99 protein-coding genes (2 of these 99 cut by a window edge) are annotated in these 115,343 nt (G+C 69.6%); 40 read left to right on the top strand and 59 right to left on the bottom strand.

Going from position 1 to position 115,343, the window contains the following annotated elements:
* The 3 genes from ACFY2X_RS00760 to ACFY2X_RS00770 all read left to right on the top strand — a co-directional run.
* A protein-coding gene (locus ACFY2X_RS00760; protein ID WP_389930407.1) for an ABC transporter substrate-binding protein crosses the window boundary here: on the top strand, positions 1-3 show its 3' portion. Its footprint begins 1,221 nt before the window's first position; 3 of the gene's 1,224 nt are visible here — the last part of the coding sequence; its start codon lies off the left edge, out of view; the stop codon is at positions 1-3.
* A gap of 166 nt (positions 4-169) precedes the next feature.
* Positions 170-1,033, top strand: coding sequence for an ABC transporter permease (locus tag ACFY2X_RS00765; protein WP_389930413.1), 864 nt, complete (start codon positions 170-172; stop codon positions 1,031-1,033).
* Positions 1,030-1,839, top strand: coding sequence for an ABC transporter permease (locus ACFY2X_RS00770; RefSeq protein ID WP_389930418.1), 810 nt, complete (start codon positions 1,030-1,032; stop codon positions 1,837-1,839). The genes ACFY2X_RS00765 and ACFY2X_RS00770 overlap by 4 nt, the downstream gene beginning before the upstream one ends.
* Before the next feature lie 26 nt (positions 1,840-1,865).
* Here ACFY2X_RS00770 and ppk2 read toward each other — a convergent pair whose 3' ends face one another.
* Positions 1,866-2,822 carry a polyphosphate kinase 2 gene (ppk2, locus tag ACFY2X_RS00775; RefSeq protein ID WP_389930423.1) on the bottom strand — a complete coding sequence of 319 codons (957 nt, stop codon included), beginning with the start codon at positions 2,820-2,822 and terminating at the stop codon, positions 1,866-1,868.
* A gap of 229 nt (positions 2,823-3,051) precedes the next feature.
* On the opposite strand from ppk2, the gene ACFY2X_RS00780 reads away from it, so the two are divergent.
* Positions 3,052-4,686 (top strand): Coagulation factor 5/8 type domain-containing protein, encoded by a 1,635-nt coding sequence (locus ACFY2X_RS00780; RefSeq protein ID WP_389930428.1) that lies wholly within the window; start codon positions 3,052-3,054, stop codon positions 4,684-4,686.
* A 109-nt stretch (positions 4,687-4,795) separates the two neighbouring features.
* On the opposite strand, the gene ACFY2X_RS00785 is transcribed toward ACFY2X_RS00780, so the two are convergent.
* Together ACFY2X_RS00785 and ACFY2X_RS00790 are read right to left on the bottom strand one after the other, a co-directional pair.
* Positions 4,796-6,568, bottom strand: coding sequence for an ABC transporter ATP-binding protein (locus tag ACFY2X_RS00785; protein ID WP_389930432.1), 1,773 nt, complete (start codon positions 6,566-6,568; stop codon positions 4,796-4,798).
* Positions 6,569-6,638: 70 nt separating this feature from the next.
* Positions 6,639-8,420 (bottom strand): ABC transporter ATP-binding protein, encoded by a 1,782-nt coding sequence (locus ACFY2X_RS00790; RefSeq protein WP_389931263.1) that lies wholly within the window; start codon positions 8,418-8,420, stop codon positions 6,639-6,641.
* A gap of 169 nt (positions 8,421-8,589) precedes the next feature.
* Here ACFY2X_RS00790 and ACFY2X_RS00795 point away from each other — a divergent pair, with 169 nt between their 5' ends.
* Positions 8,590-9,219 carry a TIGR03085 family metal-binding protein gene (locus ACFY2X_RS00795; RefSeq protein WP_389930436.1) on the top strand — a complete coding sequence of 210 codons (630 nt, stop codon included), beginning with the start codon at positions 8,590-8,592 and terminating at the stop codon, positions 9,217-9,219.
* A 38-nt stretch (positions 9,220-9,257) separates the two neighbouring features.
* Here ACFY2X_RS00795 and ACFY2X_RS00800 read toward each other — a convergent pair whose 3' ends face one another.
* Genes ACFY2X_RS00800 through ACFY2X_RS00815 form a run of 4 tightly spaced genes read right to left on the bottom strand, consistent with a single transcriptional unit; the run spans position 9,258 to position 13,120 of the window.
* Complete coding sequence (locus ACFY2X_RS00800; protein ID WP_389930442.1) at positions 9,258-10,175, bottom strand: GNAT family N-acetyltransferase; 918 nt, start codon at positions 10,173-10,175, stop codon at positions 9,258-9,260.
* 15 nt (positions 10,176-10,190) lie between these two features.
* Positions 10,191-11,108, bottom strand: a complete 918-nt coding sequence (locus tag ACFY2X_RS00805; protein WP_389930446.1) for a DMT family transporter — start codon at positions 11,106-11,108, stop codon at positions 10,191-10,193.
* Entirely contained in the window at positions 11,081-12,133 is a 1,053-nt protein-coding gene (locus ACFY2X_RS00810; protein WP_389930449.1) for a hypothetical protein, read from the bottom strand. The genes ACFY2X_RS00805 and ACFY2X_RS00810 overlap by 28 nt, the downstream gene beginning before the upstream one ends.
* A 12-nt stretch (positions 12,134-12,145) precedes the next feature.
* Entirely contained in the window at positions 12,146-13,120 is a 975-nt protein-coding gene (locus ACFY2X_RS00815; RefSeq protein WP_389930451.1) for a hypothetical protein, read from the bottom strand.
* Positions 13,121-13,866: 746 nt separating this feature from the next.
* On the opposite strand from ACFY2X_RS00815, the gene ACFY2X_RS00820 reads away from it, so the two are divergent.
* The 3 genes from ACFY2X_RS00820 (at position 13,867) to ACFY2X_RS00830 (ending at position 17,190) form a co-directional block, all read left to right on the top strand.
* Positions 13,867-14,064, top strand: a complete 198-nt coding sequence (locus ACFY2X_RS00820; protein ID WP_389930454.1) for a hypothetical protein — start codon at positions 13,867-13,869, stop codon at positions 14,062-14,064.
* Between the two features lie 139 nt (positions 14,065-14,203).
* The gene (locus ACFY2X_RS00825) at positions 14,204-15,598 is read left to right on the top strand and encodes a glutamine synthetase family protein (RefSeq protein ID WP_389930459.1); all 1,395 of its coding nucleotides are present in this window, start codon (positions 14,204-14,206) and stop codon (positions 15,596-15,598) included.
* A 209-nt stretch (positions 15,599-15,807) separates the two neighbouring features.
* A complete protein-coding gene (locus tag ACFY2X_RS00830) occupies positions 15,808-17,190 on the top strand; it encodes a hypothetical protein (protein ID WP_389930463.1) in 1,383 nt (460 codons plus the stop codon).
* A gap of 24 nt (positions 17,191-17,214) precedes the next feature.
* Here ACFY2X_RS00830 and ACFY2X_RS00835 read toward each other — a convergent pair whose 3' ends face one another.
* Together ACFY2X_RS00835 and ACFY2X_RS00840 are read right to left on the bottom strand one after the other, a co-directional pair.
* Positions 17,215-17,946, bottom strand: coding sequence for a response regulator (locus ACFY2X_RS00835; RefSeq protein ID WP_389930468.1), 732 nt, complete (start codon positions 17,944-17,946; stop codon positions 17,215-17,217).
* Positions 17,943-19,187: a sensor histidine kinase gene (locus ACFY2X_RS00840; RefSeq protein ID WP_389930472.1), complete on the bottom strand. Its 1,245-nt coding sequence runs from the start codon at positions 19,185-19,187 to the stop codon at positions 17,943-17,945. The genes ACFY2X_RS00835 and ACFY2X_RS00840 overlap by 4 nt, the downstream gene beginning before the upstream one ends.
* Positions 19,188-19,321: 134 nt before the next feature.
* Between ACFY2X_RS00840 and ACFY2X_RS00845 the strand changes: the two genes are divergently transcribed.
* Entirely contained in the window at positions 19,322-20,572 is a 1,251-nt protein-coding gene (locus tag ACFY2X_RS00845) for a serine hydrolase domain-containing protein (RefSeq protein WP_389930477.1), read from the top strand.
* A 90-nt stretch (positions 20,573-20,662) separates the two neighbouring features.
* On the opposite strand, the gene ACFY2X_RS00850 is transcribed toward ACFY2X_RS00845, so the two are convergent.
* From ACFY2X_RS00850 to ACFY2X_RS00860, 3 genes are all read right to left on the bottom strand, one after another.
* Positions 20,663-21,634: a hypothetical protein gene (locus ACFY2X_RS00850; protein WP_389930481.1), complete on the bottom strand. Its 972-nt coding sequence runs from the start codon at positions 21,632-21,634 to the stop codon at positions 20,663-20,665.
* 74 nt (positions 21,635-21,708) lie between these two features.
* The gene (locus ACFY2X_RS00855) at positions 21,709-22,368 is read right to left on the bottom strand and encodes a response regulator (protein WP_389930486.1); all 660 of its coding nucleotides are present in this window, start codon (positions 22,366-22,368) and stop codon (positions 21,709-21,711) included.
* The gene (locus tag ACFY2X_RS00860; RefSeq protein WP_389930491.1) at positions 22,365-23,567 is read right to left on the bottom strand and encodes a sensor histidine kinase; all 1,203 of its coding nucleotides are present in this window, start codon (positions 23,565-23,567) and stop codon (positions 22,365-22,367) included. Before ACFY2X_RS00860 ends, ACFY2X_RS00855 begins: the two co-directional genes overlap by 4 nt.
* A gap of 142 nt (positions 23,568-23,709) precedes the next feature.
* Here ACFY2X_RS00860 and ACFY2X_RS00865 point away from each other — a divergent pair, with 142 nt between their 5' ends.
* On the top strand, positions 23,710-25,557 hold the full coding sequence (locus tag ACFY2X_RS00865) for an alpha/beta fold hydrolase (protein WP_389930495.1): 1,848 nt from the start codon (positions 23,710-23,712) through the stop codon (positions 25,555-25,557).
* A gap of 106 nt (positions 25,558-25,663) precedes the next feature.
* On the opposite strand, the gene ACFY2X_RS00870 is transcribed toward ACFY2X_RS00865, so the two are convergent.
* Positions 25,664-26,266, bottom strand: coding sequence for a hypothetical protein (locus tag ACFY2X_RS00870; protein WP_389930498.1), 603 nt, complete (start codon positions 26,264-26,266; stop codon positions 25,664-25,666).
* Positions 26,267-26,499: 233 nt separating this feature from the next.
* Positions 26,500-27,009, bottom strand: coding sequence for a CGNR zinc finger domain-containing protein (locus ACFY2X_RS00875; protein WP_389930502.1), 510 nt, complete (start codon positions 27,007-27,009; stop codon positions 26,500-26,502).
* Between the two features lie 105 nt (positions 27,010-27,114).
* On the opposite strand from ACFY2X_RS00875, the gene ACFY2X_RS00880 reads away from it, so the two are divergent.
* The 3 genes from ACFY2X_RS00880 to ACFY2X_RS00890 all read left to right on the top strand — a co-directional run bounded on the left by ACFY2X_RS00880 (position 27,115) and on the right by ACFY2X_RS00890 (position 29,371).
* The gene (locus tag ACFY2X_RS00880; protein WP_389930506.1) at positions 27,115-27,975 is read left to right on the top strand and encodes an alpha/beta fold hydrolase; all 861 of its coding nucleotides are present in this window, start codon (positions 27,115-27,117) and stop codon (positions 27,973-27,975) included.
* Between the two features lie 63 nt (positions 27,976-28,038).
* A complete protein-coding gene (locus tag ACFY2X_RS00885) occupies positions 28,039-28,521 on the top strand; it encodes an HPP family protein (protein ID WP_389930510.1) in 483 nt (160 codons plus the stop codon).
* A 178-nt stretch (positions 28,522-28,699) separates the two neighbouring features.
* On the top strand, positions 28,700-29,371 hold the full coding sequence (locus ACFY2X_RS00890) for a hypothetical protein (RefSeq protein WP_389930514.1): 672 nt from the start codon (positions 28,700-28,702) through the stop codon (positions 29,369-29,371).
* Between the two features lie 218 nt (positions 29,372-29,589).
* On the opposite strand, the gene ACFY2X_RS00895 is transcribed toward ACFY2X_RS00890, so the two are convergent.
* Entirely contained in the window at positions 29,590-30,201 is a 612-nt protein-coding gene (locus ACFY2X_RS00895) for a TetR/AcrR family transcriptional regulator (RefSeq protein WP_389930517.1), read from the bottom strand.
* Between the two features lie 102 nt (positions 30,202-30,303).
* Between ACFY2X_RS00895 and ACFY2X_RS00900 the strand changes: the two genes are divergently transcribed.
* The 11 genes from ACFY2X_RS00900 to ACFY2X_RS00950 all read left to right on the top strand — a co-directional run bounded on the left by ACFY2X_RS00900 (position 30,304) and on the right by ACFY2X_RS00950 (position 45,656).
* Positions 30,304-31,794 (top strand): MFS transporter, encoded by a 1,491-nt coding sequence (locus tag ACFY2X_RS00900; protein WP_389930520.1) that lies wholly within the window; start codon positions 30,304-30,306, stop codon positions 31,792-31,794.
* Between the two features lie 65 nt (positions 31,795-31,859).
* Positions 31,860-33,017, top strand: coding sequence for an arginase family protein (locus ACFY2X_RS00905; RefSeq protein WP_389930524.1), 1,158 nt, complete (start codon positions 31,860-31,862; stop codon positions 33,015-33,017).
* A 726-nt stretch (positions 33,018-33,743) separates the two neighbouring features.
* A complete protein-coding gene (locus ACFY2X_RS00910; RefSeq protein WP_389930528.1) occupies positions 33,744-34,442 on the top strand; it encodes a hemerythrin domain-containing protein in 699 nt (232 codons plus the stop codon).
* Positions 34,443-34,572: 130 nt separating this feature from the next.
* Complete coding sequence (locus ACFY2X_RS00915; protein WP_389930534.1) at positions 34,573-35,511, top strand: pyridoxamine 5'-phosphate oxidase family protein; 939 nt, start codon at positions 34,573-34,575, stop codon at positions 35,509-35,511.
* A 431-nt stretch (positions 35,512-35,942) separates the two neighbouring features.
* A complete protein-coding gene (gene ileS, locus ACFY2X_RS00920) occupies positions 35,943-39,110 on the top strand; it encodes an isoleucine--tRNA ligase (protein WP_389930538.1) in 3,168 nt (1,055 codons plus the stop codon).
* 390 nt (positions 39,111-39,500) lie between these two features.
* Positions 39,501-39,644 carry a hypothetical protein gene (locus tag ACFY2X_RS00925; protein WP_389930540.1) on the top strand — a complete coding sequence of 48 codons (144 nt, stop codon included), beginning with the start codon at positions 39,501-39,503 and terminating at the stop codon, positions 39,642-39,644.
* A 7-nt stretch (positions 39,645-39,651) separates the two neighbouring features.
* Positions 39,652-40,302, top strand: a complete 651-nt coding sequence (locus ACFY2X_RS00930; RefSeq protein ID WP_389930542.1) for a nitroreductase family protein — start codon at positions 39,652-39,654, stop codon at positions 40,300-40,302.
* Positions 40,299-41,129: an SDR family oxidoreductase gene (locus ACFY2X_RS00935; protein ID WP_389930545.1), complete on the top strand. Its 831-nt coding sequence runs from the start codon at positions 40,299-40,301 to the stop codon at positions 41,127-41,129. The genes ACFY2X_RS00930 and ACFY2X_RS00935 overlap by 4 nt, the downstream gene beginning before the upstream one ends.
* A 41-nt stretch (positions 41,130-41,170) precedes the next feature.
* Positions 41,171-42,961 carry an amidohydrolase family protein gene (locus ACFY2X_RS00940; RefSeq protein WP_389930548.1) on the top strand — a complete coding sequence of 597 codons (1,791 nt, stop codon included), beginning with the start codon at positions 41,171-41,173 and terminating at the stop codon, positions 42,959-42,961.
* Positions 42,958-44,181 (top strand): cytochrome P450, encoded by a 1,224-nt coding sequence (locus ACFY2X_RS00945; RefSeq protein ID WP_389930550.1) that lies wholly within the window; start codon positions 42,958-42,960, stop codon positions 44,179-44,181. The genes ACFY2X_RS00940 and ACFY2X_RS00945 overlap by 4 nt, the downstream gene beginning before the upstream one ends.
* Positions 44,178-45,656 (top strand): AMP-binding protein, encoded by a 1,479-nt coding sequence (locus tag ACFY2X_RS00950; RefSeq protein ID WP_389930553.1) that lies wholly within the window; start codon positions 44,178-44,180, stop codon positions 45,654-45,656. Before ACFY2X_RS00945 ends, ACFY2X_RS00950 begins: the two co-directional genes overlap by 4 nt.
* Positions 45,657-45,762: 106 nt before the next feature.
* Here the strand turns inward: ACFY2X_RS00950 and ACFY2X_RS00955 are convergent, their stop codons facing one another.
* Positions 45,763-46,656 carry an NAD(P)-dependent oxidoreductase gene (locus tag ACFY2X_RS00955; RefSeq protein WP_389930556.1) on the bottom strand — a complete coding sequence of 298 codons (894 nt, stop codon included), beginning with the start codon at positions 46,654-46,656 and terminating at the stop codon, positions 45,763-45,765.
* 268 nt (positions 46,657-46,924) lie between these two features.
* Positions 46,925-47,257, bottom strand: coding sequence for a nuclear transport factor 2 family protein (locus ACFY2X_RS00960; RefSeq protein WP_389930559.1), 333 nt, complete (start codon positions 47,255-47,257; stop codon positions 46,925-46,927).
* Positions 47,258-47,443: 186 nt separating this feature from the next.
* Between ACFY2X_RS00960 and ACFY2X_RS00965 the strand changes: the two genes are divergently transcribed.
* The gene (locus ACFY2X_RS00965) at positions 47,444-48,154 is read left to right on the top strand and encodes a TetR/AcrR family transcriptional regulator (protein ID WP_389930562.1); all 711 of its coding nucleotides are present in this window, start codon (positions 47,444-47,446) and stop codon (positions 48,152-48,154) included.
* Positions 48,155-48,264: 110 nt separating this feature from the next.
* On the opposite strand, the gene ACFY2X_RS00970 is transcribed toward ACFY2X_RS00965, so the two are convergent.
* Positions 48,265-48,702, bottom strand: a complete 438-nt coding sequence (locus tag ACFY2X_RS00970) for an ATP-binding protein (RefSeq protein ID WP_389930565.1) — start codon at positions 48,700-48,702, stop codon at positions 48,265-48,267.
* Positions 48,703-48,924: 222 nt separating this feature from the next.
* On the opposite strand from ACFY2X_RS00970, the gene ACFY2X_RS00975 reads away from it, so the two are divergent.
* On the top strand, positions 48,925-49,722 hold the full coding sequence (locus tag ACFY2X_RS00975; protein WP_389930569.1) for a GntR family transcriptional regulator: 798 nt from the start codon (positions 48,925-48,927) through the stop codon (positions 49,720-49,722).
* A 21-nt stretch (positions 49,723-49,743) separates the two neighbouring features.
* Here ACFY2X_RS00975 and ACFY2X_RS00980 read toward each other — a convergent pair whose 3' ends face one another.
* The 5 genes from ACFY2X_RS00980 to ACFY2X_RS01000 all read right to left on the bottom strand — a co-directional run bounded on the left by ACFY2X_RS00980 (position 49,744) and on the right by ACFY2X_RS01000 (position 56,213).
* The gene (locus tag ACFY2X_RS00980) at positions 49,744-50,727 is read right to left on the bottom strand and encodes a phosphotransferase family protein (protein WP_389930572.1); all 984 of its coding nucleotides are present in this window, start codon (positions 50,725-50,727) and stop codon (positions 49,744-49,746) included.
* On the bottom strand, positions 50,724-53,120 hold the full coding sequence (locus ACFY2X_RS00985; RefSeq protein ID WP_389930575.1) for a hypothetical protein: 2,397 nt from the start codon (positions 53,118-53,120) through the stop codon (positions 50,724-50,726). The genes ACFY2X_RS00980 and ACFY2X_RS00985 overlap by 4 nt, the downstream gene beginning before the upstream one ends.
* Positions 53,121-53,345: 225 nt before the next feature.
* Positions 53,346-53,648 (bottom strand): hypothetical protein, encoded by a 303-nt coding sequence (locus ACFY2X_RS00990; protein WP_389930577.1) that lies wholly within the window; start codon positions 53,646-53,648, stop codon positions 53,346-53,348.
* Positions 53,649-53,655: 7 nt separating this feature from the next.
* Entirely contained in the window at positions 53,656-54,273 is a 618-nt protein-coding gene (locus ACFY2X_RS00995) for a hypothetical protein (protein ID WP_389930580.1), read from the bottom strand.
* Positions 54,270-56,213, bottom strand: coding sequence for a DUF6571 family protein (locus ACFY2X_RS01000; protein ID WP_389930583.1), 1,944 nt, complete (start codon positions 56,211-56,213; stop codon positions 54,270-54,272). The genes ACFY2X_RS00995 and ACFY2X_RS01000 overlap by 4 nt, the downstream gene beginning before the upstream one ends.
* A 616-nt stretch (positions 56,214-56,829) precedes the next feature.
* Here ACFY2X_RS01000 and ACFY2X_RS01005 point away from each other — a divergent pair.
* Entirely contained in the window at positions 56,830-57,333 is a 504-nt protein-coding gene (locus ACFY2X_RS01005) for a Uma2 family endonuclease (protein WP_389930585.1), read from the top strand.
* Positions 57,334-57,772: 439 nt separating this feature from the next.
* On the opposite strand, the gene hisF is transcribed toward ACFY2X_RS01005, so the two are convergent.
* The 9 genes from hisF to hisD form a co-directional block, all read right to left on the bottom strand.
* Positions 57,773-58,543: an imidazole glycerol phosphate synthase subunit HisF gene (hisF, locus tag ACFY2X_RS01010; protein WP_389930588.1), complete on the bottom strand. Its 771-nt coding sequence runs from the start codon at positions 58,541-58,543 to the stop codon at positions 57,773-57,775.
* 10 nt (positions 58,544-58,553) lie between these two features.
* Positions 58,554-58,946, bottom strand: a complete 393-nt coding sequence (locus tag ACFY2X_RS01015; protein ID WP_389930591.1) for a RidA family protein — start codon at positions 58,944-58,946, stop codon at positions 58,554-58,556.
* Positions 58,947-58,971: 25 nt separating this feature from the next.
* Positions 58,972-59,694, bottom strand: coding sequence for a bifunctional 1-(5-phosphoribosyl)-5-((5-phosphoribosylamino)methylideneamino)imidazole-4-carboxamide isomerase/phosphoribosylanthranilate isomerase PriA (priA, locus tag ACFY2X_RS01020; protein ID WP_389930593.1), 723 nt, complete (start codon positions 59,692-59,694; stop codon positions 58,972-58,974).
* Positions 59,695-59,698: 4 nt separating this feature from the next.
* A complete protein-coding gene (locus tag ACFY2X_RS01025) occupies positions 59,699-60,040 on the bottom strand; it encodes a hypothetical protein (RefSeq protein ID WP_389930596.1) in 342 nt (113 codons plus the stop codon).
* Between the two features lie 7 nt (positions 60,041-60,047).
* On the bottom strand, positions 60,048-60,683 hold the full coding sequence (hisH, locus tag ACFY2X_RS01030) for an imidazole glycerol phosphate synthase subunit HisH (RefSeq protein WP_389931266.1): 636 nt from the start codon (positions 60,681-60,683) through the stop codon (positions 60,048-60,050).
* Entirely contained in the window at positions 60,674-60,829 is a 156-nt protein-coding gene (locus ACFY2X_RS01035) for a hypothetical protein (protein ID WP_389931269.1), read from the bottom strand. Before ACFY2X_RS01035 ends, hisH begins: the two co-directional genes overlap by 10 nt.
* Positions 60,826-61,419 (bottom strand): imidazoleglycerol-phosphate dehydratase HisB, encoded by a 594-nt coding sequence (hisB, locus tag ACFY2X_RS01040; protein WP_389931271.1) that lies wholly within the window; start codon positions 61,417-61,419, stop codon positions 60,826-60,828. Before hisB ends, ACFY2X_RS01035 begins: the two co-directional genes overlap by 4 nt.
* Positions 61,420-61,442: 23 nt before the next feature.
* Positions 61,443-62,513 carry a histidinol-phosphate transaminase gene (locus tag ACFY2X_RS01045; RefSeq protein WP_389930599.1) on the bottom strand — a complete coding sequence of 357 codons (1,071 nt, stop codon included), beginning with the start codon at positions 62,511-62,513 and terminating at the stop codon, positions 61,443-61,445.
* A 67-nt stretch (positions 62,514-62,580) separates the two neighbouring features.
* On the bottom strand, positions 62,581-63,888 hold the full coding sequence (hisD, locus tag ACFY2X_RS01050; protein ID WP_389930602.1) for a histidinol dehydrogenase: 1,308 nt from the start codon (positions 63,886-63,888) through the stop codon (positions 62,581-62,583).
* 99 nt (positions 63,889-63,987) lie between these two features.
* Here hisD and ybaK point away from each other — a divergent pair, with 99 nt between their 5' ends.
* Together ybaK and ACFY2X_RS01060 are read left to right on the top strand one after the other, a co-directional pair.
* Positions 63,988-64,488 (top strand): Cys-tRNA(Pro) deacylase, encoded by a 501-nt coding sequence (gene ybaK / locus ACFY2X_RS01055; protein ID WP_389930605.1) that lies wholly within the window; start codon positions 63,988-63,990, stop codon positions 64,486-64,488.
* Between the two features lie 106 nt (positions 64,489-64,594).
* The gene (locus ACFY2X_RS01060; RefSeq protein WP_389930607.1) at positions 64,595-65,986 is read left to right on the top strand and encodes an amidase; all 1,392 of its coding nucleotides are present in this window, start codon (positions 64,595-64,597) and stop codon (positions 65,984-65,986) included.
* 55 nt (positions 65,987-66,041) lie between these two features.
* Here ACFY2X_RS01060 and ACFY2X_RS01065 read toward each other — a convergent pair whose 3' ends face one another.
* A complete protein-coding gene (locus ACFY2X_RS01065; RefSeq protein WP_389930610.1) occupies positions 66,042-66,581 on the bottom strand; it encodes a hypothetical protein in 540 nt (179 codons plus the stop codon).
* 107 nt (positions 66,582-66,688) lie between these two features.
* Between ACFY2X_RS01065 and murA the strand changes: the two genes are divergently transcribed.
* Together murA and ACFY2X_RS01075 are read left to right on the top strand one after the other, a co-directional pair.
* Complete coding sequence (murA, locus tag ACFY2X_RS01070; protein ID WP_389930613.1) at positions 66,689-68,011, top strand: UDP-N-acetylglucosamine 1-carboxyvinyltransferase; 1,323 nt, start codon at positions 66,689-66,691, stop codon at positions 68,009-68,011.
* A gap of 95 nt (positions 68,012-68,106) precedes the next feature.
* Complete coding sequence (locus ACFY2X_RS01075) at positions 68,107-70,371, top strand: transglycosylase domain-containing protein (protein WP_389930616.1); 2,265 nt, start codon at positions 68,107-68,109, stop codon at positions 70,369-70,371.
* Between the two features lie 145 nt (positions 70,372-70,516).
* Here ACFY2X_RS01075 and ACFY2X_RS01080 read toward each other — a convergent pair whose 3' ends face one another.
* Both ACFY2X_RS01080 and ACFY2X_RS01085 read right to left on the bottom strand, forming a co-directional pair.
* On the bottom strand, positions 70,517-71,284 hold the full coding sequence (locus ACFY2X_RS01080) for a hypothetical protein (RefSeq protein WP_389930619.1): 768 nt from the start codon (positions 71,282-71,284) through the stop codon (positions 70,517-70,519).
* Positions 71,271-71,786, bottom strand: a complete 516-nt coding sequence (locus ACFY2X_RS01085; RefSeq protein WP_389930622.1) for a SigE family RNA polymerase sigma factor — start codon at positions 71,784-71,786, stop codon at positions 71,271-71,273. The genes ACFY2X_RS01080 and ACFY2X_RS01085 overlap by 14 nt, the downstream gene beginning before the upstream one ends.
* Positions 71,787-71,972: 186 nt before the next feature.
* Here ACFY2X_RS01085 and ACFY2X_RS01090 point away from each other — a divergent pair, with 186 nt between their 5' ends.
* Positions 71,973-72,899, top strand: a complete 927-nt coding sequence (locus ACFY2X_RS01090) for a hypothetical protein (RefSeq protein ID WP_389930625.1) — start codon at positions 71,973-71,975, stop codon at positions 72,897-72,899.
* Between the two features lie 203 nt (positions 72,900-73,102).
* On the opposite strand, the gene ACFY2X_RS01095 is transcribed toward ACFY2X_RS01090, so the two are convergent.
* The 4 genes from ACFY2X_RS01095 to dnaE form a co-directional block, all read right to left on the bottom strand.
* Positions 73,103-74,062: a hypothetical protein gene (locus tag ACFY2X_RS01095; protein WP_389930628.1), complete on the bottom strand. Its 960-nt coding sequence runs from the start codon at positions 74,060-74,062 to the stop codon at positions 73,103-73,105.
* Between the two features lie 49 nt (positions 74,063-74,111).
* On the bottom strand, positions 74,112-75,338 hold the full coding sequence (locus ACFY2X_RS01100) for an MFS transporter (RefSeq protein ID WP_389930631.1): 1,227 nt from the start codon (positions 75,336-75,338) through the stop codon (positions 74,112-74,114).
* Entirely contained in the window at positions 75,339-76,715 is a 1,377-nt protein-coding gene (locus ACFY2X_RS01105) for a discoidin domain-containing protein (RefSeq protein ID WP_389930634.1), read from the bottom strand.
* A 194-nt stretch (positions 76,716-76,909) separates the two neighbouring features.
* The gene (gene dnaE / locus ACFY2X_RS01110; protein WP_389930637.1) at positions 76,910-80,431 is read right to left on the bottom strand and encodes a DNA polymerase III subunit alpha; all 3,522 of its coding nucleotides are present in this window, start codon (positions 80,429-80,431) and stop codon (positions 76,910-76,912) included.
* A 146-nt stretch (positions 80,432-80,577) separates the two neighbouring features.
* Between dnaE and ACFY2X_RS01115 the strand changes: the two genes are divergently transcribed.
* The gene (locus tag ACFY2X_RS01115) at positions 80,578-81,957 is read left to right on the top strand and encodes an amino acid permease (RefSeq protein WP_389930639.1); all 1,380 of its coding nucleotides are present in this window, start codon (positions 80,578-80,580) and stop codon (positions 81,955-81,957) included.
* A gap of 115 nt (positions 81,958-82,072) precedes the next feature.
* Here ACFY2X_RS01115 and ACFY2X_RS01120 read toward each other — a convergent pair whose 3' ends face one another.
* Positions 82,073-83,002, bottom strand: a complete 930-nt coding sequence (locus tag ACFY2X_RS01120) for a chorismate mutase (protein WP_389930643.1) — start codon at positions 83,000-83,002, stop codon at positions 82,073-82,075.
* Positions 83,003-83,314: 312 nt separating this feature from the next.
* Between ACFY2X_RS01120 and ACFY2X_RS01125 the strand changes: the two genes are divergently transcribed.
* The 6 genes from ACFY2X_RS01125 (at position 83,315) to ACFY2X_RS01150 (ending at position 91,002) form a co-directional block, all read left to right on the top strand.
* On the top strand, positions 83,315-85,366 hold the full coding sequence (locus ACFY2X_RS01125; protein WP_389930648.1) for a protein kinase: 2,052 nt from the start codon (positions 83,315-83,317) through the stop codon (positions 85,364-85,366).
* A gap of 49 nt (positions 85,367-85,415) precedes the next feature.
* Complete coding sequence (locus ACFY2X_RS01130) at positions 85,416-87,401, top strand: protein kinase (RefSeq protein ID WP_389930653.1); 1,986 nt, start codon at positions 85,416-85,418, stop codon at positions 87,399-87,401.
* Positions 87,398-88,243, top strand: a complete 846-nt coding sequence (locus ACFY2X_RS01135; protein ID WP_389930658.1) for an AraC family ligand binding domain-containing protein — start codon at positions 87,398-87,400, stop codon at positions 88,241-88,243. The genes ACFY2X_RS01130 and ACFY2X_RS01135 overlap by 4 nt, the downstream gene beginning before the upstream one ends.
* Before the next feature lie 11 nt (positions 88,244-88,254).
* Entirely contained in the window at positions 88,255-88,935 is a 681-nt protein-coding gene (locus ACFY2X_RS01140) for an AzlC family ABC transporter permease (RefSeq protein ID WP_389930663.1), read from the top strand.
* Entirely contained in the window at positions 88,932-89,243 is a 312-nt protein-coding gene (locus ACFY2X_RS01145) for an AzlD domain-containing protein (protein ID WP_389930668.1), read from the top strand. The genes ACFY2X_RS01140 and ACFY2X_RS01145 overlap by 4 nt, the downstream gene beginning before the upstream one ends.
* A 79-nt stretch (positions 89,244-89,322) precedes the next feature.
* On the top strand, positions 89,323-91,002 hold the full coding sequence (locus tag ACFY2X_RS01150; protein WP_389930671.1) for a protein kinase: 1,680 nt from the start codon (positions 89,323-89,325) through the stop codon (positions 91,000-91,002).
* 14 nt (positions 91,003-91,016) lie between these two features.
* On the opposite strand, the gene ACFY2X_RS01155 is transcribed toward ACFY2X_RS01150, so the two are convergent.
* Genes ACFY2X_RS01155 through ACFY2X_RS01165 form a run of 3 tightly spaced genes read right to left on the bottom strand, consistent with a single transcriptional unit; the run spans position 91,017 to position 92,927 of the window.
* Positions 91,017-91,946, bottom strand: coding sequence for an RluA family pseudouridine synthase (locus tag ACFY2X_RS01155; RefSeq protein ID WP_389930676.1), 930 nt, complete (start codon positions 91,944-91,946; stop codon positions 91,017-91,019).
* Positions 91,939-92,544 carry a signal peptidase II gene (gene lspA / locus ACFY2X_RS01160; protein WP_389930680.1) on the bottom strand — a complete coding sequence of 202 codons (606 nt, stop codon included), beginning with the start codon at positions 92,542-92,544 and terminating at the stop codon, positions 91,939-91,941. Before lspA ends, ACFY2X_RS01155 begins: the two co-directional genes overlap by 8 nt.
* Positions 92,508-92,927: a TraR/DksA family transcriptional regulator gene (locus ACFY2X_RS01165; protein WP_389930684.1), complete on the bottom strand. Its 420-nt coding sequence runs from the start codon at positions 92,925-92,927 to the stop codon at positions 92,508-92,510. The genes lspA and ACFY2X_RS01165 overlap by 37 nt, the downstream gene beginning before the upstream one ends.
* Before the next feature lie 454 nt (positions 92,928-93,381).
* Here ACFY2X_RS01165 and ileS (ACFY2X_RS01170) point away from each other — a divergent pair, with 454 nt between their 5' ends.
* Positions 93,382-96,531, top strand: a complete 3,150-nt coding sequence (gene ileS / locus ACFY2X_RS01170) for an isoleucine--tRNA ligase (RefSeq protein WP_389930689.1) — start codon at positions 93,382-93,384, stop codon at positions 96,529-96,531.
* 125 nt (positions 96,532-96,656) lie between these two features.
* Here ileS (ACFY2X_RS01170) and ACFY2X_RS01175 read toward each other — a convergent pair whose 3' ends face one another.
* The 16 genes from ACFY2X_RS01175 to ACFY2X_RS01250 all read right to left on the bottom strand — a co-directional run.
* Positions 96,657-98,372 carry a hypothetical protein gene (locus ACFY2X_RS01175; protein ID WP_389930693.1) on the bottom strand — a complete coding sequence of 572 codons (1,716 nt, stop codon included), beginning with the start codon at positions 98,370-98,372 and terminating at the stop codon, positions 96,657-96,659.
* A gap of 44 nt (positions 98,373-98,416) precedes the next feature.
* Positions 98,417-99,286 carry a DivIVA domain-containing protein gene (locus ACFY2X_RS01180; RefSeq protein ID WP_389930696.1) on the bottom strand — a complete coding sequence of 290 codons (870 nt, stop codon included), beginning with the start codon at positions 99,284-99,286 and terminating at the stop codon, positions 98,417-98,419.
* Between the two features lie 49 nt (positions 99,287-99,335).
* Positions 99,336-99,623, bottom strand: a complete 288-nt coding sequence (locus tag ACFY2X_RS01185; protein ID WP_389930700.1) for a YggT family protein — start codon at positions 99,621-99,623, stop codon at positions 99,336-99,338.
* 82 nt (positions 99,624-99,705) lie between these two features.
* Positions 99,706-100,209 carry a cell division protein SepF gene (locus ACFY2X_RS01190; protein ID WP_389930705.1) on the bottom strand — a complete coding sequence of 168 codons (504 nt, stop codon included), beginning with the start codon at positions 100,207-100,209 and terminating at the stop codon, positions 99,706-99,708.
* 120 nt (positions 100,210-100,329) lie between these two features.
* Complete coding sequence (locus ACFY2X_RS01195) at positions 100,330-101,034, bottom strand: YggS family pyridoxal phosphate-dependent enzyme (RefSeq protein WP_389930710.1); 705 nt, start codon at positions 101,032-101,034, stop codon at positions 100,330-100,332.
* A gap of 90 nt (positions 101,035-101,124) precedes the next feature.
* The gene (gene ftsZ, locus ACFY2X_RS01200) at positions 101,125-102,561 is read right to left on the bottom strand and encodes a cell division protein FtsZ (protein WP_389930713.1); all 1,437 of its coding nucleotides are present in this window, start codon (positions 102,559-102,561) and stop codon (positions 101,125-101,127) included.
* Between the two features lie 226 nt (positions 102,562-102,787).
* The gene (locus ACFY2X_RS01205; RefSeq protein WP_389930716.1) at positions 102,788-103,465 is read right to left on the bottom strand and encodes a cell division protein FtsQ/DivIB; all 678 of its coding nucleotides are present in this window, start codon (positions 103,463-103,465) and stop codon (positions 102,788-102,790) included.
* 55 nt (positions 103,466-103,520) lie between these two features.
* Positions 103,521-104,927 carry a UDP-N-acetylmuramate--L-alanine ligase gene (gene murC, locus ACFY2X_RS01210; protein ID WP_389930719.1) on the bottom strand — a complete coding sequence of 469 codons (1,407 nt, stop codon included), beginning with the start codon at positions 104,925-104,927 and terminating at the stop codon, positions 103,521-103,523.
* Positions 104,928-105,014: 87 nt separating this feature from the next.
* Positions 105,015-106,106 (bottom strand): undecaprenyldiphospho-muramoylpentapeptide beta-N-acetylglucosaminyltransferase, encoded by a 1,092-nt coding sequence (gene murG, locus ACFY2X_RS01215; RefSeq protein WP_389930722.1) that lies wholly within the window; start codon positions 106,104-106,106, stop codon positions 105,015-105,017.
* 14 nt (positions 106,107-106,120) lie between these two features.
* Entirely contained in the window at positions 106,121-107,401 is a 1,281-nt protein-coding gene (gene ftsW / locus ACFY2X_RS01220) for a putative lipid II flippase FtsW (protein WP_389930724.1), read from the bottom strand.
* Positions 107,398-108,801, bottom strand: coding sequence for a UDP-N-acetylmuramoyl-L-alanine--D-glutamate ligase (gene murD, locus ACFY2X_RS01225; RefSeq protein WP_389930726.1), 1,404 nt, complete (start codon positions 108,799-108,801; stop codon positions 107,398-107,400). The genes ftsW and murD overlap by 4 nt, the downstream gene beginning before the upstream one ends.
* Positions 108,802-108,841: 40 nt before the next feature.
* Positions 108,842-109,900: a phospho-N-acetylmuramoyl-pentapeptide-transferase gene (gene mraY, locus ACFY2X_RS01230; RefSeq protein ID WP_389930729.1), complete on the bottom strand. Its 1,059-nt coding sequence runs from the start codon at positions 109,898-109,900 to the stop codon at positions 108,842-108,844.
* Positions 109,897-111,309 carry a UDP-N-acetylmuramoyl-tripeptide--D-alanyl-D-alanine ligase gene (gene murF / locus ACFY2X_RS01235; protein WP_389930733.1) on the bottom strand — a complete coding sequence of 471 codons (1,413 nt, stop codon included), beginning with the start codon at positions 111,307-111,309 and terminating at the stop codon, positions 109,897-109,899. Before murF ends, mraY begins: the two co-directional genes overlap by 4 nt.
* Positions 111,310-111,321: 12 nt before the next feature.
* Complete coding sequence (locus ACFY2X_RS01240) at positions 111,322-112,866, bottom strand: UDP-N-acetylmuramoyl-L-alanyl-D-glutamate--2,6-diaminopimelate ligase (protein ID WP_389930738.1); 1,545 nt, start codon at positions 112,864-112,866, stop codon at positions 111,322-111,324.
* 40 nt (positions 112,867-112,906) lie between these two features.
* On the bottom strand, positions 112,907-114,652 hold the full coding sequence (locus ACFY2X_RS01245; protein ID WP_389930741.1) for a peptidoglycan D,D-transpeptidase FtsI family protein: 1,746 nt from the start codon (positions 114,650-114,652) through the stop codon (positions 112,907-112,909).
* A gap of 590 nt (positions 114,653-115,242) precedes the next feature.
* Positions 115,243-115,343, bottom strand: partial view of a hypothetical protein gene (locus ACFY2X_RS01250; RefSeq protein ID WP_389930744.1) — the end only. 409 nt of this gene lie beyond the right edge of the window; the window shows 101 of its 510 coding nt (coding positions 410-510); its start codon lies beyond the right edge, outside the window; its stop codon occupies positions 115,243-115,245.

Raw genomic sequence — 115,343 nt, forward strand, 5'->3', positions numbered from 1 at the left:
TGACCCCGCGCGACCGCCCGGACGGCGGGCGCCCCGGCGTCCGCCGTCCGGCCAGGGAACCGGATCGCCCGCCGCCCGGCAGGGACCAGGTCGCCCGCCCGGGGTCGCCTCCCCGCCCCGCGGAGCGGGAATCGCGGACCCCTTTCCTCCACACAGCAAGGAACCACAGGTGAACACCACCGCACTGGCCGGTCCCGCGCCACGGCGCAGGCTCGCCGCCTTCCTGCACCGGCACGCGGGCGTACGGCTGTCGCTGCTGCTGTCCGCCCCGATGCTCTGGCTCGGCGTCGCCTACCTCGGCGCCCTGGCCGCCCTGTTCGTCACGGCATTCTGGAGCACCGACACCTTCACCGGCGAGCTGGTCAAGGAGTTCACCTGGGCCAACTTCCAGGACCTGTTCACCCTTGACGTCTACCGGACGATCGCCCTGCGCTCGGTGGGGGTGGCGGTCGCGGTCACGCTGATCGACCTGGTGATCGCCTTCCCGATGGCCTTCGCGATGGCCAAGATGGCCTCGCCCCGGGCGCAGCGCTGGCTGGTGATCGCGGTGCTGACCCCGCTGTGGGCGTCCTACCTGGTGAAGGCCTACGCCTGGCGGATCATGCTGTCCTCCAACGGCCTTCTCGGCTGGGGATACGGCCTGACCGCGACCATCATCACCCTGTCCTATCTGTGGCTGCCGTACATGATCCTGCCGATCTACGCCGGTCTCGAACGGCTGCCGAACTCGCTCCTGGACGCGGCCGGCGACCTGGGGGCGCGCGGCTGGCGGACGTTCCGGACGGTCGTGTGGCCGCTCGCCTTCCCCGCCGTGGTCGCGGGTTCGGTCTTCACCTTCTCCCTGTCGCTCGGCGACTACATCGCCGTGAAGATCGTGGGCGGCAAGTCGCAGCTGATCGGCAACGTCGTCTACGACAACATCGGCGCGGCCAACAACCTCCCCTTCGCCGCCGCCGTGGCCACCGTCCCCGTGATGATCATGCTGGTCTACCTCGCCGCGGTCCGCCGCACCGGTGCCCTGGAGAACCTGTGAACCTGTCCCGTACGGCCCGCACGACGCTGTGGGCCATGCTGGCCGCCGGCCTCGGCGTCATCTACGTGCCGCTGCTCATCGTGCTGCTCAACTCCTTCAACGCCGACCGCACGTTCGGCTGGCCCCCCAGCGGGTTCACCTCCCGGTGGTGGGAGGCGGCCTGGAACTCCTCCGGCGTGCGCGACGCGCTGTGGACGTCGATCCAGGCGGGGCTGGGCGCCACGGCGATCGCCCTGGTGCTCGGCACGATGGTCGCCTTCGCGATCCAGCGTTACTCCTTCTTCGGCCGGAACGCGGTCTCCCTGCTGATCGTGCTGCCGATCGCGCTGCCCGGCATCGTCACCGGTATCGCGCTGAACAACGCCTTCCGGACGGTGCTGGAGCCGTTCGGCGTGGGCCTGGGCCTGTTCACCGTGATCGTCGGGCACGCCACCTTCTGCGTGGTGACCGTCTACAACAACGTGCTGGCCCGCCTGGGCCGTATGGGCACCTCCGTGGAGGAGGCCTCGGCCGACCTGGGGGCCGACACCTTCACCACCTTCCGGCTGGTCACCTTCCCCCTGGTGCGCTCGGCGCTGCTGGCCGGCGGGCTGCTCGCCTTCGCCCTGTCCTTCGACGAGATCATCGTGACGACGTTCACCGCGGGAGCCGGGGTCAGGACTCTCCCCCTGTGGATCTTCGAGAACCTCTTCCGCCCCAACCAGGCCCCCGTGGTCAACGTGGTCGCCGCGGCCCTGATCATCCTGTCGGTCATCCCGATCTACCTGGCCCAGCGCCTGTCGGGCGGTGAGGCCGGAACCCACTGACCCGGCCGGGCGGGCGGCGGCGCCGGTCAGCGGGTGCGGTCGTCGTCGAGCAGGTCGGCCGCTTGGACGACGATCCTGGGGTCGGGGCGGCCCACGATCTCGCGGTCCTTGTTGGCGTAGTCGAACTGGCTGAGGAGGTGGCGCATGGCCTCGACCCTGGCCCGTTTCTTGTCGTTGCTCCTGATCACCGTCCACGGCGCCTCCACCGTGTCGGTGTGCAGGAACATGTCCTCCTTGGCCCGGGTGTATTCCTCCCACTTGTCCAGTGACTCCAGGTCGATGGGCGACAGCTTCCACTGCCGGACCGGATCGACCTGACGGATCACGAACCGGGTGCGCTGCTCGGAGCGGGACACCGAGAACCAGAACTTCACCAGGTGGATGCCGTCGCGGACGAGCATGCGCTCGAACTCGGGGGCCTGCTCCATGAACTTGACATACTCCTCGGGCGTGGCGAAGCCCATCACCCGCTCCACCCCGGCGCGGTTGTACCAGGAGCGGTCGAAGAAGACCATCTCCCCCGCCGACGGCAGGTGGGAGATGTAGCGCTGGAAGTACCACTGGGTGCTCTCGCGCTCGCTCGGTTTCTCCAGCGCGACCACGATGGCCCCGCGGGGGTTGAGGTGCTCCATGAACCGCTTGATCGTGCCGCCCTTGCCCGCCGCGTCGCGCCCCTCGAACAGCACCACCAGCCGGCGGCCGGTGTCCTTGATCCAGTACTGCAGTTTGAGCAGCTCGATCTGGAGCAGCCGTTTGGTCCGGTCGTACTGCGCGCGGTCCATCCGCTCGGTGTAGGGATACTTCTCCCGCCAGGTGTCGACCGGGCTGCCGTCCAGCCGTACCAGGACGGGATCGTCGTCGTCGTCATCCAGGACCCGCAGATTCGGCAGCTCGTCCAGCAGGTCACTGCGGGCCGCGGCCGAGCGCGCGTCGAGCACGGGGTAATACCCGCGCTTGGGCTCGTCGCCCAGTACGCCTGTCATGAATCCTTCCTCCTGAGACCCCCCTGAGACACAAGTCTCGCGCTTGCGCTGTCTCTACCTCCAACCGGATCGGTCAACCCTCGGCGGGCCTTCCACTTCGACCATCGCACAGGTTTCCCGAACGTCGTTCATCAATTTTTGAGCCATGCTCACATTAGGTCTTGACTGGACGCCTGACAGCGGCGGATCCTTGCGGCGTCCCCCATGCAGGCCCTGTTGTGAGGTGTTCGTGGCCAGTCCCCGCCCCATCCTCAGGATGATCGTCACCGCGTTCCTGTTGATCAGTACCGTGGCCGTGGCGGGCAGCGCCGCCATGGCCGCCCCGCCCCGCCCGGAGTCGGAGGTCAACGCCCTCGGCGAGCCGCTGAGGGGCATGGCGGCGGACGGCACGGTCCGCGGTTTCGTCGACGCGCACAGCCATCTCATGTCCTACGAGGCGTTCGGCGGCAAGCTGATGTGCGGCAAGCCGTTCGATCCCGCGGGCATCTCCAAGGCCCTGGTCGACTGCCTGGACCACCACCCGCACGGTGAGGCCGCGTGGTTCGAGAACTTCACCAGGACCGGCTCGCCGGTCGGCACCCACGACCCGATCGGCTGGCCCACCTTCAAGGACTGGCCCGCCCACAACTCGCTGACCCACCAGCAGGCCTACTACAAGTGGCTCGAACGGGCCTGGCGCGGCGGGCTGCGCATCATGGTCAACGACCTGGTGGCCAACCGGCAGCTGTGCGAGATCTACCCGCTCAAGAGCAACTCCTGCGACGAGATGACCACCCTCCGGCTGGAGGCCAAGCGGACCTTCGAGCTGCAGGACTTCATCGACGCCGAGTCCGGCGGGCCCGGCCGGGGCTGGTTCAGAGTCGTCCGCGACCCCGCCGAGGCCAGGCGGGTGATCGCGGAGGGCAAGCTCGCCGTGGTCCTCGGGGTCGAGACCTCCGAGCCGTTCGGCTGCCGCCAGAGCTTCGGCATCCCGCACTGCACCAAGGAGAAGATCGACCAGGGCCTGGACGAGCTGCACCGCCTCGGCGTGCGCAGCATGTTCCTGTGCCACAAGTACGACAACGCGCTGTGCGGCGTCCGCTTCGACTCCGGCACGCAGGGCGTCATCGTGAACCTGGGCAACCTTCTGAGCACCGGAACCTTCTGGAAGGCCAGGACCTGCACCGGCCCGGAGCACGACAACCCGATCGAGCCCGGCGGGGTCCTTCCCGACCAGCTGGCCGGGCTGCTGCCCCCCGGGGTCTCGCTGCCGGTCTATCCTCCGGCGCCGCACTGCAACACCAAGGGCCTGACCAAGCTCGGCGAGTACATGCTGAGCGGGATGATGAAGCGGGGAATGATCGTCGAGCTCGACCACATGAGCGTGAAGGCGGCCGACCAGACCCTCGACATCCTTGAGGCCGCCGGCTACCCCGGCGTGATCTCCTCCCACAGCTGGGCCGACCCGAACTTCTTCCGCCGGATCTACGGGCTGGGCGGCATGATCACGGCCTACGGCTCGCAGGCCGACAGCTTCTCCGAGGCGTGGCGCAAGACCAAGGAGCTCAGGGACGAGGCCCACGTCACCGGGTTCGGCTACGGGCTCGACGTCAACGGCATGGGCCCCCTGCCCGCTCCGCGCCCGAACAACTCGGGCAACCCCGTGACCTACCCGTTCAAGTCCTTCGACGGCGGCGTGACCCTGGACCGCGAGCGCACCGGCGAGCGGGTCTGGGACGTCAACGTCGACGGTGTCGCCCACTACGGCCTGGTGCCCGACTGGATCGAGGACATGCGAGGCGTCGCCGGAAACGAGATCGTCCAGGACATGGCCGCCGGGGCCGAGGCCTACCTGCGGACGTGGGAGGGGGCCACGGCTCCCTGAGCCCGGCCCCCGAGCCCGGCGCGGGTCCCCACCGGGGACCCGCGCCGCCTCTCCTTTCCGCCGGTCCCGCCGTACGGGTTCGCGCCGGTCCCGCCGTACGGGCCGGCGCTCAGGAGCGGGCGGCCGAGACCCAGGAAGCGTGCAGGTCCGCGTAGACGCCGGGCTCCCCCACGAGCTCGGCGTGCGGGCCCCGCTGCACGATCCGGCCGCGGTCGAAGACGAGCACCTCGTCGGCGGCCTCGGCGGTGGACAGCCGGTGGGCGATGGAGATGGCGGTACGGCCTCGCGTGACACCCTCCAGCGCGCGGGCCAGCCGGACCTCCGTCGCCGGGTCCACCGCGGAGGTGGCCTCGTCGAGCAGGAGCAGGTCGGGGTCGGCCAGATAGGCGCGGACCAGTGCGACGAGCTGGCGCTCCCCCGCCGACAGCGACTCGCCGCGCTGGCCGACGGCGGTTTCGAGGCCCGCGGGCAGGCCCTCCAGCCAGTCGATGAGCCCCAGCTCGGTCAGGGCCAGCAGGATCTCCTCCTCGGTCGCCGACGGACGCCCGAAGCGAATGTTCTCCGCCAGGGTGCCGTCGAACAGGAAACCGTCCTGCGGCACCATGACGATCCGCTCGCGCAGCGAGGAGAACCGGACCTCGCGCAGGTCCTCGCCGTCCACGGTGACCCGGCCGGAGACCGGGTCCATCAGCCGGGTGAGCAGCTTGGCGAAGGTCGTCTTGCCCGAGCCGGTCTCCCCCACCACCGCGATCCGCGAGCGCGGCGGGATGTCCACCGAGACGTCCCGCAGCACCGGAGGGCCGTCGGGGTAGGAGAACTCGACGTCCTCGAAGGAGACCGAGATGGGGCCGCGCGGCAGCTCGACGCCGTCCGGGCCGGGGTCCGCGACGTCGGGCGGGGTGTCGAGCACGCCGAGGACGCGCCGCCAGCCGGCGACGGCGTTCTGCGCCTCGTTGAGCACCTCGGTGGCGATCTGCAACGGCGAGATGAACAGCGTGATCAGGAACAGGAAGGCGATCAGGCGCCCGGCGGTGATCTCACCCCCGACGCCCAGCCGCACGCCGAGCAGCACCACCCCGGCGATCGCCACCGCCGCGACGATCTCGGTCAGCGGGAACACGGTCGCGACGATCTTCTGCGTCCGGGCCTGCGCCGCCTTGTTGGCCTCGATCGCGGTGTCCAGCCGCTCGGCGGTACGGTTCTCCGAACCGTGCGCCCGGATCACCGCCGCCCCCACGACCGACTCGCTGACCGCGGCGAGCATGTCGCCCGTGCGCTCGCGGACCCGCGTGTAGGCGCCCGACAGCCACCGCTGGAAGCGCGGCAGCATGACCATGAGCGGCAGGAAGCAGACCCAGACCAGCAGGGTGAGCTGCCAGGAGTAGACGAACATCAGCACGGTGGCGACCAGGAGCTGGCCCAGGGCGACGATGATCATCAGCCCGCCCCACTGCATGAACGCGCTGATCTGGTCCACGTCGCCGGTGACCCGGGAGACCAGGGCGCCGCGCCGCTCGGAGTTCTGGGTGAGCACCGACAGGTCGTGCACGTGCCGGAAGCCGCGCACCCGCAGCGTGGCGAGGGAGGACTCGGTGGCCTTGTAGAGGCGGACGTTCATCAGATACGCGCACAGCGCGGTGAACACCACGGCCGCCGCGCACACCACGACGGCGGTGCGGATGTAGGGCAGGTCGGGAACCTCTCCCTTGAGCCCCCGGTCGATGGTCTGCTGGACGGCGATGGGCACGATCACCTTGCCCAGCGTCGCCATCACGGCCAGCGCGAGCGTCCCGGCCAGCCCCTTGCGGAACTCCGGTGTCAGCGCCAGCCCATGCCGTACGGTGGCCAGCGCCGACCGTTCGACTCCCTGAAGTGAACTCACGCGCGCTCCCCGCTCAGCGGCTCGCCGGCCCGGGAACCCCTCGGGCCGCTGTGTTCACCGGCTCGCTCGCTCACGCGCTGACCTCTTCCTCTTCGTCTGCTTCGAGCGCCTCGCGCTCGGCTTCTTCGCGTTCGTAGGCGGTGACCAGGTTGCGGTAGCCCTCGCAGCGGGCGAGCAGCTGGTCGTGGGGACCCTGGTCGGCGACCCTGCCGTGTTCCAGGTAGACGACCTCGTCGGCGAGGGCGATGGTGGCCATCCGGTAGGCGACGACGACCACGGTCGAGGCCTGGGCCGCGTCCCGCAGGCCGTACAGGATCTTGGCCTCGACCTGCGGGTCCACGCTGGAGGTGGCGTCGTCCAGAACGAGCAGCCGCGGGCGGCGGACCAGGGCGCGGGCCAGGGCGACCCGCTGGCGCTGGCCGCCGGACAGGGTCGTGCCGCGCTCGCCGACCTTGGTGTCGAGCCCGGAGGGGAGGGCGCTGACGAAGCCGTCGGCCTGGGCCAGGCGCAGCGCCGCCCAGACGTCCTCGTCACCGACCGGCAGGCCGAGAGTGACGTTGCCGCGCACGGTGTCGTCGAACAGGAACGTCTGCTGCGGCACCAGCGCCACCGCGTCGCTGATCCCGCCGCGGGCGATCTCGCGCAGGTCCACCCCGTCCAGGAGCACCGCTCCGGCCGCCGGATCGACCAGGCGGACGAAGGTCTGGGTGAGCGTGGACTTGCCCGAGCCCGTGGGGCCGACCAGCGCGACGGTACGGCCCGGCTCGGCCTCGAAGCTCACCCCGCGCAGGACCGGGAAGTCGTCGTAGGCGTAGTCGAGATCGCGGATCTCCAGTTTGGCCGGGGCCGAGCCGGACAGCGTGGCGGTGCCGTACTCCATGGAGCCCGTCGCGGTGAGCACCGCCTGGACCCGCTCGTAACCGACGACGGCCCGGGGCAGCTCGGCGAGCACCCAGCCGAGCGCGCGGATCGGGAAGGCCAGCAGGGTGAACAGGTAGGCGACCTGGACCAGGACGCCCGAGCTGATCGCGCCGCTGTCCAGCCGCCCCGCGCCGACCAGCAGCACGGCGAGCACGCCCAGGGTGGGCAGGGCCTCCAGCATCGGGTCGAACAGACCGCGGACCCGGCCGACGGCGATGTTGGCGTCACGCAGCTCGCCGGCCTTCTCGCGGAACCTGGCGGTCTCCTCGTCCTCGCGGCCGAGGGTCTTGACGACCAGGGCGCCGTCGAAGCTCTCGTGCGCGATCTCGCTGACCTCGGCTCGGAGTTGCTGGGCACGGGTGGCCAGGGGGCTGAGCCTGCGCTGGTAGATCAGGTTCAGCACGGCGATCGCCGGAAAGATCAGGAAACCGACCAGGGCGAGCGGCGGATCGGTGATCACCAGCGCGACCGCGGCGGTGATCAGCATGACGATCACGCCTACCGCCATCGGCAGCGGGGCCAGCGGGGCCCAGGCCGCCTCCGCGTCGGCGCTGGCGTTGGACAGCAGCTGGCCGGTCGGGTGCCTGTGATGCCAGGCCAGCGGGAGCTTCAGGTACTGCCGGGTGACGTCCCGGCGGGATCGGGCCTGCATCCGGTACTGCATGACCCCGGCGAAGTACCGCCGTCCGGCCACGCCCAGCGCCTTGAGCAGCGCCGTACCGAGGATGAGGAGCGCACCGAGAACGAGCGCGCCGGTGGCGACCCTTCCCTGTGCGAACGCGGGCAGCACGACGTTCTCGGTGGCCCAGCCGAGCGCCCAGGCCGACGCGACCGTCATCACGCCGTACAAAGCGCTGGACAGGACCGCGGCGGCGAAGACCGTCTTCTCTGCCTGGATGGCCACCCCGAGGACACGAAGCCCTTGGCGCATGACGGCGGGGGTCACCTTGCTCGCCACTCGGGAGGTGTCCTTTCAAAAGAGGAACATTGCTACCTAAGTCACTATCACGATCGATCAAGAACTTATTCCCGGCCTCCTGCCGCAGGGACGCCGCTTCCGCCGGTGATCGCCCGCGAAACGACGTTGTTAGGATCGCGAGATGACTCACGCCCGCGCCGAGCGCGCCGCGCTCAGCGACCTGTTCGTCCAGCTCGGCCCGGACTCCCCCACGCTCTGCGAGGGCTGGACCACCTTCGATCTCGCCGCTCACCTGGTTCTGCGCGAACGGCGCCCGGACGCCGCCGGCGGCATCGCGCTCAAGCCGCTGGCCGGGCACACCGCCTCGGTGCAGGAGTCCCTGAAGGCCAGGCACGGCTACGCGGGCCTCGTCGAGCTGATCCGCTCCGGGCCCGCGGGCCTCTACGCCCTGCCCGGCCTGGACCAGGCCGTCAACACCATGGAGTTCTTCATCCACCACGAGGACGTACGGCGCGCGCAGCCCGCCTGGGAGCCGCGCGAGCTTCCCGCCGACCTTGAGGAGATCTTCTGGAAGCGGATCCGCATGGCGGGCCGCCTGTTCCTGCGCAGGTCGCCGGTCGGCGTCGTGCTGCGCCGGACCGGCGGCGGCGTCGCGCTCGGCGGCCCCAAGGGCACCTCCCGGGTCGAGGTGGCCGGTCCGGCCGGCGAGCTGCTGCTGTTCTGCTTCGGACGCCAGTCCCACGCCCGGGTCGGGCTCAGCGGCGACGACGAGAACGTGGCCAGGCTGATGGAGGCCCCGCTGGGCGTCTGAGACGTCTCAGGGCGCCGGACGACGCCGGGCGCCGCGTCTCAGGATGTCAGGCGGTGCCGGGTGCCCAGGATGAACGGGAAGTCGCAACCGCCGAGATCGGCGGGACGGCGGCTGCGGACCTCCAGGCGATACCCCGGCGGGTCGTCCCGTCCCGAGACGTCCCCCGGATATCCCAGCATCAGGACGAGGTCGTTCAGCCCGTCCAGGGAGAGCAGGAGATCGGCCTCGTCCCCCCACCGGTTGACCCCGAACGGTTCCGCCGGGACGGGGGTGAATCCCAGGCGGGCCTTGAAGGCGAACAGGCCCGGCTGCGGGATGTGCCCGTAGAGGTTGGGGTCGTTTCCCAGGGTCACCCGCCGGTGGCCCTTGCGCCGGGCCACGTCGACGGCCTCGGCGTACAGGGCGCGGGCCAGGCCGCGCTCGCGCCAGGCCGGGCTCACGGCCGAGAACCGCAGCCTCACCGTGCCCTCCGGCGGGTTCTCCAGGCACAGGCAGCCGCCCGCCATGCCGTCCTCGTCGTAGGCGTAGATCGCGTAGTGGCGGCCCTCGGCGAGGATGCCGTCCCGCAGCGACGGCGCGAACCCCACCCCGTGGGGCATCGCCGCGACCACGCGCCCGTACAGGGCGAGGAACTCATCCAGCGCGGCGGGGGTCAGGGGCTGCTCCACCACCTGCCGCAGCCCGGCCGCGACCCTCTGGGCGTGACGGATGTCGTAGCGGACCTTCTTCGGCATCCGGGCCAGCCAGTCCTCGCCGTACACGGGAGAGACCCACGTGACCCACGAGGGCTTGCGGACGAACCCGGCCCGCGCCAGGTCGATCCAGCTGTCGGCGGGCGGGTCCGGCACCCGGACCACGTTGACCCCCGGCGGCGGCTCACGCCCGCCGGCCAGGGCAAGCGCCTCCTCGGCGGATACCAGGGCGACCGAGAGGCCGAAGTCGTCGTGGATTTCCATGCCGGTTCCCATGTGTCAGCGGGCTTCCATCGGTTCGGGGACGGACGCGAGGCGCCGCTCTCTCACGCGCTCCCAGACGTACAGGGCGGCCAGGGCGGCGAGGATGAGCGCCGAGCCGAGCACCTCGTTCGGGGTGAGCCGCTCGCCCCTGGCGAGCATCCCGGCGGCGACCGCGACCACCGGGATCAGGTAGAACGCCAGCGACGCCTGCACCGGGCCGACCCGGGCGATCAGCCAGTAGTTGACCAGGAAGGCGATCGCCGTCCCGGCCCCGAGCAGCGCCAGGCAGAGCACGATCAGCCACGTCAGGCGCATCGGCTGGACGAGTTGCCCGCTCCCCGCCGGAAGCATGATCGCCGAGGCCGCCAGCGCCTGGGATGCGGCCAGTGAGAGCTTGCTGTCGGTGAGCGTCCGCATCAGACGCCCGGCGTAGCTGTAGGCGAGCGCGTAGCAGGTGGCGCCCGCCAGGCAGAGCAGCTGCCCGCCCAGGGGCGCCCGCGCGCCGCCGTCGCTCCAGGGGGCCAGGACGACGGCGAGCCCGGCGAAGCCGATGACCGCCGCGCCCGTCTCGGCGGCCGTGGGGCGCTCGCGCAGCAGCACCCAGGCCACCGGGATGGTCATCAGCGGGGTCAGCCCGGTGTACACCCCGGCCAGGGCGCCGGTGACCTCCTCCTGCCCCCAGGCGAACAGCAGCCAGGGCACGGCCTGGCCGATCAGCCCCATGCCGGTCAGCTTCAGCCACACCACGCCGCCGCGGGGCAGTGCCGTACGGCGGGCCCAGGCGAGGAGCACCAGGGCCGCCCCGCCCGTCACCAGCCGGATGATCACTATCTGAGCCGGGTCGGCCCCCTCCAGCGCCTCTTCGACCAGCAGGAAGTTCGTGCCCCAGATGAAGGCGAGGACGGTTATGCCAAAGATGTCAGCGGGGCGCACGTGAGAGCCTTGCCTGCCTGCGTCGGGTAGCCGTCGGAGAAGTCGCGCAGGCCTCCGCCCGCGCCGTACCAGGAGACGATCTCCGCGTCGAGACGGGCCCGCTGCTCGATCACATCGGCCACCGCCTTGCCGCACTCGCGGACCGTCTCCACGCTCAGGTAGGGGAAGTCGGCCAGCAGGTCCAGGGTGACCGCCTCGTGGGCCTCGTCCTCGTTGACGTCCGAGTGGCTGACGATCGGCTTGACGAAGCCCTCCGGCAGGCCCAGCTCGGCGCAGCGGGCGCGGAACAGGTCCAGGAACTCGGGCTCGGGCTCCTCCATCGGGAAAAGCGTCGAGATCAGCGCCAGCGGGAAGTTGTAGGCGTACACGCCCAGGGAGGCCATGATCGCCATCGTGGCCGGCAGCGGCTGGGCCCGCAGCAGCCGCTCGCGCGGGATGTCGACCGCCAGCAGCGACTTCTCCATCATGCGGTCGTGATTACGTTCGGTCATGTAGAAGTGCATCAGCTTCTCCCACACCGGCAGGCCGAGATCGTCACGGGCCAGCGCCGGGGCCAGCGCACGGGGGCACAGGTGGGTGATGTGCCAGTATTCGACCGCGTAGCCGATGAGCTGCTCGCGGGTGGCGCTGCCGTCGACGAGGGCCTGGACCAGGGGGCTGCCGACTCCCGCGCGCACCTGATCGGCGTGCCTGCGCAGGTAGGCGTAGGCGCTGACGCCGCTCATCCCGCCCTCGGCCGCCGCCTCGGCCTCGGCGATCATGCCCTGCTCGTCGAGTGCGGCGATCATCTCGCCGTACTCCTCGGGGCTGCCGGGGAAGGCCGCGCCCAGCTCGGCGGCGCTCAGCCCGCCCTCGGCCAGGACGGTGAAGAAGTCGTGGAACTTCTCGGCGCGGCCGCCGTCGAACTCGAACTCGACGAACCGGCGCCCGTCCAGGTAGGTGAACTCGATGCCGCCGTCCGCCGTGGTGGCCGACCGTACGCCCGGCCGCAGCGAGGGCCGCTGGAAACCGGCGAAGTCGCTCATCATGCCTCCCGTTCAGATCTCGGCGGTGCGCAGCAGCGGGCGCCCGGGGTCGGAGTAGTGCTCCAGGATTCCGTTGTAGAAGGCCGCGTACGCCTCCATGAACAGGTGCGCCTTGGCGTGCCAGCGCCGCTCGGTCTCCTCGTCGACCCCGGGGACCCGCGCGAACAGCTCGCGGCTGACGGACCCGTGGTCGTGGCCGGCGTTGACCCTGGCGTGCGCGCGCATCGGCTCGACGAAGCCGGGGTCCAGCCCGATCTTGTCGCAGGCGGCCAGGAAGGAGTCGTAGGCGACCGGCCCGTCGGGGCCGTCGCCGTCGGAGTCGAGACGTCCCTCCAGCACGCCGATCGTGGCGGCGAAGAAGAGCGGGTCGGTCCGCGCCCACCAGGACAGCATCTTGATCAACGCGGTCGTGGTCGGCAGGGGGCGTGCCTTCAGCAGGTCGTCGCGGGTGATGCCGAGGGGCCGGAAGGCGCGGACCACGATGTCGTCGTGGCGGTGCTCCTCCTGGTAGAAGTCGTTGAGCATCGCCCTGAGCTCGGCGCTCTCGGCGAGGGCGAGAACGGCGGAGTCGAACTCGTTCTCCCGGAAGAGGAAGAACCAGTTCTCCAGCCCGAAGCCGAAGAAGACGTTGTGGTGCAGCGCCTCCGGGCGCTCAAGGACCTCTCGCCAGAACGGGCCCGCGAAGACCAGGTCCTCCAGGAGCCGGTTGAGGACGTCCTCCAGCCGTGACAGGACCGCCGGCCCCGAGGAGGCGGCCGGGACGGCGGCGTCGTCGATCAGGCCCCACACCACGGCGGGCTCGACGACCTCGCGCACCGCCTTGCCGTCGAGACCGGTCTCGCGCTCCAGGTCCTCGATGGTCCTGCTGCCGTCGAGGAGGCGGAGCAGATCCAGGAAATCGTCCTGACTCATCCCCTCCGGGGCTTCGACCTCCAGGACTCCGCCGGAGGTGTGCAATTCGGCCTCGCCCTTCTCGCCGATTCGCACCGAAGCGTGAAGATATGGCTTTACCGGAAGGAAGTTCACAGACACGGCCGATTCCCTTCTGACGTCGAGAGGTGACATACAGGAGGAAGACCGGCACCAAGGGTGCCGGCCTTCTGGCGGTTCGTCACATCACAGGTGGACAGCCGAAAGAGCCGTCACCTTGGCACGACGCTTGATCCGCATGGAACACCTCCTCAACTCTCTGCGACCACAAAGAAAGATGTTCCGCCGTACATACTGGTCGATTTACGTATATACGGCGACCAAAGTCAGACCCTAAGGTGAGCACATGGCCGAGTCAACCCTGAAATCATAAATGGATATAAGTCATAATTGCTGACCAAATAAACCATGAGCGCTACTCAAAGTAACTTCTTCAACGGAAGTGAAATGAACCCGCCGATGCGACGGATGGAGCAATCGGTGCACATCCGGCCGCCACCACACCTTCCGGACGCGCAGCCCGGCTCCCATTGACGATCTTCCGATGGGCCGCCGATGAAATCGATCTTCAATGACCCGGCCGTCCCGCCGTCGGCCCCCGCCCCACACCGGGCATCCCCCTAGCCCTACCGGTACATGTGGCAGTGAGGGTTGGACAGAAGGGCCCGTCCACCCGCACGATGGCGGAGTGACTCATGCCAATCTCACGATCCGGCAACGGATCTCCCCAGAGAAACAGGTATGATCATCGAAATCCGGGAGCCACCCGGGCCGCAGATGCCAAAGATCATTAAAATTAGGGTATGTACGGCTGGGAACTGGAGCTGCAGGAGGCCCCCATGCAGGTCAAGAAGGTCGCCACTTACGTCGCCGTGGCGTTCGTCGCCTTTTATCTGTTCACCCGGCCCGCCGAGGCGGCGAGTGCCGTGAATGGAGTCTTCGACGGGATCCTCAGGGGAGCGGATCAACTGTCCGTGTTCTTCACACGAGTGCTGAGCTGACCGCCGGCGGAGGTCTGCCCCGGCCCTGACCTGTTTCCTCGCCGCTCCCACCGTTTTGCGTGGAGCACGAGATCCTCGTAGCGCCGAGCCACCGTGCGATGTGCTTCCACTGTCCCCCAGGACGTGTTACGCAGAGAGCATGAGAGATCGCCACAGTGCCACCGAGGCCCACCCGCTCGGTCCCGCTGAGCGGCGCGTCGTCGAACGCGCCGAGACAGAGGGCATCGAGCTGGTCCGCTTTCTCTACGTCGATCACGGGGGCGTGATCCGGGGAAAGGCGACCTCGCGCTTCCGGCTGTCCGAACGGCTCGACTCCGGCATCGGGCACACCGTCGCGATGATGGCGATGAACATGCTCGACCAGCTCCAGGAGGTCGAGCATCTCGGCCCGGTCGGCGAGGTCCGCATCGTCCCCGACGCGACCACGTTCGTCCCCCTCCCCTACGCGCCCGGCGCGGCGGCCATGCTGGCGGACCTGCGCCAGATCGACGGATCCCCCTGGCCCGCCTGCCCGCGCACCTTCCTGCGCGAGGCGATCGCCGCCCTGGCCGAGGAGGGCCACGCCGCCGTCGCCGCCTTCGAGCCCGAGTTCACCCTCGGCCGGCGGATGCCCGACCCCGCCGGAGGCCTGGACCGGCTGGTCCCCGCCGACGACAGCCTCTGCTACGCCACCACCGGCTTCGATCAGGCCCACGACTACACGATGCACCTGATCCGCGCCCTGGAGACCCAGGGCCTCAGGGTCGAGCACTACCATCCCGAGCTCGGCCACGGCCAGCAGGAACTCTCCATCCGCCACGCTCCGGCCATGCGCGCCGCCGACAATCATGTGATCTACCGCGAGACCGTCCGCGGCGTCGCCTCCCGCATGTCCATGTGGGCTTCCCTCGCCCCCAAACCGCTGGCCGACCAGGCCGGCAACGGCGCCCACCTGCACCTGTCGCTGTGGGATCCCGAGCTCCGGACCAACTCCTTCGGCGACGCCGAAGGCCGCTACGGCCTGTCCACCACGGCCTACCGCTTCATCGGCGGCCTGATCGCCCACCTTCCCGCGCTCACCGCGCTGACCTGCGGATCAGTGAACAGCTTCCGGCGGCTGGCGCCGCGGATGTGGTCGAGCGCCTACGCCTGCTACGGCATGGACAACCGGGAGGCGGCCGTGCGGATCTGCTCTCCCCTGAGCAGGAACGCCGAGGCGGCGGCCAACCTGGAGATCAAACCGTCAGACTCCTCCGCGAACCCCTACCTGTCGCTCGGCGCCGTCATCCATGCCGGGCTGGACGGCATCCGCCGTGAGCTCGACCCCGGCGAGGCCGTCAACGTCGATCCCGCCACCCTTCCCGAGGGGACCGTTCCCCGTCTGCCCGCCACCCTGGACGAAGCCCTGGACGCCCTGGAGGCCGACGACGTCCTGATGCGGGCCCTGGGTCCCCTCCGCAGCTCGGCCTACCTGGCCGTCAAACGCTCCGAGGCCCGCGCCTTCGCCGCCGAGGACGACTCCTACGAGCTCTTTCACCACTTCAGGGTTTTCTAGGTTTCCGGCGTCCGGCGCGACCACGACGGCCCGGTCGGAAGCCCGCGGCATTCCGCAGTACGAAAAGTACAAACCGGAAACATGGAAAAGCACCCGCCGTTAACGATCTCTACCTAGTATGGCGCCGCTGCGGTGTGATCTTCCCTAACGCTTGACCCGGTCGCACCGCCACTCCCATTTTGGAAGCGCTGAAAGTGAAGGACTCCGCAATGAACCGCAGGAGAATCCTTGGTCTGGTCGCGATGACGGCGTCCGTTTCCGTCTTCGCAGGGTTGTCCGGACCAGCTGCCGGGGCGGCCGCCGCGAACGTCACCGTCGACTTCACGACCGTCGAACGTACCGTTTCGCCCCAGGCGTTCGGCTTGGACGTCACCGGATACGGCTACGGGCACTACATCACCAACGACCCCGCCGAGCAGGCCATGGTCCAGGGCCGGTTCGGCATGATGCGAATGGGGCTGAAATACGCCACGCCCGGAAACCCCAGCAGCCCGATCGTGGCCAACGGGGCCGGCGCCGACACCACTGTGACGGGTGACCAGTGGGTGTCGGCCATCAAGGCACGAGGCGCCGAACCCATGGTGATCGTTCCGGACAACGCCGTCGACGCCGCCAACATCGTCAAGCATTTCAACACCGGACCCACGCCCAACCGGGTCGCCCGGTGGATCATCGGCAACGAGCCCAGTGACATCGCAGCGTACGCCGGCAAATTCAACGCCGCCTACGACGCGATGAAGGCCGTCGATCCGACCATCAAGATCGGCGGACCGGCCCTCGCGTGGCCCGACATGCAATCCGTCCGGACCTTCCTCAAGGCCAGCGGCACCCGCGCCGACTTCGTCGACTTCCACAAGTACGGCATGGGCGGCGAGAAGCTCGTCTGCGACAGCCAGCTGCTCAATGAGACCGTCCAGTGGGAGAACGACGTCAACCAAGTCCGCACGATCATCAACGAGGAGGTGCCCGCCCGCGCGAGCAAGATCGACATCCAGGTGGGAGAGATCAACTCCTCCTGGAGCGTCGTGGACAATCCCCCCGAGCTCGCCCAGTGCGGCAACATCGGCACCGAGCCGTTCCAGTACCGCAACGCCGCCATCTGGTGGTCGGCCAGCGTCTGGGGCCACCTGCTGAAGGCCGGCGCCAAGGGGTTCGTCTACGGCGACAAGAACGGCGCGCTGGGCCTGCTGTACGACCAGCCCAACGACGAGCGCCCCGCCTACGCCCGCAACGGGGCCGGCCTCAACGAGCGCATGCCGATCTACCAGGGGGTGGGCTTCTTCACCGGTCAGAAGGACACCTCTCTGGCCCGCTTCGGAAGCTCCCTCGTGCGCGCCCAGACCACCCTTCCCGGCGTCGAGGTCTACGCCTCGGCCAACCCCAAGGTCGTCGTCCTGGTGAACAAGAGCACGACTCCCTCCACCGCCGTCGTCGGTGTCGGCAGCGGGGTGACGAAGGCCGCCGCCGTCCAGAAGGCCGGTGACACGGCCGGCTACGCGCTGCCCACCTCGCTGGGCACGCTGCCCGTCTCGCAGGGCACCGTGACGGTCAGCCTGCCCGGCCCGTCGGTCACCCAGCTCGCGATCTCGTAACCGCACTCGCCACGATGCCGGGCCTCACCATGGCCCGGCATCACGCCCCGGCCCGTGCCAGGTGTATTCGGGCCGTGACCCCGCCGGTCCGGCATCGCGAGGACGGACGATCCCGGTCTCGTACGCGACCACGACGGCCTGAGCGCGGTCGCGGAGCCGGAGCTTCGAGAACACACGGTTCACATGCGTCTTGACGGTGGCCATGCTCAGGGACAGGCGCTCGGCGATCTCCTGGTTCGCGAGCCCCCTCCCCATCAGCGTGAGAACCTCGTGCTCACGCTCGGTGAGTGACGCGAGCTCGGGACACGACATCGGCGGCGCCTCGGGAGTCCTGACGAACTCCTCGATCAGACGTCGTGTGATCGAGGGCGACAGCAGCGACTCCCCCTCCGCGACGACGTGGATCGCCCTGACGAGGTCCTCCGGCGCCACGTCCTTGAGCAGGAAGCCGCTCGCTCCTGCCCTGAGGCCGCGGAAGACGTATTCGTCCAGGTCGTACGTCGTGAGAAGGAGCACCCTGCACCCCGGCGAGGCGTCCGCCCGGGTGATGAGCCGGGTCGCCTCGATTCCGTCCATGCGAGGCATCCGGATGTCCATCAGCACGACGTCCGGCCGGGTGCGCCGCGCCTCCGCGACGGCCTCCTCGCCGTTCGCCGCCTCACCGACGACCTCCATGCCCGGTTGCACCTCGACCAGCATCCGGAAACCGGAGCGGACGAGTGCCTGGTCGTCGACGAGAAGAATCCGGAGGCTCACCGGCCCTCCCCGGCGCCGGTCAGCGGGAAGCGGGCCCGGACCGCGAAGCCGGTCTCCGTCGCCCCGGCTTCGAACTCGCCCTCCAGCATCGCGACACGCTCGCGCATGCCGATCAGCCCGTGACCGCCTGTCCCGTGACCACCTGCCACGTGGCCGCCGCCTTGTGAACCCCGGCCGACGCCGGCGAGCGCACGCGCCGGAGAGCTCCCGCCGTCGTCGGTCACCCGGACCTCCAGTGAGGACGCTCCGTAACGGATCGTCACATGGGCGGTCGGTGACCCCGAATGCTTGACGGTGTTCGTCAGCGCCTCCTGCACGACCCTGTACGCGGACAGGTCGACGCCCGGCGGCAGGTCGCGCCGTTCTCCCTGCTCTCTCACGGAGACGGTCACGCCGGCGCCCCGGACCTTCTCGACGAGCTCGTCGAGCGCGGCCAGGCCGGGTGCCGGCCTCAGGTCCGTCTCCTGGCCCGTCGCTCGCAGCGCTCCGAGCGCCCGGCGCAGCTCGACGAGCGTGTCCTTGCTGACCTTCTCGATGGTGGCGAGGGTCTCGCGGGCACGGTCGGGCCGCTGCTCCGCCACCGCCCGCGCCGCGCCCGCCTGGACCGCGATGACCCCGACGCTGTGCGCGATGACGTCGTGGATCTCCCGCGCCAGCCGGCCGCGTTCCTCCAGGATGGCGACGCGTCCACGCTCCTGCTGCTCGCGCTCCGCCCGCTCGGCGCGCTCCCGCAGCAGCCTGGCCTGGCGCCGACGGTACCGGGTGTTCTGTCCCGCGATCCACCCGCCGCCGAGCAGGACGAACTGGTTCACGACATCGGCGAAGTCGTTCTCGTCGGGCATCACGGGAAGATTCATCAGGACGAGCACGGCCGCGGTGGTGACGGCCGCGGCCACGGCGAGAGGCCGCCGGGCGTACGCCGACACGGAGTAGACGGCCACGAGAATCGCGAACGTCAACGTGTACGGATCCGGGGGGATGTCGACGACGTTGTAGACGGCGGCCGGGACACCCACGGCGACCATGACGGCGAACGGGTGTCGCCTCCGCAGGGACAGCGGGAACGTGATGGCCACCGTGAAGGCCACGCTCCACCACGTGTCCGAGACCGTCACCCCCGCGCAGTCCGCGTTGACGGCTATCTCGGTCAGCGCGACTCCGGCCAGCACCGAGGCCAGTCCGGCGTCCACGGCCCAGGGACTCAGCCGCTCCAACCAGCGGGCCGCGGTACGGAAGTCCATGGTCCTCAATGTAAACGGCCAAGCGGAGGCGGGCATCAACCCTGGGGTTGACGTGGTTTCCAACCCTGCGTCTGACGACGCTTCCGCCTTCCGCCGCGACCATGGGCTGCACATGAGACGAAGGTGGCGGGAGCATGCGGGAGACGATCGAGCCGGCGTCGCCGGGACGCGGGACGACAGCACGAGGACGTGAGGCGACCCGGCGGCCACGACTCCGCCGGCTGGTGCGAGGCCTGACGAAAAGCATCGTCGCGGTGCTTGTCGCGATGCTCGCCCTTTACGGATGGGCGTGGCTCTCACTCGACCGGTCGGCGATCGCGCGGGCGCTGGTGTGGACCGACGCGGATGTCGGCGACCAGTACAGGTTCCCCTCCCGTCTGATACCGGCGGATAAAGGCGCCGGTCCGCTTCCCCGGGGAAGAGAGATCGACCTCCGGGTAACGCCTCCTCGTGCCGCCGGCGGAGACCTGGCGTTCGACGACTTCCTGCGCGGGACCGACACCCGCGCGTTCCTGGTCGTCCACAAGGACCGGCTGGTGTACGAGCGCTACTTCGGCGGTTCTGATCGGCACACCCGCCAGACCTCGTTCTCGGTCGCGAAGTCGTTCGTGTCGACGCTCGTGGGGATCGCGATCGCCGAGGGCCGCATCAAGAGCGTCGAGGATCCCGTGACCGCCTACCTGCCGGAGCTGGCGAAGCGGGACCCGCGCTTCGCACAGATCAAGCTGCGCGACCTGCTCACGATGTCGTCGGGCCTGCGGTACTGGAAAACGGACCTTCCATGGCCCTGGGACGACGACACGTTCACCTACTACGGCGTGGACCTGCGGGAGGTCGCGCTCGACCGGACCCAGGTCGAGCGTCCGCCGGGGCAGAGGTGGCTCTACACCAACTACAACCCGCTGCTTCTGGGGATGGTGCTTGAGCGGGCCACCGGGATGCCCGTCTCGGAATACATGGCCACCCGGCTGTGGCAGCCGCTGGGAGCCGAGGCGGACGCGACCTGGAGCCTCGACTCGGAACGCTCCGGGTTCGAGAAGATGGAGAGCGGCCTCAACGCGACCCCGGTGGACTTCGCCCGCCTCGGCCTGCTGTTCCTCCACCACGGCGAGTGGAACGGCAGGCGCGTCGTGCCGAAGGGCTGGGCGGACGCCGCCACGGCCGCCGACACCACCACCGACCCTGCCGACTTCTACCAGTACTTCTGGTGGGTCGACGTCGAGCGGCCGGGGCGCTTCTACGCCCTGGGGAACTACGGTCAGTACGTTTACGTGGCCCCCGATGCCGACACCGTCGTCGCCCGCTTCGGTGGCGACTGGGGAGTCGACAACCGGGACTGGCTGGCCACCTTCCGCGACGTCGCCGACCGGCTGGCGCACCGGTAGACCGTCACGGCCAGGCCACCGGACCTAGACCGTCACGGCCAAGCCGCCGGACCGGCGGCAGCGCACCGCGCTCCCGGGCTTTGACCGCGGTCAGCGGCCGCAACGGTGGCAGCGGGGGCGTGTGCGGCGGCCGTAGGCGATGGCGGCCACCCCGAGCATGACCCCCCACAGGCAGTACATCGGGACGGACACCCAGTAGAAGGCGTCCGGCAGTGCCCCGCCGAAGCCGAGGTTGGGAACGCCACCCAGCGCGGCTACGACCATGTTGGTAAGGATCATCCCGAAATATACGGTCATCGCCACAGATATTCCGGCACCGGGGCCGAGCACCAGCCAGCGGGGCACCCGGCGCCCCGCCAGCCCCGGCACCCACCGGGGGAAGACGGTCCCCCAGGAGAACACCAACGCCCACGGCAGCAGGGTGCCCGCCAGGACGAACCCGACTTCGAACAGCACCGCGTCCACGCCCACGCCCAACGGCCCCGCGTCGAACCCCACGATCAACTGGGCGATGATCCGCCCCACGCAGCCCGCGGTGGCGGCGAACGCCGCCCAGACCGGCGTCCGGACCGGCGGGCGAGCATCCTCGACCCGCCCGCAGCTCGCGCATCCGCCGCGTATCCGGCGTTGCTGGGTCAGCGCCACCGCGCCCATGAGCAACGCCCCGGCCAGGCAGGCCGTCCGGCTGAGGAAGCCGGCGGGAAAGAACCGAACGCCGATGCCGGGCAGCAGCCCTCCGACCACGTCCAGCAGGAAGAGCGCCGCGGCCACGACCAGGGCACCGCTGACCGTCCACGCCCCGGCCAGCAGGACGCGCCGGACCGCGATCCGCTCACCCGCCCACCCGAACGCGAGCGTGATCGCGACCGCCGCCAGGCACAGCGCGACCGCTTTCCAGCCGGAGAAGACGATGAGGTCGATGCCCACGGGGGACATGGATGGCGCGCCGCCGGTGAGCGCCCAGTAAGCCTGTACCGCGCCGTAGAGAAGAGCCCAGGCCGGCAGCGCGCGCGGCGCCCACAGCGTCCATGACGGCGCCCGGGTTTCGTCCGTAGTGATCATGCCTTCTATCGAAGTGCGGCAGGCGGGCCTCGGCATCTGCCTGACGGCAGAGTGCGGATCCTCCCCGCGAGGGGTCAGGCGCCGGGACGGACGAGCCGGTTCTCGTAGGCGAAGATCACGGCCTGGATCCTGTCGCGCAGCGAGAGCTTGGCCAGGATGCTGCGGACGTGGGACTTCACCGTGCCCTCCGAGACGAACAGCCGTGTGGCGATCTCGGCGTTGGACCGTCCGAGCGCGAGCTGCTGGAGGATCTCGCGTTCCCTCGGGGTCAGCGCGGCGAACGGGTCAGGACCCGCGTCGGGCACCGGCAGGTCGGCGGCGACGTGGTCGAGGAGGCGCCGGGTGGCCGAGGGCGCGATGACCGCGTCGCCGTGGTGCACGGTGCGGATCGCGGCCAGAAGGTCCTCCGGCGGCGCATCCTTGATCAGGAAGCCGCTGGCGCCGGCACGAAGCGCGGCGAAGGCGTACTCGTCCAGGTCGAACGTGGTCAAGACGATCACCCGCGGCAGGTGGCCGGCCCCGGAGAGCAGGCGGCGCGTCGCCTCGATTCCGTCCACGCGCGGCATCCTGACATCCATCAGCACCACGTCCGCGGTGGTGACCGCCAGCTTCTGCAGCGCCTCCGCGCCGTCGCCCGCCTCGCCCACGACCGTCATGTCGGGTTGCGCCTCGACCACCATGACGAATCCGGCCCGGACCATCACCTGGTCGTCGACGAAGAACACTCTGATCACGCCCGCGTTTCCTTTCGACGGTCGGGAGAGTACGGCAGCCGCGCGGACACCAGGAAGCCGCCGGTCGCGGGGCCGGCCGTGGCCGTGCCGCCGAAGGCGAGAAACCGCTCGCGCATGCCGACCAGTCCATGCCCGCCTCCCGCGCCGGCGGCGTCGCGGCCCGAGCCGTCGTCCCGGACGTCCACGGCCAGTTCGTCCTCGCCCCAGCTCAGCCGGACGTGGGCCCGGCGCCCGGCGCCCGCGTGCTTGAGCGTGTTGGTCAGCGATTCCTGAACCATCCGGTAGACGGCGAGCTCGGCCGCGGGGCTGAGTCGCCGCTCGACGCCCTCCTGCTGCCAGGTGACCTCCAGGCCCGCGGCACGCGTCCCGTCGATCAGCCTCGGCAACTCGCCCAACGTGGGTTGCGCGCCGTACGAGTCGGGTTCGAGCGGCGTCTCCGCGCGCAGCACGCCGAGCAGGCTCCGCATGTCGGTCAGCGCGTGGCGCCCGGCCTCGGCGATCGTGGTCAGGATGTCATGAGCCCTGGCCGGGTCGGATCGCACGGCGTAGGTGCCGCCCTGGGCCTGGCTGATCACCACGGAAAGCGAGTGCGACACCACGTCGTGAATCTCGCGGGCGATCCGGGCCCGCTCGTCGCTGACCGCCCGCCGCGCGCGCTCCTCCCTCTCGGCCTCCGCGCGCCGCGCCCGATCCTCCACCGAGGCCAGGTACGCGCGCTGCGTCCGCCGCCACACCCCCAGGCTCCATGCCACCAGGCAGACGGCCAGGAGGAAGAGCGCCACGAACGACGGGAGCAGCCCCGCCGCCTCCTGCGGGTTGAGCCAGAACTTCACACCGATCGCCGCGGATCCGAGCACGGCCACGGCCAGCCCCCAGGCGGAGGCGCCGCGACGGCCGTGGGCGCACACCGAGTACAGCGACCACGGGAAGATGACCAATGAGGGAGGGAGCAGCATGCCGCCGGCCGTCAGCATCGCCGCGCACCCCGCCGAGACCGCCGCGAACGACCACAGCGGCGCCCTGCGGCGCAGTCCCATGGCGACGTGGGCCAGCAACGCGCCCGCGAGGGCCGGGGACACGGCACTCAGCACGAATCCGCTCCACAGCAGCAGCGGCAGGCCGACGAGCACGGCGAGGACGGCGTCAAGGAGGGACTGATGCCTTTGACCCCACCCGATCAGGCGGTTGATCCACGACATGCGGCAAGTCTAGGGACGGCCCTCCGCCTCGCGGCGCGGCCGTCTCCGCCTCAAGGGCAACAGGCGTGACCGCCAGGCAGATGTGGAGCGGGGACACGGCCGGAATGGTGGGAGCACCGAACAGAACCTGAACGGAGAGCTCATGACAAGACCATCGACCGGTGCCCGCGCGAGGAGAAGGATCACCGGGCTGCTCGGCGCCCTGGCGATGACCACGGTCCTCGCCGCCGTACCGCCACCCGCCCAGGCGGCCACCGCTTCCTGCGCGCAAGCCACCGAACGCTGCGACGGCACGCTGGAGGTGCCGCTGGACCCGGCGAACCCGGCGGGAGAGAAACTCTCGATCGCCTACACGTGGGTGCCGGCCAAGGACCGAACGCGGCAGGCCACCGGCACCGTGCTCGTCCTTCCCGGCGGGCCCGCGCCGTCGCTGTGGGCGGTCGAGAACACCCGCGCCTGGCTCGGACCCGCCCTCGACCACCAGAACCTGCTCATGCTCGACCAGCGCGGCTGGGGCGGCTCCAGCGCACTGTCATGCCCCGGCCTCGACGTGACCGCCCCCGAGACCGTACGGCGGTGCGCCACCACACTGGGAGAGCGCGCGCGGTTCTTCGGCACCGCCTACGCCACGCACGACATCGAAGCGCTGCGCGCCGAGCTCGGCGTGCCCGCGCTGACCGTCTACGGCTACTCGTGGGGCACGCTGATCGGCCAGGCGTACGCCGTCCGGCACCCCGACAGGACCCGCGCCGTCCTGCTCGACAGCGTGCTGTCGGCCGGCCGTGACGGCTACGCGGACATGGCGTTCTCCTCCGCGGCCCGGCGCGGGGCGGCCGATATCGGCGCCGTGTGCCGCCCGTCGGCCCAATGCCGGAAACTGCCCGGCACGCCCGCGGGCCGCTGGGCGAAACTGGTCGCGCGGCTGAGGTCGCATCCCGACGCGCAGGTGACGGCCGGCGATCTGGCCCGGCTCACCGGCAACCTCGCCGACCCCTTCGTGGGCAGGCAGGCCAACGCCGCCGCCGACGCGTACCTGCGAGGTGACGCCTCACCCCTGCGCCGCCTGGTAACCCAGTTCCCCACTCCCCCGGCGATGCCGAGCGATCCGGCGATGCTGGCCTTCGTCTGCGCCGACTCGGCGCTGCCGTACGACAGGCGGGCCGGTCTCGACGAGCGCCGCGCCCAGCTCGCCCGCCACCGGGCCGGCATGCCGGCCCGCCCCTACACCACCGCGGAGGCGCTCGGGGCGGGCGGCGAGGCGGCCGACTGGTGCCTTGAGTGGCCGACCCGTGAAGACGCCCCGCCGCTACCCGGCACCGCCCGCTATCCACGGGTGCCCGCACTGGCCATCGGCGGGCAGCTCGACGCCGCCACCCCGCCCGGCGGCGCGATCCAGGCGGCGCGGAGATTCGGGGGAACGGCCCTGACCGTGCCGTTCGGAGCGCACGTCGGCGCCTCCTTCGGCCAGAGCGAGGTCCACACCTGCCTGCGGTCGGCCGTACGCTCGTTCCTCGCCGCCCCAGGCCCGGTGGCGGACGGCCGGTGCAGCGCGGAGAACTACCGGGCGCTCGGCCGCTTCCCGCGCGCGTCACAGGACCTGCGGCCCGCCCGCGCGGAGGGACTCGACGCGGAGCGGCGGCGGTTGCTGGCCGCCGCCTTCGCCACCGTGGACGACGCGGTGGCCCGGAGCAACCCGAACGGCATGCCGGCAACCGGTGACACTTCCGTCGCCGGCCTGCGCGGCGGCCGGATCGACCACGGCGCGGGCGTGGTGCGGCTGACCGGCGACCGCTTCCTCTCCGACCTCGCGGTGAGCGGTGAGATCCGCCTCAACGCCGCCGGCAGGGCGTCCGCCACCCTCGACGTCACCCGCGACCGGTCCACGGCCAAGATCGTCATCGTCTGGACGCCGTTCCAGGCCGCCGACTCCGCCGCCGTCAGCGGAACGTTCGACGGCGTCGCCTTCGACGGCACCGTGCCGAGGCACTAGCCATACCGGTCCGCGGGGTTGCCGGCTCGGGGGGTGGCCTCCGGGTGCGGTGTGGCAGCGACGGCGGGTGCGGGCGGGCGTGCCGCCGGGCCGTCGACCGGTGTCGTCAGCCGGTGACGTCGAGCTCGGCGCGCATGCCCCTGGCGTAGTGGCCGGGGAAGTTGCACACCAGCTCGTAACGGCCGGGGCGCAGCGTGAGCGTGACCCAGCTCATGGAGTGCGGGGCGATGCCCTCTCCCGCACCCGCGGCGCAGTCACGCGAGGCCTTGCCCAGGCTGCCCGCCTCGTCGATACGGTCGTCCGAGCCCACTTCCCGGTCTCCCGCTTTCTGCCCCGAGGCAAGCGGCAGCACCGCGAGCTCGTGAGCCATGACTCCCGTGTTGTACACCCGCAGGGACACCGTCCCCGCGGCGACCTTGGCCGGGGTGACCACCACGCTCATCCCCATGTTCTGCAGGTCGAGGCTGGGGCTGGGGCTCACCGTCCCGTGCGGACCGGCGCTGCCGTACGGGCTGGGACTGCCGCTCGCCATGCCCGATCCCCCGTCGACCAGCTTCACATCCACCACATGGCCGGGCAGTGGCGGCGCGGTACAGGACGGCTGAGGCGCTGCCGTCTCCGTGGCGCCCATCGCCGCCGGTTCGCCGACGAACGCGGTGAGCATGACCGCGCCCACCACCCCGGCAAGCCATCCGTCGTGAAGCCGCATCGGCCTCACCCCCGCACTTACGCGAGCCGTATTTCGTGCCCGCCCGTCTCCCGCGCACCCACTCCGCACTCGACCGGCGAGCCTCCTCCCCTCCAGGCTACGATCCATCCAACGATCATGACCCGGGACGCGCCTCGGTTCCCCCATGCTGACGACCGAAACGTGCACTTTTCTCACATCACTCCCATGAGCTGCCAAAACGCGCATCGCGCCCATCGGCGCGATGCGCGCCGTCAGGAGCCGGGCGCGCGGTGGCGTTGCTGGAACCGGACGGTCTTGGCGCGGTTGCCGCAGGCTTCCATGGAGCACCAGCGGCGGCTGCCGTTCTTGCTGATGTCGTAGAACCACAGCACACAGGCCGGGTTGGCGCATTTGCGGATCCGCTCGGGCCGCTCGCCGTACAGCCGGACGAGGTCGGCCGCCGCGATCCAGGCCGGGATCCAGGCGGGGATGTCGGCCACGACCTCCTCATGGACCTTTCCGTCACGCAGCCGGGGACGGCGCGAGCCCCGACTGAGGATCTCGTCGAGGGGGCCGTCGTCGCCACCGAGCGCGGCGCGGAGGGCCGTGCGCGTGGCGATCAGAGGCTCCCGGGCTCCGGGCGACGGGGACAGGCCGTGCTCTGCCAGCCATCGTTCCACCCCGCCGGGCTCGTCGAAGAAGTCCACCCAGGCCCCCTGGTCCACCCAAGCGGTGTTGACCAGGTCCAGCGCCATGGGCTCGCCCACCAGAGGTCTCGTCATGACTCCATTATAACCATCTAAATGAATTTGACTGGTTGGCAGGCGGCCTGCTAGCTTCACCGCATGTTCAACCGTTAAAACACCGATAGATGGTTGGAGAGAGTTGTGAACATCCGTCACCACACCGTCCGGATCGACGGTCTCGACGTCTTCTACCGGGAGGCGGGCGACCCCTCGGCCCCCACACTCGTGCTCCTGCACGGCTTCCCCACCTCCTCGATCGCCTACCGGGGGCTGATGGAGGAACTGGCCGGCGAATACCACCTGATCGCCCCGGACTATCCGGGCTTCGGTTTCAGCTCCGCCCCGTCCGTCACGGACTGGGAATACACCTTCGACCACCTCGCCGACGTCGTGGACAGGCTTCTCGACTCCCTGAGCCTGACCAGGTACGCGATCTACGTGCACGACTACGGCGCCCCCGTCGGCTTCCGGCTGGCCCTGCGCCACCCCGAGCGGATCACCGGCATCGTCACCCAGAACGGCAACGCCTACGAGGAAGGCCTGACCCCCTTCTGGGAGCCGATCCGGGCCTACTGGGCCGACCCGTCCAAGAAGAACGGCGACGCGCTGCGCGGCCTGCTCACCCGCGAGGCCACGCACTGGCAGTACGCCCACGGCGTGCCCGACACCTCGCTGGTCGATCCCGCCCTGGAGCTGCACGACCAGGCCCTGCTGGACCGGCCGGGCAACCAGGAGATCCAGCTCGCCCTCTTCCTCGATTACGGAACCAACCCGCCCCTCTACCCGGACTGGCAGGAATACCTGCGCACCCACCAGCCTCCGCTGCTGGCCGTCTGGGGCCGTGGCGATGAGATCTTCGGCCCTGACGGAGCCCGCGCCTTCAGCCGCGACCTGAAGAACGCCCGCATCCACCTCCTTGACGCCGGCCACTTCCCCCTCACCACCCGCCTGAAGCAGAGTGCCGCGCTGATCCGCGACTTCCTCCGCGGCCTGTCCGACTGACGGGAACCGCCCGGCCCGCACTCGCGGGCCGGGCCCCACCTTCGAGCCCGATGGAGAACTTCCATGGCATCCCTGTCCCCGGCCCGGCCCACCGTCGCCGCGGTCCTCACCACCACGAGCGCGACCATGGCCGGACTGCTATTGCTGGCCGCGGTGACCTCGGCGACCGACCTTCCGCTCTTCGCACTGCCGTTCGCGGCCAGCGCGGCCATCGTCGCCGTGGCACCGACCGCGCCGTTCGCCCAGCCGCGGAGCATCCTGGCGGGTCACCTCGCCGCCAGTGCGCTCGCCCTTGTGATCACCGCGCTCGCCGGGCCCTCGATCTGGGCGGCTGCCGTGGCGGCGGGGCTGGCCACCGCGCCCATGCTCCTGTTGCGCGCCCCGCATCCGCCCGCGACGGCCACCGCGGCCCTGATCGCGCTCACCGACCCGGATCCGGTCTTCCTGCTCAACCCCGTGCTCGCCGCCAGCCTGGTGGTCATCCTGGGCGGCGTCCTCCTGGGGCGCGTCCTGCCCGATCGCCGCTACCCCGCTTACTGGCGCTGACCGCCGGTCAAGCCGGGCGCCACCGACCCACGTCGCTGTGACCGAGCTCGATCAGGCTCGACGAAACCATCGCAAAGTGCTCAACGAACGCCATACGATCATGAGCTGCCCAATCTTACGAGTGGAAACGGCAGGCCTTACCGTTTCCACGTGCTCACCCGAAGGGGATCCTGCCGCCATGGCTCTTGTGTGGTGTCCCATCACCCCTGCGCTGGTCCACTCTATGACCGGCCTCGCCGGCTCCAGCTGGGATCAGGAGTCGTTGGACGCCACCTGGGGACGCACGGGGTGGCCGGCCCCTCCCGGGGGCTCGATCGCCCGCTACCTTGGCGATGTTCAGAACACGCCCGTGCTGACCGCCGGCGACTGGGACGTCGCCGTTCCCTGGGGCGGCGGTGTGAACGGAAGCCGGGTGAAGATGTTCGACGTGGCGTTCGCCCTCTATTACGAGCCGGACGACGAGGATCCTGACGACGAGGATCCCGAGGAGGACCAGGATCTGCTGGACCTGCCGGAGAGCACACCGTCCGAACGATGGCGTTTTGAGGAGTCGGCAACCCGGGAGCAGTTCGGCGCTGCTTGGCAAGCGGGCTTCGAGGTGGTGTCGGATCTGCTGGGACCCGCGGAGGTCGTAGGCCAGCACGGGGGCTCCGATGACTGCTGGCGTCACGCGACATGGCGGGTCGGGTCCCGGCTGATGATCGTCGCTCAGGGCGAGGACTTCATGTCGTACAGCCTCTACGAGAAGGCCGCCCTGCACGTGGTCGATTTCTCCGCCACCGAGGACATCCCGCGGGGTGATGACCTCTACGCCCTCCTGATGGGCGGTGTCGACCCCTCGTCGCCCTGATTGACGGCCCGCTGACGGTCCGGCGGTCATGCCCGCGATCGGCCCTTGCCGTACAAGATTTCCTCGTCTCCGGACAGCGTCAGCGCATCTCATCGGGGTGCCGACAGAGAGGGCCCGAGCGAGGGCGGGGAGCTACAGGGAGCTACGAGGAGGCGAATCCTGGCAGGCCGGGGAAACCTCCGACGGTTTCCCCGGGGTGGGTCTCATCGCCACCGGGCTCAGCTCACGTAGGCGCCGGCGCGGGCCGCGGCGGCGGCCGCGAGGGCGGCACGGTCGGCGGCCGCCTCGTCCAGGGGGTCGCCGCTGGCGAGCAGTCGGTAGTAGAGCGGCGCTGAGACGGCGCGGATCACCTCGCACGCGTCGGTTCCCGAGGGGAGCTCTCCCCGCTGGACGGCTTGTTCGACGCAGGAGGCCCATTCCTCGATGCGGATCTCATAGAAGCGGTGCAGCGCGGCGGCCGTCCGCTCGTCGCAGGTGGCGGCTGTGATCATCGCCTTGAAAAGCCTTCCCTGGCGCGGGTCGGTCAATGTGCGCTGCACCAGGCGGGCGTTGGCCCGCAGATCGCCGAGCAGGGAGCCGGTCTCCGCGCGCGGCAGTGACTGTTCCGCCATGTCCATCAGCAGATCGGCCACCAGGGCGGCCGTGGTTCCCCAGCGGCGGTAGAGCGTCGTCTTTCCCACGTCGGCGCGGCGCGCGATGTCGGCGAGGTCCAGGGCGGCGAAGCCCTTCTCCACCAGCGCGTCTCCGGTGGCCTGGAGCACCGCCGCCCGCACCCGGGCCGTGCGCCCACCGGGCCGGATCATGCCGGGCTCCGCACCTTCGTCATTCATAACGGTTCTCCAGTTCCTTTAAGGCGTTCCATTCTGCTACCGTCATCACATCTTAACGGAACCAGAGCACCGTTAGGTGTCTGGTGTTGCAGGAGGAAACCCATGTCCACGCTCGACCAAGCCCCACCGGCCATCACGACCCACCCGTCGGAGGTGCCAGAGAACGGCGCCGCGGCGGGCGGGCGGCAAGCACCACGCATGACGGGACGCCAGAAACTGGTGCTCACCCTGCTGCTCGGCGCCCAGTTCATGATCGCGGTGGACTTCTCCATCCTGAACGTGGCCCTCCCCGTGGTCGGAGCCGGCCTGCACTTCTCCCTGGCCGACCTGCAGTGGATCGCCACCTCCTTCGCCCTGGCCACGGCCGGCTTCACCCTGCTGTTCGGCCGGGTCGCCGACCTGTTCGGCCGCAAGCGCCTGTTCCTGGGGGGCATGGCCCTGCTCGGCGTGTCCTCCGTTCTCGGCGGCCTCGCCGTCTCCCCCGGAATGCTGCTGGTCGCCCGCGTGCTCCAGGGCCTGGCCACCGCCGCCGTCACGCCGGCCGGACTGTCCCTGCTGACCACCTCCTTCAAGGAAGGGCCGCTGCGGGAGAGAGCGCTCGGGCTCAACGGCGCCCTGATGTCGGCCGGATTCACCGCCGGTGCCGTCCTCGGCGGCCTGCTGACCGACTTGCTGTCCTGGCGCTGGGCCTTCCTGATCAACGTGCCCGTGGCCGCCCTCGTGCTGATCCTGGCCCCCTCCGCCATCGCCGACTCGCGCCCCGCCGCCCGTTCCCGGCTGGACATGCCCGGTGCCGTCACCGTCACCGGCGGCCTGCTCGCCCTGGTCTACGGCCTCACCCGGGCCGGGGAGAGCGGCTGGGGTGACACCGTGACGCTCGCCATGCTGGTCGCCGGTGCCGTACTGCTGACCGGATTCTGGTTCGCCGAGAAGCGCTCCGCCGCACCGCTGGTCCCCGTGCAGATCATGAAGCGGCGCACCGTGATCTGGGGCAACGTCGCCGGCCTGATCGCCTTCGTCACCGAGACCTCCCTGGTCTTCCTACTCACCCTCTACCTGCAGAAGGTGCTGGGATACTCCCCGCTGTCCACCGGACTCGCCTTCAGCGTCCTCGGCCTCGGCACCGTCATCGGCGGCACCCTCGGCGGCAAGACCGTCGGCCGGATCGGCAACCGCGCCACCATCGTCACCGGCGGCGTCATCCAGGCCGTCGCCACCGTCTCCCTGATCGCCCTCGGCACCTCCGGCGCCTGGATCTGGCTGCTGCTGGTGGCCACCTTCATCGGCGGCATCGGCAACATGCTCGTGATCGTCGGATTCATGGTCACCGCCACCTCGGGGCTCCCCGACCACGAGCAGGGCCTGGCCACCGGTCTGGCCACGATGACCCAGCAGGTCGGCATCACCATGGGCATCCCGATCATGAGCGCCGTGGTCACCGCCCGGATGACCGCCCTGGGCACCACCGGCCCCGGTACCGTCCTGTCCGGCGTCTCCCTCGCCATCCTGGTCAACTCCGCACTGGTCCTGGCCGGGGCCCTGCTCGCGGCGGTCTTCCTGCGGAGCGGCCGTGGCGGGACGGACGCGAGCTGAGCCGTCCGGCCGTAGACCCATCCGGACCACAGACCAGAAAGATCACGAAAACCAGGAAATGCGCGATGAACTCCCTGAAGCGAAAGCTCTCCACCGGGTTGCTCGTTCCGCTACTCGCGTTCGCCGCACCGGCGCCTCCGCCGGCATCGGGGAGGCGACCGTGCGGCTGCCCGCCGCGGAAGGCGCGCACGAGCTTCCTGGACGTGACCGGCAAACAGTGGCAGGCCATCTTCGAGCTCACCTTCCATCGGATGCGGCCGAGCAGCCGAAGGTGGATGGTCGAATCCCGGGTCGGGGCAGGGTTGACTGGACTGGTGAGAATCGATGTCCTGGGTGTCGGATTCAATTCCGCAGGGCTCGGCAACGGTGTGGCCCGGGCGCCGAAAGCGTTGCGCCGAGCCGGTTTGATCACACGAGCGGCGGCCTGTCACGAGGTCAGGGATGCCGGTGACGTCGCGTTCGGCAAGCCGGTACCGCAGCGTGGCGAGGTGTCGGGACTACTGGCTGAGGATGCGCTGACGTCCATGGTCAGCGGTGTCCGGCAGAAAGTTGAGACGATCCTGGCCGGTGACGGCTTCCCCCTGTTGATCGGCGGAGACTGCGCAGTGCTGTCGGGGGCGCTGGCCGCCTGCCGGGCGGTTCATGGCTCCGTCGGCCTGTTGTTCGTGGACGGTCATGAGGATGCCTGGCCTCCTGCGGACTCGACCACCGGTGAGGCCGCAGACTGTGAGCTGGGCCTGGCGCTTGGCTTCACAGCCGCCGACGTTCCGGCGGAACTGGCGCCTCTGCTGCGGCCGGAAGCCACCGCGTTGCTGGGCCCGCGTGATGGCGCGGAGCTCATCGAGTACGGAATCAATTCGTTGCGCGGATCGCTGTGGTTCGCCACCGACCGGGATCTCACCGGGCGGATCGCGGCATCGGTGGCCGACGCCATTGCGACCATTGAGATGTCCGCATCACATTGGTGGCTGCATGTCGATCTCGACGTTTTGGCCACCGGCCAGTTGGCCGCCGTGGACTACCCCCAACCTGGGGGATTGAACTGGGAAGAGCTGACCGAGCTCACCGCCATCGCGCTCCGGCGACCGGGCTGCACGGGCTGGTCGATCACCATTTACAACCCAGACCTCGACAAGGACGGGCACGAAGCAGCGCGCATCGTTCGCTACGTCGAAGAGGTGCTGTCAGCTGTTGCGCACACGCAGAACGCCACAGCGCCTTAGCGGGTGTTTGATCCTGGGAATTCTGTTCAGCGCAGCGCCTGGTCTATGGGAGAGCCGACGCCAAGGCGGCGGCCATTGAGATTGCCGACAACCTCTCGAACGCATACCCGCAGCTCGGACGGCAGGCATGCCGCGCCGAGCTGCGGACTTCGAAGGCATCCGCCGCCGAGTGACGGTACGAAGCGCCGCATTTTTTGATGAGACAGAAACCATTGCGCAAACTCGGCGCCCTGCGGTCGGCCGACCGACTGTTGCACTCTAAATATCCGCCCGAATCAGACAAACGCGACAGCCGCACAGAGGAGAGAACGGGATAATGCTTTACAAATAGGGATCAAACACCCATTAAGTGAGCCGGACTTGAGTACCAGGGGCGATACATGAGCTCTGCCCGACGGCCACACCCGCGACCATTAACGACCCTCGCTGATCACCGTGATGGCGCCAAGACACCGGACGCTCTGATTGCAGGAGCAGTTCATCAACCTGTAGCGCGATATTCGAACGAGGCGCTCCGGCCCGGCTTTGAATTTGCCTGTCGACCCCGCTAGTTTTCTCGGCGGAACGGTATTCGGGAGAGGGCCCGTTCTCGGAGATCCCTGCCCGGCGTCGCACCAACCACCCCGTACGTGACGCTGTCGCCCATTCGGCCGTGCAGACGATCCCGATCATCCCCGCCGTCGCCACCCGGGAACAGCTCACACCCCCCGATCACGGAGAGACCCGTTGCCCAGCGCCGATAACACCGGGAACACCACCATGCCCCCGGTCACGGTCGACCGCCCCTACACCCACGAGATGGTCATCGTCCACCGGGTGTTCCGCCGGGAGGCCGCTCTCATGCCGCGGCTCGTGCGCGCCGTACCGACCGGAGACTCCGCGCGGACCGCGAAGATCGCGGACTACGTGCAGGAGTACATGAACGGCCTCCACCACCATCACGGTCTTGAGGACGAGCTGATCTGGCCGCTGCTGCGGAGCCGGGCAGGGGCCCAGGACGACCTGGTGACTCGGATGGAGCTTCAGCACCACGCCATCGATGAAACGCTGGCGCAGGCGACCGCCCTCCTTCCCCGATGGCGGACGAGCGGCGGAGACCCCGCGGCCGGCGCTGAGCTGGCGGCAGCCCTCGACGAGCACCAGGCGGTGCTGACCGAGCATCTGGACGACGAGGAGCGGCTGGTGCTCCCGCTGGTCGCCGAGCACATGACCGTCGCCGAATGGGATCTGGTCGGAACCCGCGGCCTCGAGACACTTCCCAAGAACAAGGTGCTGATCGCGCTGGGCGCCATCCTGGAGGACGCCTCGGCCGAGGAGCAGGCGTACTTCCTGCGCAAGGCACCGGCCGTCGGCCGGCTGCTGTGGCGGCTCGTCGGCCGCCGCCAATACGCTGCGCGCTGTCGCGACCTGCGTGGCCCGCTCTAGCCGGAGCCGCGTCCGCCGGCGACGGACCACGGATCGCGACACTCTTCTTCGTTTTCCACCACCCCTTGCCGAATGACGAGATGACCACGCGCATGCGCTTACGCCGCCTCCTCCCCTCAGGAGCCGCCCTGTGACCACGACACCGATCGACCTTGAGGTCGGCGCCATCATCGATACCTACCGGACTTGCGAGTTCGTCACTCTCGGGGCTGACGGCACCCCGCTGACCTGGCCTACGGCGGCCTGGCGCCGGACAGATGGCACGCTGCTCGTCACCACCAGCCTGGCCTTCGCGCAGAAGGCGCTCAACGTCCGCCGGGACGGACGCGTCGCACTGCTCTTCTCCGACCCCACCGGCAGCGGCCGCGCCGACGCGCCCCAGGTTTTCGTCAGCGGAACCGCGACCTGCCCCGATGAGATCCGGACCGGGCCGGACGAAGCGGCCGATTACTGGCGTACGCTCTTCGAACGGCAACCGCACAGCCGAAGCTACGTCCGGGCCCCCGGCCGGTGGTTCATGGACTGGTACTACCTGCGGCTCTTCATCACCGTGACGCCCACCCGGGTCGAGGTGCGGCCACCGCTCGCCGAGTTGACCGCCACCGAACAGCCCGCGCCCGCGACACCAGCCGCCACGGACCTGCCCGGCGCTGACCTGATCGCCCGCTTCCCGAGCGCGGTCCTCGGCGCCCGGGACGCCTCCGGGGCACCGCTGCTGGTACGCACGCGGCCAAGGGCCACCGCCGACGGCTTCACCATCGTGACGAACGCCGCCGATGGCATCGTGCCGGGCAAGGCCAGCCTGCTCGTGCACCGGCACGACGAGCGGCTCAACGCCATGCACAACGCACTGATCCGCGGCGAACTTCGCGCCGACGGCGACCAATGGACGATGGTCCCGCGGAAAGTGGTCGAGCCGGCCGGATCCGGCCGCATCAGCGACGCGTTCCGCGTCCTGCGCGCCGCCCGCCGCTCCACGCTCCGCTACCTGGAGCGGCGCGGCCTGGCCCGGCCCCGGGTTCAGTGGGACCAGTTCCAGATGCTCGCCACATCCAGAAACGACGCATGACGCCGGCTGGGCGGGACGGCAGGGTCACCGGTCCTGCCGTCCGCGGCCCTCGCCGGGGTGCCGATAAGGCACCGACGAGCTTGGTGAGAAATCGATCGACCTGTTCCTTCAGAAGAGAACCCGGTTGGCGGAACACGGTAAGAAAATCCGATCCTGTCCGCGGAACCTCGTGACAAAACTCGTCGTCATCCGATCCTTCTTTCGGTATCGTTCTGCCTCATAGGCAAAGATCCGGCCATCACCGGGGAGCTTCCGGAAGAAACGGTCCGTGACGGCACTGGAGTAGAACCGGACGGGATCGGCCCGTTATAGCCGCCGAGAGAGGTCGCCCGCATTCCAGGCGGCAAGCGGGGTGGTACCGCGGCGCCCACGACCGGGCTGTCGTCCCCGTGCTGGAAAAGCCGGATCTGACAGCTCGAGGAAGTACATTCATGGCCGATCAGCCCAACCACGCCGCCTATCCGCAGGTTCCAGTCCAGCCCTCCTTTCCCGTCCTTGAAAGTGAGGTTCTGACCTCGTGGGCGACGGACGGCACGTTCCGCGCGTCCGTCGAGGCCCGCCCTGCCGGAGACAACGGCGACAACGAATATGTCTTCTACGACGGCCCACCCTTCGCCAATGGCCTGCCGCACTATGGACATCTACTGACCGGTTATGTCAAAGACGCGATCCCCCGTTATCAGACAATGCGCGGCCTGCGGGTGGAGCGCCGATTCGGCTGGGATACCCATGGACTTCCCGCGGAGGTCGAGGCGGAACGCCAACTGGGCATCGGACACAAATCAGAGATCGAGCAGATGGGCATCGCCGCCTTCAACGACGTCTGCCGCACATCAGTGATGCGGTATGCCGATGAATGGCGCAGTTACGTCACCAGGCAGGCTCGATGGGTGGACTTCGAGAACGACTATAAAACGCTCGACCTGCCGTATATGGAGTCGGTTCTCTGGGCGTTCAAACAGCTCTGGGACAAGGGTCTCGTCTACTCCGGCTTCCGGGTCCTGTGGTACTGCTGGCGATGCGAGACGCCCTTGTCGACCACCGAGACCAAGATGGACGACGTCTATCTCGACAGGCAGGACCCCGCCGTCACCGTCGGTCTGCGGCTGCACGCCCCGGGCGATGCCGAACTCGAAGGAGCGCTCGCGCTCATCTGGACGACCACCCCCTGGACGCTACCGTCAAACCTCGCAGTCGCCGTGCACCCGGACATCGACTATGTACTACTGCGGACGGATGCCGAGCACCGTTCCGAGCGGTACGTCATCGCCGCGGCCAGAGTCTCTCGCTACGCTCGCGAACTGGGCGAGGAACCGACGGTGCTGCGTCGGATGAAAGGCTCGGCGCTGCTCGGGCTCTCGTATACCCCGCCGTTCACCTTCTTCACGGGCCGGAAGAACGCTCACCAAGTGCTGCCGGCAGACTATGTGACGGTCGATGACGGCACCGGCCTGGTGCACATCGCCCCAGCATTCGGCGAGGATGACAAGGCCGTCACGGACGCGGCCGGGATCGAGGTCGTCGTACCCGTCGACGCGCGGGGTGAGTTCACCGCCGAGATCGCACCGTACGCCGGAATCCAGGTCTTCGACGCCAACCCGGCGATCATCCGCGATCTGCGTGACGGCGCTCCCCACGCGTCCGGTCTGCTGCTCCGGCACGAAACCTACGACCACCCGTATCCACATTGCTGGCGGTGCGGCAACCCGCTCATCCAACGCGCCGTCGACTCCTGGTTCGTGAAGGTCACCGCTTTCCGGGGCCGGATGGTGGAGCTCAACCAGGAGATCACCTGGGTTCCCGGCAATCTCAAGGACGGGCAGTTCGGCAAGTGGCTGGAAGGCGCCCGTGACTGGAACATCTCACGCAACCGGTACTGGGGATCACCCATCCCGGTCTGGGTCTCCGACGACCCGGCCTACCCGCGAGTCGATGTCTACGGCTCGCTGGACGAGATCGAGCGTGACTTCGGAGTGCGTCCCGTCGACCTCCACCGGCCCCACATCGACGAACTGACCCGGCCGAACCCGGACGACCCGACCGGGCGCTCCACCATGCGCAGGGTGCCGGAGGTACTGGACTGCTGGTTCGAGTCGGGCGCCATGCCGTTCGCCCAGGTGCACTATCCATTCGAGAACACCGAGTGGTTCGAGAACCACTACCCTGGCGACTTCATCGTGGAGTACAACGGACAGACCCGCGGCTGGTTCTACACCCTGCATGTCTTGGCCACGGCGCTGTTCGACCGGCCGTCGTTCTCCTCGGTCCTCGCCCACGGCATCGTCTTGGGCGACGACGGACAGAAGATGTCGAAGTCGCGGCGCAACTACCCCGACGTCAACGAGGTCTTCGAACGCGACGGTTCTGACGCGATGCGCTGGTTCCTGTTCTCCTCCCCCATCCTGCGTGGCGGCAACCTCGTGGTGACCGAGCAAGGCATCCGCGAGGGCATCCGTCAAGCGATTCTTCCTTTGTGGAACACGTGGTATTTCCTGTCGCTCTACGCCCGAGCCGCCGACAGGCGCGGCGCATGGCGGACCGACAGCCCGCACGTGCTCGACCGGTACATCCTCGCAAAGACCGCCTCACTGGTCGACATGGTCACGACCGCGCTGGACGACCTCGACATCGCGGGAGCATGCGAGCAGCTCCGGGATCACGCCGAGACGCTGACCAACTGGTACATCCGTCGTTCCCGGCGACGGTTCTGGGACGGCGACGCCGACGCGATCGACACACTGCATACCGTGCTGGAGATCACCACTCGAGTGGCCGCCCCGTTGCTGCCGCTCATGACCGAGCGGATCTGGCAAGGGCTGACCGGGGAGCGGTCGGTCCATCTGACCGACTGGCCCGGCTCCGGTGATCTGCCTCGCGACGACGAACTCGTCGCCGCCATGGACGGGGTGCGCCGAGCGGCGTCGGCGGCGCTGTCCCTGCGCGGCGCTCGCGGCCTGCGGGTCCGGCTGCCGCTGGCTCGGCTCACCGTGGCGGCAGTGGACGCCTCCGCGCTCACTCCCTTCATCGACATCCTGCGCGACGAGGTGAACGTCAAGGAGGTCGAGTTGACCACGGACGTGGCCGCGTACGGCCGATTCGAAATCACGGTCAATCCACCCGCCTGCGGACCCCGGCTGGGCCCGGACACGCAGAAGGTGATCCGAGCGGTCAAATCCGGGGAATGGCAGCGGAGTGGCGACGGCCGGATCGTCGCCGCCGGAATCGAACTCCTTCCAGGTGAGTTCATGGAACGGCTGGTCGCCTCCGACCCGGAGGAGACGGCGGCCCTGCCGGGCAACACCGGCCTTGTCGTGCTGGACACCGAGGTGACGCCGGCGCTGGCGGCCGAAGGGCTGGCCAAGGACGTCATCAGACTGGTCCAGCAGACACGCCGCGAGGCCGGCCTCGATGTGTCCGACCGCATCGACCTGACGTTGGACGCCTCCGAACAGGTGCTGGCGGCGGTACGGGCGCACGAGGAGATCGTCGCGGCCGAAGTGCTGGCCGTCACCGTCGGCTACGCCGCCGTGGCGGATCCGACTTTCACCGGAACCGTCGCTGACGGTGCGCGGGTGAGCATCCTCCTGCGACGCGTCTGACCTCATCCGATGGGCGTCCGCCCTCGGCCTTCCCTGGGCCGTGGGCGGACGCCCACGTCAAGCCTTCACCGCGCGCAGGGCGTCCGGCAGGCTCAGATCCCACCCCGAGGACATCGGAAGGCCCGGTGCCGAGTAAGCGCAAGAGATGCGCAGGGTCGGCTCGCCCAGCGGTGACGAAACACAGTATTACCAAGCGCTTGCTTGCGATAGCCGTACGGACTTAGAGTCGAGGAGATGTCCGTGACTCCTCCGCTCCCTGAAGAGAGCGGCTTCTCGCTTCCTTCGGCAGAGGTAGGCGACGGCCAAGCCCTGACCGTTTCAAACAAAGGAACCGTAACAGGGAAGCGATTCCCCTGCCGGGTAAGCCCGACAGTCCCTTCGCTAGACCTGATGGAGCTCACCGACCTGCCCGACCGCGGCGACAGGACGCAGTGGCCCGCGCTGAAGGCCCGCCTGGCCCAGACGTTCAAGTCGAAGACCAGGGCGGAATGGGAGGCGATCTTCGACCCCGATGGAGCGAATGAGGAGTGGTGAACGACCAATGAGCATGGATGTCTTCGAGGCTCTCTACACCACACGCGCGATGCGCCGGGTCAAGCCGGACCCGATCCCGCTCGAGGTGCAGCGCGCCATCCTGGACGCCGCGGTGCGCGCCCCCAGCGGCGGCAACCAGCAGAACTGGCGCTTCATGCTGGTCGACTCCCCCGAGGTCAAGGCCGAGCTCGGCCCGCTCTACCGGGACGGGCTGCGCCAGCTGTTCGACAGCTACTACAGGCCGCTGCTGGACCAGGCCGACGATCAGGCCCACCGCGTCTTCGCCTCGGCGCAGCACCTGGCCGACAACTTCGAGAACTACCCGCTGATGCTGTTCGCCTTCGCGCAGCACGACCCGAGCGGCGGCGGCTCGATCTTCCCCGCCGTCTGGAACGCCCAGCTCGCCGCCCGCGCGCACGCCGTCGGCACCGCCCTCACCAGCATTCTCGGCATCTTCCACCCCGAGCGGACGCTGAGCGTGCTCGGCGTGCCCGACGGCGAGGGCTGGTGGCTGGCGTGCACGGTGACGTTCGGCTACCCGACCGGCCGCTGGGGCGTCGCGCCCCGCCGCCCAGTGCATCAGGTGAGCTATCGCAACCGGTGGGGCGACCCGGTCGGCTTCACCGTCGACGAACCGTTGTGGAGGGAGCAGCCATGAACCTCGGCGGCCAGGGAGTGCTCGTCACCGGCGGCGGCAGCGGCATCGGGCTGGGCGTCGCCAAGCGCCTTGCCGCCTCGGGCGCCGCCGTGACCATCTGCGGCCGCACCGAGGATCGGCTGGCCGCCGCCTGCGCGGAGATCGGCAAGGCGAGCTACGTGGTGGCCGACGTGGCCGACGAGGAGCAGATGGCGGCGGCCGTACGGCGGGCGTGGGAGCACGCGGGCGGCCGCCTGGACGGGGTGGTCGCCTCGGCGGGCGGTTCCGGCTGGCTGGGCCCGATCACCCGGCTGCCGGTCGAGGAGTGGCAGAAGGTCATCGCGACGAACCTGACCGGCACCATGCTGGCGCTCAAGCACTCCGCCGCGCTGATGGCCGCGGCGGGCGGCGGCTCGTTCGTGGCGATCTCCTCGATCGCCGCCTCCAACACCCACCGCTGGTTCGGCCCGTACGGCGTGGCCAAGGCGGGCATCGACCACCTGTGCATGCTGGCCGCCGACGAGCTCGGCCCCAGCGGCGTCCGGGTGAACGCGATCCGTCCCGGCCTGATCCGCACCGAGATGGTGTCGATCATCACCGACGCGGAGAACCCGGTTCTGGCCGACTACCAGGCCTGCACCCCGCTGCCCAGGGTGGGCGAGGTGGCGGACGTGGCCGCGCTGGCGGCCTTCCTCCTGTCGCCCGAGGCCTCGTGGATCACCGGCCAGGTCATCAACGTGGACGGCGGCCACTCGCTGCGGCGCGGCCCCGACTTCTCCTCCTGGCTCGAACCCGCCTATGGCCGCGACGGCCTGAGAGGGGTGACACCCACCCAGACCCCATCCTGATATGTCCGGCGCCAGCGCCGGACATATCAGGAAATTTCAGCATGACCGCCAAATCGTCGGCGCGAGCGATGCGGCGGCTCCGTGACACTCCCCCACCGGAGCTGACCATGCACGATCTTGTCATTCGCGCCGCCACCGTCGTCGACGGCACCGGCGCCCCGCCGTACACCGCCGACGTCGCCGTCACGGACGGCCGCATCACCGAGGTCGCCCGCCGGAACGGCGCGGACCGGCCGGGGCGCGCCCGGCGCACCGTCGAGGCGGACGGGCTGCTGCTCACGCCCGGCTTCGTCGACCTGCACACCCACTACGACGGCCAGGCCACCTGGGACCCGCTGCTCGGTCCCTCGTGCTGGCACGGCGTCACCACCGTGGTCATGGGCAACTGCGGCGTCGGTTTCGCCCCTGCCCGGCCGGACCGGCGCGAATGGCTGATCGGCCTCATGGAGGGTGTCGAGGACATTCCCGGCACCGCCCTGTCCGAGGGGATCGCCTGGGAGTGGGAAAGCTTCCCCGAATTCCTCGACGCGCTGGAACGGCACTCGCACGCGCTCGACATCGGCACCCAGGTGCCGCACGGGGCGCTGCGCGCGTACGTGATGGGCGAGCGCGGCGCGCGCAACGAACCTGCCTCGCCCGACGACGTCGCCAGGATGAAGCAGCTGGTCAAGGAGGGCATCGAGGCCGGGGCGCTGGGGTTCTCGACGAGCCGGACGCTGGCGCACAAGGCGATCGACGGCGAGCCCGTGCCGGGCACGTTCGCGGCCGAGGACGAGCTGTTCGGCATCGGCGAGGCGCTGCGCGAGCTCGGCAGGGGCGTCTACGAGATCGCACCGGCCGGAGCCGCGGGCGAGGACGTCAACGCGCCGATGAGGGAGGTCGCCTGGATGAGCAGGCTGGCCGAGGCGATCGACCGGCCGGTGACCTTCGCGCTGCTGCAGATCGACTCGGTGCCCGACCTGTGGCGTGAGCTGCTGAGCGAGTCGGCCAAGGTGGCGCGGCTGCACCCACAGGTGGCCTGTCGGCCGTTCGGGATGCTGATCGGTCTGGAGGCGCTGCACGCCTTCGCCGACCACCCTTCATATCAGGAAATATCCACCTTGCCGCGCCACGAGCGTGTCCACCGCATGCGCGACCCCCAGGTCAAGCACCGCATCCTCCACGAGGTCCCGAAAGACGAGGACATGCTCGCGGCCCTCTGCCGCGGCTTCACCGACCGCCTCTATCCGCTGAATCCCGAAAACCCGGACTACGAGCCGCACCCCAGCACCTCCGTCAAGGCCCAAGCCGAGCGCCAGGGCCGCGAGCCGCTCGAACTGCTGTACGACCTCATGCTGGAAGACGACGGCCAGGCGATCTTCCTGCTGCCGATACTCAACTACGCCGACGGCAACCTGGATCCCCAGCGCGAGATGCTGCTGCACCCGCAGGCCGTACTCGGACTCGGCGACGGCGGCGCGCACTGCGGCTTCATCTGCGACGCCTCCATGCCCACCACGATGCTCTCCCACTGGGCGCGCGACCGCTCGCGCGGTGCGCGGCTGCCGCTGGAGCACGTCGTCAAGCTGATGTCGCGCGACACCGCCCGGCTGTACGGCCTGCACGACCGCGGCACGATCTCCCCCGGCATGAAGGCCGACCTCAACCTCATCGACTTCGAGCGGGTCGGCAACCACCGCCCGCGAATGGTGCACGACCTGCCCGCGGGCGGACGCAGGCTCATCCAGCGGGCCGACGGCTACGTCGCCACCTTCGTCGGCGGCACCCAGACCTTCTCGCACGGCGAGCACACCGGGGCGCTGCCCGGCCGGCTGGTCAGGGGCGGAGCATGAGCGAACTGTTCAGGACCACGGAAGCGGCGATCGCGGCCAGGAAGGCCACGGCCGCCGGCCACCGGACCGGCATCGACCTGCTCGACGGCGACATGTACGCGGACGACCCCTGGTCGCTGTACGCCTGGCTGCGCGAGCACTCCCCCGTCCACTACGACGAGGCGAACGACCTGTGGGGCATCTCCCGCCATGCCGACATCTCCGCCATCGAGCGCGATCCCAAGCTCTGGACCAGCACCGGCGGCTACCGCCCGCAGCTGCCGTCCGGCCCCTCGATGATCGGCATGGACGATCCGCAGCACGCCGAGCACCGCCGCCTCGTCTACCGCCGCTTCACCCCGCGCTACGTGCACGAACGCTACGCCGAACGGATCAGGACGGCGGTGGTCGAGCAGATCGGCCAGGCGCTGGAGGAGGGCACGGTGGACGCGGCGCCCGCGCTGGCCGCGCCGCTGCCCGCCCAGATGATCGGCTGGCTGCTCGGCTTCCCCGACGCCGACTGGCCCAAGCTCATGCACTGGTCGGAGACGACGATCGCGGCGGGGGGCGGCCTGCGCTACGTCACTCACGAGGCCGCGGTCGCCGCCGGGGAGTTCGGCCAGGCCGTGCTCGACCTGGCCGCCGAACGCCGCAAGTGCCCGCACGACGACCTCATGTCGCTGTGGTCGGCACGGCCCGACTACGACGACGAGCACCTGGCCAACGAGGCGCTGCTGCTGCTCGACGGCGGCGCGGAGACCACCCGCACGGTGATCGCCACCGCCATCGACGCGCTGATCAGGCACCCGGACCAGTGGCGGCTGCTACGCGATGACCCGTCGCTGGTGGAGAACGCGGTCGAGGAGTTCATCCGCTGGACCACCCCGATCCTCAACATGTGCCGCGCCGCCACCCGCGACACCGAGTTGCACGGCCACACCATCAGAAAGGGCCAGCAGGTCCTGCTCATGTACGGCTCGGCCAACCGCGACCCGGCGGTCTTCGCCGACCCCGACGTGTTCGACGTGACCAGGAAGCCGGGCGGCCACATCGCCTTCGGCCTGGGCACGCACTTCTGCCTCGGCGCGGCGCTGGCCAGGCTGGAGCTGAAGATCTTCTTCGAGGAGTGGGTGGCCAGGGTCGGCTCGGCCGCATGGGCCGACGCGGAGGGGCCGCGGCTGATGCGCAACTCGTTCGTGCGTGGCGTCACGTCCTTCCCGATCGTCCTGGAGGCGCGATGATCAACCTCGCGGACGTCTTCGAACGCGCCGCGGACGCAGTGCCCGACCGGCTCGCGCTGGTCGCGGGCGAGGTCCGGCTGACCTACCGCGAGCTGGACGAGCGCGCCAACCGGGTGGCGCACTGGCTCCAGATCCAAGGGGTACGGCCGGGCGAGCACGTGGCCATCCTGTCCTGGAACCGCGCGGAATGGCTGGAGAGCATGATCGGCTGCTTCAAGGCCAGGGTGGCGCCGGTCAACGTCAACTACCGTTACGTCGAGCGGGAGCTGGCCCATCTGCTCGGCGACGCCGACTGCGTGGCGCTGCTGGGCGAGGCCGACCTGCTGGTCAAGGCACCTTTCGACGGTCCCGTGCTGGCCTTCGGCGAGCCGTACGAGCGGGCGCTGGCGGGCGTGCCGGGCGGCAGGGACTTCGGGCCGCGGTCGGGGGACGACCCGTACATCCTCTACACCGGCGGCACGACCGGGCTGCCCAAGGGCGTGTTGTGGCGTTCGGAGGACATCTACCTCGCGGCGATGAGCGTCTACTCGGGGCCCATCGAGGATGTTTCGGAGCTGCGCTTCGGGCCCGAGGGGCCGCGCTTCCAGGTGCACGCGCCGCTGATGCACGGCAACGGGCAGTGGGGCACCTGGATCTGCCTGTCGGCGGGCGGCACGGTGATCCTGTGGACGGGGCGGCACTTCGATCCGGCCGCGGTGCTGGAGCTGGCCGAGCGCGAGCGGTCGCAGGTGCTGTCGTTCGCGGGGGACGGCATGGCCAGGCCGGTCGCCGACGAGCTGGGGCGCCGGCCGTACAAGCTGGAGGTCTTCTCGGTGGGGTCGGGCGGGGCGCCGCTGTCGGCGACGACGCGCGAGAAGATCCGCGCCGCGCTGCCCGACGTGATGATCGTCGACAACTACGGCGGGTCGGAGACGGGCGCGGTAGGGGCCGCCGCCGAGGAGGAGCGGCCCAGGTTCGCACTGGGTCCCGGCTTCGCCGTGCTCGGCCCCGATCACCTGCCGGTACGGCCGGGCGAGCAGGGCGTGCTGGCCAGATCAGGAAACATCCCGCTCTGCTATTACAAGGATCCGGTGAAGACGGCGAGCACCTTCGTCACCGGGCCGGACGGGACCCGCTGGGCGCTGCAGGGCGACCAGGCGATCCTGCACGAGGACGGCACCGCGCTCATGCTCGGCCGGGGCTCGATGGTGATCAACACCGGCGGGGAGAAGGTGTTCCCCGAGGAGGTGGAGATCGCCCTGCGCAGCCACCCGAAGGTGTACGACGCGCTGGTGGTCGGCACGCCCGATCCGCGGTTCGGCCAGCGGGTGACAGCGGTGGTCGCAGGTGAGGTGACGCTGGAGGAGCTGGCCGAGCACTGCCGCGGGCGGCTCGCGGGTTACAAGATCCCGCGAGCGCTGCGGATCGTGCCCGAGATCAAGCGGACGCCCGTGGGCAAACTTGACTACGCGTGGGCGCGGACGTTGTTCACGTAGTCCTTCAGCGTGACCGGGCCGTGGGGGCGGAGGCCCGCGGCGTTCAGCTTGGCCGGGCGGCGGGTCAGCCCATCCCGGCCTTGCTCGCTCCGCCGTAGGGAGAAAGTCAGACGGAGGGCTTGCGGAACTGTTCGATCATCGCTGCGTAACTGTCGTCGGCGTGGCCGTCGGCTGCCGCACGTTTGGCCATTTCCAGGAAGAAATTCGGCAACTCGGTGTTGACGCCGAGCGTCTCGCTCTCCTGGACCAGGTGCTCCATCCCGCCCGTGTGGACGGCGAGGGTGGCGTCGGTGGCCGGATATTTGCCCTCGTCGATCTGCTGCGCGTATGCGGAAACGTAGCCGGTCGTCACGTTGATCGCGGTGCTGGCCAGGGCCGCGAAAGTCGTCGCCTTGACGTTCGCGGTGCCCAGCAGTGCGGCACCTTGCAGGAAGCTGTTCAGGACACCCCACATGATGCTCAGGACGGACATGTCGTACAGGGCAGACAGGCCGTGGTCCTCATCGAGGTAAACGGTTCCGGTCTCGCTGAGTGCCTGCAGGGTGGCCTGGTGCTCCTCGAAGGCCGCCTTCGAGCCGGAGTACAACAGCGTGGCATCGGCGGTGCCGATGGCCTGGGGAAGGGCAAGGATCGCCCCGTCGAGGTAAGCGCTGTCGAGCTTGGCCGCCCACCCGGCGGTTTCGCGTGCCTGGGTGGAGCTGGCCGTGGTCAGGTTGACGAGGGTACGGCCGGCCAGCGAGGCGCCGATCGGGTCCAGCAACTCGTGCACGGCGTCGTAGTCCGAGACGCAGACAACGACGAGTGGGCTTGCCTCGACCGCGCTCTTGATCGAGTCGGCCAGGGTGGCGCCGTTGGCGACGAGATCGTCAGCCTTGGCCGCCGAACGGTTCCAGACGGTGGTCGGGTGACCGTTCTTCAGGAAGGCCGCGGCCAGCGCATGGCCCATCAGTCCCAGGCCGACAACGGTGACCGGTGATTGCGAGGCGGAAAGGGTGGACATATGTGCTCCTGCGTATCTCATGCGGCGTCCGCCGCGACGGGTGTGGTTGCCGTGACCAGGGCTTGAGCGTGGTAGGTCGCCGGTCCGGAGGGCCCGGCCAGGTATGTCGTGAAGGTCGCCGAGTCCAGCGCGCAGGCGGGATCTGACCGGGAGGAGCCGAAGCCGGCGCTCGGTCGTTGCGGCGGGGTCTGACCAGGAGGGGCCGAAGCCGGCACTCGGTCGTTGCGGCGAGGTGGCCCAGCGGCGGTCCAGCCGTGCCGCGGGCGCCTCATGTGAAGAACCCGACGATGCTGCGGATGCGGTCCCCGGCGAACTCGACGACGTCGTAGCCGGTGGCGACCGTGCCGAGTTTCCAGCTGAACAGCGCGCGGTCGTGGTGGGCGCCGATCATGGTGTCAAGGGTGAACCTCAGGTCGCCGAGCTTCTCCCGGACGCGGCCGATCTCCTCGGACAGTTCGGTGTGCCCACGCAGGCCCGCGTTGTGGGGGTCGGCGTAGAGCGAGTCCTCGGTGAGGACGGATTTCATCAGTGTCACCCGGGCGTCGGCGTCCGGCTCGTTCCAGATGTCGAGGTAGGCGAGGATCACGTCGGTGGTGCTCACTTACCGGCTCCTTTTCAAGAGGGGACGTTTGCCGTGGTTGCAGAGTGGGCCTGAGGGCAGCGCCAGCAGCCCGAGGCGAAGTCCCTCTCTGGTCACAAGGCCTCCGCCTCTGCATGCCGTCGTATTACTACACGGCGTTTAGAAGTGATACGGCGTAGATTAGTCAAACCGTGTAAACTGTCAAGCGTGAGCGACCACACGATGAGCCGCCGCGACCGGCTACGTGCCCAGACCAGCGCCGAGATCAAGGCCATCGCCTTGAAGCTCATGGCGGACGGCGGCCCGGACGCCATCTCGCTACGCGCGATCGCCCGCGAGATGGGCATGACGGCCGGCGCGATCTACAGCTACTTCGCCACCCGCGACGACCTGATCACGACGCTCATCGGCGACGTCTACACCTCGGCGGTCGACGCCGCCGAGGCCGCCCGCGACGCGGTGCCGGAAACCGATCCAGGCGGCCGGATCCTGGCCTGGGCCCAAGCCATGCGCGAGTGGGCGTTGACCAACCCCGAAGGCTTCCGGCTGATCTACGGCGACCCCGTGCCCGGCTACCGTCCGCCCGACGACGGCCCCGGCAAACAAGCCGAGGAGCGCGCCTGCAGCGGACTGCTCGGCCTCGTCGCCGCAGCCTGGCCGACAGCCCAGGCGCGCCGATCCGAGGACCGCGCCTACAACTGGACCGACTTCGACCCGGACCTGGTAGCCCATGTCCGCAAGGACTTTCCGGACCTGCCACCGGCAGGCATCGCGATGACGCTAAGAGTGTGGGGCCGCATGCACGGGCTCATGGCCCTGGAGATCTACGGCCACCTACGCGCCGTCATCCACGACCCGGCCACCGTCTACCACGACGAGATGCACGACCTCATCGCCTCCCTTGGCCTCATGTCGTAACCGCTGCCCACAATCAGCGGAGATCCAAGGAAAGCCAGCAGGGCCTGGTCAGCGGCGTTTAGCTGGATCGCGGCCCTCCCGCCAACGCGCCAGTGTCGCCGACGAGGTGATCAGCTCGGAGACAGTTCGGCCCACACCGCATGGCCCACCGCCTGCGTGCCCCGGCAGCCGACCCTGACGGCCAGAGCCGCGACCACGGCCAGGCCCCGCCCGTGCTCGGCGAGCGGATCGGCGTCCCCGCGCCGGTTGAACCTGGGCGTGCCGCCCCAGCCGCAGTCGTAGACGGTGACTCGGATGGCCGTGGTCTTGCGAGTCAGTTCGACGATGAAGGTGCCGTGGGACTGCCCGCTGCTCGTGTGGGCGATGGCGTTGGCCGCGAGCTCGGCGACGATCTGCTCGGCGTCGTTACGACAGGGCGAGTCCTCCAGAAGAAACCGGATGAACCGGCGGACCCGGGGAAGCTGATCCGGACGACCGGGAAAGGTCCGCCGGTAGGTCATGCCCCCGGGCCGGAGCCCCACCATCGCCTCGACCAACGCCGGAGCCACGTGTCCGGTAGACGGAACAGAGCACAGGTTTTCGCTGCAGGTCATTTCAGCCGCCTTTGCTTGCTTGTCTAACCTGCCTAGCCATCTAGGCGACCTCAACTGTCACTCTGAGTAATGGCAATGTCAAGGAAATCGCAAAATCCGGTCTAGCCTGCCTAGGCAATCTAGGCTTCGTCCATGATGAGCCTGGACCCCGAGGACCCGCGCCCGCCGTACAAACAGGTGGCCAACGCGCTTCGGGCGGCGATCCTGACGAGGAAGTTCGAGCCCGGCGAAAAGCTCCCATCGGGGACAGAGCTGGCCACAACATACGGCGTCGCCCGGATGACCGTGCAGCAGGCCATCCGCCTCCTCCGTGACGAAGGGCTCGTCGTTTCGCGGCAAGGCAGCGGGGTGTTCGTACGCGAACGCACCGAACGCCCGATCGAGCTGCGTCCGCATCTGGAGCGGGCCTTCGACACGGCGAACGTCTCCATCGATTTCGCCGGGTTCTCAGGCGAGACCTTGTCCGGAATGCTGCAGGAGCCACTCGACAAGGTCCGCATCGGGCGCCTTACTCCCGACTCGATCACGATCAGGATTCTCGTCCCGGACATGGATCAGCCCATGCTCTTGCCTCGCCTGACAGACCTCACCGACGATCCAGACGCCAGGGAACGGGTCCGCCGGATCATGGCACGGAGCACTCAGAGCATCGCCGACAGCGTGCGCGAGCTGGCCGACCTCGGTCTGGTGAAAAGTGCCACGGTTGAGGTACGCACCTATGCGGCCACGCCGTCCTTCAAGCTCTACCTGATCAACCACGAGCAGGCGTTCTTCGGCTTCTACCCGGTCGTCAAACACACTGCCCGTTTCAAGGACGGGCAGAAAGAGCTCTATGACGTCATGGGCAAGGACTCGGTGCTGTTCCACCATTCGGTAACCGAAGATCCCGCCTCGACAGGCTCGCAGTACGTTTCTCAGGCCCGTGCATGGTTCGACAGCATGTGGACCACGATCAGCCGGAATGCGGACATATAAGAAAACGCAGCAACCGGCAGGTCAAATGCTCCGTACGGCCCGCTCGATCTTGTCGCGAGCCGGCGATTCGGACAACCCCCAGACAGCCGCTGCCGCCGCGTGCTTGGTGACGAGTTTGTCGATCAGTTCCCGCTCTTCCTCCTCGGAGAGCTTCCCCCCGGCGATGAGCTGGGTGTAGCGGACTGTGTCGACGATGGCCGACTTCACCCGCTCATGCGCGAGATAGGTGTCCAGGTCACGCTCCCAGCCAGACGTGAAATCCAGAGGCATCGCCTTCAGCCATCCGGCGAGTACGGCGTCGCGCTCGTCGTTCTGGTAGGCCATCTTGTGAAAGTGCACGGCGAGCTCGTAGAGCGGGTCACCCCACAAGGCGAGTTCCCAGTCGAGGAAGACCACACGATCCGAGCTGACGATCATGTTCTTCCGGTGGACATCCGAATGGACCAGGCGGAAGGGACGCGAACTCAGGGTGGACCATCGTTCACGTGCCAAAGCCAGCGGGTCCGCGGGGATTCCGAGCTCCGAGAAAAGTGGTCCGAACTCCTCGCCGAACGTGTCGTAGACGCTCTGCGTGATGTCCGACAGCACACCCGCGAAAGCACCGGTGTCCCCGTCCTCGGGCCAGACCCTGGGCAGATCGGGCAGGCTTTTCCGGGGCACCGTCGTGAGCTGGGCGAACAACTCGACCACCTCGGCCAGAACAGTCGCGGAAACGTGCTGGCCTCGTGGCGCGATGTCGTCCAGGACGTCGCCGGGGATGAACTCGTGAATCTGATAGGTAGGCGACTCACACGCCTGTAAAAGCCTCGGGGCGTGAGTCACATAGGGGGCGATGGCGGCCAAGACCTCGTGCTCGGGCCAGATCCGCAGGTCGACGTTGTCCGCACCATGCAGGGGAATCCGCACGATCACAGGCCCGGACGGGCCGTCGACCCGCACGTTCTTGTTGTAGAAGCCACTGGCTCCGGAAGCGGCGAGCGCGGCCCGATAGAAATCGATCGTCATCCCAGCAACCCTCGCAGGTAATGCGTCATACGGTTCTCCAGCGCGCCGCGTGAGTCGATCGGTTCGATCGCTTCCCATGCCCGCAGGGCAGCCATGCTCACCTTCGCATCCGGCCGGTCCACGATCTCCAGGAGGTGGTCGGCGACGACGATCAGCGTCGGATAGACCTCGGCGTCGAGAAGCTCGTCGACGGCCCACCGAGCCGATGCCGCCGCCAGATCTGGCTTTTCGCACCGAGCATGCAGGCACGCCCGCAGAAGCTCGGCACGAGCGCGGCCCGATCTGTAGCGCGCCTTCTCCAAAGCCGCACAGGCCGAATCCAGTGCGCTGGACGCTTCGGTGAGCCGTCCGAGCGCCAGCAGGGCCTGGCCGAGCGCGCTGTAGGCCTTGCCGACCTCATGGATCGCCCCGAGATCGGTGTTCACCTCCGCCGCTTCATGCGCGACCGTGATCGCGGCGAACGGATCGGTCCAGGCCAGAAGTTCTGCCCGATTGGTCGTGATCAGTGCCTCGCCGACGATCGTCTCGGCCTGCCGGTAGTACAAGGCAGCCTCCTGCAGATGACGATCCGCAGCGGTGAAGTCGTAGGAGAAGCGCAGCGCCAGATGGAGCAGCCGCGCCAGGTCGCCACGAAGTACACCGTCATCCGGAGGACATTCCCCGATGACCCGCCCTACCAGATCGAACGCCTGCCGGAAGCGGCCCTGGGCCATGTGCAGGTCGGCAGCCCATAGTCCGGCCGGGCGGCGTGCCGCCCCACTGTGAACGGCCAGCACATCGCTGTAGATGCGCAGCGCCCGCGTGGTCTGTCCGGCGATGCGCCGCCCGTGGGCGGCTGCCACAGCCAAACGCGCACCGGCTCCGCTGCCGAGCCGCCACTGAGCATCAGGAGTCAACTCGTTGATCCGGTCGGAGTCGCCGAGCAGGACGGCGGCCTCGGCCGCGAGACATGCGGAGATCTCTTCCAATGCGGGATCGCCGCCGCCGTCCAGGTGAGCTCGCAGATCGGAGATCAGTCCCGCGATGCCCTGGGTGCCACCGCATGCGGTGATCCGATCGGCACAGGCCAGCAGATCACCGTTGGTGATCGTGCCCGCATGCAAGCCATGGAACACCGCCTCGCGAATGCCCACCGAATCCGTTGCACGCTGGTTCCACAGAAGGTAGAGAGCCTGATGAGCATCCTGAGTCGTGCCGGGTGAAAGCCGCACTCGCAGCATGTCGGCCATGAGCTGATGAAGCTGGAAGCAATCGCCCCTCACCGGATAGACGAAGGAGTAGGCGGTCAGCCCTTCCCAGGCCAGTCGCCCGCCGGGCAGCTGGAAGGCTGCGGCAAGTCCCTGAAACAGGTCGTAGTCGAAGATCCGCGCGACGCTGAGCAACTGCAGATAGCGCCTCTCCTCAGCGCTGACGTGCTGAAGGAACCGCTGGGCGATCTCGTCTTGGGAGACCACATGGCCGTCCGCCTGGCTGTCGGTGGCCAGATGCAGATAGAACGGCAGGCCGACGCTCGCCTGGGCGATCACCTGCCGCTGGACGGGATCGGTCACCCCACTGTCGGTGAGCAGTTCCAGCCGCGCCTCCATCGGAAGCCCTTCGACGGGCACCTCACGGATGACCTGACGCCAGTCGGCGTCATAGACCTCCCAACCCAGCGGCTCCCTGCTCGCCACCACGGTAAGCCCGCGATCGAGCTGCACGATCAGATCCCGCAGCCACACATCGTCAACGGCGGTACGGCCAAGCGCCTCATACGCGTCGATGAGGACGAGGTAGGGCTTGTCCGTGCTGCAGGCGCGTAAATCCTCAGCGAACATGAACGTGACGGCGTCCACCAGCTCCGCACCGGGCAGCATGTCCAACTGCTGCAGGGTCTCGCTCTCTCGCAGATGACGGCGGCGTTTGCGACTAGCGTTGCTCTTGTCCAGAAGCTTGAGCAGGCCAACGGCAGTGCCGAAGACCGGCACGCCCGCGGCGCCGTCGAGCACATCGGTCAAGATCTCGCTGTGCTCGACGAAGGGCAACTCACCGCGCGTGAGGCCGAAGTGCGGGTGAAGTCGCTGCCACAGCACGGCGTAGGCGATGTCGTAGCGGTCAAACCGTACGCCCTGCTCGCCGAACTGCATCCGCAGCACGGCCAGCGCGTCCTCCTGCTGGCGGTGCGCCGGCACCTGCAGATCGAGTGCCACCACTCGATGAGTTCCCCTGACCCGTACACCGAATTCGCGCAACAACCGTGATTTACCGATTCCGCCGACACCGGTGACATTGAGGATTCTGGGCCCATTCCCGGCCCGGGAGAGCTCCTCATCGAATGTCTCGAAGGCTGTCTCACGGTTCACGAAACGGCGATGCAGCGCCGCGACCCGGCGAAACCGAGGCTCGAGGGGCATTCGACCTCTCTCGACATGGAGGCAACCGTCTTCAGATAGCTCCCAACCATCAAAGCCAGAAGATCACCCATGGTCAACGGCTTTCCGATATGTCAGTGGTGCGCCCCGAGTTTGATGGAGCCGCGTTTCTGATCGTCATGCCGCGGTGAACGCGTTCTCGAACTGCATCAGGGTGAGCATGCCCGGCTGCGCCATCGTCGGCGCAGGCCGTGCGGCCTGGCCACGTCAAGGCAGGCCGTACCTGCTCCTGATCATCCTGGCTTCCTCATCCTTCACCTCGCGTGGCGTGCGAGCCATGGCCTGACGCAGGTCAGCCAAGATCTTGTCCGCCGAACTGCGAACACGCGTGCCGTACGCGACGAGTTGCGCGTCGAAACGTTTGGCTGTCGGCCCGGTCCACACCTTGCCGGAATGAAAGTCCCCGAAAGGCACCTCAATGCCCCTCTCGATCTCCTGGATCAGCGGCTCAACCGTCCGCAAGGCCTCCCCCAGCGCCTCGTAGAGCGGATTGGGCACCATCTCGGCCATAACCCGATCAGTCCTTCTTCGGAGAGGGCGATGAGGACGTGGCGGACAGGCTCGCCGACGGAGCACTGGCCTTGGTGATCAGCTTCGGCGCGATCAGCTTCATCAATGCCACCACATCGGCGGCATTGTCGCGCCCCTCGACGCCTATCTCCAGTTGGATGTTGAGCTCCGCCTTACCACGCACAAGCATCGCGAACGCATCGTTGTATTCACTGTTCGAGCGCTTGAAGTAATAGCCGATAGACCCGGGGACGATCTCCGGCAACGGCGAGCCACCCTCATCGAGGGTTTCCTGAACGGCCTCCAAAGTTCCGTCCGGCGTGAGGTCGATCTGCAACACCTTCAGCCGGTCACCAGTTCGCTGATATATCGCGCAGCCTCCAGCACCAAGACCTCTGGCAAGCGTGAGGTCGAAGTAACCGCGAACCAGCGGGTTCCGCACCCCGGTCATCAACTCCACCGCCTTCAGCGGAATGTGTCCGCAGATGTATGGAGGGACGGCCGCCGTCGGCAACGGACTGCGGTCGATCTTCTTCGCCTCGTTAGCCTGGTCGCCTTGACAGGCTGTCGGCATAACCAGGATGCAGACCAGCATCGCCGCCAGGGCGAACGGGAATCTCATCATGATCCGTACTTGGCGAACCCATCGGAGAATCCCTGGTCCAGAAGGCCCTCAACATCCCGCCAAGGCTTTCCCGCCGGTCCCTCGTAGAGCCACCGGTCATAGGCTTCGAGCCGACGATCGTCGGTGCTGTTGGCGGTCGTTTTGCCGATCATCTCGTCCCTGGTCATGAGCGTGCGGCCGTCCCCCTTGAGGAAGTTGTTGGGACTGTCGCGGGGATCGTCTCCCTTTTTCATGCCTTCCAGCGAGGCCCACGGGTGGGTCTTGGCGGCGGGCTCGGCCGAGCCAAACAGGCCGTGCCTGAGCATGGCCTGAGCGGTGAGGTCATGCACCAGGGTCCGGGTCTGGTCGACGGCGGCGTTGGCGTCGTCACGGGCTTTGGTCTCCGCGTCACCCTTGGCCAGGTCTTCGATCGTCCACGTCCACGCCCCTATGACACCGGCGGCGATCGGCCACATTCCAGTCTGCGGGATGGCGAGCCCGGTGTTAACCGCCGCCGCGAGCATCTTCATGTTGCGTTCCTGCGTCTCATCCAGTTCCTTGCCTTCCTCGATCTTGGCCAGACCCGCCGCATCGGTGATGATTCCGAAGCCCATCCCGATGCGTTTCGCGGTGGTCAGAAGCGCGTCGTTGCCTCGCCCCGCGGCCATCTCCGCGGCACCGTGGTCGAGAAGCCAGCGAGTGAACGCCGTCTGAGCGGCCAGAACGGAGGCGAACGCCTTGGCATCCGCGAACGTCTCCTTCATCACCTGACGCAGTTCCCTCTTGTTGAACTGCGCCCCCCAGGGATCTTGCCCAGGTGTACTGGGACTGTCGGCGGTCCGGACATCGGGCACAACGGCGTCCTTATCTTTCTGAGCGACGTAGTTGATATCACTGATGTAACCGGCGAGGATTCGCCCTGTGGTGGCGGGCTTCACGAAGGACTTGGAAGGCTCCCCCTTCTCGATCCGCTCGGCCTCCAGATGCACGAACTCCGAGGCCAGCTTGGCCGACAGGTAACCGCGTGAAGGAGCCTGCGGCGAGCCGTCGTGATCGCGGAAGGTGAGCATCGCGGCCTCCAACGCCTTGCCCAAAGCCTCACCGCCATCGCTCATGCCTCGCTCGGTCAGGAAATGTTTCAGCGCGGTGGGATCACTCGCAAAGAAATCCTGGGCTGCCGCCGGGTCATGGCTGAGCGCCTCCATGAGGTCCACCATGACGCCGGGGTGAAGGGGCGTCTGCCGGTCACACGCATCGATCTTTTTGGCGACCGTCAGCAGAAAGGCGGTGCTGAAGGTGCCGTGCTTGAGAGCCAGCGCGATCGCGTAGCCCCGCTTCCATCCGGTGTAGCCCTTCCCTCCAGCGCCGAGGTCCGAGGTGAACTCATCGTGCCAGGCGTCGCTCAGCCGCGAGCTCGCCGTACCGAGCGTTTTGCCGAGGGCGACCTGCAGCCGCTCCGCCTTCTTGTCGTTTTCGCGCCCCACGGTCTCCGTCATAAGCCTGCGGAACTTGGCCGCACCCATCGCGTTCATCAAAGCAACGGCGAACGCCGCATTCCCCGTGCGCTTCTCCAGCTCCGCCAGCGTCTTCCCGTCGATCTTGCCCTTCTCGGCAGCCTCGGTCAGCTTGACGGTCGCGGCGTAAACATCGGGATCATGGGTGGCCTTGCCGTACAGCGCCTCGTCGAAAGCTGCCAGGCCTCCAGGGCGATCGGGAGAACTCCCCCACTCCGTGCGCTCGCTGCGGATCGTCTCACTGCGACGCCGCAGGTCGGGACGGTTGGCCCCGATCCAGCTCCGCACCTCACGCAGGACACTCAACCCCGAGGCGTCCAGATCGAGCCGCTGCAAGATTCGGCGGATCTGCGGTTCGTTCCGGCCGAGCGCATCCTCTGCCCGGCCGAGTCCTCGCTCGAAGTCGTCCATCGCATCGGGATCGATCCCCGAATACTCGCCGTCCACTCCCTGAGCCGGGGACGGGGACGATTGCGGCTTGGGGGAAGGCACGACGGTAGATGAGGCCGGGGAGTCACCGGGCCGGGAAGCAGGTGGATACGGGTGAAGCCCGCCCGGAGGACTGGGTAACGGAGAAGGACTGGGTGATGGGTGAGTCATGGGGGCATTGGGCTCCAGCTCGGCTCAGAAACACGAGACTCCGGCGGAAAGATTAATTTCAATCCGCCTATACGTAAAGATCTCCACCGATTTCAGTGCCTATTTAATTCAATGGGACTAACAGGGCCGAGCATTCTGTATCGAAGATTTCTTCCTTTCCGGACAGCTCATTCTTCGGCTGCGAGCCTTCTGCGGCCCGGGACCGGGTGCGGCGCCGTCTCACCCCTGACCAGCGGGATCCGGCTGACCCGGGAACGATGGATGCCGGTGTTCCGGCGTTAACCTCGGCACACGGCAAGGGAACGCTCATCCCCACACCGGTGAACACGCTGTTCGGCTCCGGCAATCAAGCTATGAGACGCCCAGGAACCCCGATAGCGTGGTACGCGTGACCGTTGCGCATGAGTCCGAACCTTACGGAGCGCCCCCATGGGCTCCGCGTTACTGGGGCGCGGATGAGTTCATGAGCCACGACTTCGGCAACGTCGGCCGCCGCTTCGAGCTTGAGGACGGCTGCATCGTCATCACCCCCGCGCCCTCCATCCGCCACCAGCGGATCGCCCGCCGCCTCATCAACGCCATCGAGGCATGCCTGCGGGCTGACGATCTGGATCTGGATGTGGAAGGGCCGGTCAACTACCGCCTCAACTCCGACACCGTGTTCGCCCCCGACATCGCCGTCTTCCGCCGCGACACCGACACCGATCTCTACGTGGAGCCGCACAAGATCGAAATCCTCGCCGAGGTCACCTCCACCAACTCCAACCGCGACCGCCTCACGAAGATGAACCGCTACGCCCGCACCAAATGCGAGTGGTATTGGATCATCGATCAGAACACCCTGGTCATCGACGTCTACCGGCTCGACGGTGATCTCTATCGACAGGTGGCCGCCATCGCTCCCGGCACCGCCGCCACTCTGCCCGGCCCCGTTCCCCTGACGATCGACCCCGGAATGCTCGCATGACCACAGCTCTCCCCACCCTGCGGTGCCCAGCCCTGAGCTCCTTTCCGCAGAGGCGCTTCAGCGACGGCGATCACCCCTGAACCCGCCCGCACGGACGCTTCAGCGTCAGGACGCACCCTGGGCGGCCGGAAACGAAGCAGCTACGGCCCGCACGCCGTACGGCGGGGCAGAAGGGCGCGGAGGCGGGCCGGTGTTCCGGACGGCGTATAAAAGCCCGCAACCATCGCGCCCGCCAGGCCGGAGGCCTGAAGGAACCGGACCGCGACTGCGACGGCCGTCCGGAACACCGGCCCGCCGCAGCGCGAACCCTCATCAACCATCAGCACCGGCCACGCCACCGAAACCCCGGTCGCCAAAGCCATCAGCACCAGCTACCAGTCACCGACAGGGACAGGGACACGTCTGAGCCTCCCGCACCCGAACACGGGCACCGCGGTCGTCAGCGCACCGGGTGGCCCGCCGCGCGCAACGTGTCCTTCACCTCAGAGATCTTGAGCTGGCCGAAGTGGAACACCGAGGCGGCCAGGACCGCGTCGGCTCCCGCCTCGACCGCCGGCGGGAAGTCCTCCAAGGCCCCGGCACCACCGCTGGCGATGACGGGAACCGAGACGGCCTTCCGCACGGCGCGGATCATCTCCAGGTCGTAGCCGTGACGCGTGCCGTCGCCGTCCATGGAGTTGAGCAGGATCTCCCCCACCCCGAGCTCCTCACCACGACGTGCCCACTCGACCGCGTCGATGCCGGTGCCACGACGACCGCCGTGGGTGGTCACCTCGAACCCGGACGGGGTCGGCGGGCCGTCGACCACCCGGCGGGCGTCCACCGACAGCACGATGCACTGCGCGCCGTACCGCTGCGACGCCTCGGTCAGCAGCTCGGGCCGGGCGATCGCGGCGGTGTTCAAGCCGACCTTGTCCGCGCCCGCGCGCAGCAGCTTGTCCACATCCTCCACCGAGCGCACTCCCCCGCCCACGGTCAGCGGGATGAACACCTGCTCGGCCGTCCGCCTGACCATGTCGTACGTCGTGGCCCGGTCCGAACTGGAGGCCGTGATATCGAGGAACGTCAGCTCGTCGGCCCCCTCGGCGTCATAGCGGCGGGCCAGCTCCACCGGGTCTCCGGCGTCGCGGAGGTTCTCGAAATTGACACCCTTGACGACCCGCCCGGCGTCCACGTCCAGGCAGGGGATCACTCGTACCGCGACAGTCATCTTCAGCTCCTCATTCCCGGTAGGCCTCGACCTCGGCCTCGACCAGCATGCGCGGGTCGATCAGGCCCGCCACCCGGACCCCGGTGCAGGTCGGGCGGACCTCGCCGAACAGTTCGGCGTGCGCCCGGCCGACCTCGTCGTAGTGCTCGTCGTCGACCACGAAGTAACGGACCCGGACCACGTCGTGGCGGGACAGGCCCGCCTTCTCGATGGCGTCCAGCGCGACGCCGAAGGCGGTCAGCGACTGCTTGTAGGCGTCGCCGACGTGCTGGACCTCACCGTCGACGGTGGCGGTGCAGCCCGAGACGATCACCCACGGACCCGCCACCACCGCGCGGGCGTAGCCGTACCGTTCTTCCCAGATGCCACCGCTGAACACTCGCGTGCCCGAGCGGTGCCTCACCGCGTCTTTCCTCACCTGGCGCGGCCTACGAGCTCACCGCGGCCAGGGCGTCTTCAAGGGTGAACGCCCCCGCGTAGAGGGCCTTCCCCACGATCGCGCCCTCGACACCGATCGGGACCAGCGCCGCCAGGGCACGCAGGTCGTCCAGGGAGGACACGCCGCCGCTGGCGACCACCGGCTTGTCGGTGCGGGCGCAGAACTCCCGGAGCAGGTCGAGGTTGGGGCCGCGCAGGGTGCCGTCCTTCGTGACGTCGGTGACCACGTAGCGGGGGCAGCCGTCGGCCTCCAGGCGCTCCAGCACCTCCCACAGGTCACCGCCCTCCTCGGTCCAGCCGCGGGCGGCGAGAGTGGTGCCGCGGACGTCGAGGCCGATCGCGATCCTGTCACCGTACTCAGAGATGATCTTCGAGCACCAGGCGGGGTTCTCCAGGGCCGCGGTGCCGATGTTCACGCGGCGGCAGCCGGTGGCCAGTGCGGCCTCCAAGGAGGCGTCGTCACGGATGCCGCCGGACATCTCGACCTTGATGTCGAGCGCCTCAACGACGGAGGCGAGCAGCTCGCGGTTGGAGCCGCGGCCGAAGGCGGCGTCGAGGTCGACCAGGTGGATCCACTCGGCCCCGGCCTCCTGCCAGGCGAGCGCCGCGGAGAGAGGGTCGCCGTAGGAGGTCTCCGTGCCGGCCGCCCCTTGGACCAGACGGACCGCCTGGCCGTCGGCGACGTCCACGGCGGGCAGCAACTCTAGCGACATCTGATCAAGACCTCCGGTCGAAGACGAGGGTGACGAAAAGCGGCGCGAAGAGCACCGAGAGGACGAACACGCCGAGCCGTGCGGTCCACGAGGACCACAGCAGCCAGGCGATCACCTGGACGATAACGAACAGGACCGCCACCAGACCGTTCTGCGCCCGCCGGCGGCGAGCCATGATGCCCCCCTGGACGGCGATCCTGACAGGCCTGCGGGGCAGCAGCGCGACGACCCGGCCGACGCGCTCGCGCCGCCGGGCCAGCCTGGCCTCCCGCTCGGCGCGCAGGGCGGCCTGACGCGCCTGCTCGGCTTCCCGCTCGGCCCTGCGCCTGGCTCGCTCCTTGCTCACGGAAGGCTCACTTGAGGGTGCCGAGCCAGTTCGTGAGCAGCTGGGCGCCGGCGTCCCCGGACTTCTCCGGGTGGAACTGGGTGGCCATGAGCGGGCCGTTCTCCACCGCCGCGACGAACGGGACACCGTGCTCGGACCAGGTGACCAGGGGTTCGACGAACCCGTCCCCCACCTGGAGGTCCCAGCTCCGCACGCCGTACGAGTGCACGAAGTAGAACCGCGTGTCCGGGTCGATCCCGGCGAACAGCGCGCTGCCCGGGGGCACCTTGACCGTGTTCCAGCCCATGTGGGGCAGGACCGGGGCGTCGAGGCGCTCGACCGTGCCGGGCCACTCGCCGCAGCCCTCGGTCATGACGCCGTGCTCGACGCCGGCCTCGAACATGATCTGCATGCCGACGCAGATCCCGAGCACGGGCCGCCCGGCCGACAGGCGCCGGTCGATGATGCGGTCACCGCGTACGGCGCGCAGCCCGGCCATGCAGGCGGCGAACGCGCCGACACCCGGGACGACGAGGCCCTCGGCCTCCATCGCCTCCGTGTAGTCGGAGGTCACCGTGACATCGGCGCCGACCCGGGCCAGTGCCCGCTCCGCGGAGCGGAGGTTTCCGGACCCGTAGTCGAGAACGGTTACTTTCACCACCAGAGCACCGCCGCGGTAGTCGCCAGGGCCGCGAGGGCGGCGAGCAGCAGCGCGCCCTTCTTCAGGCCTTGCTTGATGAAGGAGATGACCCCGCCGACCATGAACAGGGCCACGAAGGCCATGGCGACGGCCGTCCAGTTGTCGCTCACAGGACACCCTTGGTGCTCGGCACCCCGGTGGCGCGCGGGTCGAGCTCGGAGGCCTCGCGCAGCGCCCGGGCCAGGGCCTTGAACTGGGCCTCCACGATGTGGTGGGCGTTACGGCCGTAGGGGACGTGGACGTGCAGGCAGATGGCGGCCTGGGCGACGAACGACTCCAGGATGTGCCGGGTCATCGTCGTGTCGTACTCCGGGCCGATCATCGGGGCCATGCCCTCGGGCTCGGTGTGCACGAGGTACGGCCGGCCCGACAGGTCGACCGTGACCTGGGCGAGAGCCTCGTCCAGCGGGCAGGACGCGCTTCCGAACCTCCGGATGCCCGACTTGTCGCCCAGGGCCTCGCGGAACGCCGCGCCCAGGGCGAGCGAGGTGTCCTCGATCGTGTGGTGGGAGTCGATGTGGAGGTCACCCTCGGTCTTGACGGTCAGGTCGAACAGACCGTGCTTGCCGAGCTGGTTCAGCATGTGGTCGTAGAACCCGACACCCGTGGACACCTCGACGTTCCCGGTGCCGTCGAGGTCGACCTCGACCAGCACCGAGGTCTCCTTGGTGATGCGCTCGACGCGTCCGATGCGCTTGATGGACTCGCCTCCGGCAAGACTGCTCACAGGGTTCCCTCCAGAGCGGCGCGGAACGCCGCCATCTCCTCTGTCGTTCCGATGGAAACTCTCAGCCACTCGGGCGGGCCCACCTCACGGATCAGCACTCCGCGTTCGAGCATGCCCCGCCAAACCGCGTGCCTGTCCGGGAAACGGCCGAACAGCACGAAGTTGGCGTCCGAGTCGGCGACCGCCAGGCCCTTGCCCCGCAGCCACTCCACCGTCGCGTCGCGCTCGGCCCGCAACGCGTCGACGGTGCCGAGCAGCTCGGCCCGGTGGGCGAGCGCGACGCGCGCCGCCGTCTGGGTGAGCGTGGACAGGTGGTACGGCAGGCGGACCAGAAGCAGCGCCTCGATCACCGCCGGATGGGCGGCGAGGTAGCCGAGCCGGGTGCCCGCCATGGCGAACGCCTTCGACATGGTCCGCGTGACGATGAGCCGGGGGTTGTCCGGCAGCAGGGTCAGCGCCGAGGGGGTGCCGGTGCGGGCGAACTCGAAATAGGCCTCGTCCACGACGACCATGCCGGGCGCGGCCCTGACGATCCGGCCGATCACGGCCGGATCGAGTGCGGTGCCGGTGGGGTTGTTGGGCGAGGTCAGGAAGACGACGTCGGGCCGGTGCTCCCCGATCGCGGCGATGGCCTTGTCCGGGTCGAGCCCGAAGTCCTCCTCACGCGCCCCGGAGATCCACTCGGTGGAGGCACCGGTGGTGATGATCGGGTGCATCGAGTAGGACGGCTCGAAGCCGAGCGCGGTGCGGCCGGGGCCGCCGAAGGCCTGCAGGATCTGCTGGATCACCTCGTTGGAGCCGTTGGCGGCCCAGACCTGCTCGGCCGTCAGGCCGTGGCCGAGGTAGTCCGCGAGGTCCCGGCGGAGGTCGAGGGCGTCACGGTCGGGGTAGCGGTTGAGCTCGGCCGCGCCGTGCTGGACGGCCTGGGCCAGGTCCGCGACCAGGGAGGCGGAGGGGCCGTAGGGGTTCTCGTTGGTGTTGAGCCGCACGGGGACGTCGATCTGGGGAGCGCCGTAAGGCGATCGTCCGCGCAGGTCGTCCCGGATGGGCAGGTCTTCGAACTTCACGAGGGAATCTCCCAGTCGAACCTCGCGCGGATCGCCGCGCATCCCGTGAACGCGAGCGGGCAGGTCCTCATGAAGGCACCTCCCAGTCGAACCTCGCGCGGATCGCCGCGCCGTGCGCCGGCAGGTCCTCCGCGTCGGCCAGGACGCACACGTGGGCGGCCGCGGCGGCGAGCGCCTCGCGGGTGTAGTCGACGACGTGGATGCCGCGCAGGAAGGTCTGCACCGACAGGCCCGAGGAGTGGCAGGCACAGCCGCCGGTGGGCAGCACATGGTTGGACCCGGCCAGGTAGTCGCCGAGCGAGACCGGCGCGTAGGTGCCGACGAAGACGGCTCCGGCGTTGCGGACCCGGGCGGCCAGCGCGGGCGCGTCGGCGGTGTGGATCTCCAGGTGCTCGGCGGCGTAGGCGTCGACGACGCGCAGCCCGGCCTCCATGTCGCCGACGAGGAGGATGCCGGACTGGCGGCCGGACAGGGCCTCGGCGATGCGTTCCGAGTGCTTGGTGGCGGCCACCTGGCGGGGCAGCTCGCGCTCGACGGCCTCGGCCAGCTCGACGGAGTCGGTGACGAGGACGGCGGCGGCGATCGTGTCGTGCTCGGCCTGGCTGATCAGGTCGGCGGCGACGTGGGCGGGGTCGGCCGTCGCGTCGGCGAGGATCGCGATCTCGGTGGGGCCGGCCTCGGAGTCGATGCCGATGCGCCCCTTGAGCAGGCGCTTGGCGGCGGCGACCCAGATGTTGCCGGGACCGGTGACCATGTTGACCGGCGCGCACTCCTCGGTGCCGTAGGCGAACATGGCCACGGCCTGGGCGCCGCCGACGGCGTAGACCTCGTCCACGCCGAGCAGGGCGCAGGCGGCCAGGATGGTCGGGTGCGGCAGCCCGCCGAACTCCTTCTGCGCGGGCGAGGTGACCGCGATGGAGGCCACCCCGGCCTCCTGGGCGGGCACGACGTTCATGACCACGCTGGACGGGTAGACCGCCCGGCCGCCGGGGACGTACAGGCCCACGCGCTCGACGGGGACCCAGCGCTCGGTGACGGTGCCACCGGGCACGACCTGGGTGGTGACGTCGGTGCGCCGCTGATCGCGGTGGACGAGGCGGGCCCGGCGGATCGACTCCTCGAGAGCCGCCCGGACCTTCGGGTCGAGCTCCTCCAGCGCCCTGGTGACGGCTTCCACGGGGACGCGGGTGGAGGAGAGCTCCACGCCGTCGAACCTCGCGGTCAGCTCTCGCACGGCCTCAGCGCCACGATGATGCACGTCCTCGCAGATCGGCCGCACTTTCTCCAGGGCGGCTTCGACGTCGAGTTCGGCACGGGGCAGCACGTCGCGCAGGTCCTCCGGGAGGCCCTCGCGCAGGTCGGTACGGGAAATCACGCGTCCAGTCTACGGAGGTCCGCCACCCGATCCCGTTCTGTCCATCATTCGGACATGTCCTTTACGATGTAGATTTTTACCAGCTACTAAGCTCGCCCTGTGAGCAAGAGCAAGGGCAAGGGCGGCCAGGGAACCCCTGCGACGGTGGCGCTGACCCAGGCGAAGGTGAACTTCACCCTTCACCCCTACGAGCACGACGCGAACGCCCAGGCCTACGGCGAGGAGGCGGCCGACGCGCTCGGCGTGCCGTACGAACGGATCTTCAAGACCCTCGTGGCCGAAGTGGAGGGCGGGCTGGCTGTCGCGGTGGTGCCGGTGGCGGGCAAACTGGACCTGAAGGCGTTCGCGGCGGCGCTGAAAAGCAAGCGTGCCGCGATGGCCGACGCGGCCAAGGTGGAGCGGACCACCGGCTACGTGGTGGGCGGGATCAGCCCGCTGGGGCAGCGCAAGCAACTGCCGACCGTGATCGACGCCTCGGCGCTCGACTTCGAGACGATCTACTTCTCGGCCGGCCGGCGCGGGCTGCAGATCGAGACCGCCCCGTCGGAGCTGGTACGGCTGACGCGGGCGATCACCGCGCCCATCGGCAGGAGCGCCTGAGGGACACTCCCCCAGTTCTTCCGGCTTTCCTGTCGAAGGTTGCCGACGCGCCCGGCGGCGGCCTTCGGCGAAACTCGGCGCAGGCCGTACCCGATCGGGGGGACAGATGTTTTACCTGACCGCTACCGAGATGCTCGAACTGCTGCGCACCAGGCAGGTCAGCGCGGTCGAGCTGCTCGACGCGCACCTGCGCCGGATCGAGGAGGTCAATCCTCGGGTCAACGCGATCGTCACGCTGGTGGCCGAGCGCGCCCTGGAGGAGGCGCGGGAGGCCGACCGGGACCTGGCGAAGGGCCTGTGGCGCGGGCCGCTGCACGGGCTGCCGGTGGCGCACAAGGACCTGGCGGACACCGCCGGGATCCGCACCACGTACGGCTCGCGCCTGTTCGCCGACCACGTCCCGGACACCGACTCCCCGATCGTGCGGCGGATGCGCGAGGCCGGGGCGATCACGGTCGGCAAGACCAACACCCCGGAGTTCGGCACCGGCTCGCACACCGTGAACGAGCTGTTCGGCGCCACCCGCAACCCGTACGACCTGTCGAGGTCGGCGGGCGGCAGCAGCGGCGGGGCGGCGGCGGCGCTGGCGACCGGGATGGTCCCGCTGGCCGACGGCTCGGACATGGGCGGATCGCTGCGCAATCCCGCCTCGTTCTGCAACGTGGTGGGGCTGCGGCCGACACCGGGGCGCGTACCGGCGCCGTCGCCGTCGGCGGCGTGGTTCACCCTCGGGGTGCCGGGGCCGATGGCCCGCACCGTGAAGGACCTGGCGCTGCTGATGAGCGTGGTGGCCGGATTCGACGTCGCCTCTCCCCTGTCGATCGCCGAGAGCGGTACGGTCTTCGGCGGGCCGCTGGAGGAGGATCTGACCGGGCTGCGCATCGCCTGGAGCCCCGACCTGGGCGGCCTGCCGGTGGACACGGAGACCGCGAAGGTCACCGCCGACGCCCCGGCGGTGCTCGCGGAGCTGGGAGCCCAGGTCGAACGGGTGGATCTGGATCTCTCAGACGCCGAGGACGCCTTCCGGATCTACCGGGCGTGGTACTACGCGCTGTCCTTCGGCGACCTGCCCCAGGACGGCCTGGGCCCGAACGTGCGCTGGAACGTCGAGCAGGGCCGGGGGGTGACCGGGGCGGACCTGGCCAGGGCGGAGCGGCTGCGCAGCGGCCTGTACCAGCGGATGAACGACTTCTTCGGCACCTACGACTTCCTGATCGCGCCGGTCAGCCAGGTGCCGCCGTTCCCGGTGGACGCGCCGTACGTCTCGGAGATCAACGGGGAGGCGCTGCCGGACTACCTGGCGTGGATGCGCTCGGCCTACTGGATCAGCGTGCTGCACGCCCCCGCGGCGTCGGTGCCGTGCGGGTTCACCGCGGACGGGCTGCCGGTGGGCGTGCAGATCGTCGGGCGTCCCTTCGCCGACCTGCGGGTGCTGCGGCTGGCTCACGCGTTCGAGCAGGCCACCGGGCACGGCGCGCGCAGGCCCGCCTGCCGCTGACGTCGCGGCCCACCCGCGCGCCGTACGGGCCCGTCCTCTGACGCGGTCTGGCGGGCTACCTGCCTCCGATGTCGTAGCCGGACAGCGGCCCGTAGGGATCCTGCCCGCCGAACGGGCGGCGCAGCGGCGAGTCGCGATAGCCCGCGATGCCCTCCAGGGCGAAGAAGAGGCCGACGGCGAGCGTGGGCCAGGCGTACAGCACCCCCTGGGCGGTCAGGTCCAGCGGGCCGGGGACCAGCGACAGGCCCTGCCCGGATGCGGCGACGCTCACCTCGCCGAGATTGACCGCCTGGCCGACCACCAGCGTGAGATACCCGCCGAGCATGCCGCCCCCGGCCAGGCCGAGCAGCACGGCGAGCGGGCGCCCCCGGCGCGACAGGCCGTAGCCGACGGCGCCGCAGACCAGCCCGAGGACTCCGGTGATGACGGCGAACCAGCCGTCGGCCGCGATGAGCGCCTGCGTGGAGGGGTCGGCGAGGAGCGGGCCCTGCCTGCTCATGACGTACGGCGGGCGCGGTGCCAGGAACGACCACAGGAGACCTGCGGCCGCCCCGGACAGGCCGAGCACCAACACGGTGACGGCGAAGTCACGCACGTGCCGCAATGTGGTCTCCCTCACCCTGTGTACTGATGTGCCCGATGTTACCGATCCCTCGACTTGTGCTCCCCGAGACTTGGGACGAATCCCGTTACGCTGTCCGGGTGAACGAAGAGGTATGGCTGATCGAACCCTCCGGACCGCTGCGTGGCGACGTCGAGGTCCGCGGGTCCAAGAACGGCGTCTCCAAGCACATGGTCGCCGCGATGCTGGGCGTCGGGGAGAGCACGATCCACAACGCCCCCGACGTGGGCGAGGTTGGAATCACCGCGCAGATGCTCCGGGCACTCGGCATCAACGTGGAGATCACTCCTCGGGAAATCAGCATTTCCCAAGGACAGCAGATCAACCCGCATGTGCCTGCGGCGTTCACCGGTCTCAACCGGATTCCCATCCTGATGCTGGGACCGCTGTTGCACCTGGCGGGTGAGGCGTTCGTGCCGCTGGTCGGCGGAGACCCGATCGGGCGCCGGCCCGTCGACTTCCACGTCGAGGCGCTGCGCGCGATGGGTGCCGAGGTCGAGGTGAGCGACACCGGCGTCTACGCGAAGGCCAAGCGGCTGCGCGGGACCCGGATCAACCTGCCCTACCCGAGCGTGGGCGCGACCGAGACGGTCCTGATGTCGGCCGTGCTGGCCGAGGGCAAGACCGTGCTCAAGGGCGCGGCCATGGAGCCCGAGGTGGTGGAGCTGGCCCTGTTCCTGCAGCGCATGGGCGCGCGCATCGAGCTCAGCCCGGACCGGCGCATCGTGATCGAGGGCGTGGAGCGTCTGCGCGGCGCGTCCACCTGGCTGAACGGCGACCGGATCGAGGCGTTCTCCTACCTGGCGGCCGGACTGATCACCGGTGGCGAGGTGCGGGTGCACGGCTGCCCGCAGGACCGGCTGGTCACCGCGATAACCACCCTGGCCCGGATGGGCGCCGAGATGAACATCACCGACGACTACGTGTCGGCGTCGGCACCCGACGGGCTGCGGGCGGCTGCGGTGCAGACCGACACGCACCCGGGGTTCATGACCGACTGGCAGACGCCGCTGATGGTGCTGTTCACGCAGGCCCAGGGCATGTCGGTGCTGCATGAGACGGTGTTCGAGAACCGCCTGGTCTACGTGCCCGCGCTGCAGAAGATGGGCTGCGAGATCGAGGTCTTCGACGTGTGCCTGGGCGGCCCGGCGTGCCGTTACCACGACACCAACGCCAAGCATTCGGCGGTCGTGCGGGGCGTGTCCAAGCTGCGCGGCGCCGATGTGACACTGCCCGACATCCGTGCGGGGTTCTCCGCCGTGCTCGCGGCCGCCGCCGCGGAGGGCACCTCCACGCTGCGCGGGGTGCACCACATCGAGCGGGGCTACCACCGCCCGTTCGAGCAGTTCGCCTCGCTGGGCCTGAAGGTCAGCAGGGAGATCGCGGGGCCCGGGGAGGAGTAGAGCGGGCCGGGGAGGCGGTCGAGAAGGGGCCCCCGGAAGGTAAAAATTCTCGATCGGGTGTTTGCGCTTGATCATCCGGTTGCACCTTACTATCCGTGACATCGCGACCTGAGGTGAGTTCCAGCCCCGTCGTGTGCCTGCGCGGGCTGACGGTCTGCGGCGTGCTCGGCGGGCTGCTGGCGGCGGCCGCCGCCCTGCCCGTGGTCACCGGCGTCGGGATCACCGCCAACCGGGTCGCGGCCATCCTGACCGACCTGCCTCCCAGCCCGCACGAGGAGCCGCTCCCCCAGCGCACGGTGCTCCTGGACAAGAACGGCAGGCAGTTCGCCCAGTTCTACACGGAGAACCGGACGATCGTGCCCCTCGGCAGGGTCGCCCCTGTCATGCGCCAGGCGATCGTGGCGATCGAGGACTCCCGGTTCTACGAGCACGCGGGCCTGGACATCAAGGGAACGCTGCGGGCCCTGATAACCAACACCCAGGCGGGCGGCGTACGGCAGGGCGGATCCTCGCTCACCCAGCAGCTCGTGAAGAACATCCTGGTCGAGAACGCCGAGACCAACGCCGAGCGCGCCAAGGCCCGGGAGCCGAGCCTCAAACGGAAGATCACCGAGCTGCGGTACGCGCTCGCCATGGAGGAGAAGTACAGCAAGGCCGAGATCCTGGAGCGCTATCTCAACATCGCCTACTTCGGGGCCGGGGCGTTCGGGATCGAGGCGGCCGCCCAGCGGTTCTTCTCGGTCCCGGCGTCGGAGCTGTCCCTGCAGCAGGCCGCGACGCTGGCCGGCGCGGTGCGCATGCCGTACGCGACGGACCCGTCCCTGGACAAGCAGCGCCGCAAGCGCCTGCGAGAGCGCAGAGACATCGTGCTGGACCGGATGGCCCAGCTGGGGATCATCACCCAGGCCCGCGCCGACGCCACCAAGAGCAAGCCCCTGGAGATCCGCCTGAAACCGGAGCCCGGGGGCTGCGGCAGCAGCCTCTACCCCTATTTCTGCATCTACGTCCACCGGGAGCTGCTGAGCAACCCGGTGTTCGGCCACAACCGCGCCGAGCGGGAGCGCCGCCTGGCCAGGGGCGGCATCGTGCTGCGCACCACCCTGGACCCGCGCATCCAGAAAGCCGCGCAGCAGGCCATCTCCGCGCGGGTCAGCCCGGAGGACACCGAGGTCGCCGCCGAGGCCATGGTCGAGCCGAGAACCGGGCGGATCCGGGCGATGGCCGCGAGCAAGAAATACGGCCGCAACTCCGGCAACACCAACAACGGTCCCCGGACCACCTACAACCTGCCCGCCGACGTGGCGCACGGCGGCGGCATGGGCTTCCAGGCCGGATCCACCTTCAAGGCGTTCACCCTGGCCACCGCGTTGGGCCAGGGCTGGCGGTTCGACGACGGCTTCATGACGCCGGGCCAGTTCAGCCCCCGCACGGGCTTCGTCGACTGCCACGGCCGCAAGGTCAACGATCCCAAGGCCACGATCTTCAATGCCAGCGGCGAGGGCAGGGGCGGCCCGCAGAGCCTTTCCACCGGCACCTGGAACTCGGTGAACATCTTCTACATGATGCTGGAACGGAGGGTGGGCCTCTGCCAGGTGGTCAAGACGGCCAAGGCGCTCGGCATCGCTCGCGCGGACGGCACGCCGCTGCGCCAGGTTCCGACCTTCACCCTGGGGGTGAACGAGATGGACCCGGTGACGGTGGCGTCGGCGTTCGCCGCGTTCGCCGGGCGGGGCCGCTACTGCCGTCCGATGGCCATCGTCGACATCGTCGAGCGGGACGGCACGCGTGTCCCCGTGCCGCCGACCTGCGGGCAGGCGATCGAACGCGAGGTGGCCGACGCGGTCAACCACATCCTGTCCGGGGTGTTCACCAAGGGCACCATGAGAGGCCAGGACATCGGCCGCGACGCCGCGGGCAAGACCGGCACCAACAACGGCTACACCTCCGCGTGGTTCGCCGGATACACCCCCGACCTGGCCGCCGCGGTCAGCGTGGGCGACATCCGCGGTTCCTACCGTTACCCGCTGCGCGACGTGCAGATCGGCGGCGAATACTACGGTCAGGTCCAGGGAGCCTCCCTGCCCGGCCCGATCTGGGTGTCGTCCATGTCGGCGGCCCTGCGGGACGTCCCCGAGTCGTCCTTCCACGCCCCGGACATGGATCGCTTCGGCGGCGGTTACACCCCCGGCATGGCCGAGGCCCTGGAGGCCGAACGGCGCGCCGAGGAGCGCCAGGAGGCGCGCCGCATGTTCCGGCAGTACCGCAGGGATCACGAGGACGTCGAGGGCCTCGTGTTCCGGGAGTGGAGGAACGCGTGGCGGAACGAGTGGCGGAAGAAGTCGAAGCGCCGCCGCCACTGAACCGCCGCTGAACCGCCGCCGCTGACGACCCGCCGCCGCCGAACCGGCGACGGTCCGCGAGGCCGGGAAGCCCGTCACCACCGAACCGGCGGCGCGCCGCAGGGGCCGGGAAGCCCGTGGGCGCGGACGCCGGCGGCGAACGGGTTCAGTCCGTGGAGCTGAGCCCTGTGGCGACCTTCACCAGCTCCCGCGCGACGGCTTCCTCGGTGCGCAGTTTCTTGACGAAGACGGGGCTGAACATGATCTCGGCCCTGCGCTCGTCGCCCAGGTTGACGAAGACCGTGGGAGTGCCCTTTCCTCCGTCCTCGCCGACATTTTGCGTGACCATGTAGCCGGTCCTGTCGTCGCCGACGGCCACGTCCTTGCCTTCTCCCTCTTCGCGGTACGACCGTACGCGGTCGTCGAGTTCCTGGACGGCCTTTCCCTCGTAGACGAAGATCTGGACGCAGTAGAAGCCGTTCTTGTTCCCGTCGTAGTCCCACGCGGTCGTGTAGCTGTCGCCGTGGTCCAGCGACCAGTGGGACCACTGCAGGCCCTCGGGCAGGTAATCCACCCTGACGCGCCCGAAGGCCCGCCCGTCGCCGAGATCGCCGAGATCGCGTGTCTCGGGCACCGCGGTGGGCAGCGGCGGCCCGAGAACGTCGTCGAGGGGAGGCTCCGCCACAGCGGTGGCCGCGGCCGGCCCGCCGTCCGCGGACTTCGCCACGGGACCGGAGCCCGCGCCGAGGGTCAGGTAGACGGGGGTCGCGACCGCCGCCACGGCCACCGCGGCGGCCGTGGCGGTGAGCCTGATCCGCGCGGTCTTCCTGCGCCGGGAGGAGCGGATGACCCGCTGCACCAGGTCGGGCGCCGCGTGCAACCTCGCGGTCTCGTCCGCCATGATCTGGCGAAGGTCTTCCTCAAGCATGGACATTCCTGATCACTCCTTCCAGTGACCGGCCGCCGACCGCCGACCGGAGCTTGGCGAGCGCCTTCGAGGCCTGGCTTTTCACCGTTCCCGCCGAACAACCGAGGATCTCCGCGGTCTGCGTCTCGCTGAGGTCCTCCCAATAGCGCAGGACGATCACCGCGCGCTGCCGGGGAGGTAGGCCTCGCAGGGTGTCCATGAGCATCTGACGCAGCGCGACGTCGGTCTCCCGGTCCGGTAGTTCGGGCGGGGCGTGCGTCGGGATGATCCGCAGGATCGCCCGGCGCCGGGCACGGCTGATGGCGGTGTTGACGATGATGCGGCGGACGTAGGGCTCGGGGTTGTCGTAGCCCACCCGGTCCCACCTCCGGTAGGCGCGCTCCAGCGCCGTCTGCAGCAGGTCTTCGGCGTCCTCCGCGTCGCCGCACGCGAGGTGGGCGAATCGCAGCAGGCCGGTGCCCCGCGCGGCGACGAACGCGGCGAACGCCTCGTCATGCGGGCCGCTCACGCCTGTTCATCCAATTTCATGCCCCTTCATACGCCTGGGCCGCCCGGAGGGTTGCCCGCGTGCACGAACCTGAACCGCACCGGTGGCGGGACGCTCATGCCGATCGAATCACCGGCCGGGCGCGGGCAACCCCCCGGGCGGCCCAGGCGTATTAGGGGGCGTGCAAACGGATCTTTGGAGGACCAGATGAACTACCCGGGCACGCGGATCCGCTCCTGGATCACGATCGGGATCGGCCTGGCCGCGGCGGGCGCCATCGCCCTGCCGAGCCTGCCGCACACGCCGGACCTCCGGCTCGCGTCCGCCGCCCGGTCGGTGGCGGCTCCGGCGGAAGGGGCCTACTGGCACACGAAGACCCTGATGAAGAGCATCTTTCCCCGGTACCTCGGGCACGGGAAGAACCTCTACTGGGTGGAGCAGCAGAAGCTTCTGGAAACGTGGATCTCACCCGACGGCAAAACCTGGGCCGGATTTCGGGAATTGGGAGCGCGTCCGAAGAGCACGGCGGACGAGGAGGCGTGGCGCCGCGACGGCTCCCCGAGCAGCTGGAAGGAGACGGCGGACGGCTCGACCCTGCCCCGGCACTTCTCCATCGAGCCGGGCAAGGGCTCGGTCGGCCCCGTCAAGTACGGCGTCGGTTTCCACCTGGCCGGCCGGTCACCGTCGTACGAACAGATCCAGGCGCTGCCCGCGGACCCGGCCAAGCTGAAGGCTCTGATGGAGAGGGCGGCGCAGGACGCGAAGGTTCCCGACGACGTCCGCGACGGCTACGTGGCGGAGGTGATGATCTCGCTGCTGCACACCGTTCCGGCGCCGAAGGAGGTCCGCGCCGCGGCCTACCGGACGCTGCCGACGATGTCCGGCGTCCGCGCCCTGGGGAAGGTCAAGGACTCCCAAGGCAGGACCGGTGAGGGCTTCTCCATCGACCTGCAAGAGAAGGGCAAGTTCGCGGTCACGAAGCTGGTGATCGTCGACACCGCCACGATGCAGCTGCTGGCCGAGGACATGAAGACCACGATCGACGGCAAGGTGTTCCCGAACAAGACCTCGACCAGCACCCTGCTTCAGGTCGGCTGGACCAACGACGAGCCCTCGGTCCCCGCTCTCCCGTAAAGCGCGGCCTGGGATGAGAAAGCCACTCGGGCGGAGGCTTTCGGACAATGGGCGCACGCACTCCGGGTGAAAGGAGCCGGCGCGCCCATCGCGTGGGGAGAGCGGGCACACGAGGGCCGGGGGACGGCCGGTCCCCAAGGGGGCGGGACCGGCCACGGGACCTGACGGCTACCTCAGGACCCGGCCCTCGGCGTCGGTGACCGTCACCGGACGGCCACCGGGGAGGATGCGCCGCGCACCAGGAGGGCCGGGGCGCCGGAGCCGTCGGCGGGGACCGACCAGACGTCGGGCCCCTTGGCGTACATCACCGTGCGCTCGTCGAGCCATGCCACCTGGTCGTCGACGCTCGCGGACTCGGCCAGCGGCGTCTCCTTCATGGTGGCCAGGTCCAGCAGGTGGAGCCGCCACATCCGGTCGGGATCGGCCGAGACCCGTTTCTTGAACACCAGGCGGGTCCCGTCGGGCGACAGCGACGGGCACTCGGCGTTCTCCCTGAGGGTCCGCGCCTGCCATCTGCCGTAGTCACCCTCGACAAGGTAGGTCTTCCCTCTGGTGGCCACGGTCGCGTAGAACCGGTTGTCGTCGGCGGCGAAGGTGACGCCCCAGTAGTTCACGTCGGGCGCGTGGTAGCGGCGGCCGTTCAGGGTCAGGGGGATGTCCTCGATGTTGGTGACGGCGTAGCCGGTGCGGGTGTCGAGGATTCCCGTCCAGGTGGAGAAGCCGCCCTCGCTGTAGGAGTCTCCGGTGACGAACACGGTCCACGACGCCATCCGCCCGCTCTGGGACATTCTGGCCCGGTTCGGAATCCCGGCCAGCTTGATCCGGCGGGTCTCCTTCATGGACCGGTCGAGGATCATCGCGTGCGTGGTGGCCACCGCCCCCGGCTGCGCGACCAGGCAGATCGAGGTGCCACCGGCGGTGGAGAACCGGTTGCAGACCGGGCCGCCGGCCACGGGCGCGGCCGAGGTGTTCCCCAGCGGGACCGCCGCGACCCGGCCGCCCGCCGTACGGAACGCCAGCTGCCCGGGCCGGAGCACGTCGCCGCCGGCCGCCTGGACCGGGGCGGGAGCGCGCCGCGCGGCCCAGGCCATGTAGCCGGCCGCCACGCCGCCGAGGACGGCGACGGCCACGAGCAGCACCGCCAGGCGCCGGATCGGGGTCACGGGTGCCCTCCCGTCACGAACCAGGCGACACGGCACGCGGACGACCGGATCAACGCCACGAGCGCCTCCTCATCACGAACCAGGCGCCGAGCACGCACACCGCGAGCCCGGTGGCCATGGCGGCGAGCCCCAGGGTGCTTCCCCACATCGTCCAGACGGCGCCGAGCAGGATCGAGGAGAACAGGCGGGCGACCGCCTGTCCCGTCTGGAGCAGGGCCAGGCCGCTGGTGCGCAGGTGTTCGGGAAGCATCGGCCCGGCCACGGCCATCAGCACGCCGTCGGTGGCGGCGTAGAAGGCTCCGTGCAGGACCAGCACGGGGACGAACCACCCCGGCCCCAGCAGCACGAGGTAGGCGGTGACCAGCGCGACGTGCCCGGCCAGGAAGACCGGCACCCGGCCCAGCCGGTCGGCGAGCCGCCCGGCGGGTACGGCCAGCAGCAGGTAGGCCGCGGCCGTGCCGACCGGCAGCAGCGGGAAGTATTCGGCGCCGAACCCCCCGTGTTTCTGCAGCAGCAGGTAGACGAACCCGTCGCCGACCGTGACCAGTCCCAGGGCGGCGGCCGTCACGCACACCCGCCGGAACGCCGCCTCGCGCAGCAGCCCCAGCGCGGCACGCGGCGAGGTCGACGGCCGCGGGCCCGGCAGCGGCGCGTGCCGGTCGCGGACGTACATGACCAGCAGCAGCACGCCGAGCACGGCCACGCAGAAACTGGTCACGAACACCGCGTCATACGCCCCGCCGGTGCTCGTGAGAATGGCGAACGCCACCAGCGGGCCGAGCAACGCGCCGAGCGTGTCCATGGCGCGGTGCACGCCGAACGCCTGCCCGAGCGCGTCCGGCGGGGCGCTCAGCGAGATCAGCGCGTCGCGCGGAGCCGTGCGCAGCCCCTTGCCGGTCCGGTCCAGCGCGATCGCGGCGCCCAGCGCGGCGACGGAGCCTCCCGCCGCGAGCAGGGCCGGCTTGCACAGTGCCGACAGCCCGTATCCGATCCCGGCGACCAGCTTGCGCCGCTGCCACCGGTCGGCCAGGTTCCCCCCGGCGAGGCGGACCAGCGCCGTCACCCCGAAGTAGAGCCCGTCGAGCAGACCGAACTGCAGCATGCTGAGCCCGAGGGAGAGCGTCAGGTAGAGCGGGAGCACGGCCGTGACCATCTCCGAGGAGATGTCGGTGACCAGGCTGACCCACCCGAGCGCGAGCACGTTCCCGGGGACCGCCCAGGAGAGCCGGGACCGCGGACGCGCTCCGTCCGCGGTCCGGTTCGCCGAGATGTACATCTAGTGGCAGTTGTAGGTGGGGCTGGTGTCCTTGACCGCGCCGTCGATTCCGATCAGCTGCCAGGAGAACGCGCTGGGGGCGAGGTTCAGCTTGAGCACGCCGTAGGTGTTGGCCAGTCGCTTCTGGCTGTTGGGCTGGACGTTCTCGATCTTGTACGGCGAGGCGCCGCCCATGCCCCCGAGGACCTCCACGATGCCGTTGGGGTCGGCCTGGGCGTCGGGGTTCTGCGGGGCGAACCGCTCGTAGTGGTGGTCGTGGCCGTTGAGCACCAGGTCGGCCTTGGCGTCGTAGAGGATCTTCCAGACCGGCTTGCTCACCGGGTCGTTGCCGTGCTCACCGGAGCTGAACAGCGGGTGGTGGAAGTAGGCCGCGACGCAGCCCTTGGTGTTCGCGGCCAGGTCCGACTTGAGCCAGTTGAGCTGGGCCTGCTGGTCGAAGTAGTTGGAGTCGAGGGCGATGAAGTGCCAGTTTCCCTGGTCGTAGCTGTAGTAGGTCTTGCCCTGCGGGGTGGCCAGGGAGCCGAAGTAGGCCTTGTATCCCGCGTAGGTCCCGGCGGGGTCGTAGGTCTCGTGGTTTCCGGCCGCCGGTCGCGTCTTGCTCTTGAACTTGCCCCACGACTTGTCGTAGTAGTTCCGGAAGTCCGAGAGCCGGGCGTCGTCGTACTGGTTGTCGCCCATGGTGATGACGAATTCCGGGTTCATCGCCTGAACCTGCGCGGCCGTCTTGGGGTGCGCGCAGGAGCTGGAGCTCGCGGTGCACTGGGCGGCGATGTCACCGGCGGCCGCGACGACGAAGGTGTCACCCGGAGGCACGGTCGGGGTCGGGGTCGGCGTGGGAGTCGGGGTCGGGGTCGGGCTGGGCGTGGAGGTGCCGCCGCCGAACACCTGGAACTCGTACAGGGAGTAGCCATACTCGGTGCCCCTGGCCGTGCCGTACATGCGGACGTAGCGCCCGGAGCCCGACAGGCCCGTCAGGTCGTCCAGGTCGCCGTCACCGCTGCTCGTGGAGTAGACGGTCGTCCAGTTCGCGGCGTCGCCGGAGACCTGGATCTTGTAAGCCCTGCCGTAGGCGGCCTCCCAGAACAGCTTGACCCGGGAGATCGGGAAGACGGCGCCGAGGTCGACCCGGATCCACTGCGGGTCGCTGCCCTCCAGGGAGGCCCAGCGGGTCGAGGTGAGGTCACCGTCGACCGCCTTGCCCGAGCTGTAGGAGGAGCTTTCCTTGGACGAGGAGGAGGCGGGCTTGCCCTGTGACAGCAGGGTCTCGGCGGCTTCGGCGCGGCCCGTGGCGACGAGGAGCCCCGCGAACAGGACGGTGACCGCCACGAGGACCGGCAGGAGAGGGCGGGGAATGGGGGAAGGCGTCGTTAAGGACACGACTGTCTCCTGGGGGTGAGAGACGAAAGGTCACGGCGCCGTCTGTGGCGCCGTGCAAAACGCGGCCGGGGCAGCACATCTCTCACTGAGCGCGTCACGCCTCCACCCGGGAGGCGCCGCGCCAAGCCGCTCACCGCATACTGGCAAGCGGCTCGACGGACTGTCAACGAAAGTTAGGAAGGTTTCCTAACCCTTCACATTCCCAGGCAAGCCGGGCCGAGGAGTTGCTTGAGATCACCCATCAGAGCCGGGGACGGCGCCACGCGCAGACGGTCGTCCAGGCGCATGATGGTGGTCTTCGGGCCGTTGTGGACCTGGAGGTGAACCTCGGTGGTGCCGGGGTGGGCGGTCAGGACCTCCTTCAGCCGGCCGATCACCGGAGGGGTGCAGCGGGTGAGCGGGAGGCTGACGGCCAGGGGCCCGCCGCTCTCGCGGGTCAGGTCGGGAGCCGTCACCTCCATGGCGATGATCTTTCCGACATCCTCGCGCTTGTCCAGACGGCCCTTGACGAAGACGATGGCGTCCTCGGCGAGGACGGTCGCGCAGAGCTGGTACGCCGAAGGGAAGATCATCACCTCGATGGCACCCTCCAGGTCCTCCAGCATGGTCAGGACCCAGGTGTCGCCCTTCTTGGTGACCTTGCGCTGGACGCCGCTCAGGATGCCGCCGACGGTGACGATCTGGCCGTCGGGGCGGCCGTCGTCCTGGAGCGCGGCGACCGAGCAGTCGGCGCCCGAGGCGAGGATGTGCTCCACGCCGAAGAGCGGGTGGTCGGAGACGTAGAGGCCGAGCATCTCCCGCTCGAACTGGAGCAGGGTGTTCTTGTCCCACTCCCCCATCGGGATCTGCACGTCGAAGGTCTGGTCCTCGGCGCCCTCGATGGCACCGAACAGGGAGTCCTGCCCCTGGGCCTCGTTCTTCTTGATGCCGATGATGCTGTCGACGGCCTGCTCGTGGACCAGGACCAGGCCCTTGCGGACGTGCCCGAACGAGTCGAAGGCACCCGCCTTGATCAGCGACTCGATGACCCTCTTGTTGCAGACGACCATGGGGACCTTGCGGAGGAAGTCCTTGAAGTCGGCGAAGCGGGTCTTCTCCTTGCGCGCGGCGATGATCCCGTCGACCACGTTGCCGCCGACGTTACGGATGGCCGACAGGCCGAAGCGGATGTCGGTGCCCCGGGCGGTGAAGTCGAAGTCGGAGTCGTTGACATCCGGCGGGAGCACCTTGATGCCCATGCGTCGGCACTCGTTCAGATAGAGCGCCGACTTGTCCTTGTCGTCCTTGACCGAGGTCAGCAGGGCGGCCATGTACTCGGCCGGGTAGTTGGCCTTGAGGTAGCCGGTCCAGTACGCGACCAGGCCGTATCCGGCGGTGTGGGCCTTGTTGAAGGCGTAGTCGGAGAAGGGGAGAAGGATGTCCCACAGGGCTTTGATGGCCGCGGCTGGGTAGCCGTTGTCCTTCATGCCCTTTTCGAAGAACTCGTACTGCTTGTCCAGCTCGGACTTCTTCTTCTTGCCCATCGCGCGGCGGAGCAGGTCGGCGCCGCCGAGAGAGTAGCCCGCGACCTTCTGCGCGATGGCCATGACCTGCTCCTGATAGACGATCAGGCCGTAGGTCGTGTCGAGGATCTCCTTGAGGGGTTCTTCCAGAGCCTCGTGGATCGGGGTGATCTCCTGCTGGCCGTTCTTGCGCAGCGCGTAGTTGGTGTGCGAGTTGGCGCCCATCGGGCCCGGCCGGTACAGCGCGAGCGCCGCGGAGATGTCCTCGAAGTTGTCGGGACGCATCAGGCGCAGCAGCGAGCGCATGCCGCCGCCGTCCAGCTGGAAGATGCCGAGCGTGTCGCCGCGTGCCAGCAGCTCGTAGGTCTTGGTGTCGTCCAGCGGCAGGTCGAGCAGCTCGATCTGGCGGCCGGTGTTGGCCTCGATGGCCTTCAGGCAGTCGTCGATGATCGTGAGGTTGCGCAGGCCCAGGAAGTCCATCTTCAGCAGGCCGAGCGTCTCGCAGGTCGGATAGTCGAACTGCGTGATGATCGCGCCGTCGGAGTCGCGGCGCATGATCGGGATGTAGTCGGTCAGCACCTCCGACGACATGATGACGCCCGCGGCGTGCACGCCGGTCTGCCTGATCAGGCCCTCCAGGCCCCTGCCGAGGTCGATCGCCGCCTTGACGTCGACGTCCTCCTCGTACAGCTTGCGCAGCTCACCGGCCTCGTTGTAGCGCGGGTGGTCCTTGTCGAAGATGCCCGACAGCGGGATGTCCTTGCCCATCACCGCGGGCGGGAACGCCTTGGAGACCTTGTCGCCCAGCGCGTAGGGGTAGCCGAGGACGCGGGCCGCGTCCTTGATGGCCGCCTTCGCCTTGATGGTGCCGAAGGTGGCGATCATGGCGACCTTGTCGGCGCCCCACTTCTCGGTCACGTAGCGGATCACGTCGCCCCGCCGGCGCTCGTCGAAGTCGATGTCGACGTCGGGCATGGAGACGCGCTCGGGGTTGAGGAACCGCTCGAAGATCAGGCCGTGCGGGATCGGGTCGAGGTCGGTGATGCCCAGCGCGTAGGCCACCAGCGAGCCCGCCGCGGAACCACGGCCGGGGCCGACCCGGATGCCGTTGCGCTTGGCCCACATGATGAAGTCGGCGACCACGAGGAAGTAGGACGGGAACCCCATCTGGATGATGACGCCGAGCTCCTTCTCGGCCCACTCCCGGTGCTCCTCGTCGAAGCCGTTCGGGAAGCGGCGCTTCATCCCCTCCCAGACCTGGGCGCGGAAGAACTCCTCCTCGGTCATCCCCTCGGGCACCGGGAAGGTCGGCATCAGGTTCTTGAAGCCGAACATGCCGGTCGGATCGACCTTCTCGGCGACCAGCAGCGTGTTGCGGCAGCCCTCGGCCCACAGGTCGGAGGAGTCGACCGCGCGCATCTCGTCGGCCGACTTGATGTAGTAGCCGCTGCCGTCGAAGCGGAACCGGCCGGGGTCGGACAGCTGCTTGCCGGTCTGGATGCACAGGAGGGCGTCGTGGGAGGTCGCGTCCGACTCGTAGGTGTAGTGGGAGTCGTTGGTGACCAGCGGCGGGATGCCCAGCTCTTTGGAGATGCGGGTCAGCCCGTCGCGGACCCGGCGCTCGATGTCGAGGCCGTGGTCCATGATCTCCAGGTAATAGTTCTCCTTACCGAAGATCTCCTGATATTTCGCCGCCGCGGCCACCGCCTCGTCGTACTGGCCCAGACGCAGGCGGGTCTGGACCTCGCCCGACGGGCAGCCGGTGGTGGCCATCAGGCCCTCGGCGTGCTCGGCGACGATCTCGGCGTCCATCCGGGGCCACTTGCGCACAAAGCCCTCGGTGTAGGCGCGGGAGCTGAGCTTCATCAGGTTGCCCAGGCCGGTGGCGTTCCGCGCCCAGATCGTCATGTGGGTGTAGTAACCACCCGCCGAGACGTCGTCGCTCTTCTGGTGCGGCTCGCCCCACACGAGCTGCTTCTTGTGGTGACGCGAGCCCGGGGCGACATAGGCCTCGATGCCGATGACCGGCTTGATCCCGGCCCCGGTGGCCTGCTTGTAGAAGTCGTAGGCACCGTGCATGTTGCCGTGGTCGGTGATCGCGATGGCGGGCATGCCCAGGTCACCGACCTGTTTGAACATCTGCTTCAGACGGGCGGCTCCATCGAGCATGGAGTACTCCGTATGAACGTGAAGATGCACAAACGAGTCTGACATGCGCCTCGTCCTCCCCCTACTCGCGTGTCGCCGTGGGAAGCCTACGCTCGTTTGACCCCTTCCGTAGCACACGCCGTCACAGACTCTGGGCGATGATCGGTTACTTTGGGTGAAGGTATTTCTGAGCTGGGCATACGGGGGGACCAGTGAAGACCGACGAGGGCTACAGCCACGTTCTCGGCAATCGCCAGGTACAGATGATCGCAATCGGCGGCGCGATCGGGGTGGGCCTGTTCCTGGGGTCCGGCGGGCGGCTCCAGGCGTCCGGTCCGGCATTGGTGCTGTCGTACGCGGCCGCCGGGCTCGCGGCGTTCTTCGTCATGCGGGCCCTCGGCGAGCTGGTGCTCTACAAACCCACCTCGGGCTCATTCGTAGAGTACGCCGCCGACTTCATCGGCCCGTGGGCCGCCTTCACCAGCGGCTGGATGTACTGGGTCAACTGGGCCTTCACCGGCATCGCCGAGCTGACGGCGATCTCCATCTACGTGAGCCTGTGGGCCCCGCAGTTCCCCAGATGGGTCACGGCGCTCATCGCGCTGGTGTTCGTGCTGTCCGTCAACCTGCTGTCGGTGAGGCTCTTCGGCGAGCTGGAGTTCTGGTTCGCCATGCTCAAGGTCCTGGCCATCTGCGCGTTCCTGGTGACCGGGCTGACGCTGGTGCTCCTCTCGGCGAAGATCGACGGGGCCCCCGCGGGGGTGGCGAATCTCACCGCCCACGGCGGCTTCTTCCCCAACGGGTTCCCGGTGGTGCTGATGAGCCTCCAGTCGGTGATCTTCGCCTACGCCTCGATCGAGCTGGTCGGCATCGCCGCCGGGGAGACGAAGAACCCCAGGAAGGTCCTGCCCCGGGCCATCAACGGCGTGGTCTGGCGAATCGCGATCTTCTACGTCGGTTCGATCCTGCTCCTGACCCTGGTCCTGCCGTGGACCGCCTACGGCCCCGACCAGTCTCCGTTCGTGACGGTCTTCGCCGCGCTCGGGATCCCCTGGGCCGCCGACGCCATGAACCTGATCGTGATCACCGCCGCCATGTCGTCCTGCAACTCCGGCCTGTACTCCACCGGGCGCATCCTGCGCGCCATGGCGTTGAAGGGCGAGGCTCCCGCCATCGCCGGACGGCTCAACTCCCGCCACGTCCCCTACGGCGGCATCCTCATCACGGCGAGCGTGCTGATCGCCGGAGTGATCCTGTACTACTACGTCCCGGAGCGCGCCTTCAACATCGCCACCGCGATCGCCTCCCTCGGCGTGATCACCACCTGGGGCACCCTGGTCTTCTGCCAGATCCGGCTGCGCCGGGCCGCCAATCTGGGCCTGCTCGAACGCCCCTCCTTCCGGATGCCCGGCTCGCCGTACACCAACTGGCTCACCCTGGGCTTTCTCGCGCTGGTGGTGCTGCTCATGCCATTCGCCGACCCCGACCAGCGCATCGCCTTCTTCTGCATCCCGCTCCTGGTCGTCGCGATCGCCGTCGGCTGGCGGCTCGTCGACCCCGTACACCACCACAGGGTGCACCTCGACCAATAGTGCGTACGGCTTCGCCGCGGGCGCCCTCCAGCACCCGGACCGGCCGGAGCGGCCTGGTGACCGTGGCGGGGGGAAGAGGCCGCCGGGTGCGGTCCCAGGCCCGCCACGCGCCGGGTCAGGGCCGGCCGTTCGCCTTGCGCTCCTCGGCGAGGTGCAGTCCCGCCTCGATGACGGCGTTCATGATGGGTGCCAGCCGTACCTCGCCCAGGGTGGGGGCGCGGCGGGCCATCTCGGCGACCAGGCGGCGCTCGCGGTCCATGTCGCGTCCGGCGAAGCCGCCGACGGGCTTGAGGCGCTGGATGGTGCCGGCGAGTTCGGCACGGCGCTCCAGGAGGACCGCGAGGGCGGCGTCGACGCGGTCGATGGCGCCGCGGGCGGCGAGGACCGAGCCGGGCGTCTCGGAGCGGGTGACCGCCCCGACGATCCTGGCGGCCTCCTGGGCCGCGTGAACGGCCTGCCCGGTGGAGCCGGGGGTCAGGAGCAGGCCGTCGGCTCCCGCGGCGACCGCGGCGGCGGCCAGGGCGGGGTCCTCGCCGAGATCCACGAGAACGGGACGGCCGGACTTCTCCCGGGCCGCGCGCATCAACGCCAGGTCGAGGGTGGTGCCGGTCAGGTGCGTACGGCTGCCGCTCTCGCAGAGCACGACCCGGTCGTTGCCCTCGGCCACGCAGTAGTCGGCGATGGCCAGCCACTCCTCCAGAGTCGCGGCCGGGCCGCGCTGGACGACCACGGGAAGGCCGAGGCGGGCGACCGCGCGGACCAGCTGGAAGTCCTGCATCCACGCCGCGCCGATCACCACGCCGTCGGCGTTCGCGGCGATCTCCGGCAGGTCGCCCGCCGAGAACGGCTCGACCAGGATCGGCCCCGCCCACTCGGCGCGAACCGCCGCCACGGCCGCGGCCGCGGGCACCCGCCCGTGATGGTCACGAAGGCTGACCCAGCGCGCGTCGGCGCCCGGACCGCCGATCACCGCGACCGGCCCGACACCGATCGTGAGCGTCCCCATCCGTACGGCCCCGCGCTCCAGATGTGCGGTCAACGACATCTCAGCTCCCATGCTCGGCCGGCCTGAGCCGGCGAATCCGTAAGAAACAAAAAAGGCAGAGACGATGTCTCTGCCTTGAGCCGGCTTCGGATGGTCGCTACCAGGTCACGCTGTCACGACCGGCTCCCCGAAGCCGGCTCGATAAACGCGAAGTAGCAAGTCATGGGATCAACGATAGGCCATCCCCAGACCACCCGCCACCTGCTGGACTGGGTTGTCTCAGATCGTGGACGGCTGGGATTCGCCGGGGTCGATCACCCCGCTCGGCCTGTGAGATTATTCGGGGGTTTGAGAAAGGGGTAGGTGCGGTTGATGGCCGAAGCACAACCTGAGGGGCGTCGCGTTGCCTCCCGCTACCACCTGCTTGAACCCATCGGCCGGGGTGGCATGGGAATCGTCTGGCGGGCCCACGACGAACTCCTCGACCGCGAGGTCGCCATCAAGGAGGTCCGCTACGCGGACACGCTCGGCGAGGACAACCAGGAGAACTTCAACCGGCGCACCAAGCGCGAGGCGCGTGCCGCCGGGCGGCTGACCCACCCGAACGTGGTGGTCGTCCACGACGTGGTCGAAGAGGACGGCCGGCCCTGGATCGTCATGCAGCTGGTGGAGTCACGGTCGCTCGGCAAGGTCCTGCGCCAGGACGGGCCGCTGCCGCCGGAGCAGGTGGCGGAGATCGGGCTCCAGGTGCTGGAGGCACTGCGCGCGGCGCACTCCCAGGGCGTGCTGCACCGCGACGTCAAGCCGGAGAACGTGCTGCTGGCCGACGACGGCCGGGTGGTGCTGACCGACTTCGGCATCGCGACGCTCGAGGCCGAGACGGCACTGACCATGACCGGGATCGCGGGAACACCCGCGTTCATCCCACCGGAGCGGATCAAGGGCGGAAGCGCGCAGCGCGAGTCGGACCTGTGGTCCCTCGGGGCGACGCTGTACGCGGCGGTGGAGGGCAAGGCGCCGCACGACCGTGGCGGAGCGCTGCCGACCATGCACGCCGTGCTGAACGACGAGCCGGAGCCTCCGGTCCGCGCGGGGCGGCTGGCCCCGGTCCTCGAAGGGCTGCTCCGCAAGGACCCGGCCCGGCGCATGTCCTACGACGAGGCCGCGCGGCTGCTGCGCGAGGTGGCCGGGGGCGGCAAGAAGCGGGCGGCCGGAGAGACCGGGCAGCAGCCTCCCAAAACGGCCGTCATGCCCGTCGTGGACACCTCGGCGACGGCCGAGACCGATCCGGAGATCCGCTACGAGGCCGAAGACTTCCCCGCGACGGGGGCGAAGCTGAGCCCCGCCGTACCGGCGCCCCCGAAGGAGCCTCCCGCTCCCGCGCCGAAGAAACCGCAGAAGCCCGCATCCGAGGTACGGCAGGAGCCGGTCCCCGAGCCTGCTCCCAAGACCGCCGCCCAGGCCGCTCCCAAGGCGGGGCGGGAGCCCGTGCCGCCGGTGAGACGCGAGCCGGCCCCGAAACCCGCTCCCGCGCCGCAGGCACGGCCGGAGCCCGTGCCCGCCCCGCGGGAGCCCATCCCGGCCCGCGCGGCCGAGGCCGTCCCCCCACAGCGGCACGAACCCGCCCCCGAAGGCCGGCCACCCGCGCCGCCTTCGGTTCCGATCGACTTCCTGCCCACGTCGCCGGCGTCCCCGCGGGGGTCCTGGTCGCCGATGAAGCGCGGCCTGCTGGTGATCGTGCCCGCGATCCTGATCGTCGGGGTGGTCGCGGGCTGGCTCGGGATACGCAGCGGCAGGACGGAGAGCAACCTGCCGGCACCGCACCCGAACAGTTCGGCGAAGTCCACCAAGTCGGATAAGTCGGGCAAGGCGTCCCAGCCTGCCGAGACGGACTCGAAGCCCGCGGAGGATCCGTCCCCGAGTGCCAGTCCGAGCCCCAGCGCGACTCCCAGCCCCACCGAGACGAAGAAGGAGGAGTCCAAGCTTCCCGACGGCTGGCACATGCACAAGGACTCCAACGGCTTCTCGATCGGCCTGCCCAAGGGCTGGTACGTGGAGAGGCGGAGCGGCTCGCAGGTGCGGTTCCGCGGCCCGGACGACCCGGTGAGCTACATGATGGTCGACTACGTCGAGAAGGCGGGCCCCGACCCCAAGAAGGACTGGTACAACCAGGAGCGCGCCAGCCGGGGCAGCTTCCCCGGATACAAGCGGATCCGGATCGAGAAGATCGATTACATGGAGAAGGCCGCCGACTGGGAGTTCACCTGGGAGATGAAGTCGGGCAAGGCCCGGGTGATCGACCGGGGGTTCGTCACCAAGGGCGGCCGCGGATACGCGATCTACTGGCACACCCTGGCCGAGGACTGGGAGAAGAACCTGCACCTCCTTGAGGGCTTCTCGCAGAGCTTCTCCTCGAAAAAGTGACAACCGCCCCGACCGGCTACGATTCGGGAGTTTGGGAGGGGCGAGAAGAATGACCGAACGAAAGGTGACGGGCCGGTATCGCCTGCTCGAACCCATCGGCGAAGGCGGGATGGGCGTCGTCTGGCGCGCCCACGACGAGCTTCTCGATCGGGTCGTGGCGGTCAAAGAGGTCCGCTACCGCGGGGTCGACGAGAACGCGCGCGCGGAGCTGAACCGGCGGACCGTCCGGGAGGCCAAGACCGCCGGGCGCCTCGACCACCCGTCCGTGATCATCATCCACGACGTGGTCGAGGAGGACGGCCGCCCCTGGATCGTCATGCAGCTGGTCCGGTCGCGCTCGCTGGGGGAGGTCGTCCGCGCGGAGGGCCCGCTGGCGCCCGAACGGGTGGCCTCGGTCGGACTGCACGTGCTGAGCGCGCTGCGCGCGGCGCACGCGGCCGGTGTGCTGCACCGTGACGTGAAACCGGAGAACGTGCTGCTGGCCGACGACGGCCGGGTGGTGCTGACCGACTTCGGCATCGCCTCGATGACGCAGGAGACCTCGATCACCCGGACGGGCGGGGTGGTCGGCACCCCGGCGTTCCTGCCCCCGGAACGGCTCCACGGACTGGTGGCGACTCCCGAGTCGGACCTGTGGTCCCTCGGGGCGACGCTGTACGCGGCGCTGGAGGGCCACCCGCCGTTCGAGCGTGCCACGGCCGCCGCGACCATGATGGCCATCCTCCACGGCGAGCCCAGCCCCATGACTCACACCGGCCCTGTCAGCACCGCGATCCTCGGCCTCATGGCCAGGGATCCCGCCGCCCGGATGGCCGCCGACCAGGCCGAGGCCCTGCTCAGCCAGGCCTCCTCGCCCAGCCAGAACCCGTCGGACCGGGTTTCCGGGCAGCGGAGCCTTTCCGGCGGGGCGGGCCCGGTCGCGCCCCCCTCACATCCGGGCGGAGCCCCCCGTCACACCCGGCCGTCGTACCCGGCCGACACCCCCCGCCACACCCGGCATTCGCATCCGGCCGACGCCCCCCGCCACACCGCCCCGTCACACCCGGCCGACACCCCCCGCCACACCGAGCCGTCGTATCCGGGCGGCGCGGCATACCTCGGCGGATCCTCCTACGGCGGCGGGCCCTCGTACGGCGGCCAGCCTCCGCCCGCCGGGGAGCCGCCGTACATGGCCGGGACGGCACCGAGCGCATGGCATCCCCAGCATCCCCAGCACGGCGAGCAGCCGCCCCACCCCGGTGACCCGGCACAGGCCCCCTACCGGAGCGAGCCCGCGGCCGGTGGGCAGCCGTCCCACTTCGGCGAGTCGCCGTATCCGAGCCCGTGGCCGCCGCAGCAGGAGCGGCCCTCCGGCGCCGACGCGCCCGTGACCCGGGGGCCGCGGGCACGACGGGTGGCGCTCGCGGTCGGGATACCGGCGCTCGTGGTGGCGGCCGGGATCGGCGGATGGTTCGTGTTCCAGGGGCAGGGCCGCCTCCAGGGACAGGGCGAACCGGCGCCGAGCTCTCCGGCGGCCACGGCCACCGTCCCCGGCGAGACGGCCACTCCCACCCGGCCCTCCACGACCGCCACCCCGTCCGGCCGCCCGAGCCGGACGCTCCCGTACGGCTGGCGGCTGCACAAGGATCCGATGGGTTTCAGCGTCGGGGTGCCCGGAGAGTGGGTCGCCAAGCGGTTCTCCGGCCGTGACCGGGTGGAGTTCCGGGCTCCCGGGTCGGACACCTTCCTGTGGATCGAGTCGACCGAGGACCCCGAGACCGACCCGGTCAAGCACTGGGAGAAGGTGGAGAAGGGCGGGCTGGCCAAGAACATCTGGCCGAAGTACGACCGCGTCCGCATCACCCCGCGGACGTATCTCCGCCTTGAGGCCGCCGACTGGGAGTTCACCTACCTGAAGGACGGGGTCCGCAGGCACGTCCTCGACCGGGGTTTCCGCACGGCCACGGGCCGCCCTTACGCGATTTACCTGGAGAGCCCGGACGACGAGTGGGATCCGGAGTTATTCGACGAGTTCGCCAAGAGCTTCCGCCCGTGACCGGGCGGGAGGCCGCGCACTTCTGGCGTAATCCGGCACTGCCCGGGGTGGACCTGCTCAAGGCCAGGTACGTCACCCACCGGTTCACCCGGCACGTCCACGAGAGCTATGCGATCGGGGTGATCCTGTCGGGGATCGAGGAGTTCGACTACCGGGGCGCCCGGCACCGCGCGGGCCGGGGGAACGTGGTCCTGGTCAACCCCGAGCACGTGCACACCGGTCACGCGGGTGAGCCCGAGGGGTGGGCCTATCGGATGCTCTACCCGTCGATCGAGGTCATGGCGGGCATCGCCGCCGAGGTGGCGGCCCCGCGCGGCACGCCGTACTTCCCGGAGGCCGTCGTCTCGCATCCGCACGCCACCGCGCTGCTGCTGGCCGCGCACGACGCCGCCGAGCACGGGGACGATCTGACCTCCTCCACCCTGACCCGCACGGCTTTCGCCGCCCTGCTCCGGCATCACGCCGCCCTCCGTCCGGCCGACGCGCGGTCTTCGAGGGAGAGCCAGGCGGTACGGCGCGCGCGGGAGATCCTGCACGAGCGGCTCGTCACCCCTCCGACTCTGGAAGATCTGGCGCACGCCGTACAGGCCAGGCCGTTCGCTCTGATCCGGGCGTTCAAGGCCGCCACCGGCCTGCCCCCGCACGCCTATCTGAACACGCTCCGGGTCAGGCGGGCCCGCGGGCTGCTCGACTCCGGCGTGCCCCCCGCGCAGGTCGCCACCGACGTGGGCTTCACCGACCAATCCCACCTGAACAGGCACTTCAAGCGGGTGGTGGGCGTTCCCCCGGCCGCGTACCAGCGCGCAAGAACGTACAAGACCGGCGCCAAAAACCGGACATAACCTCTATTTTTATGAAAACAACCATTCGTTCCTCAGCAGTCAGGGACGGACTGGGGGTGGGAATCGCCGTAGGACTGGCGGGCCTGGCGTTCGGCGCCGCCGCTGTCACCGCGGGACTGAGCGTGGCGCAGGCCTGTGTGCTGAGCCTGCTCGCCTTCACCGGAGCCTCGCAGTTCGCCTTGGTCGGAGTCGTCGCAGGCGGCGGCAACCTGATCGCGGGCACGGCGGGAGCACTTCTTCTCGGCGCCCGCAACAGCCTGTACGGCCTGCGCCTGTCCGATCTGCTCGGGGTCCGGGGCGGGCGCAAGCTCCTGACGGCCCACGGAGTGATCGACGAGACGACCGCCGTGGCCATGGCACAGCCCGGCGAGGAGTCGGCGAGGACCGGATTCCTCGTCACGTTCGTGAGCCTCTACCTGACCTGGAACGCCACCACCCTGCTCGGCGCGGTCGGCACCTCCTGGGTGGCCGATCCGGCGATGTTCGGCCTGGACGCGGTGGGCCCGGCGACGTTCCTGGCCATCCTGTGGCCCCGGCTCAGAGGACCCGGCCCCGAGGCCCGCACCCTGCGTCTGGTCGCGGGCGGCGGCGCGGCGATCGCGCTGGCCGCGACCCCGTTCACCCCGCCCGGCGTACCCGTGCTGATCGCGGCGCTGGCCGTGCTCGCTGTGATCCTGAGGAGTCCTAGATGAACATCTGGTGGGCCGTCACAGCCACCTGTCTGGGCTGCTACGCGCTGAAACTCGCCGGACTGTCGGCCCCGCGCTGGGTGCTCGACCATCCCCAGGTGCAGCGCTTCGCCGCACTGGTCCCGGTGGCGCTGCTGGCCGCGCTGATCGCGGTGCAGACCTTCGCGCACGGTCAGGCGCTCCACCTCGACCTGCCGCGCACCGCCGGGTTGGGGGCGGCCGTCGTGGCGCTGCTGCTGCGCGCGCCTTTCCTGGTGGTGCTCGCGACGGCGGCCGTCGTCACGGCAACCCTGCGCCATGTCCTGAGCTGAGGCCGGGGCGGAAGATCACCGCGCTGGCCTGCGTAATGTTTACGGAATGTCCTGGGCGATCCTGGGTATTCGGCAGCCCATGAGCGATTCTCAGGAGATCATCGGCGCTCGGTACCGGCTGGTGGAACGCATCGGCCGGGGAGGCATGGGCACGGTCTGGCGGGCACGGGACGAGGTGCTCGGCCGGGACGTGGCGGTCAAGGAGATCATCCCCTCCTCTGACCTGAGCGGCCCCGAACGCGAGGTCTTCACCGTGCGGACGCTCAGGGAGGCCCGCGCCGCCGGGCGGATCGGGCATCCGGGAGTCGCGACGGTCTACGACGTGATCGAGGAGAGCGGACGCCCGTGGATCGTGATGCAACTCGTGGACTCCCGGACGCTCGGAGCCGTGGTCCGGGAGGACGGGCCGCTGCCGACGGCGCGGGTGGCGCGGATCGGGCTCGACGTGCTCGGGGCGCTGCTCGCCGCGCACCGGGCGGGCGTGCTGCATCGCGACGTCAAGCCCGACAACGTGCTGCTCGCCAAGGACGGGCGAGCCGTGCTGACCGATTTCGGCATCGCGACGCTCGAAGGCGACTCGTCGGTGACCAGGACCGGCGCCCTCATCGGCACCCCGGCGTTCATCGCCCCGGAACGGGCGGACGGCGGTCCGGCGGAGTTCGCCTCCGATCTGTGGTCACTCGGCGTGACGCTCTACATGGCGGTCGAGGGGCGCTCCCCCTTCGAGCGCGCGCACCCGCTGGCGACGCTCAGCGCCGTCATGCACGAGGAGCCGGCTCTGAGGCTCGCCGGATCGCTGGCCCCGGTGATCTCCGGCCTGCTGCGCAAGGACCCCGCGCGGCGCATGACCGCCCAGGAGGTGCAGGCTCATTTGCGATCGATCGTGAACGGGACCGAGCCGCAGCCCACCATGCCGATCGCGCTCCCCTCCTCCCCGGCCTGGGCTCCTCCACCCCGGGACCAGGCCTCCGCGCCGGTGGCGGCGGCCGTACCGCCGCCCGTAGCGCCCCCGGAGCCCGTCATGGCGTCCACCGGAGCACGGCGACGCCCGGCCCTGACGGCCCTGGTGGCGACGGCGCTCGCGGCCGTCCTGACCTCGGGGGTGGTGGCCTGGGTCACCCTGAACTCCTCCGCCCGGGGCCCAGCGGGACCGCACACCTCCGTGAGCGTTCCCTCCGGCGATGACGTGCCGAAGAAGACGGAGCAGGCGAGGTTGCCCTCGGTGAAGGATCCCCCGCCGACCGGGACCGAGGACGGCCGATACGGGCCCTCCGCCCCGAAGGACCCTGCCCGGTCCGGGAAGAGCGACCCCGCCGACCCCGCTCCGCCGGAGAGACCGTCACGGAACGGCTCGGAGGAGGGCTCGAAGGACGGCTCGGAGGATGGCTCCGGAAAGGGCCCCCGGAAGGAGCCGGGCGAGAAACCGGAGAAGGACTCCGGAAAGGACTCCGGAAAGGGCCCGGGCCGGGATCCCGGCGACGACACCGAGGAGGACCCCGGAAGCGTCCCCGAGGACGACCAGGGGCAGGGGCCGGAGGAGGGCGAGGAGTCGCCCGGCGACCCGGGCGGCTCCGGGCTGACGGACCTCGATGCCGACACCGGCGCGCTGGCGGGCGGGACCTACGCCGGATCCACCGGCGGGAAGACCAGGAAGGCCAGGAAGACCGGACCCGCCAGCGGGAAGACCGGGAAGACCGGATCCACTGCCGGGAAGGCCGGAAAGGCCGGATCCACCGGCGGGGCCGGGACGAGGAGATAACCCCTACGGCGTCACTACAGGTCGCTGGCGACGAGCTTCAGCGCGCGGGCCAGGTCGTCCGGATAGTCACTGACGAAAGTGAGCCACTCACCCGTCGCCGGGTGCTCGAAGGCCAGGGAGACCGCGTGCAGCCATTGCCGGGTCACGCCCAGGCGCGCGGCCAGTTTGGGGTCGGCACCGTACATCATGTCTCCGACGCACGGGTGGCGCAGCGCGGACATGTGAACCCGGATCTGGTGGGTCCGGCCGGTCTCCAGCTTGATGTCCAGCAGCGACGCCGCGCGGAACGCCTCGATCGTGTCGTAGTGGGTGACGGACTCCTTGCCCCCGGCCACGACCGCGAACCGGCCGTCCCCGGATGGATGACGGTCGATCGGCGCGTCGACGGTGCCGCGCAGCGGGTCGGGGTGGCCCTGGACCAGCGCGTGGTAGCGCTTGTCGACCGTGCGCTCCTTGAAGGCCCGCTTCAGGTGCGAGTAGGCGTGCTCGCTCTTGGCCACGACCATGGCGCCGGTGGTGTTGGCGTCCAGGCGGTGCACGATGCCCTGCCGCTCGGCGGCGCCGCTGGTCGCGACCCGGTGCCCGGTGCCGAGCAGGCCTCCGATGACGGTCGGGCCGGTCCAGCCGGTGGTCGGGTGGGCGGCCACGCCGATGGGCTTGTTGACGACGACGATGTCGTCGTCCTCATGAATGATCTTCATGCCGGGGACCGGTTCCGCGACCGGCATCGGCGCGGTGGGCGGCGGCGGCAGGGTGACGTCCAGCCACGCGCCCGCGTGGACCCGGTCGGACTTGGCGGCGGGCGAGCCGTCCACCAGCACGTCGCCGGAGACGATCAGCTCGGCCGCGCGGGTGCGCGAAAAACCGAACAGCCGCGACAGGGCGGCGTCGAGGCGCTCGCCCTCCAGGCCCTCGGGAACCGGGAGGCTTCGCTGCTCAGCCATTGTTCTTCTTCCCTCCCGTGTCACGCGTGCCGTCGATCTGGTAACCCCGCCAGGCGAGGAAGACGGCCAGGATCCCGCCGCAGACGATCGCCGAGTCGGCCACGTTCCAGACCGGGAAGTGCCCGGGGAAGGTCTCGATGAAGTCGACGACATGCCCCTGGAACGGCGAGGGCCGCCCGAAGCCCGAGGGCCAGCGGAAAAGCCGGTCGGTCAGGTTGCCGAGCGCCCCGCCGAGCATCAGCCCCAGCGTGACGGCCCACGGCAGGCTACGCAGGTGCCGCGCGGTGCGCAGGATGGCGACCACCACGGCGGCCGCGACGAAGGTGAAGACGATCGTCATGCCCGTGCCGAGACTGAACGCCGCCCCGGAATTGAAGATCACCCGGAACTGCAGCAGCCCGGGGATGACGACGAACGGCTCCTTGTCCTCAAGGGTCTTCAGCACGATCGTCTTGGTGATCAGGTCGAGGAGGTAGACGATCGGTACGATCGTCGCGAGGGCGGCGATCCGCCGCGCTCCGGCCGGGGCGGCCGTGACCGCCCCGTCGACCGTGTCGCCGGTCAGCGACGCTCCTCCCGCTGCTTGCAGGCCACGCACAGCGTCGCCCTCGGGAACGCCTGAAGGCGCTCCTTGCCGATCGGCTTGTGGCACGATTCGCACACTCCGTAGGTTCCCGCGTCGATCCGGGCGATCGCCCGCTCGTTCTGTGCGACCAGGTCGCGTGAATTCAGGGTAAGGGCGATCTCACGTTCCCGTTCATATGTCCGGGCTCCGGCGTCCGCCTGGTCATCCCCCGCGCCATCGGTGACGTCGCTCGACGCGATCTCGATTTCGGCCCTGCTGATCTCGTGGTTCAGCTCCTCGATCTCCGTGGCCAGCCGCTCGCGAACCTCCGCGAGCTCTTGGGCTGACCAGGTGACGACGGGACCGTCCTGTGACGGCGCTACCGCGCTCTCGTCCGCGCGTACAGTCGCGGCCATGTCGGCCTCCTCGCTCGATCGGACCGTATCCAATGTGGTAAACGGTGCGGGCAGCTTAGATCTGCTATAACAGAACGGCAAACGACCCGCCGAGATGTTTACCACTCCCGTAACATCCGGCCCCTTCCTCTCGATTCCCCAGATCCCATCGATATCGGGAAGCTTCAAGCGAGCTCGTGCGTTATCGTGTGAGCTTGCAAGGCGATGATGGGGACAACTACCTCCGCGCCCCCTCGCGTGAGCGACCCGGGGACGGTGTGAGCCCGGGGCGAGACCCGGAGGGAAATCACCCCTGAGCCGCCGGGAGAACAGCCCGCAGGGCCCAGTAGAACCGGCAGCAAACCCAAAGAAGAGGGCCTTCCCCGCGAAGGTCAAGGAGGGTGGTACCGCGGGACCCGAAAGGTCTCGTCCCTCCACGCCACTGCCAGCACCTGCGTGGAGGTTCCCGACCGTCATGTCCGCCTATTTCCGCTCTCTTCCCGCGCAGGTCGACCTGCCCGCGCTCGAACATGAGGTGCTCGAACGCTGGCGGGACGGCAAGGTCTTCGAGCGCTCGATCGAGCAGAACTCCGACGGCCCCAGCTGGGTCTTCTACGAGGGCCCGCCCACCGCCAACGGCATGCCCGGCGTGCACCACGTCGAGGCCCGCGTCTTCAAGGACCTCTTCCCCCGCTACAAGTCGATGCAGGGCTACAACGTGCCCCGCAAGGCGGGCTGGGACTGTCACGGCCTGCCCGTCGAGGTCGCCGTCGAGAAGGAACTCGGACTGTCCGGCAAGAAGGACATCGAGACGTACGGCATCGCCGAGTTCAACGCCAGGTGCCGCGAGTCGGTGCTGCGGCACGTGGACGCCTTCGAAGAGCTGACCGAGCGGATGGGCTACTGGATCGACCTGTCCCAGGCCTACCGCACGATGGACCCGGCCTACGTCGAGGCCGTCTGGTGGTCGCTCAAAGTCATTTTTGACAAAGATCTCCTCACCCGTGACTTCCGGATCACCCCCTACTGCCCCCGCTGCGGCACCGGCCTGTCCGACCACGAGCTTGGCCAGCCGGGCGGCTACGAGACCGTCACCAGCCCGTCGGTCTACGTCCGCATGCCCGCCACCTCGGGACCGCTGGCCGACCTCGGCGCCTCGCTGCTGATCTGGACCACCACGCCGTGGACGCTGGTCTCCAACACGGCGGTGGCCGTACACCCCGACGTGACCTATGTCGCGGCGCGCCCCGCCGGGTCCGACGAGGTGCTCGTGGTGGCCGAGCCGCTGCTGGCCTCCGCGCTGGGCGAGGGTGCCGAGGTGCTGGCCACCTTCCAGGGCGCGGAGCTGGAGCACACCACCTACTCCCGCCCCTTCGACCTGGTCGACATCCCCGGCGCGCACTACGTGGTGCTCGGCTACTACGTCACCACCGAGGACGGCACCGGCCTGGTCCACCAGGCGCCCGCCTTCGGCGCCGACGACCTGACGACCTGCAAGCGGTACGGCCTGCCGGTGGTCAACCCGATCGGCCCCGACGGACGCTTCCTCGACAGCCTCCCCCAGGTCGGCGGGCAGTTCTTCAAGGACGCCGACGAGGGCCTGACCGAGGACCTGAGGGCGCGCGGCCTGCTCTACCGGGGCGGCCACTTCGAGCACAGCTACCCGCACTGCTGGCGCTGCCACACCGCGCTGCTCTACTACGCGCTTCCCGCGTGGTACATCCGCACCACCGCGGTCAAGGAGCAGATGCTCGCCGAGAACGAGAAGACCAACTGGTACCCCGAGACCATCAAGTGGGGCCGCTTCGGCGAGTGGCTGCGCAACAACGTCGACTGGTCGCTGTCCCGGTCGCGCTACTGGGGCACGCCGCTGCCCCTGTGGGTCTGCTCCGCCGACGAGTCGCACGTCACCTGCGTCGGTTCGCTGGCTGAGCTGAGCCGGCTGTCGGGCCAGGACGTGTCCGCGCTCGACCCGCACCGCCCCTACGTGGACGACGTCACGCTGCCCTGCCCCACCTGCGGTGCCGAGGCGCACCGGGTGCCGGACGTGATCGACGCCTGGTACGACTCGGGCTCGATGCCGTTCGCCCAGTGGGGCGCGCCCTACCAGGGCGAGGACATGTTCGAGAAGGCGTTCCCCGGCCAGTTCATCTGCGAGGCCACCGACCAGACCCGCGGCTGGTTCTACTCGCTGATGGCGGTCGGCACACTGGTCTTCGACAGGTCGCCCTACGAGAACGTGCTCTGTCTCGGCCTGATCCTCGCCGAGGACGGCCGCAAGATGAGCAAGCACCTCGGCAACGTGCTGCAGCCGATCCCGCTGATGGACCAGCACGGCGCCGACGCCCTGCGCTGGTACATGGCCTGCGCCGGGTCGCCCTGGGCCGCCCGCCGGGTCGGGCACGCCGCCCTGGAGGAGATCGTCCGCAAGGTCCTGCTGACCTACTGGAACACCGCGTCGTTCTTCACGCTCTACGCCAACGCCGAATCCTGGTCACCGGCCCAGCTCTCCGAGGCGCCCTCCCACGCCGAGCGTCCGCTGATCGACCGCTGGGTGCTGGCCGAGCTGCACCGTACGGTGGCCGAGGTCACCGCGTCGCTGGACGACTACGACACCGCCCGGGCCGGGCGGCGGCTCGCGGAGTTCCTCGACGACCTGTCCAACTGGTACGTGCGGCGCTCCCGCCGCCGGTTCTGGTCCGGCGACACCGCGGCGTTCGCCACGCTGTACGAGAGCCTGGAGACCGTCACCCGGTTGATGGCTCCGGTGGTGCCGTTCGTCACCGACCACGTCTGGGACGTGCTCCGCGAGGAGGGCAGCCCCTCCTCGGTCCACCTGACCGCCTGGCCCTCCGTGGCCGAGGAGCTGCTGAACCCGGCGCTGTCGGAGCAGATGGCGCTGGTCCGCCGCCTGGTGGAACTGGGCCGCTCGGCCCGTGCCTCCAGCGGGGTCAAGACCCGCCAGCCGCTCGGGCGTGCCCTGGTCGGCGCCCGCGGCTGGGCCGCGCTCTCCCCCGAGCTGCGCGAGCTGATCGCCGACGAGCTGAACGTGCAGGGCCTGGAAGACCTGTCGGGCATCGGGTCCGACCTGGTCTCCTTCACGGTCAAGCCCAACTTCCGGGCGCTGGGCAAGAGGTTCGGCTCCCAGACCAAGCTGGTCGCCGCGGCCGTCACCGCGGCCGACGCCGGGGAGATCGCCCACGCGCTCCGCTCGGGTTCGGCGGTCTCGGTGGAGGCCGGAGAACTGGGCACGGTGGAGCTGACCGCCGAGGACGTGATCGTCACCGAGCAGCCGAAGTCCGGCTGGGCGGTGGAGACCGGTTCCGGCGAGACGATCGCCCTCGACCTGACCATCACCGACGAGCTGCGTCGCTCCGGCCTGATCCGCGACGTCATCCGCCTGCTGCAGGACGCCCGCAAGTCCACCGGCCTGTCCATCACCGACCGGATCGACGTGTGGTGGTCCACCTCCGACGCCGACCTGACCGAGGCCCTGCGCACCCAGGGTGACACGGTGGCCGGGGAGGTCCTCGCCGCCTCCTTCAACGAGGGTGGCACGGCCGACCTGCCCAGCCATCAGGACGCCGACCTCGGTCTGACCTTCCAGCTCCGCCGTACCGTCTGACCCTCACGCGAAAGGCCCCCGGGATCGCGGTGATCCAGGGGGCCTTTCCACGCGGCCTGGCCGCCTGTGTGATCTGGGGCCTGTTCTGCGGGTCCTCACCACGGCGAGGACCCGAAGAACAGGCGCTATCGGTCTTTCTGGCAGACCGAGCAGCTGCTCAGGCCCGCCTTCTCGGCCTCGGCCCGGGACATGGTCTCGATGCCGTTGTCGTCCGTGCCCCTGATCAGAGGGCAGGCGGAGCTGTGGAAGCGGCGGGTGCCGACGATGACCTTGACCATCCCGGAGTCATCGGAAGGCGGCTCCTCCTCCTCGTCGATGATCTCGATGATCGGAATCCCGCCGGGGGCGGTGTCATCGTCTTCGCGGTCCTCTGCGGGGGACTCTTCCGGCGCCCCGCCCGGGGTCTTCTCCTCGGCCTCCTCCGCGGCCTCCTCCGCCGTGGAGGCCTCCACCAGGGTGGAGTCGGCCGACACCGGCTGCCCGGCGCGCCCGGGTCCGGTCTCGGCCGGCTCCACCGGCTTGGGGGCGTCAGCCGGCACGGGCGTGGCGGGGGCTTGCCGCTTCACCGGGAGGGGTTCGTCCTCGGACGCATCCCCGGCGGGCTCGGCGGGCTCAGGCTCGGCCGGGACCTCGGCCTCGGACCCGGTGGCCACCGTCTCAGCCTGGGACCCGGATGCGGCTTCCTCGGGCTCGGCGGAGGCCTCCACCGTGACCTCAGGCTCGACCGAAGCCTCCACCGTGACCTCAGGCCCGGCGGCCGCCTCAGCCGGCGACCCGGACGTGGCGGCCTCGGGCTCGGCGGACGCCGCGTCGGCCTTGACCGGGGTCTCGGCTTCGGCTGCGGCCTCCCGTTTCACCGCGGCAGGCTCCCGTTCCGCGGGTGCGGGTTCGGCCGGGCTCTCGGACTCGGACGCCGCGGACCGGACCACATCACGGCTGAACCAGCTGGTGGCCGCAGCGGAGTCGCCGGTGCTCTCGGAGTCGGAGGAGGTCTCCCCCTCGGGCACCGGAGGCCGCGCCGGAGACGACTGTGCGGCGGAACCCGCCGCACGGAGGGGCGGGCTCGGCCTCCGCTCCTGAGGCCGCGTCTCCCCCTGGGCAGCCGGCGGCCTCTGGACGGAGGGCCGGGTTACCTGATCCTCCTGCTCGGCGGGCGAGGAGGCGTAGGGGGAGTCGAGCCGGACGGTGGGCTCGTGAACGTCGGATTCGCCGGCGTCACCAGAGGGACCGGACTCCTGGGAGGCCAGGGGCGCTGCGGGCTCCTGGGCTTCGGGGGAGGCGTCCTGCGGCTGTATCCCGCCGGTGAACTCGGGCAGGCACGTGGTGCAGGGCGTGAAGCCCTCCTCCCGTGCCTCCTCGTGGGTGAGTTCCTCATGTTCCCTGCCGACCAGCTGGCGGCATCCGGCGATGTGATAGCGCCTGCGGCCGGGGATCACCAGGACGATCGCATCGGCGTCCAGGACGCCCCGCCTCGCGGCGGGGACCGGCCCGGCCGCCGGAGCCGTCCGGGGTGGGGCGGCGGCCGTCGCCGTCCGCTGCGCCCCGTGCGGCGCCACCGGGTGCGGAGCCGAGGGAACACGCTGATGGGACGTCATGGGCGGCACGGGCATCGGCCCGGCCGGAGCCTGTCCCTTGGGCGGAAGCGGCGGCACGGCCGCCCCGGCGTTTCCTCCGCCGGGGAACAACTCGTGGCGGCGCAACAACGCCCCGATCACCAGGAAGACCGCGGACAGCACGCTGACCGCGATCGACCACATGACCAGAAACGGCTTGGCCAGCACTACGCCCACGATGAGCAGGACGATGGCCGTGACGACCAAACCAGCGCTGATAAGGATCACAGAGGAACTCCCGGATACGGGTCAGGGGGGAATGACCCGACACCCTAGCGGCGGTCGTTGTGCTGACCGTCAACGCCCTGGAAGGCGCCCGAATGCTGCGGCGGCTCGCCACCGAACGGGTTGGCCGCGCCCTGCATGGACGGCTGCCCGCCCGGAGCCACGGCGTGGGACATGGCCGGAGGCGCGCCCACGGGACCACCCACGATCGGGAATCCGCCGCTGCCCTCGGCAGCCACGTTCAGCTCGGCAAGCTGGTTCTCCAGGTAAAGCTTCAGGCGGCTGCGGTATTCGCGCTCGAAGCTGCGAAGCTCCTCGACCTTGCGCTCAAGCTCGTCACGGGTCTGCACCAGCGACCCCATCGCCTGGCGGTGCCGCTCCTGGGCGTCGCGCTCCAGCGTCTCGGCGCGGGCACGGGCGTCACCGATGACCTGCTCGGCCTGGCGGCGGGCCTTGCCGAGGATGTCGTCGGCCTCGCGGCGCGCCCGGGTCACCGTCTCGTCCGCCTCCCGGCGGGCGTCGGCGATCGCCTGGTCGGCCGTCTGCTGGGCCAGCGCGAGCACGCGGGCCGCGGTGTCCATGTTGTCCTCGGCCGGGGGCATCCCCATGCCGACGGGAACAGGCTGCTGATGCTGCACCGGCTCGGGAGCCCGCATCGGCTCCGGCTGCTGCATCATCATCTCGGGCTTGGGCTCGGCGACGGGGGCCGGCGCCATGGCCATGCCCATCCCGCCGGGCACCTTGCCCCGCATGCACTCCGCCAGCTTGGCGCGGAGCTCCTCGTTCTCCTGGATGAGGCGGTCCAGTTCGGACTCCACCTCATCGAGGAAGGCGTCTACCTCTTCCTCGTCGTAGCCCGGCCTGAGCCGGGTCGTACTGAATTGCTTGTTCCGCACATCAGCGGGCGTCAGCGGCATTTCGGTCTCCTTGGCGCGCTTGGAGTCTGTCCGGAGGGACGGTACCCGATCAACGAAGCGCGGACACGAGTTGGATCAAGACCAAGACCACAATGAACAGCACTGTGAAGCTTAGGTCAAAGGCCACCGTACCCAACCGGAGTGGTGGAATAAAACGGCGGAGGAACTTGAGAGGTGGGTCGGTCACCGTGTATACGGCTTCCGCCATAACGAGGACGACCCCCGTGGGCCGCCACTGACGTGCGAACGCCTGCACCGTCTCAAAGATCATTCTGCCGATCAGCAGGATCAGGTAGAGGGCCAGGACAAAGACCAAGATCTCGCTAACGATCCCCACGGTCTGTCCCCGCCTCCGCTCCGCTCCGCCGTCCCCGGCCCCGCCGGGACCCGTCCGACCGTTCACTGTTCATGATGGAACTCTAGCTCTGGTTGAAGAACCCGCGTTCCGCGATTCGAGCCTTATCCTCGGCGGTCACCTCGACATTGGCAGGGGACAACAGGAACACCTTGTTGGTAACACGTTCAATGCTGCCATGTAGGCCAAAGACCAGACCTGCCGCGAAATCCACAAGCCGCTTCGCGTCGCTGTCAACCATTTCAGTCAGATTCATGATGACCGGAGTGCCGTCGCGGAAGTGTTCGCCGATTGTCCGCGCCTCGTTGTAGGTGCGCGGGTGAAGTGTCGTGATACGCGCCAGATCGGTCGTGCGGCGCTCTATAACAGCCGTCGCGGGCCTGGGAGCGGGTACGCCTGGGTCCGTGTCGTCCTCGCGGTCGTGGACCGTACCAGGCCGCTCCTCGCCGCTCCGCCGCGAGTCGTCGAAGTCGTCGTACTCGTCGTCGGAATAGCTGTCGTATCTCTCATAGCGGTCGTCCTCCACAAGACCGAGGTAGACCGCCATCTTGCGCATCGCGCCGGCCATCGCTACTTCTTCCTCCGTCTTACTTTGATTTGCCTGGGGCGGTAGCCACACCCCCTTGGAGCTCACCACCGAACGACCTCTATCTGGATACGTGGACGCCAAGGTCCACTTGAAGGGACATTACCTGACGAAGGGCTTCCGGCGACCGAGCAACGCCGTACCGACACGCAGGTGTGTCGCACCATTCGCAATAGCCTCGGACATATCGCCGCTCATACCGGCCGAGATGACATCGGCCCCCGGGTGGGCCCGCCGTACGGACTGTGCGATCTCCCACAGCCTCGCGAAGGCCCTCGCGGGCTCTTCGCCAAGCGGTGCCACCGCCATCACCCCGCCCAGCCGGACCGCCTCGGCGCCGGCGACCGCGTCGGCCAGGGCGGCCACGTCCTCCGGTCGCGCGCCGCCCCTCGCCGGGTCGCCATCCAGTGCGACCTGCACCAGACATGTGATCTCCCTGCCCGCCTTGACCGCCTCATGACTCAGCGCGCTCACCAGGCGTGGGCGGTCCACCGAGTGGACGACGTCGGCGTAGCCGACCACGGAACGAGCCTTGTTGGTCTGCAACTGGCCGACGAAATGCCAGGTGAGACCTAGATCAGCACATTCCCGCGCCTTGACCGAAGCCTCCTGGTCGCGGTTCTCCCCCACGTCCGTCACCCCCAGTTCGGCCAGAAGCCGCACGTCAGAGGCCGGGTAGGTCTTGCTCACCGCGATGAGCGTCAGCTCCTCGCGCCTGCGGCCGGCGGCCTGGCAGGCTTCGGCGATCTTCGCCTCGACCTCGGCCAGACCGGCCGCGATCTCGTCACGTCGTGTTCTTTCCGTCACATCTCCGCCGTTCAAAAACCGACAAACCGGCGGAATCAATTCTCCCTGCCACGGTTGGGTGATCTGCGGCGCACCCAACCGTGAGCAATGTCACTTCAGGAAGTCGGGAACATCGAGTTCCTCCTCCTGCTCCTCGAAGATCACCGGACGGCGCCGGGCGGGGTCGGGGATCCTCGCGGAGATGGGAGTGGGCTGCGCCGGCTCGGGCGCCGGACGCGGGATCGAGACCGGTGGGGCCGGCGCCTCCTCCACCCGGGGCGGCTCGGGCTGCTCGACCGGGAGGTGAACCGGCGGGGCGGGCTGGACCAGCGGGGCCTGCTGAACCGGCTGCGGGGCCGGCATGACCGGCGTCTCCTCCATCGGGGCGGGAGGAGACGGCGGGCTGACCATCGGCCGGACAGGCGGCGGGGCCTGCTCGACTCTCGGCTCGGCCTTCACCGTGGGCGGCGCAGGGCGGACCGGCGAAGCCGTCGAGGGGGCGGGGGCCGGTGGGCGCGCCACCGCCTGGGGGCGCGGAGTCGGCTGCGGAGCCTGCTGCGGACGCGCGACCGGCTGCGGCACCGTGGCATTGGCCTCCCCGCCGGGCTCGTCGAACCCCGCGGCGATCACGGTGACGCGCACCTCGTCGCCGAGGGCGTCGTCGATGACCGTACCGAAGATGATGTTGGCGTCCGGCGCCGCGGCGTTGGAGACGAGCTGCGCCGCCTCATTGATCTCGAACAGGCCGAGGTCGGACCCACCGGCGATCGAGAGCAGCACGCCGTGCGCGCCGTCGATGCTGGCCTCCAGCAGCGGGCTGGAGACGGCCATCTCGGCGGCGGCGACCGACCGGTCGTCGCCGCGCGCGTGGCCGATGCCCATGAGCGCCGAACCCGCGCCGGACATGACCGACTTCACGTCGGCGAAGTCAAGGTTGATCAGACCCGGTGTGGTGATGAGGTCGGTGATGCCCTGGACACCGGAGAGCAGCACCTGGTCGGCCGCCTTGAAGGCGTCCAGCACGCTCACCTGCCGGTCGGAGATCGACAGCAGCCGGTCGTTCGGGATCACGATGAGGGTGTCGACCTCTTCGCGCAGGGTCTCGATTCCCGCCTCGGCCTGCATCGCCCTGCGCCGGCCTTCGAAGCTGAAGGGCCGGGTCACCACGCCGATGGTCAGCGCGCCCAGGGAGCGCGCGATGTTGGCGACCACCGGGGCGCCGCCGGTGCCCGTGCCACCGCCCTCTCCGGCGGTGACGAACACCATGTCGGCGCCCTTGATGACCTCTTCGATCTCCTCACGGTGATCCTCGGCCGCTTTGCGCCCGACTTCGGGGTTGGCCCCCGCGCCGAGGCCGCGAGTGAGTTCGCGCCCGACATCAAGTTTGACGTCGGCGTCACTCATCAGCAGCGCCTGGGCGTCGGTATTGATGGCGATGAACTCGACGCCCTTGAGTCCCTCCTCGATCATCCGGTTGACGGCGTTGACTCCGCCTCCGCCAATTCCTACAACCTTGATGACCGCGAGGTAGTTCTGCGGTGCTGCCACGACGAGGGGCCTTTCCGCTCGTTGACTTGCAATTTCATGCGACACGGGGACCCGTGCCGTCGCTTCCAAAACTCTCACCCTCAAGTTGAGATTTAGATTTATGTCAACCTGAGGAGTGATACGGACAGTAGGAGTTGCGCTCCTGGCGGGTCAACTAACCGCGCCGCAAGGGCGTCCGGCGTGTCGCGGGCTGTCCTTTTCGGGGGACGCGCGTGAATGGCTGGGGTCACTTCACCGTCACGACGTCGGGCGAACTCACGTCATAGGTGTCCGCCGGACGTTTCAGCAGCGTAGCGATGATCCGCGCCTTGGCCGCCGACCTGTCCCGGCCACCCCACACGATCGCGCGGCCGTCCTTCAGCCGTAGCGAGACGGCCTCGGGCGAGGTCGCGACCACTTCCGCGACCCGCCGGGCCAGATCTTCCGGTAGCGCGTCTATGACGGCCAGCGCCGCGCCGATCGTCGGATCGCCTGGCTGCGGCCGGTCCACCCTCAGCACCGGGAGCGACGGAGGCGCGATGTCCTTGATCTCGGTCACCACGCCGTGCCGGTCGATGAGCGCGGCCTTGGTCCCGACCGGCATCACCGCCACCGGTTCGCGCTCCACGATCTCCACCAGGAGCGTGCCCGGCCAGCCACGGCTCACCACGGCCGACTCGACCTGCCGGAGCTTCTTGACCCGCCCCGCGACTTCGTCCACGTCCACGGTGGCCAGGGGCTTGCCCTCGGTCACCCCTGTCGCCTGCTGGATCTGCTGGGCGGGAACGGTGAGATTGCCCACCACCCGGATGTCTCTCACTCCGAGCACCGACGAGAAGAACACCAGCCACGCGGCGCTGCCCACCACCCCTGCGGTGAGCAGCGCCAGGAAGACCGATCTCCACACCCCGCTCAGCCTGTTCAACGCCTCACCCCGTCCGGCGGCCCGGGCACCGGGAATCCGCGGCCCCTCCCGTGGGTCACCGCGCGGCCAGCTCCGCCACGATCCGGGGGCCCAGCTCGGTCACGTCGCCCGCGCCCATGGTGAGCACGATGTCACCGGGCCGCGCCAGGTCCGCCACCAGCGCGGGCACGGCCTCCCGCTGCGGCGCGTAGACCACCTGATCGGCCGGGAGCGGCACCTTGCCCGCCACCAGGGCCCCGGAGACGCCCGGCTCGGGGTCCTCACGGGCGCCGTAGACGTCCAGGACGACGGCCTCGTCGGCCAGGCCCAGGGCGGTGCCGAACTCGTCGGCGAAGAACCTGGTGCGCGAGTAGAGGTGCGGCTGGAAAATCGCGATGACCCTGCCGGAACCGGAGAAGGACGCCACCACGTCCCGTGCCGCACGCAGGTCGGCGGCGAGCTCGGTCGGGTGGTGGGCGTAGCTGTCGAAGACCGCCACGCCCCCCGCCTCGCCCTTGGCCTCGAAACGGCGCTTGGCACCGGTGAAGGCGGCCAGGCCGTCGCGTATCTCGTCGAAGGACACACCCAGCTCCGCCGCCACGGCGATGACCGCGGTGGCGTTGAGGGCGTTGTGACGGCCGGGGACGGCCAGCCTTACCTCTCCGTAGCCTTCGACCCTGAAGGTGACGCCCAGTCCGTCGGGGACGATCTCACTCACCCGGAGGTCGGCGTCTTCGGCCTCGCCGTACGTGGTGACCTTCAGGCCGCGCGCGCGGGCGATCGGGACCAGAGCCGCGGATCCGGGGTCGTCGGCGCAGATCACCATGGACGTGCCGACCCGCTCCACGAACCGGGCGAAGCTGTCGTAGACCGCTCGCGGATCACCGTAGTTGTCCAGATGATCGGGCTCCACGTTGGTCACCACGGCGATGTCCGGGGCCAGCATGAGGAAGGAGCCGTCGCTCTCGTCGGCCTCGGCGACGAACACCCCGCCCGCGCCCTCGTCGGCGCCCAGGCCGGTGGTCACCAGCTGCCCGCCGACGCAGTACGAGGGGTCGGCGCCGCACTTCTGCAGCGCCACCGTCAGCATCGAGGTCGTGGTGGTCTTGCCGTGGGTCCCGGCCAGGGCGATCCCGGTCCGGCCGGCCATGACCGAGGCCAGCGCGGCGGCCCGGGGAATCACCCGCAGCCCCTGGCGCAGCGCCTCGCCCAGCTCCGGGTTGGAGTCGCGGATCGCGGTGGAGACCACCACGGTGTCGACGTTCTTGATATGCGATGCGGCGTGGCCGATATGAACTCTTCCACCCAGCTCGCGTAGCTCCGTCACCAGGTCTGAGCTGCGCGAGTCACTGCCGGAGACCTGCACGCCGCGCTTGAGCAGGATCCGGGCGATGCCCGACATCCCGGCGCCGCCGATCCCGATGAAATGGACCCGCCCGAGCTCCTCCGCCGCGACCGGATCCACCAACTTGACCAAGCTCATGGGCCGCTCACCCCTCCTCATTCGCTACGCGGACGATCTCGTCCCTCGACCGGCCGCCGCGCTCACCGCACCGGGTTCGCGACCGGCTCACCGGTTCTTCCCCTCTGCCGCGATCTGCAGGACCTTGCGGGCGAGCGCCACGTCGGCGTCTTTCCGGCCCATCTTGGAGGCGGCCTCGGACATGATGACCACGCGCTCGGGGTCGGCCAGGATGGGCAGCACGTTCCGGACGATCCACTCCGACGACAGGTCGGCGTCGTCGACCATGAGGCCACCGCCGGTCTGCACGATCGGCTCGGCGTTGAGCCTCTGCTCCCCGTTGCCGTGCGGGAGCGGGATGTAGGCGGCCGGCAGGCCGACCGCGGTCAGCTCCGCGCAGGTCATGGCGCCACTGCGGCACAGGGCGAAGTCGGCGGCGGCGTAGGCCAGGTCCATCCGGTCGACGTACTGCAGCACGACGTACTGCGGGTCACCGGGCGGCGGCTGCTCCTCCAGCGTGTTCTTCGGGCCGATGACGTGCAGCACCTGCACCCCGGCCCGGCGCAGCGCCGGGGCGGCGCCCAGGGCCGCCCGGTTGAGCGAGCGCGCCCCCTGGGAGCCTCCGGTGACCAGCAGCGTGGGCAGGTCGGCCTCCAGGCCGAACCAGGACCGCGCCTTGTCACCCATGGACAGCCGGTCCAGCCCGGCGATCTCACGGCGAAGCGGGATCCCCAGGTACTGCGCGCGGGCCAGCGGCGTGTTCTGGTGGCCGGTGAACACGTGCTCGGTGAGCCGCGCACCCAGCCGGTTGGCCAGTCCGGGCCGCGGGTTGGCCTCGTGCACCACGATCGGCACACCGCGCCGACGCGCCGCCAGATAGGCGGGGGTCGCCACGTAGCCGCCGAAACCGACCAGCACGTCGGCCTGAACCCGGTCCATGATGCTCGCGGCCGTGTTGATGGCGCCCGCCAGGCGTCCGGGCACGGTCAGGAGCTGGGGCGTGATCGCCCTGGGCAGCGGCACCGCGGGCACGAGCTGCAGTTCGTAACCCCGAGCCGGCACCAGCCGTGTCTCCAGGCCACGCTCCGTACCCAGACAGGTGATCCCGATGTTCGGGTCCAGTTGGCGCAGCGCGTCGGCGAGAGCCAGCGCCGGTTCGATATGACCGGCCGTCCCGCCGCCGGCGAGGACCACCCTCATGTCGGTCCTTTCACTCATCGTCTTCCACGGACCGGCCGTCGCTTCCGAGCCGGACCACCCAGGCCAAGCCAGCTTAGGCCCCGCGCCACCGGTCCGGGGCCACGCGCGGCCAGAGCCTCGCGTGCACCGGGCTCGTGTTTGGCGAAGGAGAGCAGCATCCCGAGCGCGGCGAGAGTGGGCAACAGCGCCGATCCGCCATAGGAGACCAGCGGCAGCGGGATTCCGGTGATGGGCAGCACGCCGATCACCGCGCCGATGTTGACGATCGCCTGGCCGGCGATCCAGGCCATCGCCGACGCCGAGGCCAGCCTCACGAACGGGTCCTTGACCCGGACGGCCACGCGCAGCCCCGCGTAGCCGAGCAGGCCGAACAGGGCGATCACCACCAGGGTGCCCATCAGGCCCAGCTCCTCACCGAGGATGGAGAAGATGAAGTCGCTCTCGGCGTGCGGGATCCTGCCCCACTTCTGCCGGCTGGCGCCCAGGCCGAGCCCGAACCAGCCGCCGCTGCCTATCGCGATCTGCCCCTGCACCGCCTGGTAGCCCGCTCCGGCGGCGGTTCCCCACGGATTCAGCCACCCCTCGATCCGCTCCGCGCGGTAGCCCTCGGTGCTGATCATGACGATGGTCGCGAGCACAGCCACGGCGAGGATCCCGCCGAACAGCCGCAGCGGCGCGCCCACCACCCACAGCAGCGCCAGGAAGATCATCATCAGGACCAGCGTGGTGCCGAGGTCGCGTCCCAGCATGACCATGACGGCCAGGATCGCCGTGCCGGGCAGCAGGGGGATGAGCAGGTGGCGCCACTCGATCAGGCCGCCGCGCGCCTTGCGGGCCAGCAGGTCGGCGCCCCAGAGTATGAGTCCCAGCTTGGCGGGCTCGGAGGGCTGCAGGTAGATGGGCCCCAGGTCGATCCAGCGCTGGGCGCCTTGCTCGGCGGTGCCGACGAACAGCACCAGGACCAGGCCGAGAATCGACAACGCCATCAGCGGATATCCGGCGAGCCGGAAGAAGCGCGGCGGCAGCCTTGAGCAGATCCACATGAGGGAGATGCCGAGCGCCGCCGAGACCGACTGCTTGAAGAACCAGAAGAAGGGATCCCCCTTCTTCTGCAGCGCCTCGATGCTGGAGGCGGACAGCACCATCATCAGACCGAGGGCCAGCAGCAGCGCGCTGCAGCCGAGGATCAGGTAGTAGGAGGTCAGCGGCCGGTTGAGCAGCTCGCGAAACGCGGCGAGGTGCTCGCGCACCTCACTGTCCGACCGCTCGGCGCTCTCATGCGCCGTGGCACTCACGCCCGCCCCTCGCCACGCCGGGCCGCAAGACGGTGTACGGCCTGCGCGAACGCCTCCCCCCGCGCCGGGTAACCGGTGAACATGTCCAGAGAGGCGCCGGCCGGGGCCAGCAGCACGGTGTCCCCGGGGGCGGCGAGCCTTGCGGCTTCGGTGACGACATGGTCCATGACCCCAGTGTCTTGTCCGGCCACCTCCACCACCGGGACATTCTCGGCGTGTCGCGCCAGAGCCTGCCGGATTCGCTCGCGGTCGGCGCCCAGAAGCACCGCGGCGCGCAGCCTCGGCGCGGCCCGCTGTACCAGGTCGTCGACGTCGGCGCCCTTGAGCTGGCCTCCGGCGACCCAGACGATCGACGAGTAGGCGGCCAGCGACGCGGCGGCGGCGTGCGGGTTGGTGGCCTTGGAGTCGTCCACGTAGTCGACCTCGTCGATGCGGGCGACGTGAGCGATCCGGTGCGGGTCGGGGACGAAGTCCAGCAGGCCCTGCCGTACGGCTGCCGCGGGCACCCCGTAGGACCGTGCCAGGGCGGCGGCGGCGAGCGCGTTGGCCACGTTATGCGGCGCGAACGGCCGGACGTCGCCCAGCGAGGCGAGCTCTTCGGCGTTGCGCACCGGATCGGCCACGAATGCCCGGTCCACCAGCAGATCCTCGACCACGCCGAGCTGACCGGGCCCCGGCACGCCGAGGGTGAAGCTCACGCTGCGCACACCGGCGCTCTCCCCCGCCCCGCCCTCGTACGGCGCGGCCAGGCGGGCGGAGGACTCGTCGTCGGCGTTGTGCACGATCGTCCCGGCCCGGGCGAAGATCTCACCCTTGGCCCGGGCGTACTCCTCCATGGAACCGTGCCAGTCGAGATGGTCGGGGGCGACGTTGAGCACGGCGGCGGCGTGCGGGGCCACGCTGGGCGAGCGATACAGCTGGAAGCTGGACAGCTCCACGGCCAGCACGTCGCTGGGCCCGCTGACGGCCTCCACGACCGGGGTGCCGACGTTGCCGACCGCGAGCGCCTTGTGCCCGGCGGCGGTCAGCATCGAGGTGAGCATCCGGACCGCGGTGGTCTTGCCGTTGGTGCCGGTCAGCGCCAGCCACGGGGCCGCGCCCGCGGGGCGCAGCCGCCAGGCCAGCTCGACCTCGCTGATCACCTCGATCCCGGCCGCCACCGCGGCGGCGAGCATCGGGTGGTGCGGCGGCCAGCCGGTGGTGACGACGACGGAGGCGCCGGGGGGCGGCTCGGCGGATTCGCCGAAGCGGACCTCGACGCCGAGCCCGGCCAGCTCCGCGGCCGTCGCCCTGGCCCGCTCGCTGTCGCGCCCCTCCAGGACGACCACCTTCTCGCCCCGGGCGGCCATCACGCGGGCGACGACCGTGCCGGAGACCCCGAGACCGGCGACGCAGATCACTCCGCCACCTCCACCGGCCGCGTGGCCGAAGACGCCGCGCTCACGGTTTCGGCATCCATTCGACGTAGAACAGCCCGAGACCGGCGGCGGCGCAGAGGGCGGCGACGAGCCAGAAGCGGACCACGATGGTCGTCTCCGCCCAGCCCGACAGCTCGAAGTGGTGCTGGAGCGGGGCCATCCTGAAGACGCGTTTGCCGGTCATCTTGAAGAAGCCGACCTGGATGATCACCGAGGCCGTGATCACCACGCACATCCCGGCCAGGATGATCAGCAGAAGCTGGGTGCGCGTGGTGATGGCCAGGCCGGCGATCACGCCGCCCAGGGCCAGCGAGCCGGTGTCGCCCATGAAGATCTTGGCGGGCGGGGCGTTCCACCACAGGAAACCGACCAGCGCGCCGAGCACGGCGGCGGCGACCACCGCCAGGTCCAGCGGGTCGCGGACCCAGTAGCAGTTGGGGCTGAGCTGCGTGGTGCAGTTGTTGCGGAGCTGCCAGTTGCCGATCAGGACGTAGGAGACCAGCACCACACCGGTGGCGCCGCTGGCCAGGCCGTCCAGGCCGTCGGTCAGGTTCACCGCGTTGGAGAACCCCACGATCATGAACAGCACCAGGAGCGTGAACCCGATGATGCCGATCGACGGGCCGAAGTCGCGCAGGAACGACAGGCGGGTCTCAGCCGGGGTGATCAGGTAGGCGTTCGGGAAGCGGGTCACCAGAACCGCGAACACCGCGCCGACGACGAGCTGGCCCAGAGCCTTGGCGCCGCTGCGCAGGCCGAGGCTGCGCTGCTTGTAGATCTTGATGAAGTCGTCGAGGAAGCCGACCACTCCCAGGCCCGTCATCAGGAACAGCACGAGGATCGCGGAGACGGTGGGCGGGGTCAGGCTGTACAGGTGGGCGCAGGCGAAGCCGATCAGCGCCGCGATCACGATCACGGTGCCGCCCATGGTGGGGGTGCCGCGCTTGTCGTGGTGGCCGGAGGGCCCTTCCTCGCGGATGCTCTGGCCGTAGCCGCGCCGCGAGAACAGGCGGATCGCCAGCGGGGTGCCGAACATCGACAGCAGCAGGCCGACCGCCGCCGCGATGAGGATCTCCATCATCGGCTACCACCTCCGAGCAGTGCCTCGGCCACGCGCTCCAGCCCGGCCGCGCGCGGCCCCTTGACGAGCACCACGTCACCGGGTGCCAGGAGCTCCGACAGCGCGGCGCAGGCCGCCTCGACGTCGGCCACATGCGCGATCCGGGTGGCGGGCGCCGGGTCCTCGCCGCCCGTGCCGCCCGCGACCGCCCTGGCACCGGCCAGGATCGGGTCCGCGTCGGGGCCGACGACGAACAGGCCTTCCAGTCCCGCGCCCGCGGCCAGGCGGCCCACGCCCTCGTTCAGGGCGTCGCTCTCCTCACCCAGCTCCCGCAGGGCGGCGATGACCGCGAAGCGGCGGCGGCCGCCCGCGAGGGCGTCGAGGGCGCCGAAAGCCGCGCGCATGGAGTCGGGGTTGGCGTTGTAGGCGTCGTTGATCACGGTGACACCGTCGTCCCGGTCGGTGACCTCCATTCGCCAGCGGCTGCGGGGCTCCGCCTCCGACAGCTCCTCGGCGATGGTGGCGACCGGCAGGCCCAGCTCGTAGGCGGCCGCCGCGGCGGCGAGCGCGTTCTCCACGGCGTGCTCGCCGTACAGGCGGAGCATGACCGGTGCGGCCCCGGAAGGGGTGCGCAGCGTGAAGGAGGCGCGGCCGCGCTTGTCGAGCGTCACACCCTCGGCGCGCACCGTGGCGGACTCGGCGCGGCCGTACCAGGTGATCCGGGCCTCGGTGCGCCCGGCCATCGCGGCCACCAGCGGGTCGTCTGCGTTCAATACGGCCACGCCGTCGGCGGGCAGCGCCTCGACCAGTTCGCCCTTGGCCTTGGCTATCGCCTCCTTGCCGCCGAAGACGCCCAGGTGGGCGGTGCCGACGTTGAGGACCACGCCGATCTTCGGGGGGGCGATGCGGGCGAGGTGGCTGATGTGGCCCGCGCCTCTGGCGCTGAGCTCCAGCACCAGGTAGCGGGTGTCCTCGTCGGCCTTCAGCACGGTGAGCGGGTGGCCGATCTCGTTGTTGAACGAGCCCACGGGAGCGACCGTCGGGCCGATTCTGGCGGTGAGGCGGGCCAGCAGGTCCTTGGTGGTGGTCTTGCCCGCCGAACCGGTCACCCCGATGACCGCGGCCGCCGGCAGCTCGGCGCAGACGGCGGTGGCGAGGTCGGTGAGGGCGGCCACGGCGTCACCGACGATGACCGCGGGAGCCTCGACCGGCCTGGAGGCCAGCACGGCGACGGCTCCGTCCGCGATGGCCTGGGCGGCGAAGTCGTGCCCGTCGACCCGGCTGCCCTTGATGGCGACGAACAACGACCCCGGCTCGACGGCACGGGAGTCGATGACGACCGGGCCGCGCACGACCGCACGGGGGTCGGCCATGCCCGCGAGGGCGCCCGAGGTGATCTCGGCGATCCTGGCCAGCGGCAACGGGATCATGATGAGTCTTCCCTACTCTCCATACGTGCTTCGGCGTCCGGTCCGATTCCGCCGTCTGACGATCGCGTCGGCCACCACTTGCCTGTCGTCGAACGGGAGCACCTGGTCCCCGATGTACTGGCCCTGTTCGTGGCCCTTGCCGGCCACGACGACGACGTCGCCGAAGCCTGCCCGTCCGATCGCCAGGTCGATGGCCGCAGCCCGGTCCGGCTCAATGATCACATGTGCGCGCTTGTCCTGGGACACGCCGATGACTCCGTCCATCATCTCGGCCAGGATGCGCAGCGGGTCTTCCGAGCGAGGATTGTCACTGGTGAGAATGGCCACATCCGCCAGCCGGGCGGCGGCCTCCCCCATCATCGGGCGTTTGCCCCGGTCGCGGTCGCCGCCGCAGCCCAGCACCACGGTCAGCTTGCCCGTCGTGACCTCGCGCAGCGAGCGCAGCACCGACTCCACCGCCCCCGGCTTGTGCGAGTAGTCGACGATGGCCTGGAAGCCCTCGCCTCCGGGCACCCGCTCCATCCGGCCGGGCACCCCGGCCATCGTGCCGACGCCGGTCACCGCGGCCCGCAGCGGCACCCCCGCCTCGACGAGGGAGACGATCGCGCCCAGCGCGTTGGCGACGTTGAACGGGCCGGGCAGGGCCACCTTCGCGTCTTCCTCGACCCCGCCGGGGCCGACCACGCGGAAGGAGCTGCCGTCGCCGCCCAGGCGCACCTCCACGGCCCGCCAGTCGGCCTCGGGGGCGCCCTCTGCGGAGAAGGTGGTCACCGGGATCTTGGCGAGGCCGAGAAGCTCACGCCCGTGGGCGTCGTCGATGTTGACGACGCCGGTGCGGCTCATCTCGGGGGTGAACAGCCGGGCCTTCGTCGCGAAGTAGTCGTCGAGGTCCTTGTGGAAGTCCAGGTGGTCCTGCGACAGGTTGGTGAACAGCGCGACGTCGTAGAAGACCGCGTCGACGCGGCCCAGCGCCAGCGCGTGGCTGGAGACCTCCATCGCGGCGGCGGTGACGCCCTGCTCACGCATGAGGGCGAACAGGCCCTGCAGGTCGCTGGCCTCGGGTGTGGTCAGCTTGGGCGCGAAACGCAGCTCGCCGGCGTGGATCTCCACGCCGCCCACCAGCCCCGCCTTGTGCCCGGCGGCCCGCAGCCCCGCCTCCAGCAGGAAGGTGGTGGTGGTCTTGCCACTGGTCCCGGTGACGCCGATGACCGTCACGTCCGAGGCGGGCTGGCCGTACACCCAGGCGGCGACCTGCCCGAGCAGACCACGCGGGTTCGGGACGACGAGAACCGGCAGGCCGGTCGCGACGGCGGCCTCCCTACCCGCCTCGTCGGTCAGGATCGCCGTGGCTCCGGCGGCGAGGGCCTGCGCGGAGAAGTCGGCGCCGTGGGAGACGGCTCCCGGCAACGCGACGTAGAGATCTCCGCGCTGAACCTGGCGCGAGTCGATGGTGACCCCGGACACCGCGGCCAGCGGTGCCCGTGACGTGCCGGAAGGCGCTCCGAGCAGGCTCGCCAGCCCCGAGAGCGGACGGGGTGAACTGGTTGAGGGTCTCATGGACGACGGGGGACGCACGGCGAGAGCGTACCTTCCCTCGTCACTTGCCGGTGCGTATCGGCACCGAGGCCGACGCGGTTCCGGTGGGTGGAATCTTCTTGCTCTTCAACGCGAACGTCATCACTTTCTTGAAAACCGGAGCGGCGATTTCCCCACCGTAGTGGCCCTTCTGGGGATCCTGGACAACCGCCAGGACGACCAGCCGAGGTTTGTCCGCCGGGGCGAAACCAACAAATGTCGAGGTATATCCGCAGTATCCCTGGCACCTGGCGTCGTAGCGCATCGCGGTGCCCGTCTTGCCGGCCACCCGATAGCCGTCGATGGCGGCGAGACTGCCGGTGCCTTCCTTGCTCACGGCGGCCTCCAGCATCCCGGCGACCTCCCTGGCGGTGCGCTCACCGACCACCCGGGCCTGCTTGCCCGGCGCGGACGGCACGAACACGCCGTTCTGGGTGGTGGTGCCGGCCACGATCTGCGGGGTGACGCGCACCCCGCCGTTGGCGATGGTCTGGTAGACGCTGGCCGTCTGCAGCGCGGTCACCGAGACGCCCTGACCATAGGCGATCGTACAGCGCTGGCTGCCCGACCACTTCCTCCAGTCGGGCAGGAGGCCCGCCTCCTCGCGGTACAGGCCGCTGCCGGGCTTGGCGCCGAAGCCGAAGCGCTGCAGCATCTCGTACAGTTTCTGGTCGCCGACCTTGTGCGCGGCGAGGATCGTGCCCACGTTGCTGGAGGTCGCGACCACGCCGGAGAAGGTCAGCCGCTCCGTGGGGTGCGGGTGCGCGTCCCTGAGCACCTGGTCGGCGCACCTGATGTTGTCCGGGACCTTGAACACGGTCTCGGGCCGCACGGCCCCCGACTCCAGGGCCGCCGCCGCGGTGATGACCTTGTTGGTGCTGCCCGGCTCGAACACGTCCGTCGCGGCGCGGTTGACCCAGTCTTCGGCGGAGGTCTTCGACCAGTTCCTCAGGTCGAGTTCCGGCGCGTTGGCCATGGCGATCACCTGACCGGTCTGCGCGTCCATCACGATGGCGCTGCCGGTGCGCGCTCCGGTGGCCTTCACCTGGTCGGTGATCGCCTTCTGGGCGGCCCACTGGACGTCGCGGTCGATGGTGAGCCGGATGTCCTGGCCCTCCACGGGCGTCTCCAGGGTGTTGCGGGTCATCGGGATGCGCTGCCCCCATCGGCCCGTCTCGATGAACTGCTTTCCGTCACGGCCGGCGAGCAGCTTGTTGTAGGTGCTCTCCAGGCCGCTCAGGCCGACGCCGTCGTCGCCGACGAACCCCAGCAGGGTGCCGGCCAGGTCTCCGCCCGGGTAGTCACGCCGGTAGCGGTGCATGCTGCCGACGCCCTTGAGGCCGTGCTTCATGACCCGCTGGGCGGTGGACGGGTCGACGGCGGCGGCCACCTTCTCGTAGCGGCTGCTGGTCTTACCGAGTTTGGCCGCGATCTGGTCCTTCGGCAGGTTCAGCTCTGTGGCCAGCATCGTGGCCACCTTGTCCCGCTGCTTGGGGTCGACGTCCGCCGGGTCCACGAAGATGTCGCGCGCCTCCACGGTCAGCGCGAGTTCGTGCCCGTTGACGTCGGTGATCGAGCCCCGGCGCGCGGTCAGCTTCTCGTCCTGGACCCGCTGGCCGGTCCCGGCCGCGGCATACACCTTGGAGTCCAGTCCCTGGAGCTGTATGAGCCGTCCCGCGAAGATGGACAGCACGAAGGTCATCGCGATCAGGCCGATGTTGATCCGCCTGCGGGGGTTGCCCAGGCGCAGTACCGCGGGCGGGCGCACCGGCGGCCGAGGCGGCCTGCCGCCAGGCCGGTCCCCCGCTCCCGTGCGGCCGGGAGCGGCCGTCTGCCTGTCCCTGCGCGGCGCGTCCGGACGCATCCGGTTCGGGCGGGAGGCCGGCTCCGCGGGACGCGGCGGCCTGCGAGGCCCCGGCGGCCTGCTGGATCGGTCCGGCCCCTCGGAACGAGGCTTACCCGGCGCCCGCGAGCCGTCGGACCCGTCCGAACTTCCGGAACGGGTCCTGGGCGCCCCGGAACCCGCCTGCCTGCCCGAGACGCCTGGCCTGGCCGCTCCCGGGGAACCTCCCTGCCGGCCCTGCCCATCCGGGCGGCCGGACTTGCCCGGCCCTTCGGAGCCTTGTGACCTGCCGGAGGAAGGCCTGCCGGTGCCCTCGGAGCCGTCAGGCCTGCCTGAGCCCTCGGGGCGGGCCTGCCTTCCAGAGGGGCCGGAGGGGCCCTGCCTTCCCGCGGCGTCCTGACCGCCCGGCTTACCGGTACGACCGGGGCCGCCTGGTGCCCGGCGGCCGGAGCCTCCGGCGGATCCGTTTCCGGAACCGCCCCGGCCAGGGCCGGGGCGCCGCCCGCCGGTCTCCCTCACCGGCCCGTGCCCGGCACTCGCTCCTGCCCGGCGGGCGTCTGGCCGTCATTGACGGCCCGGCTGTCGGTGGAGTTGTCGGACAGGACGTTCGCGGTGT

Source organism: Streptosporangium sp. NPDC000396, assembly GCF_042898655.1.
GTDB lineage: Bacteria > Actinomycetota > Actinomycetes > Streptosporangiales > Streptosporangiaceae > Streptosporangium.

What these genes read in the sequence shown, in the direction of transcription:
- ACFY2X_RS00820 (WP_389930454.1), top strand. Translation starts at nt 13,867, where the DNA reads ATGTACGGCTGGGAACTGGAGCTGCAGGAGGCCCCCATGCAGGTCAAG.
- ACFY2X_RS01240 (WP_389930738.1), bottom strand. Translation starts at nt 112,866, where the DNA reads ATGAGACCCTCAACCAGTTCACCCCGTCCGCTCTCGGGGCTGGCGAGC.
- ACFY2X_RS00825 (WP_389930459.1), top strand. Translation starts at nt 14,204, where the DNA reads ATGAGAGATCGCCACAGTGCCACCGAGGCCCACCCGCTCGGTCCCGCT.
- ACFY2X_RS01155 (WP_389930676.1), bottom strand. Translation starts at nt 91,946, where the DNA reads ATGGCTGAGCAGCGAAGCCTCCCGGTTCCCGAGGGCCTGGAGGGCGAG.
- ACFY2X_RS00990 (WP_389930577.1), bottom strand. Translation starts at nt 53,648, where the DNA reads ATGGCCGAGATGGTGCCCAATCCGCTCTACGAGGCGCTGGGGGAGGCC.
- ACFY2X_RS00860 (WP_389930491.1), bottom strand. Translation starts at nt 23,567, where the DNA reads ATGTCGTGGATCAACCGCCTGATCGGGTGGGGTCAAAGGCATCAGTCC.
- ACFY2X_RS00890 (WP_389930514.1), top strand. Translation starts at nt 28,700, where the DNA reads ATGGCTCTTGTGTGGTGTCCCATCACCCCTGCGCTGGTCCACTCTATG.
- ACFY2X_RS00800 (WP_389930442.1), bottom strand. Translation starts at nt 10,175, where the DNA reads ATGGAAATCCACGACGACTTCGGCCTCTCGGTCGCCCTGGTATCCGCC.
- ACFY2X_RS00790 (WP_389931263.1), bottom strand. Translation starts at nt 8,420, where the DNA reads ATGCGCCAAGGGCTTCGTGTCCTCGGGGTGGCCATCCAGGCAGAGAAG.
- ACFY2X_RS01005 (WP_389930585.1), top strand. Translation starts at nt 56,830, where the DNA reads ATGAGCCACGACTTCGGCAACGTCGGCCGCCGCTTCGAGCTTGAGGAC.
- ACFY2X_RS01150 (WP_389930671.1), top strand. Translation starts at nt 89,323, where the DNA reads ATGAGCGATTCTCAGGAGATCATCGGCGCTCGGTACCGGCTGGTGGAA.
- ACFY2X_RS01090 (WP_389930625.1), top strand. Translation starts at nt 71,973, where the DNA reads ATGAACTACCCGGGCACGCGGATCCGCTCCTGGATCACGATCGGGATC.
- ACFY2X_RS00930 (WP_389930542.1), top strand. Translation starts at nt 39,652, where the DNA reads ATGAGCATGGATGTCTTCGAGGCTCTCTACACCACACGCGCGATGCGC.
- ACFY2X_RS00830 (WP_389930463.1), top strand. Translation starts at nt 15,808, where the DNA reads ATGAACCGCAGGAGAATCCTTGGTCTGGTCGCGATGACGGCGTCCGTT.
- ACFY2X_RS00840 (WP_389930472.1), bottom strand. Translation starts at nt 19,187, where the DNA reads ATGGACTTCCGTACCGCGGCCCGCTGGTTGGAGCGGCTGAGTCCCTGG.
- ACFY2X_RS00905 (WP_389930524.1), top strand. Translation starts at nt 31,860, where the DNA reads ATGAACTCCCTGAAGCGAAAGCTCTCCACCGGGTTGCTCGTTCCGCTA.
- ACFY2X_RS00940 (WP_389930548.1), top strand. Translation starts at nt 41,171, where the DNA reads ATGACCGCCAAATCGTCGGCGCGAGCGATGCGGCGGCTCCGTGACACT.
- ACFY2X_RS00875 (WP_389930502.1), bottom strand. Translation starts at nt 27,009, where the DNA reads ATGACGAGACCTCTGGTGGGCGAGCCCATGGCGCTGGACCTGGTCAAC.
- ACFY2X_RS00900 (WP_389930520.1), top strand. Translation starts at nt 30,304, where the DNA reads ATGTCCACGCTCGACCAAGCCCCACCGGCCATCACGACCCACCCGTCG.
- ACFY2X_RS00850 (WP_389930481.1), bottom strand. Translation starts at nt 21,634, where the DNA reads ATGATCACTACGGACGAAACCCGGGCGCCGTCATGGACGCTGTGGGCG.
- ACFY2X_RS00845 (WP_389930477.1), top strand. Translation starts at nt 19,322, where the DNA reads ATGCGGGAGACGATCGAGCCGGCGTCGCCGGGACGCGGGACGACAGCA.
- ACFY2X_RS01180 (WP_389930696.1), bottom strand. Translation starts at nt 99,286, where the DNA reads ATGCCGCTGACGCCCGCTGATGTGCGGAACAAGCAATTCAGTACGACC.
- ACFY2X_RS01145 (WP_389930668.1), top strand. Translation starts at nt 88,932, where the DNA reads ATGAACATCTGGTGGGCCGTCACAGCCACCTGTCTGGGCTGCTACGCG.
- ACFY2X_RS01060 (WP_389930607.1), top strand. Translation starts at nt 64,595, where the DNA reads ATGTTTTACCTGACCGCTACCGAGATGCTCGAACTGCTGCGCACCAGG.
- ACFY2X_RS01080 (WP_389930619.1), bottom strand. Translation starts at nt 71,284, where the DNA reads ATGTCCATGCTTGAGGAAGACCTTCGCCAGATCATGGCGGACGAGACC.
- ACFY2X_RS00795 (WP_389930436.1), top strand. Translation starts at nt 8,590, where the DNA reads ATGACTCACGCCCGCGCCGAGCGCGCCGCGCTCAGCGACCTGTTCGTC.
- ACFY2X_RS00925 (WP_389930540.1), top strand. Translation starts at nt 39,501, where the DNA reads ATGGAGCTCACCGACCTGCCCGACCGCGGCGACAGGACGCAGTGGCCC.
- ACFY2X_RS01190 (WP_389930705.1), bottom strand. Translation starts at nt 100,209, where the DNA reads ATGGCCGGCGCGATGCGCAAGATGGCGGTCTACCTCGGTCTTGTGGAG.
- ACFY2X_RS00865 (WP_389930495.1), top strand. Translation starts at nt 23,710, where the DNA reads ATGACAAGACCATCGACCGGTGCCCGCGCGAGGAGAAGGATCACCGGG.
- ACFY2X_RS00870 (WP_389930498.1), bottom strand. Translation starts at nt 26,266, where the DNA reads ATGCGGCTTCACGACGGATGGCTTGCCGGGGTGGTGGGCGCGGTCATG.
- ACFY2X_RS00810 (WP_389930449.1), bottom strand. Translation starts at nt 12,133, where the DNA reads ATGAGCGACTTCGCCGGTTTCCAGCGGCCCTCGCTGCGGCCGGGCGTA.
- mraY (WP_389930729.1), bottom strand. Translation starts at nt 109,900, where the DNA reads ATGATGGAGATCCTCATCGCGGCGGCGGTCGGCCTGCTGCTGTCGATG.
- ACFY2X_RS00955 (WP_389930556.1), bottom strand. Translation starts at nt 46,656, where the DNA reads ATGTCCACCCTTTCCGCCTCGCAATCACCGGTCACCGTTGTCGGCCTG.
- ACFY2X_RS00980 (WP_389930572.1), bottom strand. Translation starts at nt 50,727, where the DNA reads ATGACGATCGATTTCTATCGGGCCGCGCTCGCCGCTTCCGGAGCCAGT.
- ACFY2X_RS00950 (WP_389930553.1), top strand. Translation starts at nt 44,178, where the DNA reads ATGATCAACCTCGCGGACGTCTTCGAACGCGCCGCGGACGCAGTGCCC.
- ppk2 (WP_389930423.1), bottom strand. Translation starts at nt 2,822, where the DNA reads ATGACAGGCGTACTGGGCGACGAGCCCAAGCGCGGGTATTACCCCGTG.
- murF (WP_389930733.1), bottom strand. Translation starts at nt 111,309, where the DNA reads ATGATCCCGTTGCCGCTGGCCAGGATCGCCGAGATCACCTCGGGCGCC.
- priA (WP_389930593.1), bottom strand. Translation starts at nt 59,694, where the DNA reads ATGTCGCTAGAGTTGCTGCCCGCCGTGGACGTCGCCGACGGCCAGGCG.
- ACFY2X_RS01140 (WP_389930663.1), top strand. Translation starts at nt 88,255, where the DNA reads ATGAAAACAACCATTCGTTCCTCAGCAGTCAGGGACGGACTGGGGGTG.
- ACFY2X_RS00945 (WP_389930550.1), top strand. Translation starts at nt 42,958, where the DNA reads ATGAGCGAACTGTTCAGGACCACGGAAGCGGCGATCGCGGCCAGGAAG.
- ACFY2X_RS00895 (WP_389930517.1), bottom strand. Translation starts at nt 30,201, where the DNA reads ATGAATGACGAAGGTGCGGAGCCCGGCATGATCCGGCCCGGTGGGCGC.
- ACFY2X_RS00885 (WP_389930510.1), top strand. Translation starts at nt 28,039, where the DNA reads ATGGCATCCCTGTCCCCGGCCCGGCCCACCGTCGCCGCGGTCCTCACC.
- ileS (WP_389930689.1), top strand. Translation starts at nt 93,382, where the DNA reads ATGTCCGCCTATTTCCGCTCTCTTCCCGCGCAGGTCGACCTGCCCGCG.
- dnaE (WP_389930637.1), bottom strand. Translation starts at nt 80,431, where the DNA reads ATGTCAGACTCGTTTGTGCATCTTCACGTTCATACGGAGTACTCCATG.
- ACFY2X_RS01165 (WP_389930684.1), bottom strand. Translation starts at nt 92,927, where the DNA reads ATGGCCGCGACTGTACGCGCGGACGAGAGCGCGGTAGCGCCGTCACAG.
- ACFY2X_RS00995 (WP_389930580.1), bottom strand. Translation starts at nt 54,273, where the DNA reads ATGATGAGATTCCCGTTCGCCCTGGCGGCGATGCTGGTCTGCATCCTG.
- ACFY2X_RS01100 (WP_389930631.1), bottom strand. Translation starts at nt 75,338, where the DNA reads ATGTACATCTCGGCGAACCGGACCGCGGACGGAGCGCGTCCGCGGTCC.
- murC (WP_389930719.1), bottom strand. Translation starts at nt 104,927, where the DNA reads ATGAGCTTGGTCAAGTTGGTGGATCCGGTCGCGGCGGAGGAGCTCGGG.
- ACFY2X_RS00935 (WP_389930545.1), top strand. Translation starts at nt 40,299, where the DNA reads ATGAACCTCGGCGGCCAGGGAGTGCTCGTCACCGGCGGCGGCAGCGGC.
- ACFY2X_RS01125 (WP_389930648.1), top strand. Translation starts at nt 83,315, where the DNA reads ATGGCCGAAGCACAACCTGAGGGGCGTCGCGTTGCCTCCCGCTACCAC.
- ACFY2X_RS01120 (WP_389930643.1), bottom strand. Translation starts at nt 83,002, where the DNA reads ATGTCGTTGACCGCACATCTGGAGCGCGGGGCCGTACGGATGGGGACG.
- ACFY2X_RS00985 (WP_389930575.1), bottom strand. Translation starts at nt 53,120, where the DNA reads ATGCCCCTCGAGCCTCGGTTTCGCCGGGTCGCGGCGCTGCATCGCCGT.
- ACFY2X_RS01130 (WP_389930653.1), top strand. Translation starts at nt 85,416, where the DNA reads ATGACCGAACGAAAGGTGACGGGCCGGTATCGCCTGCTCGAACCCATC.
- hisF (WP_389930588.1), bottom strand. Translation starts at nt 58,543, where the DNA reads ATGACTGTCGCGGTACGAGTGATCCCCTGCCTGGACGTGGACGCCGGG.
- ileS (WP_389930538.1), top strand. Translation starts at nt 35,943, where the DNA reads ATGGCCGATCAGCCCAACCACGCCGCCTATCCGCAGGTTCCAGTCCAG.
- murG (WP_389930722.1), bottom strand. Translation starts at nt 106,106, where the DNA reads ATGAGGGTGGTCCTCGCCGGCGGCGGGACGGCCGGTCATATCGAACCG.